This is a genomic window from Bacillus sp. XB1, assembly GCF_053557995.1.
Window position 1 is genome coordinate 57,672 of the sequence record NZ_JBNRIL010000005.1, and the last position, 115,343, is coordinate 173,014.

Annotated in this window: 102 protein-coding genes, 3 pseudogenes, 4 riboswitches and 1 other annotated feature (2 of these 110 cut by a window edge); of the genes and pseudogenes, 73 read left to right on the forward strand and 32 right to left on the reverse strand. The window is 35.1% G+C overall.

All coding sequences use genetic code 11. The annotated features are described in order from the left end of the window. Positions 1-1,010 carry the 5' portion of a mandelate racemase/muconate lactonizing enzyme family protein gene (locus ACK1U5_RS24420; protein ID WP_050964627.1) on the reverse strand. It extends 100 nt beyond the left edge of the window, so only the first 1,010 of its 1,110 coding nucleotides appear in the window; the start codon lies at positions 1,008-1,010; its stop codon lies off the left edge, out of view. 93 nt (positions 1,011-1,103) lie between these two features. Between ACK1U5_RS24420 and ACK1U5_RS24425 the strand changes: the two genes are divergently transcribed. Beyond that, entirely contained in the window at positions 1,104-2,375 is a 1,272-nt protein-coding gene (locus tag ACK1U5_RS24425; protein ID WP_000972807.1) for a hypothetical protein, read from the forward strand. Here ACK1U5_RS24425 and nhaC read toward each other — a convergent pair. Further along, positions 2,364-3,785, reverse strand: coding sequence for a Na+/H+ antiporter NhaC (gene nhaC, locus ACK1U5_RS24430; RefSeq protein WP_000711525.1), 1,422 nt, complete (start codon positions 3,783-3,785; stop codon positions 2,364-2,366). The two genes, ACK1U5_RS24425 and nhaC, sit on opposite strands and share 12 nt — an antisense overlap. 293 nt (positions 3,786-4,078) lie before the next feature. Between nhaC and ACK1U5_RS24435 the strand changes: the two genes are divergently transcribed. The 3 genes from ACK1U5_RS24435 to ACK1U5_RS24445 all read left to right on the forward strand — a co-directional run bounded on the left by ACK1U5_RS24435 (position 4,079) and on the right by ACK1U5_RS24445 (position 6,787). Next, positions 4,079-5,194 (forward strand): M20 peptidase aminoacylase family protein, encoded by a 1,116-nt coding sequence (locus tag ACK1U5_RS24435; RefSeq protein ID WP_000853516.1) that lies wholly within the window; start codon positions 4,079-4,081, stop codon positions 5,192-5,194. Between the two features lie 234 nt (positions 5,195-5,428). Next, entirely contained in the window at positions 5,429-6,037 is a 609-nt protein-coding gene (locus ACK1U5_RS24440; protein ID WP_057528186.1) for an SAM-dependent methyltransferase, read from the forward strand. Positions 6,038-6,040: 3 nt separating this feature from the next. Further along, on the forward strand, positions 6,041-6,787 hold the full coding sequence (locus ACK1U5_RS24445; protein WP_113710822.1) for a hypothetical protein: 747 nt from the start codon (positions 6,041-6,043) through the stop codon (positions 6,785-6,787). A 41-nt stretch (positions 6,788-6,828) separates the two neighbouring features. On the opposite strand, the gene ahpF is transcribed toward ACK1U5_RS24445, so the two are convergent. After that, the gene (ahpF, locus tag ACK1U5_RS24450; protein ID WP_050964617.1) at positions 6,829-8,355 is read right to left on the reverse strand and encodes an alkyl hydroperoxide reductase subunit F; all 1,527 of its coding nucleotides are present in this window, start codon (positions 8,353-8,355) and stop codon (positions 6,829-6,831) included. A gap of 14 nt (positions 8,356-8,369) precedes the next feature. Further along, the gene (ahpC, locus tag ACK1U5_RS24455; RefSeq protein WP_000924420.1) at positions 8,370-8,933 is read right to left on the reverse strand and encodes an alkyl hydroperoxide reductase subunit C; all 564 of its coding nucleotides are present in this window, start codon (positions 8,931-8,933) and stop codon (positions 8,370-8,372) included. A gap of 591 nt (positions 8,934-9,524) precedes the next feature. On the opposite strand from ahpC, the gene mtnK reads away from it, so the two are divergent. Genes mtnK through ACK1U5_RS24470 form a run of 3 tightly spaced genes read left to right on the forward strand, consistent with a single transcriptional unit; the run spans position 9,525 to position 12,505 of the window. Continuing rightward, positions 9,525-10,754, forward strand: coding sequence for an S-methyl-5-thioribose kinase (gene mtnK / locus ACK1U5_RS24460; RefSeq protein ID WP_044584083.1), 1,230 nt, complete (start codon positions 9,525-9,527; stop codon positions 10,752-10,754). Between the two features lie 9 nt (positions 10,755-10,763). Beyond that, positions 10,764-11,810 carry an S-methyl-5-thioribose-1-phosphate isomerase gene (gene mtnA, locus ACK1U5_RS24465; RefSeq protein ID WP_069605445.1) on the forward strand — a complete coding sequence of 349 codons (1,047 nt, stop codon included), beginning with the start codon at positions 10,764-10,766 and terminating at the stop codon, positions 11,808-11,810. A 53-nt stretch (positions 11,811-11,863) separates the two neighbouring features. After that, the gene (locus ACK1U5_RS24470; RefSeq protein WP_000926558.1) at positions 11,864-12,505 is read left to right on the forward strand and encodes an L-fuculose-phosphate aldolase; all 642 of its coding nucleotides are present in this window, start codon (positions 11,864-11,866) and stop codon (positions 12,503-12,505) included. Between the two features lie 44 nt (positions 12,506-12,549). On the opposite strand, the gene ACK1U5_RS24475 is transcribed toward ACK1U5_RS24470, so the two are convergent. From ACK1U5_RS24475 to ACK1U5_RS24485, 3 genes are read right to left on the reverse strand one after another with little or no spacing between them, the layout of a single operon-like run. Next, positions 12,550-13,557: a FecCD family ABC transporter permease gene (locus ACK1U5_RS24475; protein WP_048567392.1), complete on the reverse strand. Its 1,008-nt coding sequence runs from the start codon at positions 13,555-13,557 to the stop codon at positions 12,550-12,552. Then, positions 13,554-14,594: a FecCD family ABC transporter permease gene (locus ACK1U5_RS24480; RefSeq protein ID WP_001998969.1), complete on the reverse strand. Its 1,041-nt coding sequence runs from the start codon at positions 14,592-14,594 to the stop codon at positions 13,554-13,556. Before ACK1U5_RS24480 ends, ACK1U5_RS24475 begins: the two co-directional genes overlap by 4 nt. 48 nt (positions 14,595-14,642) lie before the next feature. Next, a complete protein-coding gene (locus ACK1U5_RS24485) occupies positions 14,643-15,563 on the reverse strand; it encodes an iron-hydroxamate ABC transporter substrate-binding protein (RefSeq protein WP_000732591.1) in 921 nt (306 codons plus the stop codon). Between the two features lie 333 nt (positions 15,564-15,896). Here ACK1U5_RS24485 and ACK1U5_RS24490 point away from each other — a divergent pair, with 333 nt between their 5' ends. Beyond that, the gene (locus ACK1U5_RS24490; protein ID WP_069605446.1) at positions 15,897-16,946 is read left to right on the forward strand and encodes an NAD(P)/FAD-dependent oxidoreductase; all 1,050 of its coding nucleotides are present in this window, start codon (positions 15,897-15,899) and stop codon (positions 16,944-16,946) included. 195 nt (positions 16,947-17,141) lie between these two features. On the opposite strand, the gene ACK1U5_RS24495 is transcribed toward ACK1U5_RS24490, so the two are convergent. Next, positions 17,142-17,510: a hypothetical protein gene (locus ACK1U5_RS24495; RefSeq protein ID WP_000235475.1), complete on the reverse strand. Its 369-nt coding sequence runs from the start codon at positions 17,508-17,510 to the stop codon at positions 17,142-17,144. 181 nt (positions 17,511-17,691) lie between these two features. Here ACK1U5_RS24495 and ACK1U5_RS24500 point away from each other — a divergent pair, with 181 nt between their 5' ends. The 7 genes from ACK1U5_RS24500 to ACK1U5_RS24530 all read left to right on the forward strand — a co-directional run bounded on the left by ACK1U5_RS24500 (position 17,692) and on the right by ACK1U5_RS24530 (position 23,466). Continuing rightward, complete coding sequence (locus ACK1U5_RS24500; RefSeq protein WP_001998970.1) at positions 17,692-17,931, forward strand: helix-turn-helix domain-containing protein; 240 nt, start codon at positions 17,692-17,694, stop codon at positions 17,929-17,931. Positions 17,932-18,166: 235 nt separating this feature from the next. Beyond that, positions 18,167-18,688: a spore coat protein gene (locus ACK1U5_RS24505; RefSeq protein ID WP_069605447.1), complete on the forward strand. Its 522-nt coding sequence runs from the start codon at positions 18,167-18,169 to the stop codon at positions 18,686-18,688. 20 nt (positions 18,689-18,708) lie between these two features. After that, on the forward strand, positions 18,709-19,158 hold the full coding sequence (locus tag ACK1U5_RS24510) for a hypothetical protein (RefSeq protein ID WP_000443836.1): 450 nt from the start codon (positions 18,709-18,711) through the stop codon (positions 19,156-19,158). Between the two features lie 161 nt (positions 19,159-19,319). Then, positions 19,320-19,988, forward strand: a complete 669-nt coding sequence (locus ACK1U5_RS24515) for a hypothetical protein (protein ID WP_001004268.1) — start codon at positions 19,320-19,322, stop codon at positions 19,986-19,988. 239 nt (positions 19,989-20,227) lie between these two features. Further along, positions 20,228-21,493 carry an S-adenosylmethionine decarboxylase related protein gene (locus ACK1U5_RS24520; RefSeq protein WP_069605448.1) on the forward strand — a complete coding sequence of 422 codons (1,266 nt, stop codon included), beginning with the start codon at positions 20,228-20,230 and terminating at the stop codon, positions 21,491-21,493. Between the two features lie 137 nt (positions 21,494-21,630). Further along, on the forward strand, positions 21,631-22,857 hold the full coding sequence (locus ACK1U5_RS24525) for an ATP-binding protein (protein ID WP_001046106.1): 1,227 nt from the start codon (positions 21,631-21,633) through the stop codon (positions 22,855-22,857). A gap of 228 nt (positions 22,858-23,085) precedes the next feature. Continuing rightward, the gene (locus ACK1U5_RS24530) at positions 23,086-23,466 is read left to right on the forward strand and encodes a hypothetical protein (RefSeq protein ID WP_000424119.1); all 381 of its coding nucleotides are present in this window, start codon (positions 23,086-23,088) and stop codon (positions 23,464-23,466) included. A 27-nt stretch (positions 23,467-23,493) separates the two neighbouring features. Here ACK1U5_RS24530 and ACK1U5_RS24535 read toward each other — a convergent pair whose 3' ends face one another. Next, positions 23,494-24,126 carry a cyclase family protein gene (locus ACK1U5_RS24535; RefSeq protein ID WP_000862982.1) on the reverse strand — a complete coding sequence of 211 codons (633 nt, stop codon included), beginning with the start codon at positions 24,124-24,126 and terminating at the stop codon, positions 23,494-23,496. An 85-nt stretch (positions 24,127-24,211) separates the two neighbouring features. Next, a riboswitch (SAM riboswitch) is annotated at positions 24,212-24,324 on the reverse strand. 148 nt (positions 24,325-24,472) lie between these two features. On the opposite strand from ACK1U5_RS24535, the gene ACK1U5_RS24540 reads away from it, so the two are divergent. Together ACK1U5_RS24540 and ACK1U5_RS24545 are read left to right on the forward strand one after the other, a co-directional pair. Next, entirely contained in the window at positions 24,473-25,582 is a 1,110-nt protein-coding gene (locus tag ACK1U5_RS24540; RefSeq protein WP_000147488.1) for a PRK06851 family protein, read from the forward strand. Positions 25,583-25,693: 111 nt separating this feature from the next. Continuing rightward, positions 25,694-26,476, forward strand: a complete 783-nt coding sequence (locus ACK1U5_RS24545; protein ID WP_001208233.1) for a nucleotidyltransferase domain-containing protein — start codon at positions 25,694-25,696, stop codon at positions 26,474-26,476. A 13-nt stretch (positions 26,477-26,489) separates the two neighbouring features. Here ACK1U5_RS24545 and ACK1U5_RS24550 read toward each other — a convergent pair whose 3' ends face one another. Together ACK1U5_RS24550 and ACK1U5_RS24555 are read right to left on the reverse strand one after the other, a co-directional pair. After that, positions 26,490-27,791 (reverse strand): MFS transporter, encoded by a 1,302-nt coding sequence (locus ACK1U5_RS24550; RefSeq protein ID WP_001183092.1) that lies wholly within the window; start codon positions 27,789-27,791, stop codon positions 26,490-26,492. Positions 27,792-27,934: 143 nt separating this feature from the next. Continuing rightward, the gene (locus ACK1U5_RS24555) at positions 27,935-29,461 is read right to left on the reverse strand and encodes an FAD-dependent oxidoreductase (RefSeq protein ID WP_000199992.1); all 1,527 of its coding nucleotides are present in this window, start codon (positions 29,459-29,461) and stop codon (positions 27,935-27,937) included. A 581-nt stretch (positions 29,462-30,042) separates the two neighbouring features. On the opposite strand from ACK1U5_RS24555, the gene ACK1U5_RS24560 reads away from it, so the two are divergent. Next, a complete protein-coding gene (locus ACK1U5_RS24560; RefSeq protein WP_000661226.1) occupies positions 30,043-31,128 on the forward strand; it encodes a fatty acid desaturase family protein in 1,086 nt (361 codons plus the stop codon). A 53-nt stretch (positions 31,129-31,181) separates the two neighbouring features. Here the strand turns inward: ACK1U5_RS24560 and ACK1U5_RS24565 are convergent, their stop codons facing one another. The 3 genes from ACK1U5_RS24565 to ACK1U5_RS24575 form a co-directional block, all read right to left on the reverse strand. Continuing rightward, positions 31,182-31,937 carry an amino acid ABC transporter permease gene (locus ACK1U5_RS24565; protein WP_002004337.1) on the reverse strand — a complete coding sequence of 252 codons (756 nt, stop codon included), beginning with the start codon at positions 31,935-31,937 and terminating at the stop codon, positions 31,182-31,184. Between the two features lie 43 nt (positions 31,938-31,980). Then, positions 31,981-32,775, reverse strand: coding sequence for an ABC transporter substrate-binding protein (locus tag ACK1U5_RS24570; protein WP_000823768.1), 795 nt, complete (start codon positions 32,773-32,775; stop codon positions 31,981-31,983). 122 nt (positions 32,776-32,897) lie between these two features. After that, a complete protein-coding gene (locus ACK1U5_RS24575; RefSeq protein ID WP_000616925.1) occupies positions 32,898-33,620 on the reverse strand; it encodes an amino acid ABC transporter ATP-binding protein in 723 nt (240 codons plus the stop codon). 374 nt (positions 33,621-33,994) lie between these two features. Between ACK1U5_RS24575 and ACK1U5_RS24580 the strand changes: the two are divergent. The 9 genes and pseudogenes from ACK1U5_RS24580 to ACK1U5_RS24620 all read left to right on the forward strand — a co-directional run. Further along, a pseudogene (locus ACK1U5_RS24580) lies at positions 33,995-34,180 on the forward strand (HAMP domain-containing protein); the annotation flags it as partial. A 369-nt stretch (positions 34,181-34,549) separates the two neighbouring features. Next, positions 34,550-35,122 (forward strand): annotated as a pseudogene (locus ACK1U5_RS24585) (methyl-accepting chemotaxis protein); the annotation flags it as partial. Positions 35,123-35,268: 146 nt separating this feature from the next. After that, on the forward strand, positions 35,269-35,718 hold the full coding sequence (argR, locus tag ACK1U5_RS24590; RefSeq protein ID WP_000711822.1) for an arginine repressor: 450 nt from the start codon (positions 35,269-35,271) through the stop codon (positions 35,716-35,718). A 268-nt stretch (positions 35,719-35,986) separates the two neighbouring features. After that, positions 35,987-37,219 carry an arginine deiminase gene (gene arcA / locus ACK1U5_RS24595; protein WP_000682331.1) on the forward strand — a complete coding sequence of 411 codons (1,233 nt, stop codon included), beginning with the start codon at positions 35,987-35,989 and terminating at the stop codon, positions 37,217-37,219. Positions 37,220-37,249: 30 nt separating this feature from the next. Next, entirely contained in the window at positions 37,250-38,248 is a 999-nt protein-coding gene (gene argF / locus ACK1U5_RS24600; RefSeq protein ID WP_000930289.1) for an ornithine carbamoyltransferase, read from the forward strand. Between the two features lie 99 nt (positions 38,249-38,347). Further along, positions 38,348-39,763, forward strand: coding sequence for an arginine-ornithine antiporter (gene arcD, locus ACK1U5_RS24605; RefSeq protein WP_069604871.1), 1,416 nt, complete (start codon positions 38,348-38,350; stop codon positions 39,761-39,763). Between the two features lie 37 nt (positions 39,764-39,800). After that, positions 39,801-40,763, forward strand: a complete 963-nt coding sequence (gene arcC, locus ACK1U5_RS24610; protein WP_000113947.1) for a carbamate kinase — start codon at positions 39,801-39,803, stop codon at positions 40,761-40,763. A 200-nt stretch (positions 40,764-40,963) separates the two neighbouring features. Next, positions 40,964-41,653, forward strand: coding sequence for a Crp/Fnr family transcriptional regulator (locus ACK1U5_RS24615; protein WP_448814842.1), 690 nt, complete (start codon positions 40,964-40,966; stop codon positions 41,651-41,653). A 156-nt stretch (positions 41,654-41,809) separates the two neighbouring features. Further along, on the forward strand, positions 41,810-42,493 hold the full coding sequence (locus ACK1U5_RS24620) for a hypothetical protein (RefSeq protein ID WP_000619194.1): 684 nt from the start codon (positions 41,810-41,812) through the stop codon (positions 42,491-42,493). A gap of 124 nt (positions 42,494-42,617) precedes the next feature. Here ACK1U5_RS24620 and ACK1U5_RS24625 read toward each other — a convergent pair. Further along, positions 42,618-43,154, reverse strand: a pseudogene (locus ACK1U5_RS24625) (BBE domain-containing protein); the annotation flags it as partial. 154 nt (positions 43,155-43,308) lie between these two features. Between ACK1U5_RS24625 and ACK1U5_RS24630 the strand changes: the two are divergent. The 4 genes from ACK1U5_RS24630 (at position 43,309) to ACK1U5_RS24645 (ending at position 50,863) form a co-directional block, all read left to right on the forward strand. Continuing rightward, positions 43,309-44,973, forward strand: a complete 1,665-nt coding sequence (locus ACK1U5_RS24630; protein ID WP_070758049.1) for a glycoside hydrolase family 13 protein — start codon at positions 43,309-43,311, stop codon at positions 44,971-44,973. A 205-nt stretch (positions 44,974-45,178) separates the two neighbouring features. Next, positions 45,179-46,816: a PTS transporter subunit IIBC gene (locus ACK1U5_RS24635; RefSeq protein WP_000705560.1), complete on the forward strand. Its 1,638-nt coding sequence runs from the start codon at positions 45,179-45,181 to the stop codon at positions 46,814-46,816. A 4-nt stretch (positions 46,817-46,820) separates the two neighbouring features. Further along, a complete protein-coding gene (locus ACK1U5_RS24640) occupies positions 46,821-47,612 on the forward strand; it encodes an endonuclease/exonuclease/phosphatase family protein (protein ID WP_000771984.1) in 792 nt (263 codons plus the stop codon). Between the two features lie 305 nt (positions 47,613-47,917). Next, positions 47,918-50,863 carry a YhgE/Pip domain-containing protein gene (locus ACK1U5_RS24645; RefSeq protein ID WP_048567383.1) on the forward strand — a complete coding sequence of 982 codons (2,946 nt, stop codon included), beginning with the start codon at positions 47,918-47,920 and terminating at the stop codon, positions 50,861-50,863. Positions 50,864-50,903: 40 nt separating this feature from the next. On the opposite strand, the gene topB is transcribed toward ACK1U5_RS24645, so the two are convergent. Next, entirely contained in the window at positions 50,904-53,093 is a 2,190-nt protein-coding gene (gene topB, locus ACK1U5_RS24650) for a DNA topoisomerase III (RefSeq protein ID WP_065704946.1), read from the reverse strand. A gap of 226 nt (positions 53,094-53,319) precedes the next feature. Next, a riboswitch (TPP riboswitch) is annotated at positions 53,320-53,429 on the forward strand. A 72-nt stretch (positions 53,430-53,501) separates the two neighbouring features. Here topB and thiM point away from each other — a divergent pair. Further along, entirely contained in the window at positions 53,502-54,311 is an 810-nt protein-coding gene (thiM, locus tag ACK1U5_RS24655; RefSeq protein ID WP_001056095.1) for a hydroxyethylthiazole kinase, read from the forward strand. Positions 54,312-54,326: 15 nt separating this feature from the next. Then, the gene (gene thiE / locus ACK1U5_RS24660) at positions 54,327-54,986 is read left to right on the forward strand and encodes a thiamine phosphate synthase (protein ID WP_065704944.1); all 660 of its coding nucleotides are present in this window, start codon (positions 54,327-54,329) and stop codon (positions 54,984-54,986) included. A gap of 114 nt (positions 54,987-55,100) precedes the next feature. On the opposite strand, the gene ACK1U5_RS24665 is transcribed toward thiE, so the two are convergent. Then, positions 55,101-56,414: an anaerobic C4-dicarboxylate transporter family protein gene (locus ACK1U5_RS24665; protein ID WP_000498691.1), complete on the reverse strand. Its 1,314-nt coding sequence runs from the start codon at positions 56,412-56,414 to the stop codon at positions 55,101-55,103. Between the two features lie 282 nt (positions 56,415-56,696). Further along, positions 56,697-56,781, forward strand: a riboswitch (cyclic di-GMP riboswitch). A 135-nt stretch (positions 56,782-56,916) separates the two neighbouring features. Here ACK1U5_RS24665 and ACK1U5_RS24670 point away from each other — a divergent pair. The 6 genes from ACK1U5_RS24670 (at position 56,917) to ACK1U5_RS24695 (ending at position 65,439) form a co-directional block, all read left to right on the forward strand. Beyond that, complete coding sequence (locus tag ACK1U5_RS24670; protein WP_000761084.1) at positions 56,917-58,659, forward strand: methyl-accepting chemotaxis protein; 1,743 nt, start codon at positions 56,917-56,919, stop codon at positions 58,657-58,659. A 136-nt stretch (positions 58,660-58,795) separates the two neighbouring features. Continuing rightward, on the forward strand, positions 58,796-62,377 hold the full coding sequence (locus ACK1U5_RS24675) for a non-ribosomal peptide synthetase family protein (protein ID WP_113710821.1): 3,582 nt from the start codon (positions 58,796-58,798) through the stop codon (positions 62,375-62,377). A 52-nt stretch (positions 62,378-62,429) separates the two neighbouring features. After that, a riboswitch (TPP riboswitch) is annotated at positions 62,430-62,531 on the forward strand. 101 nt (positions 62,532-62,632) lie between these two features. Next, positions 62,633-62,953, forward strand: a complete 321-nt coding sequence (locus tag ACK1U5_RS24680) for an MTH1187 family thiamine-binding protein (RefSeq protein WP_000082906.1) — start codon at positions 62,633-62,635, stop codon at positions 62,951-62,953. Next, entirely contained in the window at positions 62,925-63,698 is a 774-nt protein-coding gene (locus ACK1U5_RS24685) for an ABC transporter permease (RefSeq protein ID WP_001057166.1), read from the forward strand. Before ACK1U5_RS24680 ends, ACK1U5_RS24685 begins: the two co-directional genes overlap by 29 nt. Continuing rightward, positions 63,695-64,693 (forward strand): ABC transporter substrate-binding protein, encoded by a 999-nt coding sequence (locus tag ACK1U5_RS24690; protein ID WP_000715568.1) that lies wholly within the window; start codon positions 63,695-63,697, stop codon positions 64,691-64,693. The genes ACK1U5_RS24685 and ACK1U5_RS24690 overlap by 4 nt, the downstream gene beginning before the upstream one ends. Continuing rightward, positions 64,690-65,439 carry an ABC transporter ATP-binding protein gene (locus ACK1U5_RS24695; protein WP_000016085.1) on the forward strand — a complete coding sequence of 250 codons (750 nt, stop codon included), beginning with the start codon at positions 64,690-64,692 and terminating at the stop codon, positions 65,437-65,439. Before ACK1U5_RS24690 ends, ACK1U5_RS24695 begins: the two co-directional genes overlap by 4 nt. Before the next feature lie 634 nt (positions 65,440-66,073). Here ACK1U5_RS24695 and ACK1U5_RS24700 read toward each other — a convergent pair. Further along, positions 66,074-68,098, reverse strand: a complete 2,025-nt coding sequence (locus tag ACK1U5_RS24700; protein WP_001257486.1) for a glycosyl hydrolase family 18 protein — start codon at positions 68,096-68,098, stop codon at positions 66,074-66,076. A 371-nt stretch (positions 68,099-68,469) separates the two neighbouring features. Here ACK1U5_RS24700 and ACK1U5_RS24705 point away from each other — a divergent pair, with 371 nt between their 5' ends. The 7 genes from ACK1U5_RS24705 to ACK1U5_RS24735 all read left to right on the forward strand — a co-directional run bounded on the left by ACK1U5_RS24705 (position 68,470) and on the right by ACK1U5_RS24735 (position 71,963). Then, positions 68,470-68,841 carry a DnaJ family domain-containing protein gene (locus ACK1U5_RS24705; RefSeq protein ID WP_000382380.1) on the forward strand — a complete coding sequence of 124 codons (372 nt, stop codon included), beginning with the start codon at positions 68,470-68,472 and terminating at the stop codon, positions 68,839-68,841. Positions 68,842-68,851: 10 nt separating this feature from the next. After that, a complete protein-coding gene (locus tag ACK1U5_RS24710; protein WP_000206517.1) occupies positions 68,852-69,166 on the forward strand; it encodes a thioredoxin family protein in 315 nt (104 codons plus the stop codon). 13 nt (positions 69,167-69,179) lie between these two features. Next, the gene (locus tag ACK1U5_RS24715) at positions 69,180-69,425 is read left to right on the forward strand and encodes a hypothetical protein (protein ID WP_113710820.1); all 246 of its coding nucleotides are present in this window, start codon (positions 69,180-69,182) and stop codon (positions 69,423-69,425) included. Between the two features lie 125 nt (positions 69,426-69,550). Next, positions 69,551-69,694, forward strand: a complete 144-nt coding sequence (locus tag ACK1U5_RS24720; RefSeq protein WP_000817981.1) for a hypothetical protein — start codon at positions 69,551-69,553, stop codon at positions 69,692-69,694. Between the two features lie 80 nt (positions 69,695-69,774). Next, on the forward strand, positions 69,775-70,356 hold the full coding sequence (locus ACK1U5_RS24725; RefSeq protein WP_001254434.1) for a TetR/AcrR family transcriptional regulator: 582 nt from the start codon (positions 69,775-69,777) through the stop codon (positions 70,354-70,356). 66 nt (positions 70,357-70,422) lie between these two features. Next, positions 70,423-71,655 (forward strand): MFS transporter, encoded by a 1,233-nt coding sequence (locus tag ACK1U5_RS24730; RefSeq protein WP_113710819.1) that lies wholly within the window; start codon positions 70,423-70,425, stop codon positions 71,653-71,655. Positions 71,656-71,711: 56 nt separating this feature from the next. Further along, the gene (locus ACK1U5_RS24735; RefSeq protein WP_002023181.1) at positions 71,712-71,963 is read left to right on the forward strand and encodes a helix-turn-helix transcriptional regulator; all 252 of its coding nucleotides are present in this window, start codon (positions 71,712-71,714) and stop codon (positions 71,961-71,963) included. 69 nt (positions 71,964-72,032) lie between these two features. Here ACK1U5_RS24735 and ACK1U5_RS24740 read toward each other — a convergent pair whose 3' ends face one another. Both ACK1U5_RS24740 and ACK1U5_RS24745 read right to left on the reverse strand, forming a co-directional pair. Beyond that, positions 72,033-73,316, reverse strand: coding sequence for an MFS transporter (locus ACK1U5_RS24740; protein ID WP_000738812.1), 1,284 nt, complete (start codon positions 73,314-73,316; stop codon positions 72,033-72,035). Between the two features lie 108 nt (positions 73,317-73,424). Further along, positions 73,425-74,738, reverse strand: a complete 1,314-nt coding sequence (locus ACK1U5_RS24745; protein ID WP_087876069.1) for an alkaline phosphatase family protein — start codon at positions 74,736-74,738, stop codon at positions 73,425-73,427. 154 nt (positions 74,739-74,892) lie between these two features. Here ACK1U5_RS24745 and ACK1U5_RS24750 point away from each other — a divergent pair, with 154 nt between their 5' ends. After that, on the forward strand, positions 74,893-75,186 hold the full coding sequence (locus ACK1U5_RS24750; protein WP_000383853.1) for a YesK-like family protein: 294 nt from the start codon (positions 74,893-74,895) through the stop codon (positions 75,184-75,186). Positions 75,187-75,279: 93 nt separating this feature from the next. Continuing rightward, positions 75,280-75,486 (forward strand) — a binding site (T-box leader). A gap of 47 nt (positions 75,487-75,533) precedes the next feature. Then, positions 75,534-76,964 carry a proline--tRNA ligase gene (proS, locus tag ACK1U5_RS24755; RefSeq protein WP_113710818.1) on the forward strand — a complete coding sequence of 477 codons (1,431 nt, stop codon included), beginning with the start codon at positions 75,534-75,536 and terminating at the stop codon, positions 76,962-76,964. Positions 76,965-77,080: 116 nt separating this feature from the next. On the opposite strand, the gene ACK1U5_RS24760 is transcribed toward proS, so the two are convergent. Next, positions 77,081-78,094 (reverse strand): LPXTG cell wall anchor domain-containing protein, encoded by a 1,014-nt coding sequence (locus ACK1U5_RS24760; protein ID WP_274416308.1) that lies wholly within the window; start codon positions 78,092-78,094, stop codon positions 77,081-77,083. A gap of 201 nt (positions 78,095-78,295) precedes the next feature. Here ACK1U5_RS24760 and ACK1U5_RS24765 point away from each other — a divergent pair, with 201 nt between their 5' ends. The 7 genes from ACK1U5_RS24765 (at position 78,296) to ACK1U5_RS24795 (ending at position 84,878) form a co-directional block, all read left to right on the forward strand. Further along, positions 78,296-79,174, forward strand: coding sequence for an ROK family protein (locus ACK1U5_RS24765; RefSeq protein WP_000666107.1), 879 nt, complete (start codon positions 78,296-78,298; stop codon positions 79,172-79,174). A 128-nt stretch (positions 79,175-79,302) separates the two neighbouring features. Next, the gene (locus ACK1U5_RS24770; RefSeq protein WP_001121578.1) at positions 79,303-79,899 is read left to right on the forward strand and encodes a TerD family protein; all 597 of its coding nucleotides are present in this window, start codon (positions 79,303-79,305) and stop codon (positions 79,897-79,899) included. Between the two features lie 24 nt (positions 79,900-79,923). Then, positions 79,924-80,508, forward strand: coding sequence for a TerD family protein (locus ACK1U5_RS24775; RefSeq protein WP_000146720.1), 585 nt, complete (start codon positions 79,924-79,926; stop codon positions 80,506-80,508). Between the two features lie 85 nt (positions 80,509-80,593). Further along, the gene (locus tag ACK1U5_RS24780) at positions 80,594-81,172 is read left to right on the forward strand and encodes a TerD family protein (RefSeq protein WP_001007532.1); all 579 of its coding nucleotides are present in this window, start codon (positions 80,594-80,596) and stop codon (positions 81,170-81,172) included. A 72-nt stretch (positions 81,173-81,244) separates the two neighbouring features. Beyond that, on the forward strand, positions 81,245-82,036 hold the full coding sequence (locus tag ACK1U5_RS24785) for a TerC family protein (RefSeq protein WP_000025688.1): 792 nt from the start codon (positions 81,245-81,247) through the stop codon (positions 82,034-82,036). Between the two features lie 109 nt (positions 82,037-82,145). Further along, complete coding sequence (locus tag ACK1U5_RS24790; RefSeq protein ID WP_000492864.1) at positions 82,146-83,777, forward strand: YceG family protein; 1,632 nt, start codon at positions 82,146-82,148, stop codon at positions 83,775-83,777. 18 nt (positions 83,778-83,795) lie between these two features. Further along, complete coding sequence (locus ACK1U5_RS24795; RefSeq protein WP_001064409.1) at positions 83,796-84,878, forward strand: toxic anion resistance protein; 1,083 nt, start codon at positions 83,796-83,798, stop codon at positions 84,876-84,878. Between the two features lie 188 nt (positions 84,879-85,066). Here the strand turns inward: ACK1U5_RS24795 and ACK1U5_RS24800 are convergent, their stop codons facing one another. Next, entirely contained in the window at positions 85,067-87,733 is a 2,667-nt protein-coding gene (locus ACK1U5_RS24800) for a cation-translocating P-type ATPase (protein WP_113710816.1), read from the reverse strand. A 191-nt stretch (positions 87,734-87,924) separates the two neighbouring features. Continuing rightward, positions 87,925-88,149, reverse strand: a complete 225-nt coding sequence (locus ACK1U5_RS24805; RefSeq protein ID WP_000366199.1) for a DUF1128 domain-containing protein — start codon at positions 88,147-88,149, stop codon at positions 87,925-87,927. Positions 88,150-88,335: 186 nt separating this feature from the next. Here ACK1U5_RS24805 and ACK1U5_RS24810 point away from each other — a divergent pair, with 186 nt between their 5' ends. The 3 genes from ACK1U5_RS24810 to ACK1U5_RS24820 are packed head-to-tail and all read left to right on the forward strand — an operon-like array spanning position 88,336 to position 90,242. Further along, a complete protein-coding gene (locus tag ACK1U5_RS24810; RefSeq protein ID WP_000250916.1) occupies positions 88,336-88,800 on the forward strand; it encodes a low molecular weight protein-tyrosine-phosphatase in 465 nt (154 codons plus the stop codon). Between the two features lie 53 nt (positions 88,801-88,853). After that, positions 88,854-89,369, forward strand: a complete 516-nt coding sequence (locus ACK1U5_RS24815; RefSeq protein ID WP_001085388.1) for a DUF4075 domain-containing protein — start codon at positions 88,854-88,856, stop codon at positions 89,367-89,369. Positions 89,370-89,375: 6 nt separating this feature from the next. Then, positions 89,376-90,242, forward strand: a complete 867-nt coding sequence (locus tag ACK1U5_RS24820) for a YihY/virulence factor BrkB family protein (protein ID WP_001226536.1) — start codon at positions 89,376-89,378, stop codon at positions 90,240-90,242. Positions 90,243-90,429: 187 nt separating this feature from the next. Here the strand turns inward: ACK1U5_RS24820 and ACK1U5_RS24825 are convergent, their stop codons facing one another. Then, entirely contained in the window at positions 90,430-92,355 is a 1,926-nt protein-coding gene (locus tag ACK1U5_RS24825) for a heavy metal translocating P-type ATPase (RefSeq protein WP_001083773.1), read from the reverse strand. A 271-nt stretch (positions 92,356-92,626) separates the two neighbouring features. Between ACK1U5_RS24825 and ACK1U5_RS24830 the strand changes: the two genes are divergently transcribed. The 3 genes from ACK1U5_RS24830 to lepB all read left to right on the forward strand — a co-directional run bounded on the left by ACK1U5_RS24830 (position 92,627) and on the right by lepB (position 95,090). Then, a complete protein-coding gene (locus ACK1U5_RS24830; protein ID WP_000845729.1) occupies positions 92,627-93,577 on the forward strand; it encodes a DMT family transporter in 951 nt (316 codons plus the stop codon). Between the two features lie 119 nt (positions 93,578-93,696). Further along, on the forward strand, positions 93,697-94,377 hold the full coding sequence (locus ACK1U5_RS24835) for a lysoplasmalogenase (protein ID WP_001051073.1): 681 nt from the start codon (positions 93,697-93,699) through the stop codon (positions 94,375-94,377). 176 nt (positions 94,378-94,553) lie between these two features. Next, positions 94,554-95,090 carry a signal peptidase I gene (gene lepB, locus ACK1U5_RS24840; protein ID WP_000983307.1) on the forward strand — a complete coding sequence of 179 codons (537 nt, stop codon included), beginning with the start codon at positions 94,554-94,556 and terminating at the stop codon, positions 95,088-95,090. 38 nt (positions 95,091-95,128) lie between these two features. Here lepB and ACK1U5_RS24845 read toward each other — a convergent pair whose 3' ends face one another. Then, positions 95,129-97,891 (reverse strand): tetratricopeptide repeat protein, encoded by a 2,763-nt coding sequence (locus ACK1U5_RS24845; RefSeq protein WP_087876074.1) that lies wholly within the window; start codon positions 97,889-97,891, stop codon positions 95,129-95,131. 487 nt (positions 97,892-98,378) lie between these two features. On the opposite strand from ACK1U5_RS24845, the gene ACK1U5_RS24850 reads away from it, so the two are divergent. After that, positions 98,379-98,972: a DedA family protein gene (locus ACK1U5_RS24850; RefSeq protein WP_000434878.1), complete on the forward strand. Its 594-nt coding sequence runs from the start codon at positions 98,379-98,381 to the stop codon at positions 98,970-98,972. 11 nt (positions 98,973-98,983) lie between these two features. Here the strand turns inward: ACK1U5_RS24850 and ACK1U5_RS24855 are convergent, their stop codons facing one another. The 3 genes from ACK1U5_RS24855 to ACK1U5_RS24865 all read right to left on the reverse strand — a co-directional run bounded on the left by ACK1U5_RS24855 (position 98,984) and on the right by ACK1U5_RS24865 (position 100,340). Then, a complete protein-coding gene (locus ACK1U5_RS24855) occupies positions 98,984-99,412 on the reverse strand; it encodes an EamA family transporter (protein ID WP_000100296.1) in 429 nt (142 codons plus the stop codon). A 209-nt stretch (positions 99,413-99,621) separates the two neighbouring features. Then, on the reverse strand, positions 99,622-99,768 hold the full coding sequence (locus ACK1U5_RS24860; RefSeq protein ID WP_000817786.1) for a BH0509 family protein: 147 nt from the start codon (positions 99,766-99,768) through the stop codon (positions 99,622-99,624). A gap of 155 nt (positions 99,769-99,923) precedes the next feature. Beyond that, entirely contained in the window at positions 99,924-100,340 is a 417-nt protein-coding gene (locus ACK1U5_RS24865) for a pyridoxamine 5'-phosphate oxidase family protein (RefSeq protein WP_000550220.1), read from the reverse strand. A gap of 179 nt (positions 100,341-100,519) precedes the next feature. On the opposite strand from ACK1U5_RS24865, the gene cax reads away from it, so the two are divergent. Together cax and ACK1U5_RS24875 are read left to right on the forward strand one after the other, a co-directional pair. After that, positions 100,520-101,575: a calcium/proton exchanger gene (gene cax, locus ACK1U5_RS24870; protein WP_000482133.1), complete on the forward strand. Its 1,056-nt coding sequence runs from the start codon at positions 100,520-100,522 to the stop codon at positions 101,573-101,575. 79 nt (positions 101,576-101,654) lie between these two features. Continuing rightward, complete coding sequence (locus tag ACK1U5_RS24875) at positions 101,655-102,452, forward strand: YfkD famly protein (RefSeq protein ID WP_002102695.1); 798 nt, start codon at positions 101,655-101,657, stop codon at positions 102,450-102,452. Between the two features lie 35 nt (positions 102,453-102,487). Here the strand turns inward: ACK1U5_RS24875 and yfkAB are convergent, their stop codons facing one another. Beyond that, on the reverse strand, positions 102,488-103,615 hold the full coding sequence (gene yfkAB, locus ACK1U5_RS24880; protein WP_000156023.1) for a radical SAM/CxCxxxxC motif protein YfkAB: 1,128 nt from the start codon (positions 103,613-103,615) through the stop codon (positions 102,488-102,490). Between the two features lie 213 nt (positions 103,616-103,828). Between yfkAB and ACK1U5_RS24885 the strand changes: the two genes are divergently transcribed. The 6 genes from ACK1U5_RS24885 to truA all read left to right on the forward strand — a co-directional run bounded on the left by ACK1U5_RS24885 (position 103,829) and on the right by truA (position 109,751). Then, positions 103,829-104,011, forward strand: coding sequence for an SE1561 family protein (locus ACK1U5_RS24885; protein ID WP_000513558.1), 183 nt, complete (start codon positions 103,829-103,831; stop codon positions 104,009-104,011). A gap of 202 nt (positions 104,012-104,213) precedes the next feature. Continuing rightward, complete coding sequence (fumA, locus tag ACK1U5_RS24890; RefSeq protein ID WP_113710814.1) at positions 104,214-105,734, forward strand: class I fumarate hydratase; 1,521 nt, start codon at positions 104,214-104,216, stop codon at positions 105,732-105,734. Positions 105,735-105,861: 127 nt separating this feature from the next. Further along, complete coding sequence (pdaA, locus tag ACK1U5_RS24895; RefSeq protein ID WP_000875956.1) at positions 105,862-106,644, forward strand: delta-lactam-biosynthetic de-N-acetylase; 783 nt, start codon at positions 105,862-105,864, stop codon at positions 106,642-106,644. A 59-nt stretch (positions 106,645-106,703) separates the two neighbouring features. Continuing rightward, on the forward strand, positions 106,704-107,567 hold the full coding sequence (locus tag ACK1U5_RS24900; protein WP_000269418.1) for a DNA-3-methyladenine glycosylase family protein: 864 nt from the start codon (positions 106,704-106,706) through the stop codon (positions 107,565-107,567). Between the two features lie 10 nt (positions 107,568-107,577). Then, entirely contained in the window at positions 107,578-108,957 is a 1,380-nt protein-coding gene (gene rlmD / locus ACK1U5_RS24905) for a 23S rRNA (uracil(1939)-C(5))-methyltransferase RlmD (protein ID WP_000615200.1), read from the forward strand. A 56-nt stretch (positions 108,958-109,013) separates the two neighbouring features. Further along, the gene (gene truA, locus ACK1U5_RS24910; RefSeq protein ID WP_000553118.1) at positions 109,014-109,751 is read left to right on the forward strand and encodes a tRNA pseudouridine(38-40) synthase TruA; all 738 of its coding nucleotides are present in this window, start codon (positions 109,014-109,016) and stop codon (positions 109,749-109,751) included. A gap of 44 nt (positions 109,752-109,795) precedes the next feature. On the opposite strand, the gene ACK1U5_RS24915 is transcribed toward truA, so the two are convergent. Together ACK1U5_RS24915 and ACK1U5_RS24920 are read right to left on the reverse strand one after the other, a co-directional pair. Next, on the reverse strand, positions 109,796-109,999 hold the full coding sequence (locus ACK1U5_RS24915; protein ID WP_113710813.1) for a hypothetical protein: 204 nt from the start codon (positions 109,997-109,999) through the stop codon (positions 109,796-109,798). Positions 110,000-110,086: 87 nt separating this feature from the next. Further along, complete coding sequence (locus tag ACK1U5_RS24920; RefSeq protein ID WP_061140025.1) at positions 110,087-111,490, reverse strand: sigma-54 interaction domain-containing protein; 1,404 nt, start codon at positions 111,488-111,490, stop codon at positions 110,087-110,089. Between the two features lie 293 nt (positions 111,491-111,783). On the opposite strand from ACK1U5_RS24920, the gene ACK1U5_RS24925 reads away from it, so the two are divergent. From ACK1U5_RS24925 to ACK1U5_RS24935, 3 genes are all read left to right on the forward strand, one after another. Then, positions 111,784-112,038 (forward strand): biotin/lipoyl-containing protein, encoded by a 255-nt coding sequence (locus ACK1U5_RS24925; protein ID WP_000859489.1) that lies wholly within the window; start codon positions 111,784-111,786, stop codon positions 112,036-112,038. Positions 112,039-112,144: 106 nt separating this feature from the next. After that, on the forward strand, positions 112,145-113,566 hold the full coding sequence (locus ACK1U5_RS24930) for an amino acid permease (RefSeq protein WP_000969250.1): 1,422 nt from the start codon (positions 112,145-112,147) through the stop codon (positions 113,564-113,566). Between the two features lie 95 nt (positions 113,567-113,661). After that, positions 113,662-114,936 (forward strand): acetylornithine deacetylase, encoded by a 1,275-nt coding sequence (locus ACK1U5_RS24935; RefSeq protein WP_001078357.1) that lies wholly within the window; start codon positions 113,662-113,664, stop codon positions 114,934-114,936. 99 nt (positions 114,937-115,035) lie between these two features. On the opposite strand, the gene ACK1U5_RS24940 is transcribed toward ACK1U5_RS24935, so the two are convergent. Next, positions 115,036-115,343: the 3' portion of a DUF1232 domain-containing protein gene (locus ACK1U5_RS24940; protein ID WP_001262772.1), read on the reverse strand. Its footprint extends 346 nt past the window's final position; 308 of the gene's 654 nt are visible here — the last part of the coding sequence; its start codon lies off the right edge, out of view; its stop codon occupies positions 115,036-115,038.

Below are 115,343 nucleotides of genomic sequence, written 5' to 3' on the forward strand. Positions count from 1 at the left end.
TCGTAATGTAAGTTTCCAATGTCTTTCGTGAATTTTAATGGTCCTGTTAGCTCTACGCTCGTAATGATTTTCTTTGAGAAAGCGACATGGAATCCTGCGGAAGAGGCAACAGATGATTCGACCATTGATCCCACTTGGCATTCAATGCCGGCCATTTCAGCTTGATGAGCGAGCTTTACAGCTGGATGTATGCCACCGCATTTCATTAGTTTTATATTTACTTTATCAGCAGCTTCTAATTTAATAATTTGGCGCATTTCACGAGAACTTTTTAGTCCTTCATCAATCATAAGCGGGAGGTCCGTCTTAGAACGGATATGAGCCATGGCATCAATATCGTCCGCGATAACAGGTTGTTCAATCCAGTCAATGTTTAAATGTCCTAATGAACGCAGTGCTGTTAATGTGTTTGCGCTATTTTTCCAGCCTTGGTTTACATCAACGCGAATAGCGATGTCATTTCCTACACGTTCTCGTACAGCTTCAATACGTTTCACATCTTCTTTTACATTCGTACCAACTTTCATTTTGAAAGATTGGTAACCTTTTTGAATCATAGAAGCAGCTTCTTCAGCCATATCTTCAGGATCGGCAATACTTAAAACGTGAGTGATAGGGAATTCTTCATGGTAGCGCCCGCCAATTAATTGATATACAGGTTGATTTAGTTTTTTGCCCATTATATCAAAACAAGCAATATCAATTGCGGCTTTCGCTGTTGGAACACCGTAAATTGTATTGTCCATCATGTCGTGTATTTTTTCGATATTCATTGGATTTTTCCCGATTAGAGCAGGGGTTAGCGTATGTTTTAAAGTATGGAAAGTACTTTCCCATGATTCACCTGTGACGTGATCATCAGCAACGCCTTCACCGTAACCGATAATACCTTCATCTGTTTCCATTTTGACGATAATAGAGGGCATATCAGAATAAGAGCCATAACTAATAACAAACGGATTGCGAAGCGGTAAACGAATTGCGTAAAGATGAATAGCTGTAATTTTCATTGAATAGAAACCCCTTCCTGTTTACAATAGTTTTGTACATTTGATATAGTTGACGTTAAATAGTCGTTAATTAATGATAAGGAGTTAGAGAAAATGATGATAAAAATTGCAGTTGTCGGTTCAAAGGAGTTTATGGAGAACCTTTTTCCTATTGCTCAAAAATTAGAAGGAATAGAAATTGATCCATATATTTACCTTCATCCGGCGGAATCTTCTGAATTATTAAAGTGTCTAAAGCCTTGTGATGTCATCTTTTTCTCAGGTGCTTTACCTTATTATATGGCAAAAGAAATAAGAGAACAATTACGAATTCCAAGTACATACTTACAGCAAGACGAGACAACTGTCGCATCTTCAATTCTTTCTATCATGTATCATCAAAGTATTCAACCACATAACATTTCCATCGATTTAGTAGACCGCTCGTTTATTACAAATGTGTTCCATGATATTGGTATAAAAGAAAGCCCGCAAGTGTTGGATTATGAAAATATGCTGTGGAGTAAAGATGAAATAAATAGAGTTATCGATTTTCATGTAGCTAAATATCAATCTGGAGAGGCTCATTTAGCTTTAACTAGTATTCACGCTGTTTACGATGAGCTTCAAAAAATAGGTGTTCCTTCAGAGCGTATGATTGATCCAACACAGTCCATTATACATGGGCTAAAAGATGCAAAAATAAAAGCTGAGTTAGCAAAAAGCTATTCAGCTACTGTTGGTGCTTGTATTATTTCTTCCTTAGAATTACGAGCGAGTTTGCTTGAAAAACTAGATGTCATTTCAAAAGAACTACGTGGTTCATTTAAACAAGTGGATGAAATGACATGCATTTTGTATACAACTCGTGGTGATATCGAATCAATTATTAAAACAAATGCGATAGATAACTTGTTTGCGAGCGTAGAAGGAACGATAGCTATTGGATTTGGTTATGGGAAAACCGTGAAAGAGGCGGAGCAAAATGCAAAAATTGCTCAAAGTTTTGCAAAGAATAATCCAATAGATCGTTGTTTTTATATACTAACAAGTGATAAAGATTTGTTTGGTCCGTTCCCGAAAAAACAGAGAGTACAAAGTTTGAAAAATGATAATCCGGAACTAATGAAAATAGCGAAGGAAACGAAGCTTAGTCCGGCCAACTTGTCAAAAATCATTCAATTTAGTCAATCGCATCCGTCATTGAAGTTTACAGCAGCTGATCTTTCTGAGTACTTACAAGTGACTCGAAGATCGACAGAAAGGTTGTTAAAGAAATTAGTTGATTACGGGTATGCTCATATTTGCGGCGAGGAAATGCCCTATCAACAAGGGCGACCTCGCGCACTATATGAACTGAATTTACCGCTATTTTTAAGCTTCTAGTTGAGCTTTTTGTTTCTTTAGTAGTTCTGCTTTTTCAATGTCTGATAGTTTTACAATTGTGAAGCCTGTTATACCATAAATGATTGAGATAATAGGTACGATGAAATTCAAAATAGCATAAGGGGCATATTCAAATGCACCTACGCCAAGTGTAGCGAGAATAAATACACCGCACGTATTCCAAGGAACGAAGACAGAAGTTAATGTTCCGCCATCTTCTAATGCTCTGGATAAGTTTTTTGAATGTAGTCCTTTTTCTGTGTATGCATTTGCGTACATTCTTGAAGGGACAACAATTGAAATATATTGTTCAGAGCAAGTAAGGTTTGTTGCAAAACAAGATGCGATAGTAGAAGCGATAAGCCCTTTTGCTGATTTCGCTAACTTTAAAATTTGATTTACAATTGAGCGAAGAATACCTGTATGTTCTAATACTCCTCCGAAAGTCATAGCGACAATTGTCATAGAGACTGTATTCATCATCGAATCTAAGCCACCGCGGTTAAATAGTTCGTCTACTAGCTTGTTTCCAGTGTCTATAACAAATCCAGCTTGGAGTGCACCGACAGATGCTGAGACAGAACCACCTTGAATAAAGACTTGTGATAAAAATCCTAAAATAATACCGACGAGAATCGCTGGTATAGCAGGAACTTTTTTTGCGACCAATACCATAACGACTACGGGTATAATGAGTAGGAAAGGTGAGATAACAAAGTTTTGTTGCAATACTTGTAACGTTTGATCGATGCTCTTCGCATCAATATTGTTAGCGCCGAAGCTTCTTCCTAAGACCGCGTAGACGATAAGAGTAATAATTAAACCTGGAACTGTAGTAAATAACATATGACGAATGTGTGCGAATAAATCTGTATTTGTTAATCCTGCGGCTAAGTTAGTTGTGTCTGAAAGCGGTGACATTTTATCGCCAAAATAAGAGCCTGAAATAATGGCACCAGCAACCATTGGAGCTGGGATTCCCATACTTAGGCCAATTCCCATTCCAGCAACACCAATTGTCCCCATTGTAGACCAAGAGCTACCAATTGCTAATGCAACGATAGAACAAATGACGGTAATGGAAACTAAAAATAGTGATGGAGTTAAAAGTTTTAAACCGTAATAAATCATCGTTGCGACGATTCCACCGCCAATCCAAGCACCAATTGTTAAGCCAACAAGAATAATAATGACGATAGCGGGTAATGCAAGACGAATCCCTTTATACATTGCTTCTTCAAGATCATTCCATTTGTAACCGTAACGCCAAGCGACAATAGAAGCAACGGTTGTACCAATAATAAGTGGAACGTGAGGGGTTTGTTTTAATACAACAATTGTAACCATCATAACTGCAACGGTAATGATAATAGGGATAATCGCTATTCCAAAAGGTATTTCTTTTTTCATAAAGTTCCTCCTTGTTACGTATGTTTGTTTGTATTTTTAGAATTGTCGTAAAATAGACGTTTATTAGGTTATGATAACTAAAAGTTTATGTAAGCGTCAACATAAAAAACAGAAAATAAGGAATGTTCTAGTTGTTTGTTTAGTTTGTAATATAAGTGCAGAGTAAGCTTTTTAAGTATTTAAAAATAAATAATTGACTTTTTTCTTAAAATTCAATATGTTCATAAAAACATCTGTTTTTCATAAGTATAATTAACCCGAATCGTTTGTAATGTGGGAAGGAGACTGGAACGTTGAAAACATTAGAACTACAAGAGCGCTTAACGGAGATTTTTCAGCATTTACACGAAAACCCTGAAGTAAGTTGGAAAGAATATGAAACGACAGCGTATATTACTGACTTTTTAAAAGAAGAAGGAATTTCATATAGAACATTTGATGATTGTCCAGGTGTAATTGCTGAGATTGGAGGCGGGAATCCAGTTATTGCGATTCGTGCTGATATGGATGCACTTTGGCAAGAAGTAAATGGAGAATTTAAAGCGAACCATTCATGTGGCCATGATGCTCATATGACCATTGTAATGGGACTTATTTTACAATTGAAAAATATGAGATGGAAAAGTGGTACGGTTAGATTTATTTTTCAGCCAGCAGAAGAGAAGGGGAATGGTGCTTTGAAGATGGTGGAGAAAGGTGCGGTAGATGATGCTGATTTCTTATTTGGCGTCCATCTAAGACCAATTGAAGAACTATCTTTGAAACAAGCAGCCCCATCTATTCGTCATGGAGCAGCAGGATTTTTAGAGGGTATGATTCATGGGGAGGATGCACACGGGGCAAGACCACATCAAGGTGTGAATGCAATTGATGTCATTTCCATGATTAATATCGGTTTGAAAAATATTTGGCTGCCACCGCAAAGTTCTTATTCAGTAAAAATGACGAGATGCCAAGCTGGTGGTGATAATTTAAATATTATTCCGGGAAATGGTCATTTCAGTTTAGATGTAAGAGCAGAGAGTAATATACTATTAGAAGAATTAAAGAAAAAGATTGAGCATGTAATAGAATCAGCTGCATCGATGGGATCAAAAACTTCATACGAATGGATGGATCTTGCACCAGGAGCAGAGGTTTCCGAAGAAGCAGAGCGCTTTATGCGTAAAGGTATTCTCGAAGTGTATGGGGAAGAGAGATGCACAGGGCCTCTCTATACGACAGGAAGCGATGATTTCCATTACTATACAGTGAAAAGACCACATTTAAAAGCTGTCATGCTTGGACTAGGAGCGGACCTACAACCTGGATTACACCATCCGTATATGAGGTTTGATCATAGTTGTATTATGGATGGGGTAGAAATATTGAAACAAACTGTATTGAAAGTGTTAGAAGACAGGGGCTAGAGAGCTCCTGTTTTTTTGTCGTGAATTGTCGGCAAATCGATATATTTGAAAAACCGTTGATATATTTTGAGTTATGATAGATATATTGAGAAAATCGTTGATATATTTGAAGTTACGATAGATATATTAAGAAAATCGTTAATATAATTTCACGTACCTATTAATTTGATGAAAAATGAGCCTCCAGTACATGGTGTATAATAATAAGTACCATTTTTTAATAGGAGAAAACGAATGAACGAACAATATTACGATGCAGTTTTACATATAAAAACAGTCGGTGAGCAAAAAGGTTTTAACAAGTCTATGCATTATCATCGCTATGAACCGACACCGTATAGCGGGTTAGATGAGTTATTGAATCAATATGAAATACGAAGTAGCGACCGAATTGTAGACTTTGGGTGCGGAAAAGGGCGGTTAAACTTTTATATGCACCATAAGTGTAGTGCTTCAGCGGTTGGAATTGAAATGAATGAAGAGTTTTATAAAGAAGCGATGGATAATCTTAATCGTTATGCCCGAAAGGTAAGAAACAGTAAAGACAAAATTCGATTTGAATGCTGTTTAGCACAGGAATATGAGATTGATCCATGTGATAACCGGTTTTATTTCTTTAATCCATTTTCTGTACAAGTGTTTATGAATGTAGTAAATAACATTTTGTTTTCAGTAGAAGAAACGGGGAGAGAAGTGGATATTATTTTATATTATCCTTCTGAGGACTATATTTTCTTCTTAGAAAATCAGACTGCGTTTGAGCTGAAGAAAGAAGTAAGGTTGCCTGGGGCTTATGAGAAGAATGGGAATGAGAGGTTTTTAGTGTATAGATTGGAGTGTTAATGTATGGGTGCTTGGGGAGTAGCAATATTATCAGACGATATTGCTGAAGATATTAAGTTACTGTATAAGGATTTGTTAGCAAATGAATATTCAAATGAGGAAGCAAGTAGGATTGTAATTGAGGAATACAAGAATGAATTAGATGATGAAGAGACTATTGTTTTTTGGTTGGTATTTTCTTCTATACAATGGAAGTTAGGGAGACTCCAAGAGAATGTTAAGCAAAAAGCATTGCAAATAATAGAGAGTGGTGCAGATTTAGCCCGCTGGGAAGAAGAACCTAAATTACAGAAGAAACGTGAAGCAGTTTTAAATAAACTAAGAGAACAGTTACATTCTCCGCAGCCAGAAGCTAAAAAAGTGCCGAAGAGATTTATAGCTAATACTTCTTTAAAAGCAGGTGATGCTGTTAGTTATGAATTAGTATCAGGGAGTTATATTATTCTTAAAGTCATTGAGATTATTGAGGAATGGCACGGAGATCGGTATCCTCTATTTGAAATATGTGACTGGGAAGGCAAAGAAGTTCTTTCAAAGGAACAAATTGACCAATTCGGTTTAAAGAAAAGGATTTATGAAGATGGAAAGAAAGAAATGATGAAACTTGCTATTTATCCTTCAGGTAAAAGAGATAATCCAACTAAGAGAATGCAAGTAGTAGCAGAAAATGTAAAAGTAGTATTGAATGTAGGAACACCTTATACAGTAATGAGTTGGAAGGAACTTGATAACTATTTACATGAAATATAATAAAAAAGACGCGCTACCAATAGGTAGCGCGTCTTTTTTTATTAGTTACGGATTAAGTAATCAAATGCACCTAAAGCTGCGTTTGCACCTGAACCCATAGAGATGATGATTTGTTTGTACGGATTATTTGTACAGTCACCTGCAGCAAACACTCCTGGTACGTTTGTAGCGCCGTGCTTGTCTGTTACGATTTCACCGCGAACGCGTTCAACTGTTTCGCCTAACCAGTCTGTGTTTGGCACAAGACCGATTTGTACGAATACACCTTGTAATTCAACGTGATGAACTTCTTCAGTTTCACGATCGATGTAAGAAATACCGTTTACTTTATCAGTACCAGTGATTTCTTTCGTTTGAACGTTTTTCAGAACAGTTACGTTTGGTAAGCTGTTAAGACGCTCTTGTAATACAGCATCAGCTTTTAATTCTGGCATGAATTCAAGAACAGTTACGTGCTTAACAATACCTGCTAAGTCGATAGCTGCTTCAATACCAGAGTTACCTCCGCCGATAACTGCTACGTCTTTTCCAGTGAATAATGGACCGTCACAGTGTGGGCAATATGCTACACCTTTATTTTTGAACTCAGCTTCACCTGGTACGCCAACATTACGCCAGCGAGCACCTGTAGAAACGATTACGCTCTTACTTTTCAGAATAGCGCCGTTTTCAAGTTCCACTTCAATAAGTTCTTTTTTCTCTAAACGTTTCGCACGTTGTAGATTCATTACATCGATGTCGTATTCTTTTACGTGCTCTTCAAGGCTTGCTACTAGCTTAGGACCTTCAGTCTTTTTTACGCTGATGAAGTTCTCAATGCCCATAGTATCCATTACTTGACCACCGAAGCGCTCAGCAACGATACCAGTGCGGATGCCTTTACGTGCTGCGTAAATTGCTGCACTTGCACCAGCAGGGCCCCCACCAACAACAAGAACATCGTATGGATCTTTATCAGAAAGCTCTGATGCATCTGGACCGTTACCCATTTTAGCTAAAATTTCTTCAAGTGTCATACGACCGCTTCCGAAAGATTCGCCGTTTAGGTAAACAGTTGGTACTGCCATGATGTCTTTGCTTTCTACTTCCTCTTTGAATGCAGCGCCATCAATCATAGTATGTGTAATACCAGAGTTAAGAACGCTCATTACGTTAAGAGCTTGTACAACATCAGGACAGTTATGACAACTTAGGCTGATATAAGATTCAAAATGATATTCGCCTTGAATGTTTTTAATTTGATCGATTAATTTTTGTTCAACTTTTGGAGCGCGTCCACTTACTTGTAGTAAAGCTAACACTAATGATGTAAATTCGTGTCCTAATGGAATACCAGCGAATACGACACCAGTGTCTTCACCAGGGCGGTTTACGCTAAAGCTTGGTGTTCTCTCTAATTCAACTTTTTCTACTGTAATCTTAGATGACATAGTAGCTAATTCGTCTACTAGAGCTAACATATCTTTAGATACGTTATCGTCTCCTGCGCTTACCTTAAGTAAAATATCGTTCTCCATTAATTGAAGGTATTGGGATAGTTGTGTTTTTATATCTGCATCTAGTATCATTTTGATCGAACTCCTTAGATTTTGCCTACAAGGTCAAGGCTTGGTTTAAGTGTTGCAGAACCCTCTTGCCATTTAGCTGGGCAAACTTCACCTGGGTTGTTACGTACGTATTGAGCAGCTTTAATTTTGTTAACAAGAATGCTTGCGTCACGGCCGATACCGTCAGCATTGATTTCCATAGATTGGATAACGCCGTCTGGATCGATGATGAATGTACCACGAGCAGCAAGACCTTCTTCTTCCATTAAAACGTTGAAGTTTGTAGTGATTGTGCGAGTTGGGTCACCAATCATGATGTACTCGATTTTGCCGATAGTTTCTGAGCTATCATGCCATGCTTTGTGAGTGAAGTGAGTGTCTGTAGATACAGAGTATACTTCAACGCCTAAGTCTTTTAGAGTTGCGTATTGGTTTTGTAAGTCTTCAAGTTCAGTTGGGCAAACGAATGTGAAGTCAGCTGGGTAGAAACAAACTACACTCCATTTTCCTTTTAAACTTTCGTCAGTAACTTGGATAAATTCTCCATTATGGTAAGCATTAGCTTTAAACGGTTTTACTTCTGTGCCGATTAATAACATATTAAAATTCCTCCTAAATGTTGGTTTTGAGCATCAAAAAATAGTGTGCTCATAAAATATATTTTTTAATTAACTATAATAATTCTAATTCGATATTAATTATCATATAGAAGTGGTTATTTTGTCAAGAGAATAAACCAACTTTATACCGATTTAATTAATATTTATTCTCAATTAAGGCTAACAGGGAATGGAAAGGTAACTTTAAGTTTATAAATTTTCAATGATTGTTTGAAAGAGTAGTGTGTATGTTAGAGATATGGTGTAAGTGTAAATTCTTAGGAAGGAAATATTTCTTAGAAGTTATATATTTGAAAAGGAACTGCTTATTTCTATTTTACAAAGAATTGTGCGATAAATAAAATAAAATGAATCGAAATCTTTTTGAACAATTTTTGTCATCTCAAATATATAATTAGGAAGTATATTACGCTGATAGTTAGAAATATTGACTCAAAGTGCTAACGAGATATAATAAAACCTAGATATACCTTTCAAAAAGAAGAATACATATTTATAGGATGAAAAAATTCAACCTATTATTTTTTATAGCTTTTAGAAAACGCTTACAATTGGTGTGGAGGGGAAACCATGTCTAAGTTCACAAAGTATTTTTTAATGGAAGCTAAAGATGTGATTGCATATGTGAAAGAGAAATTATCTAAGTTTGAACATGCAAAGGGGCTAAAGTGTAAAGAAATAGGTGATGGCAATTTAAATTATGTGTTCCGCGTTTGGGATGAAAAAGAGAACATCTCTGTCATCGTAAAGCAAGCTGGGGATACAGCTCGCATTTCAGATGAGTTTAAGTTGTCGACGAATCGTATTCGCATAGAATCAGATGTTTTGCAGTTAGAGGATGAGTTAGCACCTGGACTTGTTCCTAAGGTGTATTTATTTGATAGTGTGATGAACTGTTGCGTAATGGAAGATTTATCGGATCACACAATATTACGTACAGCACTTATAAATCATCAAATATTTCCGCAGCTTGCTGACGACTTAACTACTTTTATGGTAAATACACTTTTATTAACATCTGATGTTGTAATGAATCATAAAGAGAAGAAGGAACTTGTGAAGAATTATATAAATCCTGAATTATGTGAGATTACAGAGGACCTCGTATATTCAGAACCATTTACAAATCATAATAAGCGTAATGAGTTATTTCCTTTAAATGAGGGATGGATTAGGGAGCATATTTATAGTGATAAAGAGCTTCGTATGGAAGTAGCGAAACGTAAATTTTCTTTTATGACGAATGCACAGGCATTGCTTCATGGTGATTTACATACTGGTTCTGTTTTTGTAAGAGATGATTCTACAAAGGTTATTGATCCTGAGTTTGCTTTTTATGGACCTATGGGATATGACGTTGGGAATGTAATGGCGAATTTAATGTTTGCTTGGGTGAATGCAGATGCAACGATGCCACCTGGAGCTGAGAAAGATACGTATATGGATTGGTTACAAACTACGATGGTAGAGGTAATTGATTTATTTAAGAAGAAGTTTTTAGATGGTTGGGATATTCATGTGACCGAGATTATGGCGAAGGAAGAAGGCTTTAACGAAGTATATTTACAATCTGTATTAGAGGATACAGCTGCAGTGACAGGTCTTGAATTAATCCGCCGTATTGTTGGATTAGCGAAAGTAAAAGATATTACTTGTATTGAGAATGAGGAAGCACGTGCTAGAGCGGAGCGAATTTGTCTTAAAGTAGCGAAGAGTTTTATTTTACGAGCGAATCAATATAGAACAGGTACAAGTTTTGTAGAAACGTTAAAAGAACAGTCAATGCACTACGCGGAGTAAGGGGAGAATATGATGGAAGAGCAATTAATACCAATTCAGTGGAAAGATGATACTTTAGTTTTGTTAGATCAAACGTTATTACCGAATGAAATTGTCTATGAATCATTTAAAACAGCTGAAAGTGTGTGGGATGCCATTCAAGTAATGAAAGTACGAGGTGCACCAGCGATTGGTGTTTCAGCAGCTTATGGAGTGTATTTAGGGGTAAAGGAATTTGCTGAAAGTACGGAAGAAGGATTTATGGATGAAGTAAGAAAGGTATGTACATACTTGGAGACATCAAGACCGACTGCAGTAAATTTATTTTGGGCACTTGAAAGAATGGAAAGTGTAGCGGCAGATAATATTCATTTATCAATCTCACAGTTGAAAGATAGATTACTAGAAGAGGCAAAAGAAATTCATAGAGAAGATGAAGAAATTAACCGTCAAATTGGAGAACATGCATTAACATTATTCCATGATGGAATGGGAGTATTAACACATTGTAATGCTGGTGCGTTAGCGACGACTAAGTATGGTACTGCGACGGCTCCAATGTACTTAGCAAAAGAAAAAGGATGGGACTTAAAAATCTTTTCGGATGAAACACGTCCAAGATTACAAGGGTCAACGTTAACGGCATTAGAACTACAGCGAGCGGGAATTGATGTTACTGTCATTACGGATAATATGGCAGCTATGGTCATGTCACAAGGGAAGATTGACGCTGTAATTGTTGGATGCGACCGTGTGGCAGCGAACGGTGATATAGCAAATAAAATTGGAACATTAGGCGTATCTATTTTAGCGAAATACTACAACATTCCGTTTTATGTAGCAGCGCCAACGCCGACAATCGACTTGAAAACACCGACAGGAAAAGAAATTCCCATCGAGGAAAGAGATGCTTTTGAAGTGATTAATCGCTTCGGACAATATTCTGCTCCGAAAGAAAGTAAAGTATATAATCCAGCATTTGATGTTACTCCACATGAAAATGTAACAGCGATTATTACAGAAAAAGGGATTGTAAAGGCACCGTTTACGGAGAATTTAAAAAAGCTATTTCAATAAATAGATAAATATAAAAGTCAGTCATCGTAAGCTTCATACTTAGGGGGATGTATATGTTATTACAAAAAGAAAGAGAAGAAATTGTAGCGTATGGAAAGAAAATGATTTCTAGTGGTTTAACAAAGGGAACGGGCGGTAATATTAGTATCTTTAATCGTGAACAAGGTCTTGTTGCGATTAGCCCAAGTGGTTTAGAGTATTATGAAACAAAGCCTGAAGATGTGGTTATATTAAACTTAGATGGTGAAGTAGTAGAAGGAGAGAGAAAACCATCAAGTGAATTAGATATGCACCTTATTTACTATAGGAAGCGTGAAGATATAAATGCGCTTGTGCATACACATTCTCCTTACGCGAAGACGATTGCGTCATTAGGATGGGAGCTTCCGGCTGTGTCATATTTAATTGCTTTTGCAGGTCCGAATGTGCGCTGTGCACCGTATGAAACATTTGGTACGAAGCAATTAGCAGAGGCTGCTTTTGAAGGCATGATTGATCGCCGTGCTGTTTTACTTGCGAATCACGGTTTAATTGCAGGTGCAAATAATATAAAAATGGCATTTACTGTTGCGGAAGAAATTGAGTTTTGTGCACAAATTTATTATCAAACGAAAAGCGTCGGAGAACCGAAGTTATTGCCAGAAGATGAGATGGAGAATTTGGCGAAGAAGTTTGAAGGATATGGGCAGCAGTAGAATGAAACAAAGACACCCTCAAGAAAAAATCTTGAGGGTGTCTTTTAAGCTTTTTTAAGCAACAAATACATAAAGTAAGGAGCCCCAATTAAAGCAACGACAATACCTGCTGGGATGCCATTAGGATCAACGATATTTCTTCCAATTGTATCTGCTAATAATAATAGCCATCCGCCGATTAAAAGGGCGATAGGCATGAAGATTTGATGTCTTGGACCTACTAAAGATTTCGCGATATGAGGAGCCATTAATCCGATAAAGCTAATTCCTCCTGTTACGGAAACAGCTGCAGCTGCAAGTGCAACGGCTGCAACTAATAAGTATCTGCGTTCTTTTTCAATTTCAATTCCAACGCCGATTGCGACTGGTTCGTTTAATGCTAAAATGTTTAATCGATTTGCTTTATAGAAAATAAATGGAATGAATACGATTAACCATGGGAGCATTGCTAAAACAAAGATCCAGTCATCTCCCCAAATATTTCCGGCAATCCATTTTGAAATAAAGTCTACTTTCATACGATCTGCGGATGAGATAAGGACAATCATCGTTCCAGATAGTGCAAATGCAAAACCGATACCGGTTAATGTTAATCGGATTGGCTGAAGTCCAGTTGATTTACTATATGAAAATACGTAAATTAGAACAGCTGTCAGAAATGCTCCGATAAATCCAACTACAGGTAGTAAGTAGAGAAATGAACCTACATCTATTGGAAAGTATAAAAAGAAAATAGCGACAGCAACACCGGCCCCAGAGTTAATACCAAGAATACCAGGTTCAGCTAAATCATTTCGGGTAATTCCTTGCAGAATAGCCCCTGATAAAGCAAGAGCCATACCAGCTAATAATGTAATGACAATTCTAGGTAGCCTTAAAGAGTATAAAACGAAATCCTCTTTAAAAGTCCCTTGCCCCATTAATGTTGGGAGTAGTCGATCATAAGATAAAGATGCTGAACCAAGTCCCATTCCAACTACAATGGTTATGATGATTACTATAAGTAAAGCGAGTATAATGAGACGCTGTTTTCTTAAAATAGATTGCATCATGAGAATGTTTTTCCTCCTTTACGTACAATGAATAGGAAGAATGGTAACCCTACAATCGCGACAATTGCTGCAACTGGTGTTTCGTATGGAGCGTTAATAGTACGTCCGATTGTATCTGCAAGTAGCATAAAGGAAGCTCCAGCAATTGCTGACATCGGTATAACAAATCGGTAATCTGGACCGACAATTGGGCGTACCATGTGAGGTACCATTAAGCCGATAAATGCCATATTTCCAACAAGCGCTACAGATGCACCTGCAAGTAAGATAATAATGATAAATAAAATAGTTTTAATAACAATAATTTTTTGACCTAGTCCAATAGCCACTTCCTCACTGAAACTAAGAACTGTCAATTTTTTTGCTAGTAAGATAGCGATAAAGATACTAATTGAAATGACTGGAATAATAATTTTTAATTGGTTCCAAGTTGTTCCAATTACGCCACCAGCAGTCCAAAGTGATACATCTTGTGAAATTTTAAAGTAAATGCCGATTCCTTCTGAAATTGCGAGTAGAAATGCTGAAACTGCAGCGCCCGCTAATACAATTCGAAGAGGAGAAAGGCCGCCTTTTTTCACCATACCAATTCCAAATACCATAATTGCGCCAATTGCAGCACCGATAAAGCAAGCTAATGTTAAGTAAAGATAGCTGATGGAAGGGTTGAAAGCAAGTGTCAGTGCAAGCGCAGCATTTGCTCCACCAGATAGTCCTAATAATCCAGGATCCGCAAGTGGATTTCGTGTTAATCCTTGCATAATTGCTCCAGAAACAGCAAGTCCAGCTCCTACAAAAATAGCAGCAACTTCACGTGGTAAACGTATTTCTCGAATAATAGATATTTTGTCTCCTTTAGCGGAGGAAGTGAGTGCTGACCATACATCTTTTATCGAAGTATCTGCAGCACCTAATACCATTGCAACCATAAAAATAAGAAAGAATGCAATTAAGCTTAAAATAAGTTTGTATGTAAAAGCTATAGAACGTGGATTGTCATGATCTTTTGTCATTCGTTTCACATCTTTTCTGTTCATAGAATAAAGGAAGAGGAATTCTTAAATTAAGAATTCCTCATGTTTGTATTATTTACCAAGAAAGCTCTTCTTGAAGAAGTCTAGTTGGAAATCTAATGTAAGTGGATCATTGAAATAGAATTCCATCATGTTTGCTTCATATACGCGATTATTTTTTACTGCTGGGATGTTTTTATATGATTCTGTCTCTTGGAATGAGTTATCAGTATCTTTATTTTTACTTACGATTAAGTAATCACCAGCAAATTCAGGTAATACCTCAGTAGATAATGCGTAGTAACCTTCTTTTAATGCTTTTTCTTTTACTTTTTCAGGCATTTTTAATTTCATTTCTTGGTACAGAATTTCTGTTCCGCGGCCCCAGTTCTCGCCGTATACATAAAGCTGTTTGTTGAAGTTTTCTACAACAGAAACTGTAGCATCTTCACCGATTTTTGCTTTAATTTCTTTACCAGCTTCTTGTGCACGTTTCTTGAAGTCATCAACCCAAGTTTTTGCTTCTTTTTCTTTGTTTAATAATTTACCGATTTCTAAATGCTGTGTTAAGTAATCAACTTTTCCGTAAGTGTATGTTACAGTAGGCGCGATTTTCTTTAACTTATCGACATTTTTAATATTTGATAAACCGATGATTAAATCTGGATTTAGTTCAGCGATTTTTTCAACATTTTCATCTGATACTTCAGCAACATCTTTAAGTTTGCTATCAAAACGTGGGTTTTGTTTAGACCATGAATCTACCCCAACAAGATTTACTCCTAATGACATTACGTTACCAGCGAATGATGATAATACAACAACGCGTTTTGGATTTGCAGGAACCTCTACTTTTTTACCATCTTCAGATTGGTATGTAATTGTTTCTGATTTGCTACCTTTTGCATCGTCCTTTTTGTCTGTAGAGCTATTGCTACAAGCACTCATAACAAGAACGAAAAGAACTGTTAGTGAAATAAATAACTTTTTCATCGTCTTTCTCCTTTAACATAGATGATATGTGTATACAATAATTTGTTTAACTGTAATCTTTTTGAAATAGTAGTGGTAATGCAAAATAATTTATTAAAAATCTTGAATATGAGATTTTATAATATAGTAATAACCATATTAATGAAAGAAGATGTAATCTCAAATTTGCTAATTATTAACAAAATGATAATGATTATCACTATTGATTCTTTAAATAATATAATTTTATATAGGTGTATTGTCAATAGTAATTTTGATTGTAAATTTTGCGGAAACAGGTTATATTTTATTGAGAATGATAATCAATGATTAATAGCTGAGGAGTGAGCACGAATGAAACGAGAAGAATTGTTTGATGTAACCGTGATAGGCGGAGGACCTGCAGGGCTTTATTCAGCTTTTTATAGTGGACTCAGAGAAATGAAAACGAAAATAATAGAATTTCAACCACATTTAGGTGGAAAAATACATGTGTATCCGGAAAAGATGATTTGGGATGTAGGAGGACTATTACCAGTTACAGGTGATAAGTTAATTGAACAACTTGTACAGCAAGGGTTAACATTTAAGCCAGAAGTTGTATTAGATACAAAAGTAGAATCGATTATTCGTAATCAAGATGGTACTTTTACATTAAAAACAAGTACTGGCGAAGAACACTTTTCAAAAACAGTTATCGTCGCAACAGGAAGTGGTATATTGAAACCGCAAAAGTTATCTATTGAAGGTGCTGAGCGATTTGAAGTATCGAATTTAAATTATACAGTTAAATCTTTAAAGCGTTTCAAAGGTAAAACAGTTATTATTTCCGGTGGAGGCAATTCTGCTGTTGATTGGGCAAATGAATTGGAACCAATTGCGAAAAAAGTGTATGTAACGTATAGAAAAGAAGAATTATCTGGTCATGAAGCACAAGTAAAACAACTTATGAACAGCTCGGCGGAGTGTTTCTTTAATACATCGATTACAAAATTAATTGCTGGTGATAATCATGAAGCAATCGAATATGTAGAATTAACAAATCATGAAACAGGTGAGGTTTCTCATTTACCTATTGATGAAGTTATTATTAATCATGGATATGAACGCGACATTACATTATTAGAAAATAGTGAGTTAGACGTTGCAATTATAGATAATTATTATATTGCAGGTAATGCAAATAGTGAGTCTTCAGTAGATGGATTATATGCTGCTGGAGATATTTTAAAGCACGAAGGGAAACTACACTTAATTGCAGGTGCATTCCAAGATGCGGGAAATGCTGTGAATAAAGCAAAACAATTTATCCAACCAGATGCAAGTGAGTATGGAATGGTTTCTTCTCATAATGAAGTATTTAAGAAGAGAAATCGCGAACTGATTAAGCAGATGATGAAATAATAAGGAACAAGTATACCCCCACGTATTTCTCTATTCAAATGGATGAGAGATGTACGTGGGGGTTTTCCTGTTTACTATATTTTCTATCATTATAATGACACCGGTTTCATCAGTTCATATGATATGAACATTTTATTGGTAAAGCATCCTAGAAAACAATTTAGCTATGTTTTGCTTACGCAGAACATGGCTAAATTACGCTGTCCCTTTAGCGCGTTCATTAGGAAATGGCATATTTAGTATAGAAGCAATATACTGTTTTCCATGCATTCGAGCTAATGATTCTAATATTTGGCGAACACGTTTTGTAAGATGACCTTGTTTTTTGATGGCTTCACAATATGCGTCATAGAAGGCATATTTAGCCCAAAGGAAATCATCTTGTTGGAATAAGAAGTGATTTTTGTACCATTCACCAATTGTATGATAACAATTGTTTTCATGTATTGCTGTGCTTTGAGAAAGAAAACGATCAGATAAAGATACATTCAAATGAGAAATTGTGTTTTCTGTTTCAACTTGTAGTGTTTTTTCTAACATTGTAATGATGTGACGAGTAGCCATATGTTAACTCTCCTTTGTGTAAATGGGTAATACCATTCTATATTTAAAAAATTCTTACTATATAATACTATACAATATATGGAATGCATCTACCTGCTTTTTGAACTGCATTTACAAAATCTTTTTTATTTGTTTACAAAAATAAAGTAAGATACAGTATAGATGAAAAAATAATAAAGGAATGAACGCATTGTATATAACAGTAGAAGAGACTGCGGAGTATTTGAATTTACCAAAATCGTATATTGAAGAGTTAATTCAGCAAAAGAAAATTCGTGCGCTATTCGATGGAGAGCAATATTTAGTAAATAAAGAACAATTTAATACACATTTAGAACAAATGGAGAAATATAAGCAATTAGTGGAAGAAATATTGAACGAACCAATTCCAGAAGATATGGATGTTAAAGACGAAGATTAAACTATGGAAAATCCCTTATGAAGATATGCAGAAATGTATATTCATAAGGGATTTTTTGTTTGAAGATATCAAAAACATAAGGAGTTCTTAGCCTTTCTTCAAATTTTGATAGGTAGTAGTCTACCATGTTAAAAGCATATTTTTTTCTAGCTAGGACAAACATAGAGAACGTAACCTGTACAGATACATATACTATCAGTGCAAAAGCTTATAAATTAATGGAAGGGGTTTTCTCGTGAGTTTATTTCATTGTGATTTTCTGAAAGACTTAATTGGATCTTTTGTGAGAGTAAACAGGGGTGGTCCAGAATCTCAAAAAGGGACAATAGTCGCTGTATGTTCGGATTACTTTGTATTAAAGAATGAAAAAGGAGAGCTCTATTACTATCAGATTCGTCATCTGAAAAGTATTACAAAAAATGCGAAAGATTGTAAAGCAGATGATTGCAGATGGTTGGAATGTGAATGTGAAGATGACTTTGAAAAGTTACTTCAAAGCTTCAAATATTGCTGGGTGAAAATTAATCGTGGTGGCCCAGAGAAAGTTGAAGGTATTTTACAAGATGTTTCTTGTGAATTTGTGACACTAATTGTAAAAGAAGAAGTTATATTAGTTGCAGTATCTCATATTAAGAGTGTAACAGTACCTTGTAGAGAGAGCGAAGAAAGCGAAAGTGAAAGCGAAAGTGAAAGCGAAAGTGAAAATAATAATTCAGGTCGAGCTCGCGCACAAAGACAGTCAAGAAGAGGAAGATAATAAGAAAGGAGGATATAAATTTGGAAAGTATATTATGCTGTGAACAAATTAAAGGCTTAGTCGGTGAGACTGTAAAAGTAAATCTTCGTGGACCAGAGAGTCGAGTGGGGGTACTTGTATCGTTAGGAAGAGATTACCTTACATTACAACTTCCTCTTGGTGAATTAGTATATTACCAATTGAAACATGTGAAAAGTCTAGTTAAGAAAGTGAAAGAAAGTAAATGTGGCGATGGCTATGTTTCATGTTTCTGCTCTGATGATGATACTTTTGTCGATGTATTACGTGACTTGAAGTATAAGTGGGTAAAGATTAATCGTGGCGGCCCAGAGTGTGTAGAAGGCTTGTTAAGTGAAGTGCATGAAGAATGTATTACGCTAGTAAATGGTGATGAAGTTATTTATATCATTAATTATCATATTAAGAGTGTGAGTCAAGTAGTGAAATGTAAAAAGAATGAAGATGAATAATGTTTAATAAATAAGAGGGGCATTATGAGGGAAAGAGAAGAACAATTTCTTATTTCGATAGTATGAAAAGGAATTACTTACTATTAAGACAGAACATTGCCCTGATTATTTTTTTGAAACGGAAGATAGGAAAGCTGAAATTCATAGGAAGGAGGATATAGATGAATGAGTTAAACAAAAGTATTGGGGAAAATATATATGTTAAATTAATCGGTGAAAAAAGGTTTAAAGGTATATTAATAGACGTAGGAAATGACATTATTGTTCTTTACAATGGACAAGACTATGTATATATATCTTTATATCATGTACAATACTATAAATTTTTAAGACCACACGACGAAGACATACTAAAACCAGATGTTGATTCTGTAATTAAGAGGGAATCCCCTTCAATTTCTTTGAGAAAAGTATTAAGTACTTCTAAAGGGATTTTTACAGAAGTTTATGTAGCAGGAAATGCTCCAATACATGGTTATGTTACAAGTGTGATGAACGACTATATTGTTTTTTATAGTCCGGTTTATAAAACGGTATATATATCTTTAAAGCATTTAAAATGGTTAATTCCGTATAAAGAAAACCAAGTACCGTATGCCCTCAATAAAAATGAACTCCCCGTAAATCCGTTAAATATTACATTAGCTAGAACATTTGAAGAACAGCTTATTAAAATGACTGGGAAAATTATGGTGTTTGATTTAGGTGAGGAGTCCAATAAAATTGGAAAAATGGCGAAAATTGATGAAGGTCATATTGAAATATCAAAAGCACGTGATGCAAAAATGTATGTGAATATTCAACATGTAAAATCCGTCCATTGTCCGTAGATTAGTTGGAAGGGCTGACTTTTTCTTTTATATGCAGAAGAAAAGGTCGAGCCTATTTGTTTTAGTTTAATTTGAAGATGAGGGGAAAAATGAATTGAATATAAACATAGTATAGTGTGATTTTTTAAAAGGTAACTTTGCACTAACTTATAAAAATTGTGTACGAGCTATCTTTTTATGTATTCAATTTATTTTTTGAGGAGGAGTTGCTCAACTAATTTATTAAAGGGGTTTTGTTCGTGGAGCAGTTTCCGAATTCGTTATCAATTACATTGCTTGGTAGTGCTGGTGGAGCAGCAAAAGCAGTTTTAGCAATTTTAAATCAAGCGATAGCAAATGAAAAAGATCCAATTTATAAAGTATTAAAGAATGCCAAATTTCATTTAGTGGATATAAAACAAAAAGATAGGACTTATTATGATGAGTTGTTTTCGAATTTGAAAGGTCAATTATATTTATATGAGATAAACCTTCAAAATGTAGTGGAATTTAAACAACATTTAAAAGAAAAAAGTACGAGTGTTGTGATTGATGTTTCAGGGGCAGATACAGTTAGAGTATTAAGATGCTGTAATGAATTAGGAATTTGTTATATTAATTCAGCCTTGGAAAATGAAGCAGTAGATCAGGACGACAGCTTAATCGGCTTTCAGCTTACGGAAAGATATACAAGGTTTGAGAAGGAGAAAGAGAAATTTACAAATACAAAAGCGATTATAGGTTCAGGTATGAATCCAGGTGTTGTTCAATGGATGGTTGTTGAGCTTATGAAGGAACGACCAAATGAAAGGCCAAGAGCATGTTATATTGTAGAACATGACACGTCGTTTTTGCATGATACAGCACTTATAAAGCCACATACACTTTATGCTTCATGGGCAGTAGAGCGATTTTTAGATGAAGCAATCTGGAGTTATCCGATGTATATGAGTCATCATCGGCCTCTTTACTTTTATGAAGATGTATATGCTTCAGAGTATAAAGTGAAGTTAGGAGAAAAAGAATTCTATGGTTGTTTAATGCCACATGAGGAAGTATTAATTTTAGGGAAAAACTTCAATATGGAAGTTGGTTTTCTTTACCGAATTAATGAGTATACAACAAATATAATTAGACAGAACTTAGATCAAGTAGAAGATTTATGGAACTGGAATCGTAAAGTGTTTAATCCAGCGGAAGAAGAGGTTGCTGGAGAGGACTTGGTCGGTGTGTTACTCGTTTATGAAAATAGTGAGACATATATGTATAATGTAATGAATAGTAGCCAAGTTTTTCGTAAATATAAAACGAATGCAACGTATTTTCAGGTAGGGTGCGGAATTTATGCGGGCTTGTCTAGTTTACTTTTAGATCAATTTGAACAAGGTGCTTATTACGTCGAGGAGTTGTTATTAAATACAGAAAGTAAGTACGGTGAGTATTTAAATTTATATATGAAGGATTTTGTAATAGGGCATAATAATTTTACTGATGGATTGTTACATGATAGGGTAAGGTGGATATAAGTTGTTACTAAAAGGAAGGAGAGATCTCCTTCCTTTTAGTATTATAAGGTTAAATATTGCCCTGAAAGCAATTTCATACTTATACTTTAAGGAGATAACAATGAAAGTTTTTTGTATCGATCAAGGGGAGTTTTTATATGAACAAATACAAGAGCTTGATTTATGAAGAAAGAAGAGCCTTAAAGGTATTTATATTATTATTTTATATTATATTCTTTTTATATGACGCTATATATTATTTTGTATATCCTGCTATGAATATTAGTGGAACAGCGGTAGGGTGGCCAGAAGGTAGTCTTGGGATAGGTGTGCCTATATTTGTAATAGCATTATTTCCTATTTCTATATATCTTCAAAAAAGAGGGTATGTATATTCTGTAAAATATTTATTTTTATTTGGATACATGTTTATCAATCTTGTTAATAATTTAATGATTTATTTGCGAACGGATAGACCTTTTGAACATGGTAGTATGGTAGAAATGCTGTTAATTTTATTTGCCCCAGTTTTCGTGAATAGAAAATACTTTTATTTAGTTTCCTTTAGTGTAATTGGAAAGTACGTATTTTTCACATTGCTATTACAAGATTTAAAAGTGATAATTCCACTTGTTTTATGTGTATTTTATTTCATTATTTCACATTCTTTATTAAAACGATTTCAATCTTATGTAAGAACAGTGGTTGAAATGATGAACAATATGAAAGAGACGGAAAATTTAGCTGTGATTGGGACTATGTCTACAACAATTGCCCATGAAATTCGAAATCCACTAACAGCGTTAAAAGGGTTTACGCAAATGCAAAAAGAAAGAAATCCAACTGATACGATGAGCTACGACATTATGCTACAAGAAATTGAAAGGGTTAATGGATTTGTTAGTGAATTGATGTTGTTAGGGAAACCAAAGCCAACAAATTATGAAAGGTGTAATATACGAGACACCCTTCTATATGTTGTGCATCTAATGGAAAGTTATGCAACGCAATATAGAGTTAAATGTAATTTACAAGTAGATGGAAATCTACCGGCTATAAACGGTGATGATAAGCAATTAAAACAAGTGTTATTAAATATCATTAAAAATGGAATAGAATCAATGCCAGAGGGTGGAGAAATTCATATCCGTGCATATCAAAAAACGCAAGGACATTTGTGTATTTCTGTTGAAGACCAAGGATGTGGTATAGAGAATGAGAAGTTAGAAAAAATCGGCAAGGCGTTTTACACAACAAAGGAGAATGGTACAGGACTTGGATTAATGATTACATATAAAATTATTAAGGAACATCAAGGGAGTATCACGATCCAAAGTAGTCTAGGAGTAGGAACGAAAGTAGAAATTTTTCTGCCGACCGTTTAATGTATTTGAGAAAAGATTTTTCAGAAAAGTGTTCTTGTTGTGTAAATATAAACATTTTATAAAATGTTTCAAGAAGGGTTTTTTTTATAAAATACTTCGTTTATAATGGAGGAAAATATCGACATGAGATTGATTGCTCATGTAACGGTTCAGTAGTGTTATGAAAAGATAAGAAGGGGTGCACGCGCATCCTTTTTTCTATGCAGATATTATGAAAGAGGTGGTATGATGGAATTAACATTAAATTCGACTGTATGTTTACACACGATTCAATTTCGAAAAGAGCAAAAGAATTATACTGTAAAAGACACAATTACAGGAGAAAAGTATGAAATGCCGCCACTTTGGATTGATGCATTGGCAATGATGCGTGACGGTTTTTTATTGGGGGAAATTGAGGAGAAATTAAAAGAAGAGTATCCATCCGAAGAAGTGAATATGTTAGCATTCACGAAGCAACTGTTAGAACTAGAACTTGTTGAAATGGTAGATGGGGAAGAAATAGCTTGTACAAAGAAGAAAGAGAAGGATTATTTAGCTTGGTTACGTCCTCATGTTGAGCAATTCTTTCTTAATTTAAATAAAAAAAATAGAAGCAAAGGTCAATGATGATCTTTGCTTTTTTGTATAGTTTGTTTAAAAAATTACAGCAAATGCTCTTGCAAAAGCACCGTCGCTATCTTTAATTTTTAAAGGTGCTGCTGAGAAGAAGAAACGTTTCGTGTGAATGGCATCTAAGTTTGTTAAGTTTTCGATTAAATAAATATTATTCCCAAGTAGTATGTGATGAATTGGTGATGTTGCTGTCGTTACCTCATCAGGAGAAATAAAATCTAAACCGACAGATTTTACTTTTAATTGTACTAGTTCCTCGGCTAATTCTTCAGAAAGATAAAAAGCTTCTTTCTCATACGCCTCCGTGTTCCATTTAGTAGATAGATTGGAATGGAAAATAACAATATCTCCTTCTTTTATATCAGCATCGTGCAGTACTTCTTTAGGTAGTTTTCGTTCTTGTACATGAGTTACATCAATAAGAACAGCTTCACCTACAAATTGATCCAGCGGTAATTGATCGATGGTCGTTGCGCCTGAAATAAAATGCGCAGGAGCATCACAATGCGTGCCAACATGAACGACAGAATGAAAATCTGTAACTTGATAGCCTGATTCTTCAACACTTGTAACAGCTTCTAGTTGTATTTTAGGTGTTCCAGGAAATTGAGACATATTATTTTCAAATGTTTGCGATAAATCAATTACTTTCATTTTACATACCTCCAATATATGTTTTTCAAATAATAAAAAGCTCATCCTTCAGTATCAAGAAAGATGAGCTTTACATGCTAATTGAGTTTTATCTTCCAAAATGCAATGCATTTTGCAGGAATTAGCACCTATTCAGTTCGTATAAACTGAGGTTGCTGGGCTTCAAAGGGCCAGTCCCTCTGCCTCTCTTGATAAAGAAGTATTCAGTTTCGGAATCTTAATTTTCTGATAGTTAAATTGTAATTCATTTCCTTTTTATGTGCAATACAAAATAGGTATTCACCCAAATAAAGCCGCTCGCATATTGTAGCTTATGTAAATAGAATGCTGCGAAGGAGTGAGTGCAGTGACAGGAAATGTATTAAATTATTATGCTGGTGGTAATACAGCTAGGGGATTTCACAATTTATACGAAGAGAATTTAAAAGGATTAGACAGATTATTTATCTTAAAGGGTGGTCCAGGAACGGGAAAATCTTCTTTAATAAAGGCAATAGGTCGTGAATGGGTTGGAAAAGGATATGATATTGAATTTTTACATTGTTCTTCTGACAATAAATCGGTTGATGGTGTAATTATCCCACAATTAAAAGTAGGAATTGTTGATGGGACATCACCGCATGTTATTGAGCCAAAAATGCCAGGAGTTGTTGAAGAGTATATAAATTTAGGAATTGCTTGGGACTCAGATAAACTAAGAAAGCAGAAGTTAGAAATTGAAAGATTTGTTTCAGAAGCAAGCAAAGCTTTTCAGTCTGCTTACGCACGTTTTAAAGAGGCATTGGTTATACATGATGAGTGGGAGAAGATATATATTGATAATATAAATTTTAATAAAGCAAATGAACTAACCGATCAGCTAATCCAGAAATTATTTGCAGATAAAAGCGGGAGACAATCGCTTGTCAAACATCGTTTTTTAGGAGCTGCAACACCGAAAGGAGCAGTTGACTTTGTTCCTAATTTAACAGAAGGGTTACCACATCGTTATTTTATAAAAGGCCGCCCAGGCTCTGGAAAATCAACGATGCTCAAAAAGTTAGCTAAGGCAGCTGAAGAAAAAGGATTTGAAGTTGAAGTATATCATTGCGGATTTGACCCGCATAGTCTTGATATGGTTATCGTAAGAGAATTAGGCTTTGCAATTTTTGATAGCACCGCACCGCATGAATATTTTCCAAGTCGTGAGGGTGATGAAATTATTGATATGTATGCCCTTATTGTTACGCCAGGGACTGATGAGAAATATGCGAAGGAAATTCGTGATGTTTCCATTCAGTATAAAGCAAAAATGAATGAGGCAATGTCTTTCTTAGCGAAAGCAAAATCGGTTCGTGATAAATTAGAACGAATTTATATTGCTGCTATGGATTTTTCAATAGTAGATGCATATAAAGAGGAGATTCAAAAAGAGTTTGAACGAATTGCTGCTACTGTAATCGAAAAGCAACAATAGAAGTTTTATTAGGCTGTCAGTAATTTCTGACAGTTTTTTTAGTATGTAGTAAAATTAATAGTGTATTGTCGAATTTCCAAGGAAATAATCAAAAAATGGAGATGTTATGAAATGAGAGAGAAAATCGAGTTGGAGTTAGAAAGAATTGAAAAAGAGAATGATGTAAAAATTTTATTTGCGGTGGAATCAGGGAGTCGTGCTTGGGGATTTCCATCGAAAGATAGCGATTATGATGTTAGGTTTGTTTATATACATCCGGTAGAATGGTATTTATCAATTCATGACAAACGTGATGTAATTGAATATCCAATTAGTGATGATTTAGATATAAGTGGTTGGGATATTAAAAAGGCGTTGCAACTATTCGCGAAGTCGAACCCAGCTTTACTTGAGTGGATTCGATCACCAATTTTTTATTCGAAAAACTCTAATTTTCCAGAACTACTTCAACAGATGAGTGAGAAGAATTTTGATCCAAAAGCAACGATATATCATTATTTACATATGGCGTCGAAAAATTATCGTGAATTTTTGCAAGGTGAGAATGTAAAGCTGAAAAAGTACTTTTATGTATTACGTCCTATTTTAGCTTGTAAGTGGCTAGAAGAGAAAGCAACTTTACCACCTGTAGAATTTGATCGATTGATTACAGAATTACCATTAGAACGTAGTGTGTTAGATGAGATTGAAAAGTTGTTAATAAAGAAAAAAGCAGGTACTGAATTAGATGTTGGATTGAAAATTAAGGTGCTAAATCAATTTTTAGAAGAACAAATTCATTACTATGGGCAATATGTAAAAGGAATTGAAAAGGGATCAGGGATCGATATTGAAATTTTAAATACACTATTTCGAGACATGCTGTTTGGAGCATATGAAAAAGAGCACAAGTAAGTTTGTGCTCTTTTTATTTTGTAGGAATGAAGAAAACAGATATAGCTGCGATAAGACCTGCAAAGGAGAATAAGTAAAAATTCCATGCTAAGTCATATTGCATTGTCATAATAATACCGATGAGAATAGGGCCAGCAATTGCACCAACTCGGCCAAGTCCCAGTCCCCAGCCTAAGGAGGTAGCTCGGATATGTGATGGGAAGTATTGTGTTACATATGCATTTAATATTTGAGTAATACCGACCGATCCAATACCAGCAAGGCCAATTAAAAGATAAATGATTGTAACAGATGGCTTAATTGTTAATAGTCCGATACATATGGCTGCCATAAGATAAGAGATGCTAATAACAATTTTTGCGCCTATACGATCAGCAATTGCTCCAGCGAATAACGCACCAACAGCTGCGGTAATATTTAGCATAAGTAGAAAAGACAGACTAGATCCAAGAGGATATCCCGCCTGGCGCATCATCTGTGGTAACCAAGTATTTAAACCGTATATTAAAAACATTCCCATTATATAAGTGATCCAAAAAAGTAGTGTTGCTTTTATGTATTCTTTTGAGAATAAAGTAAAAAATCCATTTTTCTTTCGTATAGTGGATGGAGCTTGATGAGTTTTATTTTTTACATGAAATTCAATTTGAAAACGATTAAGAATTTGGTTCACTTCTTCTTGGCGATTACGTGATAATAAAAATTGAATGGACTCAGGTAAATAGCGAATAATGAAAGGAATGAGGAGTAGTGGAATCATTCCGATACCAAACATAATTCTCCATCCGAAATCTTCTAACATAAACATAGACAAAATAGCACCTAATACGATACCTAAAGGATAGCCAGTAAACATAAGAGCATAAATAAAAGATTGCCTTTTTTTTGGTGAATATTCAACAGTAAGTGCTGAAGCCGTTGGGATAACACCGCCTAATCCGATTCCTCCTATAAATCGAGATAATCCAAATAACTCAGGAGAAGAAGCGATAGCCGCTAAACCCATTGTGATAGAAAAAAGTGCTAAACAGCATATAAGCGTCCATTTACGCCCAATTAGATCTGTAATCGTTCCAACTAGAATAGCCCCAATAAACATCCCAAATAAAGCATAGCTTGCAATTGTACCAGCGTGCGCTGGTGATAGCGCCCAGCTTTTGTCTTCTAGGAGCTTTGGTAGAACGGCACCGTAAATACCTAAATCATATCCATCAGCTAAAATGGCTAGCCAACAAATAAAAACAACAAGTTTTGTAATAGAGCTTGAAAAGATAGTTTCTGTAGATTCTAGATGAGGTGGAGCTGAAGGTTGCATAATATTCACCCCTTTTAATTTGTAGATGAATATATTATTTTATTTAATGTTAATATTTCCCTCCCTGTGTCGAAATTTATCTGAAAAGATTTTATAACAAATAAAGAAGTTCAACCGTAATTCTGTTGAACTTCTTTATTTGTTTACTCATTATCAACTCGTTTTAACGGTTGATCTGCTGGGCCTTCAAGAACGTCTCCCTCAATTGAAAAACGAGAACCATGGCAAGGGCAATCCCAAGTACAATCACCATTATTCCATTCAACTTCACAGCCGAGATGTGTACAAGTTGTATCGACGATATGTAATTTTCCTTCTTTGTCCTTATAAGCACCTGCTCGTTTACCGTTAACATGTACGACAGATCCTTCACCAACTTCGAGATCTTCTGGCTTACGTAATGCGGTTTCAATCTTACCTTCAATTAAATGTTTCGCAACATCAATGTTTTGGGAGAGGAACGTTTTTATATCTGGATTTGCATGGAAGCGTGATGGTGCATACAGTTCTTTATAGGGACTGTGGACTTTTAGGATGGAGTCCTTCAGTAGGTGAGCGGCAGCAGTTCCAGTTGTCATGCCCCATTTGCGATATCCAGTTGCAACAAAGATATTTGGATTTCTTTCGTTAATATGTCCGATATAAGGAAGCTTATCTAGAGTGATTAAATCTTGTGCTGACCATCTATAAGGAACTTCGTCTATTCCAAAAGTTGCTTCAGCAAAAGAATAAAGTGCTTCGTAATGAAGCATCGTATTTATTCCTTGTCCTGTTTTATGACTCTCTCCGCCAATCAAAATTAATTTTTCTCCATTGTTTGTTATATAGCGTAAGGAGCGCTTTGGATCATCAATACTTAAATACATGCCACCTGGATAATCCGTTTTTGCTTTTATTGCAAGAGCGTAGGAGCGTTCTGCGTACATTCGCGTAAAGAAAAAGCTATTTGCATCATAAAAAGGAAAATGTGAACAAGAGACGACATATTCACAAGTGATATGATGGCCCTCTTTTGTAATTATTTGTGGATGATCTCCCTTTTCCACATCCATAGCTGTTGTTTGTTCGTAGAGCTTTCCGCCCATCTCCACAAACTTTTCTAAAAGTGTTTTTAAATAAAGAAGGGGATGGAATTGTGCTTGATTTTTCATTATAAGCGCAGATTGTACTGGAATAGGAATCGATAGAGATTGAACATAGTCACAAGGTATATTTAATTTTTGATAAGCTTCATATTCTTTCGATAAATTTCTTAATCCGTTATCGGTAGTTGTATATAAATATGAATCTTCATTTGAGAAATTACAGTCGATTTTATATGTTTGAACAGTTTCATTTATGAATTGTAGAGCCTGATTATTTGATTCATAGTAAAGCCCGGCCTTTTCTACACCGAAATGGTTTATTAATTCATCATAAATAAGATCATGTTGTGCTGTTACTTTCGCTGTTGTATGCCCAGTCGTTCCGTTTAAAATACGACCAGAATCAATTAAAACAACATCGATGCCTTCTTTTGCAAGTAAATAGGCAGTAGTAATACCTGTAATACCAGCACCGATAATAGCAACTTTTGTCTTTATATTTTCGGATAAACGAGGGAAAGTAGGAAGCTGAGTAGATTCAATCCAATAAGATAGCGGCAGTTGTGGAAATGTATCACTTGTCATTGCGGAAACCTCCTGATTTTAGAACAATTTTCCTTTTAATATTTCCATATTATATGAAATTTATGTGTGTTGTTTTAGAAGTAGTCTATTTTTATTAAAAGAGGTTATAAATTATTTTAATATAATTAATTAGGTGGGGCATTATGAAGTAGTGGGATTTATATAAAACTAAATTCAAGTGATTCTGTTTGTTGATTACATAGGGAGTTATTGAATGAGATAGAGTCTATGGCTTTTAAGAAAATGTCTATATATAGTGGGTAAATCCTTATGGAATCTATACATTTTCTTTAGTGAAATAAAGTATGATTATAAAAATATAACCACCTTTTATTACTAGGTCATAAAAGGTGTTGACAATATAGAAATTCTATTGTTATGATTCATCATGTGGAAAGGTTGATAGAGAGTAAAAAGAGAAATGTTTTTCATTGATAATAAAAGCGAAAAATAAGTGACGATAGAGTGAGTATATTTTCCTTATAATAGATGCTTTTTGGATCATCTAGTAAAATCAATCTGGAAGCAAGAATTGATATATGTAAGTTGCGCAAGGCGCGGCATAAGAAAGGAGCAAAAGGATGAAGGAGCTTCATACGTTTGGGTGGTATGCAGCACGTGTATCACCACATTTGCCGAAAAAAGCATTTAAACCAGTGCCTACTCGTTTATTTGGTGGACTGGCTTATTTGCTTGTGGCATTGGCGGGGTTAATATCGATTGGTGTATTTGAATTGAATGTGTGGGCGAATCTAGGAATTGCGATTGTTCTTGGATTATGTTTTGCTTCACTTGGATTTTTAGGGCATGAAATTTTACATGGAACTGTTGTAAGAAAGGCATGGCTTCGTGACTTCTTAGGCGCGATTGCATTTATGCCATTATCAACAGGGCCAAAGCTTTGGAGAAAGTGGCATAATGCAACGCATCATGTTCATACACAGCATGAAGAGAATGATCCGGATGCATGGCCGACACTTGAGAAACTTAAGAAGAGTAAGTTTTTGAGTTGGGTATATCGTATGCCTTTACATGTACGTTCATTCTTTAGTTTTCTGTCACTAACAATTCAATTTACATTGCATTCGACTCGAATGTTCTTTCATTTTATAAAAGAGTTCAAGTCATCCAATCAAAAATCTGTATGGCTTCAACTTCTTTTGCCTTGGACAGTTTGGATTAGTTTATTGTTTATTATGGGACCTGGAAAATGGTTATTTGCATATGTCATTCCGTTGTTAATTGCTAACTTTATTGTAATGGCATATATCGCAACAAATCACCGCTTAAATCCAATTGTTCCAGTAAATGATCCGTTAGCAAACTGTTTGTCAGTAACAGTGCCGCGCTGGGTAGACGTTTTACATTTCAATTTCTCATATCATACAGAACATCATCTGTTTCCTGCTATGAGTTCTAAATACTATCCGTTAGTAAAAGAGAAGATTAAAGAAATGTGGCCGGAACGCTATCATGAGATGCCGATGACAAAAGCTTTGGCAGCGCTATGGAATACACCACGTGTGTATTATCAAGGAAGTGAATTAGTGGATCCGCATAGAGAGCATTTCTATGGTTCTTTAGGAAATGGACTAGATCCTCATAATATTTCATATCGTGAGGAACATATAGAGGAAGAAAAGAGTATTAAAAAAGTAAATCAGTAAAAATTAATATATTTTTGCAATGAAAAAGCAAGCCATCTCAGGCTTGCTTTTTCTTATAAAGAAACTTCCTTTTTGTTCTTTTTATGGAATTGGACGGAGTTAGTTTCTTTTCGTTGTAGTCGTTTTTCTAAGAGATTAACAAAATAAGTAAATAGAAGAACAAGTACGAGATAGTATACACCAACGATTATGTAAGTATCTAATTGTTGGAAGTTACCTGCTGCAATTGATAAACCTGATCCCCATAACTCGGACAGTCCTACGTAAGCGACAAGTGAAGAGTCTTTTAATCCGATAATAAATTGGTTTCCTAGAGGAGGAAGAGACAGACGAAATGCTTGTGGTAATATAATCCGGCGCATAGCTAAAGGGTAAGGCATACCTAAGGAGCGAGCGGCTTCCAATTGTCCCCGGTCGACGGATTGAATGGATCCTCGGAAAATTTCCGTAATATATGCACCGTTATGAATTGCTAAAGCGATTGCTCCTGCCCAAAAAGGGGAGAAAACAATGACAGATGTAATGCCAAAATAGAGAATTGCGATTTGAACGATTAAAGGTGTACCACGAATAATAGCAATATAGATATGAGCAATGCTATTTAAAACTTTGTTATTCGAGATTCGAAAGAAAGCAAATAATAATCCAATTAATGAACCGAGTACTAGGGAGGTTAATGTTAATTGTAATGTGACAATAGTAGCTTTTAAGAGTGTGGGATAGGTAGAGATAAAAATTTCAAACATGCGTTTCACCTCATATTGTATAGATTTTAGTAGAGAATGAAATGCCCCACATAAAATGAACATTTAATCAGTGGGGCACTGTTTATGAATCTTTTGAATGGCTAACTTACTTCGTTTTTTCCTCTTCACCGAGAATATTACGCCCGAACCATTTTTTACTGATCTTTTCATACGTACCATCTTTAATGATTTCATCTAACGCTTTATTTACTTTCTCAACCATTTCTTTATCATCTTTGCGAATAGCAATTCCCATTTCATCAAGATTTAATGGTTTTCCGGCTTCTTTTATATTTGATTTTCCTTCTTTTATCATACGTAGACCAACCATTTGATCCGTAATTACTGCGTCAACACGCCCAGGCTCTAAATCCATAAGAGCAGTAATATCGCTGTCATATTCAGTGATTTGATCTGTATATTTTGCAACAAGATTTTTAAAGGTACTAGCTTTTACAACACCAATTTTCTTACCTTTTAAATCTTCTGGAGAAGAGATAGCGTTATTCTTTTTAGCTACAAAAATTTGGGCGCCAGAGCGATAGTACGGATTTGAGAAACTAACAGCTTTTAAGCGCTCCTCTGTAATTGCCATACTACCCAGTATTACATCATATTTCTTCGCTTGAAGACCTTGAATCAGCGTTTCCCATGGGTTTGTAACTGGCGTAGCCTTCATGTTCATCTTTTTAGCAAGAGCTTCACCGATTTCTACATCAAAACCGACAAGTTTGCCGTCATTTTCTTTATAGTTAAAAGGTTTGTATAATCCACTCATCGCATAGCGAAATTCTTTTTCACCATTTGTTGAAGTAGTAGAGCTTTCTTTGCTACAAGCTCCTAGTATGAAAGATGTACATAGTGTAATGCTAGCAACAATGGTTAATAGTTTTCTTTTCATAAAACCCCTCCTATATATTGATCATACGGATGGTTTTTTAGTATGTTATTGAAATATTTTATTTGGATGATTAGTTGTGCACCGTATGAATGTATTGTTTTTCGTTCGAAACAAAAGTTACATTATAAAACGTTGCGTAAAAATTGTTTTGCCCGTTCATGTGATGGAGCTGAAAAGAATTGTGCTGGCGGAGCATCTTCTACAATCTTTCCATCATCCATAAAGATGACGCGATCAGCTACATCTCTTGCGAAATTCATTTCATGAGTAACAATAACCATTGTCATCCCTTCTTCAGCAAGTTCTTTCATAACTTGCAATACTTCTCCAACAAGTTCAGGGTCTAAAGCTGAGGTAGGCTCATCAAATAGCATAATCTTAGGGCTCATTGCAAGAGCTCGTGCAATGGCAATGCGCTGTTTTTGACCACCTGAAAGAAGATGAGGAGTTACATCTGCTTTATCTTGAAGGCCGACTTTTTGGAGAAGTTGAGTTCCAATATCCTTTGCATTTGCTTTCTCTAATTTTTTTACGTGAATAGGTGCTTCTATGATGTTTTCTAGTGAGGTCATATGAGGAAAGAGGTTAAAGTGCTGAAAAACCATACCGACATTTTCACGGACTTTATTTAAATTTGAATGCTTTGGATCAATTCGCTCACCTTGTAAGTGAATTTCGCCTTCATCGTACATTTCTAAAAAGTTAAGACAGCGAAGTAATGTACTTTTACCAGAACCACTGGCACCAATTAAAACAACAACTTCTTTTTCTTTTACTTCTAAATCAATTCCTTTTAACACATCAAGTGAACCGAATGATTTTACTAGATTTCGAACTTGAATCATACAAAACCCCCAGTTAAAAATATATTTTACAAATGTTGCCCCTTATTTCTGTTATTAGTCATAAATTGTCAGAATCCTTTATTTTTTTCGTGCAATTTGATATTCAAAGAAATAATTTTTTTAAAATCTCTATATCCTTCTATAATGAAAATATGGATAATAATATATAGGTAGTATTTATATTGCTTATAAAAAGGGGGAAAGGGAAGATGGAAAAAGAAAGGAAAACATTTTCTTTTGGATTACGTACACAACTTATGCTATTCACTACAGTTTTAGCTTTCATTACATATTCAACAAGTATCTTTTTTATTTACGTGATATACGATTATTTTCAAAGTTATATAAGTCAAACTGTATATAATATTATCGTTATGTTATTAGGGGTAGTATGGTCTGGAATTTTAGCATATGGAGCAGCCGTATTTTTAATTAAACCGCTTCGCAAGTTAGAGGAAGCGGCAAGAAAAGCAGCTGAGGGTGATATTCGTGAAGATGTTCCATTACCGAAGACAGATGATGAAATTAAATCTTTAAGTGTTGCATTTAATATGATGTTAGGAAACTTAAGGGGCATGGTAAAAAATATTGATACAACATTTTCGTATACAAATAATCAAGTACAGCAGATTAGAAAACAAACAGGCGAAGCAACGAGACAAGCGCAAGGTGTATCAGAGACACTTGCAGAAATTTCTTCAGGCGCTGAGCAATCAGCGGCATCAATTCAAGCAATTGTTTCTGCTGTTGATACAACGACTTCTATTGCAAGTGAAGTAGAAGAAAAAGCGAAGCAGTCTGATACATTGTCTTCAGAAATGGTTGAAGCTTTAGGGCATAGTACTCGTGTCTTTACGTCTTTAATTCAAGGTATTCAAACATTGGCAAAAGAAAATGAAGATTCAATGCAAAATGTACAGAAGTTAGAAGAACGAATGAAACAAGTAGAACATATTGTGTCTGTTGTGAGTGCGATTGCTAGCCAAACGAATTTATTAGCACTAAATGCTTCTATTGAGGCAGCTCGCGCAGGAGAGCATGGAAGAGGCTTTGCGGTTGTTGCGGAAGAAGTACGTAAACTTGCTGATGAAAGTGATCATTCTGCAAGAAACATATCGCAGTTATTACGGAATATGCAAGATGAAGTACAACAAGTTGCAATGAAAATGACAGAACAAGTGAAAATAGCTAAAGAAGAGGCGAAACGTGGGGAAGCTACGGAATTAATTTTAAAAGAAATGTCATCAAGTGTTATGGAAGTAGCCGATGCAACTCAGCAAATTAGTAGTTATATGAATGAACAAGTAAGCCACATTCATCAAACAGGAGCACAAACAAAAGCTGTAGCAGCAATTGCTGAAGAAACATCAGCTGGTTCGCAAGAAGTGGCGCGTGTGACGCTACAACAGTCTAAAAATATGATAGTAATCGATCAATTATTAAAGGATTTAGAGAAGCAAGCAACTGATTTGAAACAAACAATTGAACGATTTTCAATGTAAAAGGAAGAACAGAATGCTGTTCTTCTCTTTTTTATTTAGCTTGATTTAATATTTACAGTTAAACTATGAACGTTTCCGCAACATTCTTTTCTGCCCCTTTCGGATGAAAATTATAGCGAGCTATAATATTAAAAGGGGTGTCTTTTATGAAAAAAGAAAAAAGACAACGGTTAATTAAACAATTTGTAAAGGAGTATGAAATAGATAAGCAAGAAAGATTAGTAGAATTGTTAGCAAAAAAAGATGTATTAGTAACACAAGCTACGATTTCTCGCGATATTCGTGAGTTAAACTTAACGAAGGTACCTTCTCAAGAAGGATTAATGATATATAAAGTTTTCTCAGAAGAGCATTTACAAACTGATATAAAGTTAAAGAAAAAATTACGAGAAGTTGTTGTAAAAATTGATTGTGTAGATCAATTAATGGTTATTAAAACATTACCTGGTAATGCACATGTTATTGGTGTTTTATTTGATGAGTTAGATTGGAAAGAAAAAATAGGATGTATATGCGGAAATGATACATGCCTTATAATTTCACAGTCGAAATCAGATAGGGAGATTATAGAAGAAAGATTAAATTTAATTATTTAGATGCAAAAATCCTGTTTTTAATAAAATTAAAAACAGGATTTTTGTTTAAATACGGAAGTTAAATATTCAACATATATGCGTAATATATGTATTTTTTATTGAGAAAGCGAGATAGTTTGTTATAAAAATACATATTCGTATGATTTTAAAAAAATAACTTGTTTAATATTTCACAATGATAATGTGGATACTTTCACAAAGATGAAAGTGCAGAGCATTTATTATGTACTTGTAAGACATCAAACATATTTAAAAGGAGGTACAACAAATGAAACATCCGATACATGTTACTTCAGAAATTGGGGAATTACAAACGGTTTTATTAAAACGACCGGGTAAAGAAGTGGAAAACTTGACGCCAGATTATTTGCAGCAATTATTATTTGACGATATTCCATACTTACCAATTATTCAAAAAGAGCATGATTATTTTGCACAAACGTTACGCAATCGGGGTGTTGAAGTTCTTTATTTAGAAAAACTAGCCGCTGAGGCGTTAGTAGATAAAAAACTTCGAGAAGAATTTGTTGATCGTATTTTAAAAGAAGGACAGGCCGACGTAAATGTTGCACATCAAACTTTAAAAGAATATTTACTTTCCTTTTCAAATGAAGAATTAATTCAAAAAATTATGGGCGGTGTACGGAAAAACGAAATTGAAACAAGTAAGAAGACACATTTATATGAATTAATGGAAGATCACTATCCGTTTTACTTAGATCCAATGCCTAATTTATATTTTACTCGTGATCCAGCAGCTAGCGTGGGCGATGGCTTAACGATAAATAAGATGAGAGAACCAGCGCGTAGACGTGAATCATTATTCATGGAGTACATCATTAAATATCATCCAAGATTTGCAAAACATAATGTACCAATCTGGTTAGATCGTGATTATAAATTTCCAATTGAAGGTGGCGACGAGCTAATTTTAAATGAAGAAACAATTGCGATTGGAGTATCTGCTCGTACTTCAGCTAAAGCAATTGAACGTTTAGCTAAAAATCTCTTTAGCCGACAAAATAAAATTAAGAAAGTGTTAGCAATAGAAATTCCAAAATGTCGAGCATTTATGCATTTAGATACAGTATTTACAATGGTTGATTATGACAAGTTTACAATTCATCCAGCCATTCAAGGGCCAAAAGGGAATATGAATATTTATATTTTAGAAAAAGGATCAGATGAGGAAACTCTTAAAATTACACATCGTACTTCTTTAATGGAAGCATTAAAAGAGGTATTAGGCTTAAGTGAATTAGTTCTTATTCCATGTGGAGGAGGAGATGTAATTGCTTCTGCTCGTGAACAATGGAATGATGGCTCGAACACATTAGCAATCGCGCCAGGTGTAGTTGTTACATATGATCGCAACTATGTATCTAATACGTTATTACGGGAACACGGTATAGAAGTGATTGAGGTTCTAAGTTCGGAATTATCTCGTGGTCGTGGGGGTCCACGTTGCATGAGTATGCCAATTGTTCGTAAAGATATTTAGTATAAATAACGGAGAAAGTAGGGATGAATTATGTTAATGACTAGACCAAATTTAAAAGGAAGAAGCTTTCTAGCAGAAAAAGATTTTACACAAGAAGAATTATTATATTTTCTAGATTTGGCAGCAGAATTAAAAGAGAAAAAGAAAAATGGTATTCCGCATCATTATTTAGAAGGTAAAAATGTAGCGCTCTTATTTGAAAAAACTTCTACTCGTACACGTTGTGCATTTACAGTAGCATGTACAGATTTAGGAGCAAATCCTGAATATTTAGGGAAAGGTGATATTCAACTTGGGAAAAAAGAATCTGTAGAGGATACAGCAAAAGTGTTAGGGCGTATGTTTGACGGAATTGAGTTTCGTGGATTTAATCATGAAACCGTAGAATCTTTAGCACAAAATTCTGGTGTGCCAGTTTGGAATGGATTAACAGATATGTGGCATCCAACACAAACACTAGCAGATTTATTAACAATTAGAGAACATATAGGGAAATTGAAAAATGTGAAGCTCGTTTACGTTGGCGATGGACGAAATAATGTTGCTAATAGCTTACTAGTTGGTGGAGCAATCGTTGGAATGGATGTACGTATTTGTACACCGGAATCTTTATGGCCTGCACAAGAAGTAATTGATTTAGCAAAAAAATATAATGAACAGGTAATGATAACAAGTAATGTGGAAGAAGCTGTTGCGAATGCAGATGTAATTTATACAGATGTATGGGTGTCTATGGGGGAAGAAGAAAAATTTGCTGAACGTGTCGAGTTATTGAAACCTTATCAAGTAAATATGAAAATGATTAAAGCAACAGGGAATGAAAACGTGATTTTCTTACATTGTTTACCTGCATTTCATGATGTTGAAACGATGTATGGCGAAGAAGTTTATGAGAAATATGGGTTGAAAGAAATGGAGGTAACTGACGAAGTATTCCGCAGTAAACATTCAAAAGTATTTGATCAAGCTGAAAATAGAATGCATACAATTAAAGCGGTTATGGCAGCTACTTTAGGAAATATGGAGTAAAGAAGAAAGGGAGTCTTCCTTTCTTCTTTCTCCTCCTTTAGACACGATCATTCACTATTACTTTTGTATTGTTATTGCAATTTAAGAGAGGTGAGTGGAATGGGTGAAGATAAGAAATTAGGGTTGTTTACACTAACGGCTCTTGTAGTTGGGTCTATGATTGGCGGTGGAGCCTTTAATTTAGCGAGTGATATGGCAAAAGGTGCTGGTGCTGGAGCCATTATTATTGGCTGGGTTATAACAGGAATTGGGATGATTGCACTTGGATTATCTTTTCAAAATCTAACTGTAAAACGGCCAGATTTAGATGGTGGTATTTTTAGCTATGCAAAAGCAGGGTTTGGTAATTTTATGGGGTTTAATAGTGCGTGGGGATACTGGCTATCTGCTTGGCTTGGAAATGTAGCTTACGGTACATTATTGTTTTCTTCATTAGGATATTTCTTCCCGATCTTTGAAGGCGGTCAAAATGTAGAATCCATTATTGGTGCAAGCGTATTATTATGGTGTGTTCACATGTTAATTTTACGTGGAGTTCAATCAGCAGCCCTTGTGAATTTAGTAACTACAATCGCAAAATTAGTACCTGTATTTGTATTTATTTTCATAGGAATCTTCGCGTTTCATATTGATACGTTCTTAGATGGATTTTGGGGGCAAGCTGGTTCTTTTTCATGGGGAGCAGTTGGCAGCCAAGTTAAAAGTACAATGCTTGTAACTTTATGGGTATTTATTGGGGTAGAAGGGGCTGTTGTTTTATCCAGTCGAGCAAAAAATAGAAGTGATGTAGGGAAAGCAACCGTTATTGGCTTAATTGGTACACTCATCATTTACATTTTAATCACATTATTGTCTCTTGGACTTATGCAGCAAGCAGATATTGCAGGTTTGAAAAATCCGGCTATGGCTTATTTATTTGAAAGTGTTGTTGGAAAATGGGGTGCTATTTTTATTAATTTAGGTTTGGTCATCTCTGTATTAGGTGCTTGGTTAGGTTGGACTTTGCTCGCTTCTGAAATTCCATATTTAGCGGCTAAAGATGGAGTATTTCCAAAATGGTTTGCAAAAGAAAATAAAAATAAGGCTCCAGTAAATTCATTATGGATAACAAATGGTTTAATACAAATGTTCTTGTTAACATTCGTCGTTTCTGATCAGGCGTATAACTTTGCATTCTCTTTAGCATCTTCAGCTATTTTAATCCCATATGCTTTTTCAGCGTTTTATCAACTGAAGCATAGCTTAAAGTCTGAAGAAGCAGATCGAAATAAAAATATAATAATTGGCTTGATAGCCAGTATTTATGGCGTGTGGCTAGTTTATGCAGCTGGTTTAGAATATTTATTATTAACAATGACTTTATATGCGCCAGGTATTTTTATTTTTTACAATGTTCAAAAGCAAAAGAGTTCGAAGCAAATATTTACTCGAGTGGAATTAGCATCATCCGTAGCAATTGGTGCTTTAGCATTCTTTGCGATTTATGGATTAATTACAGGCAGTATTACTTTATAAAGCGCTGTGAAAGCGAAATCAACTGGAGGGCTGGAATATGGCACGAAGAAAAATTGTAGTTGCACTAGGGGGAAATGCGATACAGTCTGGAGAAGCTACTGCGGGAGCGCAGCAAGAAGCGTTGGAAAAAACGGCAGAACAACTTGTGAAAATAATGGAAAATGATGTGGATATAGTAATTGCGCATGGAAATGGCCCACAAGTGGGGAATATTTTATTACAGCAAAAAGCTGCAGAAACGGAAAAGACACCTGCAATGCCATTAGATACTTGTGGGGCAATGAGCCAAGGAATGATTGGATATTGGATGGAAAATGCGATTGAAAAGGCATTGAAAAAACGGAATATAAAAAAAGACGTAGCAACGGTTATAACACGCGTTGTTGTGGATAAAAAAGATGAGGCATTTAAAAATCCAACTAAACCAATCGGTCCTTTTTATACAGAAGAAGAGGCCAGAAGATTAATGGATGAAACAAAAGCAGTGTTTAAAGAAGATGCTGGTAGAGGATGGAGACGTGTTGTTCCATCACCGAAGCCTGTAAGTATTCATGAACATAAAGTGATTAATTCTTTGGTCGAAGATGGAAATATAGTGATAGCTGTTGGCGGAGGTGGAATTCCAGTAATTGATTCCGAAGAAGGGTTAAAAGGAACTGAAGCGGTTATCGATAAAGATTTCGCTGCACAGAAATTAGCAGAATTAGTAGATGCCGATACGCTCGTTATTTTAACTGCAGTTGATCATGTGTATGTAAATTATAATCAACCGAATCAAAAAAAATTAGAGCATGTCACAGTGAATCAATTAGAAGAATATATTGAAGAACAACAATTCGCTGCGGGAAGCATGCTTCCAAAAATTGAAGCTGCTATTAATTTTGTTAATACAAATCCAAAAAGAAAAACAATTATTACGTCTTTAGAAAAAGTATATGAAGCACTAGAAGAAAAAGCTGGTACTATTATTTCAAAACAGAATGTATGCATATATGTTTAAATTCTTATGTACGCTACTTAGTAGTAAAAAAGAATGGAGTTAGTAACTTCATTCTTTTTATTTATTAATATTTTTTGTACTCATTGTTCATAAAGTTTTCATGATGAAATCTGAATATGTAAGTTAATTATGATAAAATTCAAATTGAATACGCTTTCTTGATTTTTCGCTCCAACATACAGCAAGAGAGAGGGAATTTTATGAATAGACGGAACGTAGTTAAGGACTTAAAGCAGTTCGAATTATTTGCTCATTTAACAGAAAAAAAATTGAAAGGCTTAACAGAGTTTGTTTATTGGCGAACTTATAAAAAAGGTCAATTTTTATTTTTAGAAGGAGATTCAAGGGAAAGAATCTACTTCATGTTAGATGGTTTTGTAAAGTTAGAGCGGGTTAATCAAAATGGGAACTTATTATACGATGACTATGTAAAGCGATATTCTATTTTTCCTTATGGTGGCATGTTTACAGACAGAGGATATAACTATACAGCAGAAGCAATGACGGATGTGGAGGTATATTATATTCCAACGGTAATCTTTGAAGATATGGTAAAATCCAGCAGAGCGCAATTGATGTACGTTGTTCAGCAATTATCATCTATATTAAAATTGAACGAAAATCGAGTGCAAAATATTACAATTCCTAATGCACAAGATCGTGTTATCCAAACGTTAAATTATTTAATGCAGGATTTAGGAGAACAGAGTGGGGAAAAGATTGTAATTTCATGTCCACTTACAACAATTGAAATATCCAAAATATCTGGAACATCTCGAGAGACAGTTAGCAGCGTATTAAAACAATTAAAAAATGATAGCATTGTTACAATTTTAGATAAAAAAATTACAATACATGATCCAACATATTTTGAAGAAATTTCAATGTGAAAATTGTATATTGATTTTTTAATTCATAGTGTATATTAATAAGGTTCTTTATATATTTATAAGGAACTTTTTTACGTTATCCTCTATAAAAAGATTGTATAGTATGGTAATAATAGCTAAAATCGATAATAAAATACAAAGTGAAGGGGAGAAAGAATGATTCGTATTGAGTATGATCGATTAGTAGCTATTTGTTACAGTATAGGGGTTTTGTTATTATTAAAAATTCCAAATGATAATGAATTAATTGGGGAAAAACTATTCAATGTCTATAAGGTTCCGATACATACGTATGTTTATATGGATTATAAAGTCTCAAATATATTGATTGTTTCTTTCATACTACATGTAATTGCATTTATATTATTTTTAAAATGGCTAGGAAAAAAGGAGTCTAGTACATTTAGAAAAACGAATAAGATAAAAGTAGTAGGCATTAGTATTTTGATTGTAATGATGCCGTTTATTTTAAATACAATCCTCCAGACATTGAATAAAACATGGTACTACGCAGGAAAAACAGGGGTAGAAGCAATAGAATATAAAAAAGAAGATAGCCAGTGTAGAATGGAGAAAAATGGAGAGAATATCCAACCGAAGTGCATTGTTACTTTAAAAAATTATCGTAATCATTCACAAGCATTAAAAGTTGTTTTATACGATAATGCAAACGAGAATTCAAAAAGCTATCCAGTACCGAAACCAGTCTATTTACAAAAACATGAGACAAAGCAATTCGAATTTCAAGTTCCTGTTTCTTATAATAGAGGTATTGAAAAAGATAAAGTACCAAATATTAAATTACATTCATTGCATGAAAATGATACGAAATACAATTAATCTGTAAGTAAAAGTTTATGAGTAGGAGCAAGAATTTGAAACGATATAGAAAATCAACTTGAATCATCCAACATACTGCGAGGTAACGGTATATTGGATGATTTTTTTATGTTATCCCCTTTTTTCACGTATGAAAAGGAGGAATACTTTGTTGGAAATGAAAAACATCACAAGGATCATACATGGTTTTTACTTTACGTAATCTGTGAAAGTTAGAGCCATAATAACTAGTTTGCCAATTTTTAATGTCGATATCGGGCCAGTTCACATAGTCACCTAGTGTATAAGGATCTAAGCTTTCTCGTAAACCTTTAACCCAGCGTATATTTCGATTTTCTTCATCATCGCATTTCCAAGAGGTAATGTATTCTTGAGCAATAATTGCTTTACGATGAAAATAAGCCGTTTTATTCGGCGAAATATTTTCAACAGCACCTATGAGCGATTGATGCCAAATACTAGCATCTTTATTCGGTGCATGAGAAAGAAAGTATTGCATGATTTGAATGCCTTTAAGGGGAATAGGTTTATAGACATAGGAACCAGAGCGCTTGAAATTTTCAGGGATGTTACCGCTATTAAAAAATTCAACAGCCTTTATATAAGGAACTTCTTCTATAAAGAGAGAGGGGCTACCAGTTTCAAGAAGAGGTGAAGAATGAGATTTACCTTTGTGAGAAATAAATAAAGCATAAGAATAAAGAATCTACATAGAGTTCAATGAAAACAGTTGCAAACTGTTCATATTTTGTTATGATAGTGTTACGAAAACGTTTGCATAAAATTCCGATGGGATGCAAAAGGAGAGAATGACTATGAATAAGACATGGTGGAAAGAAGCGGTTGCTTATCAAATTTATCCACGAAGCTTTATGGATTCAAATGGTGATGGTATTGGAGATTTACAAGGTATTATTGCAAAACTGGATTATTTAAAAGATTTAGGTATAGATGTAATTTGGATTTGTCCAATGTATAAGTCGCCTAATGATGATAATGGTTATGATATTAGTGATTATCAAGATATTATGGATGAGTTTGGTACAATGGCAGACTTTGATGCTTTACTAGATGAAGTTCATAAGCGTGATATGAAGCTTATTATTGATTTAGTTATTAATCATACGAGTGATGAACATCCATGGTTTATTGAATCACGTTCATCTAAAGATAATCCGAAGCGTGATTGGTATATTTGGCATGATGGTAAAGATGGTGCGGAGCCAAACAACTGGGAAAGTATTTTTAATGGTTCGGCATGGGAATATGATGAAGAAACAGAACAATATTATTTACATCTATTCTCACGTAAACAACCAGATTTGAACTGGGAGAATAAAGAAGTTCGCGAAGTACTATATGATACGGTCAATTGGTGGCTTGATAAAGGTATTGATGGTTTCCGCGTTGATGCGATCAGTCATATTAAAAAAGAAGAAGGCCTTAAGGATATGCCAAATCCAAAAGAGTTAAAATATGTGCCATCTTTTGATAAACATATGAATGTGAAAGGTATTCAACCTTTATTAGAAGAGCTAAAAGAAAATACATTCTCTAAGTACGATATTATGACTGTTGGTGAAGCAAATGGCGTTAAGATTGAAGATGCTGAGCTATGGGTTGGAGAAGAGCAAGGTAAGTTCAATATGGTATTCCAATTTGAACATTTAAGTTTATGGGATGCAGAGAAGAAGAAAGACCTTGATATTGTAGGATTGAAAAAAGTATTAACGAAATGGCAAAAAGGATTAGAAAATAAAGGATGGAACGCTTTATATATTGAGAATCACGATAAACCACGTATCGTTTCAACATGGGGAGATGATAAACAATATTGGCGTGAAAGTGCAACAGCTCTAGGGGCGATGTATTTCTTTATGCACGGTACACCGTTTATTTATCAAGGCCAAGAAATTGGTATGACAAATGTTCAGTTACCAAATATTGAAGATTACGATGATGTAGCAATTAAAAATTTATATCGCGAGAAAATTGCAGAGGGCGTACCACATCAAGATATGATGGAGATTATATGGGCTTCTTGCCGCGATAATTCACGTACACCTATGCAGTGGAATGATGAGATGAATGCTGGTTTCACAACAAGTACACCTTGGTTTAGCATGAATCCAAATTACAAAGAAATTAATGTTGAAAAGCAAAAAAATGAAGAAAAGTCTATTTTCAATTTCTATAAGAAAATGATTGCCCTGAAAAAAGAGCACGATGTACTGAACTATGGTACGTACGATTTACTTTTAGAAGACGATCCACAAATTTATGCATATACACGTACGTTACAGGATGAAAAAGTCATTGTAATTAGTAATATCTCAAAAGAGGAAGCTGTGTATAATGAGGGTTCATTTGCACTAGAACGCAAACGTTTGCTTTTAAATAACTATGAAGTTGCGGAACATGAAGAAGTAACAACAATTGCTTTAAAACCTTATGAAACAAGGGTTTATCGCATTTCATAATAAAAAAGGATGCTCTTTGAGCATCTTTTTTTATGAAAAAAAATAAATTTCTATTGCAAAGTGAAAACGCTTTTATTAAAATAGATTTATGAAAACGGTTGCGTAAAGATAAAAATAAAGTAACATAAGGAATCGTTTTCATAAAGGGAACAGAAATTATAATTTAAATCATTATGTTGTTATAAATAAAGGGGAGGAAGAACAGATGAAAATTACGTCTTTTGATTTTTGGCAAAAGTTCGGGAAAGCTTTATTAGTTGTTGTAGCTGTAATGCCAGCAGCTGGTTTAATGATTTCCATCGGTAAGTTAATTGGTATGTCTGCTGGGGATGTTAACGCAGTTCATACAATCGCTCGCGTAATGGAAGACATCGGTTGGGCAATCATTACAAATCTACACATCTTATTCGCAGTAGCAATTGGGGGATCTTGGGCGAAAGATCGCGCGGGTGGTGCATTTGCAGCGCTATTAGCATTCGTCTTAACAAACCGAATTACAGGAGCTATATTTGGCGTAAACGCTGAAATGTTAGCGGATTCAAAAGCGAAAGTTTCTTCAGTAATAGCGGGAGATTTAATTGTAAAAGATTACTTTACTTCTGTACTTGGTGCACCTGCATTAAACATGGGAGTGTTCGTAGGGATCATCACAGGTTTCTTAGGAGCTACTTTATATAACAAATATTATAACTATAATAAACTGCCACAGGCATTAGCATTCTTTAATGGAAAACGATTTGTACCATTCGTTGTAATTCTTTGGTCTACAGTTACTGCGATTGTATTATCACTTCTATGGCCATTCATCCAAAGTGGGTTAAATGAATTTGGTCGCTGGATTGCAGCTTCAAAAGATAGCGCACCAGTTGTTGCACCGTTTGTATATGGAACGTTAGAGCGTTTATTATTACCATTTGGTTTACACCATATGTTAACGATTCCGATGAACTATACAGAGCTAGGCGGAACATATACGATGTTAACTGGTTCAAAAGTTGGACAAGTTGTAGCAGGACAAGATCCATTATGGCTTGCATGGATTACAGATTTAAATAATTTACTAGCAAATGGAGATACGAAGGCATATAACGATTTATTAAATAACGTTGTACCAGCTCGTTTCAAAGCTGGACAAGTTATCGGCTCAACAGCAGCGTTAATGGGGATTGCATTTGCGATGTTCCGTAACGTGGATAAAGAAAAGCGTGCAAAATATAAACCAATGTTTTTATCAGCAGCATTAGCAGTATTCTTAACAGGTGTAACAGAACCAATTGAATTCATGTTCATGTTTATTGCTCCAGTATTATATGTTGTATATGCTATTACAACAGGACTTGCATTCGCGCTAGCTGATTTAATTAACTTACGTGTTCATGCATTTGGATTTATTGAGTTAATTACTCGTACACCAATGATGGTTAACGCAGGTTTAACAAGAGACTTAATCAACTTTGTTATTGTTTCATTAGTGTTCTTCGGTCTTAACTTTACACTATTCAATTTCTTAATTAAAAAATTCAATTTACCAACACCAGGGCGTGCAGGTAACTATATTGATAATGAAGATGAGGCATCAGAAGGAACAGGAAATGTACAAGACGGTTCATTAGCAACAAAAGTTATCGATTTATTAGGTGGAAAAGAAAATATTGCTGACGTAGATGCTTGTATGACACGCTTACGTGTAACAGTAAAAGATTTAGATGTTGTTGCACCAGAAGCACAGTGGAAACAAAATGGTGCTTTAGGGCTTATTGTAAAAGATAAAGGTGTACAAGCGGTATATGGTCCGAAAGCTGACGTATTAAAGTCAGACATTCAAGATATGTTAGGTGCGTAATAATATGAAATTGCTAACTTTAAACTGTCATTCTTGGCAAGAAGAGAATCAAATAGAAAAGATACAATACCTTGCTAAAGTAATTCAAGAAGAAGAGTACGATGTCATCGCATTGCAAGAAGTAAGTCAGTCCATACAAGCTGAAAATGTATGCGGTAACAAGAAAGAAGATAATTTTGGACTTTTACTATTAGAAGAGTTAAAAGCGCTACATGTAAAAGATTACAATATTACTTGGGATTTCTCTCATATTGGTTATGACGTGTATGAAGAAGGATTAGCGATTATAACGAAGCATAATATTATAAAAGAAGATACGTTCTTTATTTCAGAAAACGAGGATACAACATATTGGAAAACGCGTAAAATTGTAAGTGCAACAATTGCTTATAATGGTAAGGATATAACGTTTTACTCTTGCCATCTCGGTTGGTGGAATGATGAAGAAGAGTTATTCGAAGGTCAAGTCGATCGTTTGATGGAGCGTGTAGATAGCAATAAGCTCGCCTTCTTAATGGGGGATTTTAATAACAATGCTCGGTTGGAAGGCGAAGGTTATGAGTATATGATGCAAAAAGGGTTGTATGACACATATGAATTAGCAATAGAGAAGGATGAAGGAACGACTGTCCAAGGTGAGATTGCTGGTTGGGATGAAAATAAACATAATTTGCGAATCGATCTAATATTGTGTAACCAAAGTAAAAAAGTTCATTCTTCAAAAGTTATTTTTAATGGTACAAACAGAAATGTAATTTCAGATCATTTCGGTGTAGAGGTTCAATTGGATATATAATAGAAGAAATCCTCACAGAGAATAAAAGCTGTGAGGATTTTTTTTAGGAATACAAGTATTTCCAAGAGAAAATACTTGTATTTTTTATGACATTTCATATATATTTGTTATTATTGAATGTAAAACCGATTTGGTCATTTTGTATTCATACTTTGACTCACTTCGTTATATAATGAAGTAAGTGAAAGTTAATGGGAAAAAATAGTACGTTTTTGGTTAATACACGATGTAGAAAGTGATATAATTGCAAAATGCATGTATCATTTTCTAAAGAAGGAAAAATATATAATTAGGTGATAACTTCTATGAAACAAATTTGGCGTATTTATAAGACAGATTTACGGAATGTAGCCAAACATTGGGCTGCAATTGTTATTGTTTTAGGATTAATGATTTTACCATCATTATATGCATGGTTTAACATTAAAGCTTCTTGGGATCCGTATGGAAATACAAAAGAGGTTCCTATTGCAGTTTCTAACCAAGATGCAGGTTCTAACTTAAGAGGGAAAGATATTAATATCGGGAAAGAGATTGTAGACTCCCTTAAGAAAAACAAAAATCTTGGCTGGAAATTTGTAGATGAAAAACAAGCAATTTACGGAGTTGAGCGTGGGGATTATTATGCAAGTATTACGATTCCAAAAGACTTCTCTGAAAAAATCGCAACTGTTCTGGATGAAAATCCGAAAAAACCAGAACTGGATTACTATGTGAATGAAAAAGTAAACGCGATCGCACCGAAGATTACAGCAAAAGGTGCATCAGGTATTACAGAAGAAATTAGTAAAAACTTTGTTAAAACAGCAAACGGTGAGATTTTTAAAATTTTCAATGACCTTGGAATCGATTTAGAAACAAACTTACCAAGTATCGAAAAAGTAAAAGATCTTGTCTTTAAGCTAGAAGCGCAGTTCCCAGAAATGAATACACTCATGGATAAGGCGTTAGATGATGCAACTCGAGCAGAAGATGTTGTGAAAGTAGCGCAAAAAGAGTTGCCGGTTGTAGAGAGTGTTATGAATGATGGGCAAGAAGCGTTAGGGAATTTAGATAAATTCTTTGCGAGAAATGATGAAACATTGAATCGCGCTCCGGGAACTATTAAAAATAATTTAACAGTAATGCAGCAGGGATTGGATGCTGCAGCGAAAATTACGGATTACTTAAAAAATCCGGCATTTGACTTTAATCTGACATTGCCAGATCCAGCTAAATTACCAGTCTTACCTAATATAACTATTCCACAAATACCAGAGATTCCAGCATTACCACAAGTGAATGGTGAAGGGTATAAAAATATTGCTAAAAATATTGATCAAACTGTAAACACTGTTTTTAATTCTACTCGTGTTGGAACGGCATATGTAAAGAGTGTTATGGATGGCCTTCAAAATAAAGGCGTGGATCCAGCTATAGCACAGAAAAATGTGCAGGATGCTTCAAAGCTCCTCCAAGAGCGTATCGATAGTGTTTCATATTTGATTGATTTCTTTACAGCTTTCAAGGAATCAGCTTCCACGGAATTCGGTAAACAGTTCTTTGGAAACAGAGTGGAAAGTTTAACGGTGCTTAAAAATTCTATGGTGGATGCTAACAATAGGGTTAAGCATGTAGGAGATTTAATTAGTTCCGGACAAGAAGTTAAACAAGATGTGCGAGATGCTGTAAATCAAAAATTAGATGCAGTAAATAATTTAGTAAATCAAGCTGAAAAGGATTATAATGCAACGTTTGTAGCTGATTTTGAAAAAGCAGTAAGTACAGCTGAGCAACTGAAAAGTAAGGCTGAAAATGCGCAAGAAAATGCACAGCAGCTTAGAGGCAATTTAAATCAAGATATAAATAAGGCTAATGAGATATTAAACAATGGTAGAGAGAAATATGATAAAGCTGTAAATGATTACAGTAGATTAAAAACGGAGCTTGAAAAAGCAAGAGAAGACTTAAGTAACAAAGGTGTTAACGGATTAGATTCTACAAAAGTAGCCTTAAATGATTTGAATGGGCAGTTCAAAGCAAGTTGGAATTTAGTTAATGACATGATTCCAGTTCTGGAAAGTACAAATAAAGTGTTAGCTGATGTGAATAGTGATAAAAACCTTAATGGTACAATTTCTAAGTTAAATAAAGCAAAAGATGGTTTGCAAAAAGGAATGGATTTAACTGATAAAGGAATTGACGCTATTAATAAAGGTCAAAAACCAGCAGCTGATGTTATTGAAAGTATTAATCAAGTGTCTAAAAGTGTTTCGGGCCAAATTGGTGACATTTTAGCTAAATATGACTCAGAAATCACTCCAAATTTCAATGCAGCAATTGCTCGCACAAAAGAGATGTCTAAAAATACATCTCAAATTTTAAAAGAGGCAGACAAAAAGCTTCCAGATGTTAAAAAATTACTAGAAGATTCATCAAAAGGTTTAGTAGATGGTAAAAAGAAATTAGCAGACATTAAAGCTGAAATGCCAGCTACTGAGAAAAAGATTAAAGAATTAGCAGATAAAATTCGTGATTTTGAATCTGAAGAGGATTTAAAAGACATTATACGCTTATTGAAAAATGATGTTGAAAAGCAAAGTGATTACTTTGCGAATCCAGTAAATTTAAAAGAAAATAAATTATTTGCGATGCCGAACTACGGTTCAGCGATGTCACCATTCTATACAGTGCTTGCATTATGGGTAGGCGCATTATTAATGGTTTCATTATTAACGGTAGAAGTACACGAAGAGGGCGCGAATTATAAGAGCCATGAAATTTACTTCGGACGTTTATTAACATTCTTAACGATAGGTCTTTCACAAGCGTTTATCGTATCGATGGGAGATATATTCTTACTCGGTACGTACGTAGTCGATAAGTTCTGGTTTGTGTTATTTAGTTTATTTATTGGTGGAGTCTTCGTTTGTATCGTATACTCACTCGTTTCTATTTTCGGAAACGTTGGGAAATCGATGGCGATTATTTTACTTGTACTACAAGTAGCAGGATCGGGCGGAACATTCCCAATCCAAATGACACCAGCGTTCTTCCAAGCGATTTATCCGTTCTTACCATTCACATACGCAATTAGCGCAATTCGTGAAACAGTTGGTGGAATGCTTTGGGATATCGTAACGCGAGATTTACTTGTGTTAAGTGCTTTCGTAGTAGTTATGATTGTTGCTGCGTTATTACTGAAAACACCAATTAACAAATCAAGTGAAAAATTTGTTGAGAATGCAAAAGGAAGTAAAATCATTCACTAAAATAAAAGGTTCCTACCGATAGAGGTAGGAACCTTTTTGTTTAATCAAATTTTAATTTTTTTAATGCTTCCGCGAATGGGTTATTTAATGGTTCTTCTTCTTTTTTCTGTTGTTTCATATATTTTTGAACGTCGCGTTTATCGGCTTTGTTTCCAGATTCTTTTTTACGTCGCTCTTGGAATGTTGATAATTTCTCGCGATAGCCACATTTACATGCGAAAATTTGGCCTGCACCCTCACCACGTAATTCTAGTTTCTTTTTACATTGCGGACAGCGAGCATTTGTTGTACGAGATACATTTTTACGATGACCACATTCACGGTCTTGGCATACGAGCATTTTCCCCTTTTTTCCATTTACTTCTAGCATTGGTTTACCGCAATCTGGACAAGACTTCGTTGAAATGTTGTCATGTTTATATTTCTTATCACTCGATTTAATTTCAGCAACAATTTCTTTCGTATAGTTCTTCATTTCCGAAATGAATACTTCTTTCTTTAATTTTCCTTTTGCAATTGCTTCAAGTTTTTGTTCCCACTCACCAGTTAGTGTAGGTGATTTTAATTCTTCTGGTACTAAATCAAGTAATTGACGACCTTTTGATGTAATGTGAATATCTTTACCACGTTTTTCAATTAAGAAAGAATTGAAAAGTTTGTCGATAATATCTGCACGTGTCGCTACAGTACCTAATCCACCAGTCGATTTTAACGTATCAGCAAGTTGTTTATTTTGCGTATCCATATATTTTGTAGGATTCTCCATTGCTGAAAGTAAAGTTGCTTCATTAAAGCGTGCAGGTGCTTTCGTTTGACCTGATGTTTGCATAAGTAACTTTACAGTTAATGTATCGCCCTTTTCAATGTGAGGTAGAATCTGCTCTTTTACGTCATCAGTTACATCATCGTCTTCAAATCGATTTTCGTATACTTCCTTCCAACCAGCATGTAAAATCGTTTTTCCGCGTGCAATGAATGTTTCATTGCCGACCTTTGTGCGTAACGTTAGTTGTTCGTATTCGAATGCTGGGAATAAAACAGCTAAGAAACGTTTTACAACTAAATCATAAATTTTGCGTTCTTTATCTGTGAATGCTGCGAAGTTAACGTATCCTTCTGTTGGAATAATCGCATGATGATCGCTTACTTTACTATCATCAACAAATGATTTGTTAGGTTTGATAGGCTTTTGTAATACTTTATGTGCGAAGGGACGGTATTCTCCAACACCACATGCTTTTAGACGTTCTGGAAGTGTTCCAACGATATCAGATGAAATGTAGCGTGAATCTGTACGAGGGTACGTTAGTACTTTATGCTGTTCATACAATTTTTGCATAATATTTAATGTTTCTTTAGCAGAGTAACCGAACTTTTTATTTGCATCACGTTGTAATTCAGTTAAATCGTAAAGACCAGGAGAGAATGACTTCTTCTGTTTCTTATCAATTTCCACAACAGCAGCATTTTGTTTATCTAAACTTTTTACAATACCATCGATTTTTTCTTTATTAAAACTACGGCTATTGCCATTTGCATCTTGCCAAGTAAGTTTGAGCTTCTCCATTGTTTGAGCTTCGATGCCGTAGTAAGTTTGAGCTTTGAAGTTCTTTATTTCATCCTCACGACTAGCAATCATAGCAACAGTAGGGGTTTGTACACGGCCGCAATTTAACTGGGCATTAAAGCGAGTCGTTAAAGCACGAGTTGCATTAAGACCGATATACCAGTCAGCTTCTGAACGTGCAACTGCTGAAGCATATAAATTGTCATATGCCTTACCTGGTTTTAAATTTGCAAAACCATCTTTAATTGCTTTATCGGTTACAGAAGAAATCCATAAACGTTTGATTGGTTTATTTAGCTTAACTTTATCGATAATCCAGCGTGCGACTAATTCCCCTTCACGTCCAGCGTCTGTTGCTACAATAATTTCATTTACATCTTTTCGAAGTAGCTGACTTTTTACAGCATTAAATTGTTTACCAGTTTGTTTAATAACCGTTAATTTCAAACGCTCAGGTAGCATCGGTAAATCTTCTAAATTCCACTTTTTATATTTCACATCATAACTTTCTGGATCTGCTAATGTAACGAGATGACCTAAAGCCCAAGTTACAATATATTTACTACCCTCAAGATAGCCGTTTCCTTTTTTATCACACTTCAGTACACGAGCAATATCTCGTGCAACGGAAGGTTTTTCAGCGATTACAACGCTTTTTGACATATTAAAAACATCCTTTCAAATTTCCATAAGTTAAATATAGCATACATCTTCTTGAGATTCAGTTTCGCTCCATATTTGATCGGTTTTTAGTGGGATGAACAAAACACTCACTGATTAAAGTTTCACTTGATTATGTTTATTGTTATATAGGTTGCTTCTATATTAAATAGAAAAGTAAAGAACTTGTTATTTTAGTAGAATAAGAGTAGACTTTGAAGTAGATGAATAATAAGCACATGGGAGTTTGTGGATGCAAACTGAGAGTATGACTAGTCCGTCATTGACCATTTGAACCTGTTGGATAATGCCAGCGTAGGGAGAGTGTAAAAGCACATGTTCAGGCACTTTGCGTACGCGCAAAGTGTCTTTTTGTGTATCTCCCATCATTATAGTTAGGAGATGAAAAGGATGAATATGAAAGAAATTAGTAAAGTAGTGGATTTGGTGAGAGAATCTAATCCGCTCGTTCATAATATTACAAATGTTGTTGTAACAAATTTTACTGCTAACGGTTTGTTGGCACTTGGAGCATCGCCTGTAATGGCGTATGCAAAAGAAGAAGTAGCAGAAATGGCTAGCATTGCTGGAGCGTTAGTATTAAATATGGGGACACTTCGTCCTGAAGAAGTAGAAGCGATGTTACTCGCGGGTAAATCAGCAAATGCGAACAATGTGCCAGTACTATTTGACCCAGTTGGTGCAGGAGCAACTTCGTATCGAACAGAAGTTGCGAGACATATTCCAGCCGAAATAGATTTAGCAATTATCCGCGGAAATGCGGCTGAAATAGCAAATGTTATTAATGAGAAATGGGAAATTAAAGGGGTAGACGCTGGTACTGGAAATGGCAATGTTGTAAGTATTGCAAGGCAGGCAGCAGATGAACTAAATACAGTTGCGGTCATTACTGGAAAAGAAGATGTTGTTACAGATGGAGAGAGAACTATTGTTATTCGAAATGGTCACCCTATTTTAACGAAAGTTACGGGAACAGGTTGTTTACTAACTTCTGTAATAGGAGCATTTGTAGCAGTGGAAAAAGATTATGTAAAAGCAGCAGTAGCCGCATTAACGTTTTATGGTGTAGCTTCGGAACTGGCAGCTGCTAAGGCGGTAGAAAAAGGGCCTGGTAGTTTCCAAATTGAATTTTTAAATCAATTAGCGAATACAACTTCAGGTGATATTGAGAAGTATGGGAAGATTGTGGAGTTAGAGTAAGAGGGAGTGAAAGAAATGGCACGCATTGAAATAGATAAAATGTCTAAGCTATTGCAAGTGTATTTTATTATGGGAAGTAATAACTGCACGAGGGATCCTTTAGCTGCATTGAAAGAAGCGTTAGATGGTGGAGTGACACTTTTTCAGTTTCGCGAGAAGGGGGAAGGTTCTTTAATCGGAGAAGATAGAGTGCGCTTTGCAAAAGAATTGCAGACGCTTTGTAAGGAATATAGTGTTCCTTTCATTGTAAATGATGATGTAGAATTAGCCATTGAATTAGATGCAGATGGTGTTCATGTTGGACAAGATGATGAAGGAATTACATCTGTTCGTGAAAAAATGGGAGATAAAATTATCGGCGTATCTGCTCATACAATTGAAGAAGCACGCTTTGCAATCGAAAATGGAGCAGATTATTTAGGCGTTGGACCTATTTTCCCAACGAGTACGAAAAAAGATACGAAAGCGGTTCAAGGAACGAAAGGGTTAGCTTATTTTAGAGAACAAGGAATTACAGTGCCAATCGTTGGTATTGGTGGGATTACAATTGAAAATACAGCGGCAGTTATAGAAGCGGGTGCGGACGGTGTTTCAGTTATTTCAGCAATTAGTTTAGCGGAATCTGCGTATGAAAGTACGAGAAAATTAGTTGAAGAAGTAAAGAGAAGTTTGTAGGGAAGGAAGTGTAGTATTTTAAGTGCTACATGAAGAAATAGACTGCCCAAAATTTAAACAAATATTTGATTAAAAAAGCACAAACCTTTTTAAATAAAGGTTTGTGCTTTTTCTTTAAAACATAATTGAAATTAAGAGCATTCCAATTCCGATAGAAGTAAATGTTGCAATTAGGCCCGGAATCATAAAACTATGATTTAATACGTATTTACCGATACCTGTTGTACCAGTACGGTCAAAGTTAATGGCAGCAACGATTGTTCCATAGTTTGGAATGAAAAAATATCCATTTACTGCAGGGAACATCGCAATCAGTAGCGCTGGTGGAATACCAAGAGATAGTCCAAGTGGCATTAAGGCACGAACTGTTGCTGCTTGGCTGTACAGTAAAATAGATAGAATGAATAGTGCGATAGCAAATAGCCAAGGTGCACTTGTTACTAAATGCTGAATCGATCCTTGAATCATATTTAAGTTTCCATTAAAGAAAGTATCTCCCATCCAAGCGATACCGAAAATAGCAACAACTGCTGTTGCTCCTGCTTTAAAGACGTTACCAGATACAATGCTTTCTACATTTGGTTTACAGAAAATAATAATAAGAGCCGCGATAGTTAACATAACCATCTCAATTGTGTTCGGCATGGAAAGACGGGCTAACTTCCCATCAACTATCCATCCTGGACGAAGTGCTTCAAATGAACCAAGAAGTACAACAAGGAAGGTTCCTACAAGGAAAAGGATAACTGATAATTTTGCGCCCTTTACACCTACAAATTCTTTTTTCTCTTCAAGCTTAGGAATTAATCCTTCTTTTAATCGTTTTAAGTATTCAGGGTCTTCATTTAATTCTTTTCCCATCTTACTAGCAACAAATGCAGCTATCATACAAGCGATGAAAGTAGAAGGGATACTTACTTTTAAAATATCTAATAAGGTGATTTTATAGTCAGCTAACATTGCTAAAAGTGCAACTGTTGCAGCTGATATAGGACTAGCTGTAATTGCTTGTTGGGAAGCAATTACGGCAATTGACATTGGTCGTTCTGGTCTAATTCCGGATTCGCGAGAGACTTCTGCAATAACAGGAAGTACAGAATAAGCAACGTGACCAGTACCTGCACATAGTGTGAATAAATAAGTAACAATTGGAGCAAAAAAAGTAATACGCTTTGGATTTTTTCGTAATGCCTTTTCAGCTAGATGAACAAGGTAGTCCATTCCTCCAGCGGCTTGCAAAGCACCAGCAGCTGTAATTACTGCCAAAATCATAAGCATTACATCGATAGGAGGCGCCGTTGGTTGTAAGTGGAAGACAAAAACGAGTATTGCCATACCAACTCCACCCATTACTCCTAAACCAACTCCGCCTAGGCGTGCACCAATAAAAATACAGAGTAACAAGGTAAGAAATTGTAGCCAAAACATGATAAACTACCTCCGAAATTCATTAGTTAAGATATATTCGAATAGTTTAATTTGAATGAAAATTAAATAAATACCCGAAGAAATCCTTGTTATTTATACATTTTTTATTATATAACATAAAAAAAGTAACATTCACGTACTTTTTGAAATTATTTTGAAAAAGCAATTCATTAAAAATTTGTATTTATATCTCTAAATAAGTAGACATTTTGATTTATATGTTGTAATCTTTGAAAGAGAATAAATTAATTCTCATAGAACTCCCATATCGTTCAACTCGTTCAGCGAGAAAGGCAAACTGATGGAAACATGAGGACGCAAAACTACAGGAGCTAAGGTCGAAAGGCTACGCTAGCCAGTTACCGGACGGATAGGGTTGGTCTTGGCCAATGCTTTTACATTGGCTTTTTTTTATTCTCGAACATATTGAGAAACATTTTCAAACAAAATATTCATATATTTTGTTTTTTTTGTTTATGTTGATTAAGGAAGGTGGATATTAATGAAAAAATATTGGCATAAGTTATCGTTCCTTCAAAAGAACGTCTTATTAACCGTATTAGTTATTTTGACACTTGTTGGAAGTATGGGTGCATTAAGTTTTAACATGTTTCAAAATAGTATGATGTCTTTATTTGAAAGGCAGTCTATTGAAACAGGAGAAATAGTATTGAAAAAACTGGATGTAGAATTAGTTAGAGACATGGCGAAAGATCCTACAGCCGAAAAAGTGAAAAAAGAAAAGTTAACAGAGAAATTAGATGAAGTATCAAAAGAATTGAAAAGCGTTGGACAAACGTATGTTACAGGAGCAAAGCCGAATGAAAAGCGAGAATTACAACTCGTTGGTTTGACTACAGAGTTAACAAATGCGTTTCCTATAAAGCCGGGAGATTATTATGAACAACCCGCTCATTGGATGAAGGCATACGATAAAGTGATTGATACGAAAAAGGCTCAAATGACAGAAGTATATGAAGATGAAATAGGTTCGTGGGTGACAATATTAGAACCAATTACAGATGGAGAAAACAATATTGTTGCAATTGTTGCGGCTGACTTAGATGCTTCCATTGTTCCTATTACAAAAGAGAAGTTTATGATACAGGGCTTACTCTTCATCATTATTTCATTAGCAATTGCGACTATTACTCAATTCTTTATCGTGCGTCACTCGCTAGCTCCATTAAAAGATTTACGAGAAGGGTTACGTAAAATTGGTGAAGGTGACTTAAGTATTAAATTAAAAGAAAGACCAGATGATATTGGAATTATTAATGTTTATTTCAATAACACGATTGAAAAATTTAAAGGGATTATAGATAAAGTAAGGCAAACTGCTGAGCAAGTTTCTTCTTCTTCACAAGAATTGTCGGCGAGTACAGAGGAAAACAGCATGGCAGTTCAAGAGATTGCAAGTTCTATTGAAGGTTTAAGAGTAGGGGCACAGTCTCAAAAAACTTCAGTACAACAATGTTTAGGAATTGTACATGGAATGGAAGATAAGGTAGAAGAAATAACTGGGGCTGCAAAACAAGTTGCGGTTGCTTCTGAAGGTATGGAACAACATTCAATTGAAGGTAATGAAGTGATTGGACAAATTATTAATCAAATGAGTTTAATCCAAAATGCAGTACAAGATTTATCTTCCATCATTTATTCGTTAGAAACAAGGTCAAAAGAAATTAGTGATATCGTAACTGTAATTACAGGTATTTCAAATCAAACAAATTTATTAGCTTTAAATGCTTCTATTGAGGCTTCACGTGCTGGAGCAGCTGGAAGAGGGTTTGCAGTTGTTGCTGATGAAGTACGAAAATTAGCAGAACAAACGGAAGCGTCTGCAAAAGATATAGCGAAATTAATTGGTGAAACACAAGCTGAGACAGAAGATGCTGTAGTTTCCATGCAAAAAGGTTCAAAAGAAGTAGAAACTGGAATTTCGCTTGTTCAAAGTAGTGGAGATTTCTTTGAAAAAATCTCAAAATCAGCGCAATCTGTTACAGATCAAGTAAAAGCTGTTTCCGGTAATTCGAGTGACATTTTACAAAATAGTCAGAATATTGTTCAAGTCGTAAATGAATTATCACATATTGCAAATACTTATGCCAACAGCAGTAGTAATGTTGAAGAAAGCATGAAAGAGCAAGAAATATCAGTACAAGATATTGCAGAATTAGCGACTTCTTTAAGTTGGCTTTCTCAGGAATTACAAGAGCTTATTGGTGAGTTTAAAAGCGAATAAGGAGAAAGTTCAATTCTAATCAAGGGGGTATCTCCGCTACTGATTATGAATTGAACGAATCTGCCCTTTAATAAGGGATGAAAAAGGTGTGAATTTTCACACCTTTATTATATTTAAGAGAGGAATTTACATAAATATGAAATTAGCAATTTCTTATAATGAGATGGTAAAAGAATTTTTAGGAAAAGTAGAAGGAAGTATTAAAATACCTAAAGATGTGCAAGGAACAGAACTTAGGATAAAAAGGAAAACGGAACTGTTTTCAAATTTGACTCACATTGTAGATTTAATAGGAGCGACTGCAACGTGGTTATATCATATTTCTAAAGAAAAACATATTGTCGTGCTTTATCATGTAAGAGGAAATTTATTTCCAATTACTATTGAAGTTTCTAATTTTCTCTCCTATGAAAGTTTAAATTTACAAATTGAAGAGCAACTGGAGCAAATTAAAGAAATGAATGAGGAAGAAATAGAAGAGTTTCAAAACGGTAATACATTATATGAAATGTCACCTATTATTATTGGTGAAACATATTATGAGCTACAAGACACGAATACATTACAATTTGTATTTAGTAAAAATATGCAAAGTGTAGAAATAATATTTAATAGTGTTAATTGGAAAGAGACAACGATTACTCGTTATGCACAACAAATACAAGGTGTTTTAGTTGATATATCACAAAATGCTAATAAGTATATAAAACATTTTAATATTATTACAGAGGCCGAGATGGCACTTTATAGTCAAGTGAATGATACGACAGCAGTATATCCTGAGAAAAGTATCGTCGATATGTTCTATAATACTGTTACTCAATTTCCAAATCGTATAGCTTTATCTTCAAGGGAAGGTACTTTAACTTATGAGGAGCTAAATAAAAAAAGTAATCAAATAGCTCATATGTTAATTAAAAACGGCATCCAATTAGGAGACTATGTTGGAATATTTATGAAACGTAGCATAGATACAGTAGTAAGTATGGTAGCTATATTAAAAGCTGGTGCAGCGTATGTTCCGATTGATCCAGATTATCCGGAAAGTAGAATACAGTACATTATTCAAGATAGCCAAGCGAAAGTTATATTGATGAAAGAGACGCCTATAACATGTGATGGGGTTCAAACAGTTTCATTGTATGATAGTGAAACTTATGAAGATATAGATGTAAAGTTGTCTATTCATTGTGATGATGTAGCTTATATGATTTATACATCGGGTTCAACAGGGAATCCAAAGGGAACGATGTTAGCACATAGAGGCGTTGTTAATCTGTACACTTGGATGAAAAAGCAATATGAATTGACAGAAGAGGATGTATTTGCTCAATTTCCTTCCTTTAGTTTCGATGCTTCTGTATGGGAGTCATTTGCTTCTTTATTCTGCGGAGGAAACTTGTATGTACTATTAGAGGAAGAGCGATTGTCTGTAGAGGCATTTGCAAATGCAATCTATAAAGTGAAAGCAACTTCAATCTTGGCATTAGCAACAATTTTTGTTCGACAAGTAGCAACTTATTTAGCAGAAGAAGATATATATAAGCTAGCTTCCCTAAAAAGAATTGCGATTGGCGGTGAAATGTTGCCTGTAGAGGTTATTAAATTGTGGAGAGAAAGAATAGGTACAAATGTTGAAATTTATAATGTATACGGACCGACAGAATGTACTGTAGTGACGACAACCTATAAAATACCTAGTCAGTTAAATGGGGATGTTGCGAGTATTCCCATTGGTAAACCATGTGCTAATTATCAAGTTATGATTTTGGATGAGAATATGAATCTTTGTCCAATTGGTGTACCTGGTGAATTATATATAGATTCAGTAGGCTTAGCAAAAGGGTATTTTAATAAGCCTAATAAAACAATTGAAGCTTTTATTCCGAACCCTTTTAATCCTATAGTTAATATATACAAAACAGGTGATATCGTTAAGTTGCTAGAGGATGGAAATATAGAGTTTTTACATCGGAAAGATGATCAAGTAAAAATTAGAGGACATCGTATTGAACTAGGAGAAATCCAAAGTAAAATTTCTCAAAATCATAATATAAAAGAAAATGCTGTTTTTGCTAAGAAGAGTAAGGAAGGTAGCCAATATTTAATCGCGTTCTATACAACTTTAAATAAAAAAGAAATACCAGAATTAGTTTATCAGTTACAAGAGCAATTACCAGATTATATGGTGCCATCTAAACTAATTTATATTAATGAATTACCACTTACACCTAATAAAAAGATTGATGTTAAGAAGTTAGCTCAGTTAGAAGAAAAGTATGAACCGGTTCGGCTACAAGAATATGTTGCACCTTCTAATAAAGCAGAAAAACAAATCGCGAACGCCTGGGCGGAAGTATTAGGAATTTCAAAAGTTGGAGTGCATGATGATTTCTTTACAATTGGTGGACATTCATTAAAAGTATTACGAGTCTTAACATTGTTAAAAGAAGATTTCTCACATTTAACAATTCAAGATTTCTTTAAAGAAAGAACGATATATGGATTAGCTCGAATTGAGCGAGAAGTAAAAGTAGAGAAAGAAGAAGTATTTCGTGAATATAAAGTGATTCACGAACCAGATACTATCACGTATGCAAACGTTTTGGAAGAAACCCAGATTTCAAATGTCTTTTTAACAGGAGCTACTGGTTATTTAGGATCACACATATTATATGAATTGTTGAGAGATACATCTGCTACTATTTATTGTTTAGTAAGACCAACCAAAGATGTGCAGCAAAGAATTATAGATACATTAACAGGCTACTTTAATGATATATGTGAAGAATGGTTACAGCGTATACAGGCCGTAGCTGGTGATCTGGGAGAAGAGTATCTTGGGATGAGCGAAGAAGAATTTATGTTCATCAGTTCTAAGATGGATACGATAATTCATTGCGGTGCAGATGTAAGACATTTTGGAGATGTAAAACAATTTGAAAATATAAATGTCCAAGGAACTAGCCGTATGCTAGCATTAGCGGAGAAAGGTGCTACATTCCATTTTATTTCTACAATTGGTATCCCGTTAGAATTAGCGGTAGATCAATGGGATACATACATGAAAACTGGTGATTTTAATTACAGTGTAGACTTAGAGAATGTATATTCAAATAGTAAACTACAAGCGGAAAACATTGTTCGTGAAGCAATGAAAAATGGTTTGCGCGGAAATATTTATCGTGCAGGTAATTTAGCATGTCATTCAGAAACAGGTTCGTTCCAACAAAATATTGAAGGAAACGCATTTTATCGTCTTATTAAAACAATGCTATTAATTGGGAAAGCACCAAATGTGAAGTGGAAAGTTGATTTCACACCAATTGATTTTGCTAGTAAATCAATTGTATCGTATTTACAAGATGCGCAAATTGTAGGAGAGACGTTACATATTTGTCATCCACATCAAATTGAGTTTGAACAATTTATACAGCTAATTGGAGAGTGTGGATACAATCTTGAAATGGTTCCACTTTCAGAATATGTAAATACCGGACTTGCATTAGCGAAGGGAAATGAAGTAATAGCAGAGTTAATTGCTTCTCAAGTTGCAGGAGATGGAGCACAGCAATCTGAAATTGTAATGGGTACACGTAGAACGAATGAATGGATTAAGAAAAAAGAATTGATAGTACCAGCAATTAATAAAGAATTTATACAGCAGTTATTAGCTCATGGTGAAAAAGTTGGTTATTTTCCAAAAATAATGAAATGATTATGCATGCTTTTGTTTGTTCAATAAAATAAATCATGCTACAATGAAAACGAATTAAGGACCGGGGAGCCAATTGGCTGAGAGGATGTAAGTAAACATCGACCCTCAACCTGATCTGGATAATGCCAGCGTAGGGAGTTACTTAAAGTGATGTAGCATATGTTATTCTGTAATAACTTGCATACAAGGCTTTCCTACGCAGTAGGAAAGCCTTTTCTTATTTTTGAAATTTAATTTTATAAGGGGGATTTTATTATGTCACAACAAGTTACAATGTCATTTTCAGTAGTACCACAAGCGAAAACGAAAGATGTATATTCTGTTGTCGATAAAGCAATTGAAGTTGTGCAACAATCGGGAGTTCGTTATGAAGTAGGGGCAATGGAAACAACTTTGGAAGGAGAATTAGATGTACTTCTTGATGTCGTTAAACGTGCGCAACAAGCTTGCGTCGATGCTGGAGCAGAAGAAGTGATTACTTCTATTAAAATCCATTATCGTCCAAGCACTGGTGTAACGATAGATGAAAAGGTTTGGAAGTACCGTGATGAATATGCAAAACCAGAAGCAATCTAAACTTATTACAACTATTTGGCTTATCCTTCTCATTGCGATATGGGAAGGATCTGTTTCATTATTTAAAATCGAACCGTGGATTTTACCAAAGCCTTCTGCCATTGTTCAAGAATTAATTGGGATGAAAGATTTACTATTACCAAATACGATGCAAACACTGCAGGAAGTTATAATTGGACTATTCTTTGCAATTTTATTGGGGACGAGCATCGCAATTATTATGGATGTTATACCGTTATTTCGTATTTTAATAAATCCATTGCTCGTTATTTCGCAAACAATTCCAATTGTTGTACTTGCACCGCTATTTATTATTTGGTTTGGATATGGGATGTTGCCGAAAGTAATGGTCGTAATACTCGTTTGTTTCTTCCCAATTGCGCTTAGTATTTTAGAAGGTTTTCAAACAGTAGATAAAAATATGCTGAAACTGTTACAAACAATGAAGGCGACGAAATGGCAAGTTTACCAGAAGGTAAAATTTCCAGCAGTGCTCCCATACTTTTTCTCAGGTTTAAAAATTGCAGTTACATATAGCGTAATGGGGGCAATTATCGGAGAATGGCTCGGTGCAAGTGAAGGATTAGGCGTTATGCTTACGAGGGCTACAAAATCCTTTTTGACTGCCCGAGTATTTGGTGTTGCAGCAATCATCGTTATGGTGACATTATGCCTGTATTTTATCGTAGAGTTTATGGCAAGAATAACAGCACCATGGATATATAGAAAGGACGGCAGAAAATGAAAAAAGGTTTGAAAGTTATGTTAGCTGCCTTAGTAGCGGTAGGTGTGGCTGGATGTAATCCGGCGAAGAAAGAAGAAAGTGCAAGTAAAGATCAAAAAGTAAAAGTAGTATTAGATTGGTTTCCAAATACGAATCATACTGGCTTGTATGTAGCGAAAACGAAAGATTATTACAAAAAGCAAGGATTAGATGTAGAAATTATTCAACCAGGTGACAATGTAACAGCAGAGCAAATGATAGCATCAGGAAAAGCAGACTTCGCAATAAGTGCACAAGAAAATGTAACGTTAGCTCGTGTAGAAGGAATTCCTGTTGTATCTGTAGGAGCGATTATTCAGCATAACACTTCAGCGTTTGCATCGCTTAAGAAAGACAATATGACGTCACCGAAAGATTTTGAAGGTAAACGTTACGGCGGCTGGGGAGGACCAGCAGAAGAAGCGACATTAAAGACGATTATGGATAAACATCAAGCTGATTTTAATAAAGTTGAAAAAATCATCTTAGGACAAACAGATTTCTTTAAATCAATTGGCCGTGATGCAGATTTCGAATGGATTTATTACGGTTGGGATGGTATTGAAGCGAAGCGTCAAGGAAAAGAGTTAAATACGATTATGGTGAAGGACTTAGATCCAGCGCTTGATTTCTATAGTCCTGTTATTATTACGAGTGAAAAACATACGAAGCAAGATAAAGACTTTGTGAAAAAGTTTATGAGTGCAACGACAGAAGGTTATAATTTTGCAATTAAGGAACCGAAAGAGGCTGCTGATATTTTAATTAAAGCTGTTCCAGATGTGAATAAAGATTTAGTTCAAGAAAGCCAAAAATGGTTAAGTACGAAGTATCAAGATGATGCTAAAGCATGGGGAGTACAGAAGGAAGAAATTTGGACGAATTACATGAATTTCTTATATGACAACAAAGTTATTAAAAAGAAAATCGATGTAAAAGATGCTTTTACAAATGAATTCCTTCCAAGTGAAAAATGAGCGGATTACAAATAAAAAATATAGTGAAATCTTTCGACGGAAAGAATGTATTAGAGAATATTAGTGCCTCTATACAAGAGGGAGAGTTTGTTTCCTTTGTAGGACCGAGTGGTTGCGGGAAAAGCACATTATTAAACATGATTGCAAATGTTGAAAAACCAACAAGCGGGAACGTAACGTATAACGATAAGCAAGTACAAGAGCAAGATGTTGTTAGTTATATGCCACAACAAGATTTATTACTACCGTGGCGATCAGCTTTGCAAAATATCGTTCTTCCGTTAGAAATTGAAGGAAAGCCGAAAAAACAAAGGCTGACAGAAGGAATGGAAGCATTAAAGCAGTTCGAACTAGATGAATATGCAAACCATTATCCAGATGAATTGTCTGGTGGTATGCGTCAAAGAATTAGTTTTCTGCGCACATATTTATGTGAAAAGCCAATTATGCTGCTTGATGAGCCTTTTGGTAAATTAGATGCATTTACAAAAATGGAAGTACATAGCTGGCTTTTAAACTCTTGGCATCAAGAGAAGCAAACAATCGTTATGGTTACACATGACTTAGATGAGGCAATCTTGCTTTCAGATCGCGTATTTATTTTATCTCAAAGACCAGCGTCAATAGTTGGCGAGGTACAAGTGAAATTACCTAGGCCGAGAACGATGGATATGTTAACATCACTCGAATTAAAAAAGGATAAAGAAGAGATTTTAAGTGTGTTAGCTCCTTATATGAAAAAATAGAAAAAGCTGATGTTTTAATTTTAGACGAACGGACTAATCATTTGGATGTAGAAACTAAGATGGCTTTACAGGAAGCGTTACAACAATACAAAGGAACGGTTTTAATTGTCTCACATGAACCTTCTTTCTATGAATCGTAGATAACAAAATTATGAAATATAGAAGAATGGAATACTCAACAATATGAATAAAGAAAAGGCATTAGCTTTTATGAGCTAATGCCTTTTCTTTGTGATTAACATGATTTTCGAGAACTCTTACATGAGAATTGTATGAAGAAGCACTCTTATGGTGCGCTTATAAGCGTGCTTTTTCTTTTGTTATATTTATAATACGAAAGCCTTTCCCTAACAGGTGACTATCTTTCTTTATATATATAGATAGTTCAAAATGGAATAAAAATAATTCCTTTATGTAAAGGATAATATGGATATTATAGGAAGACAATAGAAATTAAAGGAAATTCATGTAAAATTCAAATGAACTTCATATAAACTTCATATTAGAAATTAAATATAATTATAATAGGTTATTGTGATATTTTTGATTTTTCATAAAATTAAAAGTTTGAATTTAGAAGGTATTGCTCAAACCTAAATTCAAACTTTATTGAAGTAATTAATGGATATTACGTCTAGTTTTCGCTAATGACGGCATTTAAAAGTTCGGCAGGATTACCTGTTCCTGCACCGCCAATTGTAATAGATCCACCAGGAGGAATTTCACCATTCCATCCTGCGTTCGTAATTACATAATGATTATTTGTTTTACTACTAATTTTAGAATCCCAAACTTGTGTTAAATTGCCGCTATAATCAAATTCTAATTTCCAATTTTTAATAGGAGTCGTTCCATTATTTTTGATTATAATCGAGAAGTTATAACCGCTGCCCCAATTCGAAGTGACTGAAAATGTAGCAGTACCATTTCCATCAGGAGGTGTCGTATTAGCTTCATCCGTTTTGACAGTAAGAGCGGTAGGTTGTGATTTATTTCCAGCAGCATCTTTGGCAATTACCGAAAATTTGTATTCCGTATTAGGTTTTAAGTTTTTAATTGTAATGCTATTTGTTGTTGTACTCCATTTCTCTTCTCCAGCAGTAATTTCATATTCCGTAACTCCTACGTTATCAGTAGATACAGTCCAGTTTAATTGAACTGAGTTTGAATTTTTATTCGTAACTACAATGTTTTTAACATTCGTTGGTGGCTCAGTATCTTTTTGACTAATAGGTCCACCAAGTAATTCTTTTACTAGCGTATCAAGTAATTTTGGACCACTGCAACTATATTTTGGACTTGTACGGCAATCTCCGCTTAGTTCCCAAAACATTGCTCCACTTAAACCTTTCGTCTTTATATAGTCTGTTTTGTATTTCATAGATTCATTGTCATCGTAGCTAATAAATGTGCCTGTAGTTGCATTATATAAGTAAGGTACTTTAGCTGTGTCATTCCAGTAGCGTACAAAACCATTTTTATTAACGTAATTGGCTGCTAAATCACCGTAATCATACACACCTGTGTCACCGGTAGAGTAATCATCCCAAGTACCTTTAGAAGCAAGTTTCCCATCACTACCTGGTTTGCAAGGTTGATATTGTCCGTTATTTTCTTTGCCACAACTTTTCCAACCACGTCCGTAAAAGGGTACGCCTAATACTAGTTTATCGACTGGAACACCTTCATTTGTATAAACATTTATAGCACCATCTACGTAAAAATTCGTATTTGCTGCTGGGTCATTTGGATCCTTATATAGAGCTGCATTATGATTAGAAGTAGCTTCCCATCCGCCGTGGAAATCATATGTCATAATATTAATCCAATCGAGTATTTGAGAAATTTTCTTTAGTTCTGTATGATCAGCGTAGCGTTGACTTGCACCTGAAGCGATTGTTAGTAAATATTGTTTGCCATCTTCAGCACCTGCTTTATTCAAAGCATTTCGGACGTCTTGAAGAAGGAGAGTGAAATTTTGTTTATCTTCAGGACGATAACTACCACCAGGAATCGTTTCAACGCCCGGATATTCCCAGTCTAAATCTACGCCATCAAACCCATATGCGCGAAGAAAAGCTACTGTAGATTCAGCAAATACTTTTCTTGTTTTTTCATCAGCGGCCATATCAGAAAAGCGGTTAGACCAAGTCCAGCCACCAACGGAAATAATTGTTTTTAAGTGAGGATATTTAGCTTTTAATCGTTTTAGTTCCCCGAAATTTCCGCAACGGGCATATTTATCGCAATCTTCCCAAGTTGTCCCTGAGCCAGGATACGATTTGGTAACATCAGCCCATGGTTCACCGAGTACAAGAGTACCATTAGGAACCTCTTTATTTTGCAATGGTACACCAGATTCTTTACAGTTCCACGTTTGTTTATTTGGATTATCAGGATGAGTAGAAGGGTTTCCATGTTTTCCATTCCAACAAATATCCGCGAAAGCATAGTTAAGGTGAGTAAGTTTTGATGCATCAATGTCAGCAACTTGATAATTACGTCCGTAAACGCCCCACGAAGGAAAGTACCCAACAATTTTTTGACTTTGCTTTGGTGAATCTGCTAATGCGAGATTTGGAGTAATAAAATTTGTGAGAAAAAGAGGTAAGAAAAGTAGTAGGGATAGTAATAGCAGTGTGAATTTTTGAGACCTCATAGCCATTTCTCCTTTCAAAATAAAAGATATATTTAAAGGCATACGCCAATAAATCAAAATGAATCTAGACGTGTGAAACGTCTAGATAAAATGATCAGACATCACGAAGTCTATACAAGGGAGCTGGGGGTGATTAAATCGTAACAAATGTAAGATTTAGTGTAAACGCTTTATTAAGTTAAAAAAGACTTTCTCAATACAAAAAGGCTTGAATACAAACTATATATGAAAACGAAAGATTGGTATGGGAGGAAAAAGCTTATTATAAATAAATTTGAGAAAAAATTGTATGGAGCCAATTATTAAAGACGTAGAAAGATAAGGAAATATCATGTAAAATAATAGTAAAAATATGTAAAGGAGGGAATGGTGTGGATGTGTTTTTGAACATTGCTGAAGAAAAAATTCGACAAGCAATACGGAATGGTGATCTTGATTATCTTCCGGGAAAAGGAAAACCACTACAATTAGAAGATCTTTCAATGGTACCTCCAGAACTTAGAATGAGTTATAAAATTTTAAAAAATGCGGGAATGATTCCACCAGAAATGGAACTACAAAAAGATATATTAAAAATAGAGGATCTAATTGCTTGCTGTTATGATGAAGAAGAGAGAAAGAGATTACGAGAAGAGTTAACAGCAAAAACGCTTCGTTTTCAGCAGGTAATGGAAAAGAGAAAGATTAAAGATAGTTCAGCTTTTCGTATGTATCAAGACAAAGTATTTCGTAAATTACGCTAAGAGGGATAAGATGACTACATTTAAAACGATAGAAGAATTAGCGACCTATATTGAAGAACAACAATTGGTACTTCTGTTTATTAAAACGGAAAATTGTGGTGTTTGTGATGTTATGCTAAGAAAAGTAAATTGCGTATTAGAGAATTATGATTACGTAGAGAAAATAGAGATATTACTACAAGACATGCAGGAGATTGCGGGGCGATATGGAGTATTTACAGGGCCAACAATTTTATTATTTCATAATGGAAAAGAAATTCTTCGTGAATCACGCTTCATTTCACTTGAAAATTTAGAGAGAACCATTCAATTATTCGAGGAATAAGGGAGGCTTTTAAATGGAATTTATTATTGTCATACTATTATTTGTTGTAGTTGGAACAATCGTAACAGCAGTTCGATCGAACAAAAAGAAGGTAAATCTTACAAAACAAAATAACATTCATAATTCATCTAACAGCTCATCACCATTATTTTTCTTTGCTGGATCTGATAATGATAGCTCGCATGATGGCGGCTCACATGATTGTGGAGGATCTTTTGGGGGAGATAGCGGAGGAAGCTGTGGTGGCGGTGGTAATTGATAAAAATGCGCCTTATATAGGCGTATTTCTTTTTAAACAAACGTTTGATTAGTCGGCTTACATATGCATAAACACAGTTAAACAAACGTTTGTTTAATATTTTTAACATACTAAGGGGAATGGAAATGAAAAGGGAACCGAAAGTGAAAAATAAGGGGAAGGTAGTGTTATTTTTATTAGCTGCAGGAGGCGTATTTCTTGTTAAATTAGCATTTAAATTTGGAACCATACATATGATTCGAACTTGGTTTGAAAGTACGTTTTCTTAAATAAGGAATATAGCCTCTTGCGATAGAGGTTTTTGATTTGTTATTATTAGACTGAACGGTCGGTTTAAAGAGGTGTGAATATGAGAAGAAGCGCAGAAGAGATAAAGAAAGAAATTGCATATAAAGCAGAAAGTCTATTTTCACAGAAGGGCTACGCAGCTACATCTATGGAAGAGATTTGTGAAATTACAGAGCGAAGTAAAGGAAGTATTTATTATCACTTTAAAAGTAAAGAAGAATTATTTTTATTTGTAGTGAAACAGCATACGTATGATTGGATTGAAAAATGGAATGAAAAAGAGAAGTTGTATAGCACTAGTACTGAAAAACTATATGGTCTCGCGGAATATCATGTAGAGGACATACAGCAACCAATTTCAAATGCAATAGAGGAATTCTCTATGAGCCAAGTTGTAAGTAAAGAGATTCTGGATGAACTGTTAGCTTTAACTAGAGAATCATATGTTATGTTTGAGAAATTAATTGAAGTAGGTATACAGTCTGGAGAGTTCCGTGAAGATAATACTCGTGATCTTATGTATATTGTAAACGGATTATTATCAGGACTTGGAGTGCTTTACTACGAATTAGATTATAAAGAGCTGAAACGTATTTATAAAAAGGCAATAGATGTATTGTTAAAAGGAATGGCAGCTGAATAATAGGTCAGTTGCTTTTCTTACAAAATAAATTAGACCGAACGGTCGGTTTATGAAAGGGGAATGAAAATGAACGCTTTATTTAAAAACCGAGCATTTATGCTCGTTATGGCGTCTGATATTTTACAACAATTTGCAATTTGGATCAGAAATATGGCTCTTTTGTATTTTATAATGGAGCGAACGAATAATGATCCAGTTTCTGTTTCGTTGTTATCAGTTATGGAATATGCACCTATTTTTATTTTCTCGTTTATCGGTGGTGCGCTAGCTGATCGCTGGAATCCGAAAAGAACAATGGTCGCTGGAGATGTATTAAGTGTACTGTCTATTATAGGAATTGTCTTGTTGTTAAAGCTGGATTATTGGCAGGCTATATTTTTTGCAACACTCATTTCCGCGATTGTAGGTCAGTTTTCTCAGCCCTCATCTTCGCGTATATTTAAGCGCTATGTAAAAGACGGAGAGGTAGCAAATGCGATTGCATTTAACCAAACATTACAGTCATTATTTCTGATTTTTGGACCAGTGGTGGGATCGCTTGTGTATACACAACTTGGTTTATTTACATCACTATATAGCTTAATCATTTTATTTTTGTTATCTGCTATCGCCCTTTCATTCTTACCAAAATGGGTTGAAAAAGAGCAGGTGGCGAGAGACTCATTAAAAAATGATATAAAAGAAGGTTGGAAGTATGTTCTTCATACGAAAAATTTACGTATGATTACGATCACTTTTACAATTATGGGTTTAGCTGTTGGATTAACGAATCCATTAGAAGTATTCCTTGTAATTGAACGTTTAGGTATGGAAAAAGAAGCTGTTCAATATTTAGCGGCAGCTGACGGAATAGGTATGTTACTCGGTGGTATTGTTGCTGCAGTTTTCGCTTCAAAAGTGAATCCGAAAAAGATGTTTGTATTCGGTATGGGTATATTAGCCCTTTCATTTTTAGTAGAAGGGCTATCTACATCATTTTGGATTACTAGTTTCATGAGATTTGGAACAGGTATTTGTTTAGCTTGTGTTAATATTGTTGTCGGTACGCTTATGATTCAACTTGTACCAGAAAATATGGTTGGAAGAGTAAATGGAACGATTTTACCACTGTTTATGGGGGCAATGCTAATTGGAACTTCATTAGCTGGAGGATTAAAGGAACTAACTTCACTAGTTACTGTGTTTTGTATAGCGATGGCACTTATTTTATTAGCGATAGGGCCAGTTGTACGTATGCAAATAAAGAAAGAAGATATCGCTAACAAAGAGGCACTAACAAATTCATTAGCTTCAAAATAACTATTGTAAGGGAGCAATATTGCTCCTTTTTTCTTTGAGGAACTTTTGACAACTATATGAGCCAATTATATACTGATGTTGTAAAAACGATTTTACAGGTTAGGAGCAATGGTGTGAAAAATCAAATCTATGAATTACGCACTGAAAATAATATTTCACAAGGCGCATTAGCTGATAAATGTAAGGTTTCTAGACAAACGATAAATGCAATTGAGAATAATAAATATGATCCAAGCTTAGCGTTAGCGTTCCGTTTAGCTGAAGTATTAGGAACAACTGTTGATAAATTATTTTTGTACAAGCAGTAGAGTCGTTCATTATAAGGCGCACCTTTAAAAATAAAAAAGATCCTCTTCTTATGAGAAGAGGATCTTTTCTTATAGCGTTTTAGTCTTTGGACTAGGTGGTGTAACGGATGTATTATTTTCTGGAACTCTAGTTAGTAAGAATCCTCCGATAATAAATAGAACAATAATACTAAGAACACCAGCGTTTGTTTTTCCTGTTAATTGCGTTGTAACACCGACTAATACCGGACCCATAATTGCGGCAAACTTCCCAAATATATTATAAAATCCGAAGAATTCATTAGCAGATTCTTTTGGTACTAGTTTTGCAAAGTATGAACGACTTAGTGCTTGAATACCACCTTGAGATGTAGCAACTAACATTGCTAAAATCCAAAAATCAAGTGTCGTTTTTAAAAAATAAGCATATGTGCAAATAATGATATAAATAATGATACCGACATATAGCATTTTTTTGCCAGTAAATGTTTCAGATAATTTTCCGTATAGTAAAGCAAATGGACAAGCGACAATTTGTGTTACAAATAATATGATTAATAGATTCGTTGCACTAATACCGAGATCGGTTCCGTAAGCGGTAGACATAGTAATAATTGTATCGACTCCGTCAATATAGAAAAAGTAAGCGATTAGAAACATAAATACAGTTTTATATTCTTTAATATTTTTAAAAGTATCAGCAAGACGTTTGAAGCTCATTCTAATAGGTCTTGGATGACGCTCAATATAGTGTGTTTGCTCTACGTTTTTTAGCATTGGAATTGTAAATAACCCCCACCAAAGAGCTGTTATTGCAAAGGAAATTTGACTAGCAATGCCGACCGATAAGGGAATAGTTCCTTTTTGAGAAAGAATAATAAGAGCGATACAACCGATAAAAGGAATTGTACTCCCGATATAACCTAATGCAAATCCTCTTGTAGAAATTCGGTCCATTCTATCTTCAGAAGTGACGTCTACTAAAAATGCATCATAGAAAATGTTTGCTCCAGCAAAGCCGATTAAGGCGAGCATATAGCACCCTAGCAATAAGTACCACTGAGAGGTTGGAACGACTGCTAACATACTTGTAAATACGATACCGAGTCCAAAGAAGAATGTGAAAAAACGTTTTTTAAATCCTTTATAATCAGCAACTGTGCCAAGAATAGGAGCAAGTATAGAAATTAAAAGTGTTGCGAATGAGTTTGCATATCCCCAATATGCTGTTGAAGTTGCCCCAGATAGTCCAGCTTCTTTTGCAGCTGCTTTAAAGTAAATTGGAAATAATGCAGTTGTAATGACTAGCGAGTATACAGAGTTCGCCCAATCGTATAATATCCAGCTTTTTTCTTGTCTGGACATTTTTTTCATATAATGTTCCCCCTTAAATTTGTTTTACTAACAGTGTACAAAAATAAAAATTATAAAAAGAGAAACAGTGATGAATTTTACATAACTTTTACATATATACACAGTTCTTTACAATTGGAGTAAATCCTCTACAATTGCTCCGTCTGTTTCACCTAAGTGTAAACCGAGTAGTCTAGCGATAGTTGGACCTTCATCAATAAGTCTCATATACGGGACGGTAAAGCCACTTTTTATTCCTTTCCCAGCAGCGATAAAAATTGTTTCATAGTTAGGTTTTGTTGGAGAGTATCCATGCGTACCAAATGTATATTTTTTACTAGGCGTAACATCTTTTTCAGTAATTTCTTTTATAAAATCTCCTGTATAGTTTTCAGTGAAATAATACCCTTCTCGTGCTTCTAACATGAATAAACAATTACCGTCTGCACCGCAGTCTTTGGCAGCTTCATCATGAAGTATAAATTCAATTCCGTTTTGTTTATTTTGAAGTAGTTCTTCAAGGAGTAGTTGTACCTCCCGGATTGTATCCATATCATTTTTGTCCTTTACATATACATAGGCAGAGCCGTCGCAACTTTGGCAATAGGCTTTCCAGTCTACTAATTTTCCTTTTTTATTAAGAGATATAAGTCCTCTTTGATGGAATAGCACATTTAATTGGATGGATTTGTTTTCACTTAAAGCGCTATGATCACCAAGGGCAACAATTGTACTTTCTTCGTATAGGTTACTTTCTTTTAGTGCTTGAATAATTTTCCCTAGACGTTTGTCGTGTCTCTGGATAGCAGCTGTTGTTTCGTTAGATTCAAAGCCGTGATAGTGTCTTTGTGTGTCTAGATCGGTGAAATGTACGAACATGACATTAGGCTTTTTCGTCTGGATTGTATGCACAGCAGAGGCGAGGACGAAATCATCCAGCTCTGGTTGTGATAAACCATTTCTTATATGGCCGAAACGACGATTTAAATCTAATTGGTATAGTGGGCTACCGCTAAATAAGGAAACTAACACTTGATTTTGCCAAGGTCTATTGGGGAAAATTTCTGGTAAATTGTAATCGATGTTCGCTCTTCCAGTAACAGGCCATAGAAGGGCAGCTGTCGTTAAATTTGCTTTGCGCGCTTCATCATACAATGTTGTTCCTTTTATTGATTTTCGGTACCAATGCCAATCAGGTGATTCACGCCCTGGTTGAAGTAACGTATTGCTAACAACACCGTGCTTGTTAGGGTAATTACCAGTTACGATTGTTGAGTGGCTTGGATATGTTACAGAAGGATAAATTGGTTCTACTTTTTCGACAACCGTGCCCTTTTTTATTAGAGATTGGAAATGAGGTAGTTTTTGTAGTATAGGAAAATCTAAAGCTGATAAACAGTCGAATGATAAAATGATGACGTGGTTTGTTAATGCTTTATCCATAAAGTTCCCTCCTGATTATATAAAACCTATTATTATATATTACTATTAACACCTAGTAATAAATATATATTTTTAGGTGAAAGTTTATTATTTATTTTCAGAAAAATTAAACATATAATTAAGTATAAGGGAATCTATGGAGGGAGGGAACACTATGGATTGGTTAGATGGATTTGGTATTTTTTACATCATTGGCGGAATCACGATTATCCTTGTATTTGCTATTTCATATTTACTAAAGAAACGGTTTCCAGACAAACAGTTTGATATTATATTTGCACTTAGTTTAATACTTCTTTGCTTAGCGTCCTTTCCCGTTACAATGATGGTTATTGGTGGGTGGGAAGGAATGGGATATGGATTTATTGGTTTCTTTGTCCTACTTGGTACACTTATCGGTATGATTGCACATCAACTTGTGAAAATTACGCGGAAAAGCTACGTATAAAACTGCAAAAAATGAAAAGGATATATAAAAATAAGAAAATTAGCTATTGTTTTAAAAAAGAATTTGTATTATGATAATCAACAAATTTATTTCGTTATAACGATGAAAAAGGACTAGTACATGTTCAACCTTTTTAGCAGAGAGAGAATCCGTCAGGCTGAAAGATTCTTAAAAAGGCAATATGGAACCTGCCTTTGAGTTCTGCATATGCAGCGGGAATTTCCCGTTATCAAAAAGAGAGCATGCGCAATTTTTGTGCATGAATCAGGGTGGTAACGCCGGCAAAGCTCGGTCCCTATTTAGGGACGCGGGCTTTTTTGTATTTTCTAGAAGGAGGAAGACTGACTATGGCAAAAGAACAAGTGCAAGCCATTACGAAGATGGAAGAGGACTTTGCGCAGTGGTATACCGATATTGTAAAAAAAGCCGAACTTGTTGATTATTCAAGTGTAAAAGGGTGCATGATTTTACGTCCGTATGGTTATGCCTTATGGGAGAATATGCAGAAGGTGATGGATGAGAAGTTAAAAGGAACTGGCCATGAAAATGTATATATGCCAATGTTTATCCCAGAGAGTTTATTGCAAAAAGAGAAGGATCATGTTGAAGGATTTGCTCCTGAAGTAGCATGGGTTACGCATGGTGGAGATGAAAAGTTAGCGGAAAGACTTTGTGTACGTCCTACATCTGAAACTTTGTTCTGTGAGCACTTTTCAAAAATTGTGCAATCCTATAATGATTTGCCAAAGTTATATAATCAGTGGTGTTCAGTAGTTCGTTGGGAGAAGACAACTAGGCCATTCCTTCGTACGACTGAATTTTTATGGCAAGAGGGTCATACAATCCATGAAACGGCAGAAGAATCGCAGACTGAAACATTAAATATTTTAAACTTATATGCTTCTTTTTGTGAGGATTATTTAGCGATACCAGTTATTAAAGGGCAAAAAACAGAAAAGGAGAAGTTTGCTGGAGCAAAGGCAACTTATACAATTGAAAGTTTAATGCATGATGGAAAAGCGCTTCAAACAGGAACCTCTCATAACTTTGGAACGAATTTCTCTGAAGCATTTGATATTAAGTTTTTAGATCGTAACGGTAAGTGGCAATATGTGCACCAAACATCTTGGGGTGTATCAACAAGAATGATAGGCGGGCTAATAATGGTTCATAGTGATAATAATGGACTTGTAATGCCACCAAAAGTCGCTCCAGTGCAAGTTGTTATTGTACCGATTGCTCAGCATAAAGAAGGAGTTTTAGCAAAAGCAACAGAGTTACAAGGACATATTCAAAAGGTTGCACGAGTAAAAATAGATGCTAGTAATAAAACACCAGGCTGGAAATTTAATGAGTATGAAATGAAGGGGATTCCAATTCGATTAGAAGTTGGCCCTAAAGATATTGAAAAGAATCAAGTTGTACTTGTAAGAAGAGACACGAAGGAAAAAGAGTTTGTACCAATGGATCAATTAGAAGAACGTATTCCAGCATTACTTGAAGAAATTCATATTGCTTTATTTGATAAAGCAAAAGCATTTCGCGATGAGAATACGTATGTTGCGACAAATTTCGAAGAGATGAAAAAAATAGCTGACGAAAAGCAAGGCTTTATTAAGGCAATGTGGTGCGGGGAATTAGCTTGTGAAGAAAAACTAAAAGAAGAAGTTGGAGTATCTTCACGTTGTATGCCTTTTGAGCAAGAGCATTTAGCTGAAGAATGCATTTGTTGTGGTAAAGAAGCTGAACAAATGGTGTATTGGGGAAAAGCGTATTAATACTTTTTCTGATAGGTGATAAAAAGGACTTTGGGCTGCATAATAAAATGCAATCCAAAGTCCTTTTTAGTTTTATAAAGTATTTCATGTATTCTTTAGATGGAAGTATGTTGCTCTTATTTTACGTTTTTACGACGAATAAACAGTAACATACCAATTAGGAATGTTGAAAGACCCATTAAAATAGATATAGGGTAATGCGTTGCGGTATTCGGTAATTTATCACCTTGTTTTTTCGTATTATCTTTTACATTACCCCCTTGAGAACCGTTGCCCTCCTGAGAATTGCTATCGCCTTTAACACGATTGCCACCTTGAGAGCCATTACCGCCGTGTGAGCCACTGCCACCAGAACCATCGCCACCAGAACGGTTACCACCAGAACGGTTACCACCAGAACCGTTACCGCCAGAACCGCTGCCACCAGAGCCGTTGCTACCAGAACGGTTACCACCAGAACCGTTACCGCCAGAACCGCTGCCACCAGAGCCGTTGCTACCAGAGCCAGAGCCACCAGAACCGTTATCGCCGGAACCACTGCCACCAGAGTCATTGCCACCAGAACCACTGCCACCGGAACCATTACCGCCGGAACCGTTGGCGCCAGAGCCGCCAGAGCCGCCAGAACCACTGCCGCTAGAACCGTTGCCACCAGAACCGTTACCGCCAGAACCACTGCCACCAGAGTCATTGCCACCAGAACCGTTACCGCCAGAACCACTGCCACCGGAACCATTACCGCCGGAACCGTTGCCGCCATCGCCACCAGAACCACTGCCGCTAGAACCGTTGCCACCAGAACCGTTATCGCCGGAACCATTGCCGCCAGAGCCACTGCCATCAGAACCGTTACCGCCGGAACCATTGCCGCCAGAGCCATCGCCACCAGAACCGTTTTCACCAGAACCGTTTTCACCAGAGCCGCTGCCACCGGAACCACTATCGTCCTGAGAACCGTTATTTCCTGGAGGTTTATTATTATCCTTTGAGTTTCCTTCTGCAAAATGATCGCTATTTTGTACAATAGCGTTTGTTAATGGTTGGAAGTTTTCAGTTGCAGCATTACCGATATTTAAACCGCTAAAAAAAGATAGAGAGAGTGTTGATGCTAAAATGAAGATTTTCGTCATGGTTTTCCTCCTAAGAAATGAATGTTCCATCTAAAATACATCCCTTTGTAATATTTCTTAGGAAAAAGAGTTTTATGCAAAAAAAACTATATATAGAAAAAGGTGGTATATTTGTCAAAGCAGAAAAGAGTTAATGTAGATTTCCTACAAATAATAGAGGTGGAGAATTTACATTCATAACGGTAGAGGAAGTGGCAGTAGATGAAAGAGTATATAGCGTTTGATATTGGCGGTACGCAAATTAAGTATGGCATTATTTCAGAAGCAGGGAGAGTATTAAAGCGTAAAACAGTTGCAACAGAAATTCACTTAGGCGGAGAACAAATTATTCAAAAACTCATTCTTTTATCAAAAAAATTAATGAATGAACATACTATTGCCGGAATTGGTATTAGCACTGCGGGAATTGTTGATATTAATAAGGGAATTGTGACGGGAGGCGCGGATCATATTCCAGGATATAGTACTATTCCTATTATTGATAGATTGCAAGAGATATTAAAAGTTCCAGTATCGATTGACAATGATGTGAATTGTGCAGCGTTTGGAGAAAAGTGGAATGGTAGTGTAAGAGAGAAAGAGAACTTTATTATGCTCACCATTGGAACAGGAGTTGGGGGAGCAATTTTTATAGATGGAGAATTGTACCGAGGACATTCATTTAGTGCTGGTGAATGGGGGAATATGCTAATAGAAGGAAAAACATTTGAAGAGGTTGCTTCGATTTCAGGATTAATTCGGCTTGTAAGAAAATATAAAGGCAAAGGCGAGTGGAATGGGAGAACAATTTTTGAGTTGTATGATAAAGGAGATAGAGAAGTTGCTCAAGCAGTTGGGATTTTCTTTAAACATTTGGCAATCGGAATTAGTAATCTTGCTTATATTTTTAATCCAGAAACAATTATTATTGGGGGAGGAATTACCGATAGAGGAAATGAGTTTTTAAAAGAAGTAAAAGAAGAGGTCAGTAAATACTTAAATCAAGAGATTTATAATAATTGTGAGATTGAACTTGCACAAAACGGTAATTGTGCAGGAATGATTGGTGCTATTTACCACTTATTACATCATCATAAGTAAATTATATGAATGTTTTCATATAACTGAGAATTTATCCTTTTTATCAATAGGTAAATAATGCTACAATATAAGAGAAGAATACAATATTTTCCGATATGGAAAATGCTTTGTAGAAAGGGAGAAACTTCATGCCTATTATTTTAGAAAAAGGTCAAAAGATCGATTTAACGAAAGGACAACCAAAAGTAGCAAAACTACAGGTTGGCTTAGGCTGGGATCCAATTGGGCAATCAGGTGGATTTCTGTCTTCATTATTTGGAAGTAAACCAAATATAGATTGTGATGCATCTGTTGTTATGTTAGAAGGAGATCGTTTTTTAAACAAAAATGATTTAGTTTACTTCGGAAACAAACTTTCTACTTGTGGTAGTATTATTCATTCAGGAGATAATTTAACAGGTGAAGGCGAAGGTGACGATGAAACAATCTTTGTAGAATTACATAAAGTCCCAAGTCGTATTAACCGTTTAGTATTCGTTGTAAATATTTATGACTGTGTAAACAGACGTCAAGACTTTGGTATGATTCGTAACGCTTATATTCGTATTCAAAATCCTCATACAGGTGAGGAATTAGCACGTTATAATTTATCAGAAAACTATGCTAGTAAAACAACTTTAATTGCAGGAGAAATGTATCGCTACGAAAATGAGTGGAAGTTTTCAGCAGTTGGAGAAGGCACGCAAGATAAAAACTTAAGTGAGATTGTATCACGTTATCAATAGGATAAACTAAGGAGGAATTTTTAAATGGCATCTATTTCTTTAAAAAAGGGACAAAAGGTAGATTTAACAAAAACAAATCCAGGTTTATCAAAGGTACTTGTAGGGCTTGGCTGGGATACAAATCGTTATGATGGACAAGCTGATTTCGATTTAGATGTTAGTATCTTTTTAGTAGGTGCGAACGGTAAAGTTTCAGGAGCAGAAGATTTCGTTTTCTATAATAATCCCAAAGGTGCGAATGGTGCTGTAGAGCATTTAGGAGATAACCGAACTGGTGAAGGCGAAGGCGATGATGAAGCGATTAAAATCGATTTAAAAAATGTTCCTGCTCACATCGAACGTATTTGTTTCACAATTACAATTTATGATGGAGAAGGCCGCAGCCAAAACTTTGGTCAAGTTTCTAACTCATTCGTACGTATTCTCGATGAAGAAAAGAATGCAGAGTTAATTCGTTACGATTTAGGAGAAGATTTCTCTATTGAAACAGCGGTAGTAGTAGGTGAATTATACCGCCATGCAGGTGATTGGAAGTTCAATGCAATCGGAAGTGGATTCCAAGGTGGGTTAGCGTCTCTATGCAATAACTTTGGTTTAGATGTAGAGTAATAGATTCAATTTATATATCCATTGGTGAAATGCATGTTTACTGATGGGTATATTTTTAAAGATAAAAATATAGAGGTGAATATAAATGGCTATTCAGTTACAAAAAGGACAGAAGATTGATTTAGGTAAGACGAGTCCTGGTTTAACAAAAGCAGTAATTGGTCTTGGATGGGATATTAAATCTTATGATGGCGGAGACGATTTCGATTTAGATGCATCTGCTTTTTTATTAGATGCGAACGGGAAATGTACGAAGGAAACTGATTTTATCTTCTATAATAATTTAAAGTCTCCTTGTGGATCAGTTTTACATACTGGCGATAACAGAACAGGTGAAGGCGAAGGCGACGATGAGCAACTTGTTGTAGATTTGAAAAAGGTTCCAGCAGACGTTCATAAAATTGCTATTACAGTTACAATTTATGATGCGGAAGGCCGTAATCAAAACTTTGGACAAGTAGGAAACGCATTCGTTCGTTTAGCGAATGAAGAGACGAACGAAGAAGTTCTTCGTTTTGATTTAGGGGAAGACTTCTCTATCGAAACAGCAGTTGTCTTTTGTGAATTATACCGTCATAATGGACAGTGGAAGTTTAATGCAGTAGGAAGTGGATTCCAAGGTGGTTTAGGTGCGCTTGTAAGAGCGTATGGCTTGGATGCATAGAAAGGAAACGATATTCGTTTCCTTTTTTTGACCTTTCTATAAATCTAGCAAAGAATAGGGGATAAAGGTAAGATGAGTATTTTGCAAGGAATCCTTGATACGTATGCTCAGTTTTTCGACTTGGACATGTGGATTAAAGTGTTGCAAGATCCAGTATCTTGGGGATTAATTGGTACACTTGTTGTACTTGAAGGGTTGTTATCTGCTGATAACGCACTTGTGTTAGCGGTAATGGTAAAACACCTTCCTGAAGAGAAACGTAAAAAAGCATTATTCTATGGACTTATTGGAGCTTATATATTCCGCTTTATTGCAATTGGAATCGGAATGTTCTTGATTAAATTATGGTGGGTAAAACTTCTTGGTGCACTTTACCTTGCTTGGTTATCAGTAAAATACTTTATTGATAAGCGTAAAGGTGCAGGTGAAGAAGAGGAAGCTCATGGTATGAACCAAAACAGTATTTTCTTCAGAATGTTCGGTGTCTTCTGGGGAACAGTTGCCATGGTCGAATTAATGGATATCGCATTCTCTGTAGATAGTGTACTTGCTGCATTTGGTGTATCTAATGAAGTTTGGATTTTATTATTAGGCGGAATGCTAGGTATTTTAATGATGCGTGGTATTGCCGGTGTATTCTTGAAATTATTAGAGCGTATTCCAGAGCTTGAAACGACAGCATACATTTTAATCTTAATTATTGCATCGAAAATGTTACTGTCTTTAATCGAGATTGAGATTAGTCATACACTATTCTTTATTATTTTAGTTGTAGCATTTGGAGCAACATTTATAATTCACTACATGAAGAATTCTGGACAAGCTAAAGAAGAAGTTGCAGCTACTAAAGAAGATAATAAATAATTGAAATGGGTTTGCTCGTTTTGCGAGCGCCCATTTTTTATAACAAAAAATAGTTTATAATAGAAGAAGGACTTAGAAAAAACGTAACTGTTTTTGGAGGTGAACTGTTGTGTTTTCACGTTTTACACTTCAACCATATGCATTAAAAGATGAATCAGATTTAAAGCAATTTGAAACGCTTTTAGAAAAACGTCCACAATATGAACTGACAGAGAATGAGATGAAATTTAGTTATATAGCATGTCGAATCCTTGGCGTTCCTAATGATGTAGATGAATATTTTAATGAACTGTTTGATTATAGTGAAGCGAAAGGAATCGAAGTTTTACACGAACAAAATTTAAACAAAGTGATTGATTCGGAAAAGCTTCGTCATATTCAAGAAGTGTTCGGATTACATCAAGAAGCACCAAATGGTCTGACAGTAAATAGGTTAGTTGCACACTTATCTGGGAAACAACTTTTACCGAAAGTAGACAATCCTGATTTACAGCATTACATACATACGACGTTTATTTCACTATTGAAATTATATGAGAAACAACATAATCAGTCGTTAAAGACAGAAGGCTTCCGTCGTTTCTTAATCGACATAATTAAACTAAGCGAAAATTATGTAGCGAAGTGGTTTTCTACGATTAATTATAAGAAACAGATGCCGCGTATCGTTTGGTATGGTGATGCACAGGAAAGCCGTATATATTTCTTATACTTTCTTATTATGCTCGGTTGTGATGTGCTTTATTATCACCCAGAAGGAAAAGATGGATTTGAGAATGTTGATGAAGAGGGAAGGACCTTTATTGTGTCTCATCCAGGCCGTATTTCTCTTGAACCATTTCCAGATCGCCGCCGCGAGCGTGTGGCAACAGTAGCGTATCAAGCTTCAAAAGAAATTGAGCAAGTACTTCACCACGATAATTCACTGCTGTACAAGCCGTGGCAATTCCGTTCCTATACGCCTGTAGCTCGTACACTAAAAACAACATATGATGAGCTCTTTTTAATTACGAAAGAAAAGGCGTTTGTACGCCCGACATTCTTTGTTGAAAATAAACATATTTATATCCCTTCTTTATTTGCGAAAATATCAGGCGTTTCAAAGAATGATAAAGAGTATTTTCAACGATTAAAGGCTGTTACATCATTTGATAACAGTATACTAGTTAATACATTCCCATTTACGAAAGAGCAAAAAGCAAACTTCCAATATCATTATCGAGATGCATTAGACCGAGCTGGGAAATTACATCCGGATCTAATTATGAATAGCCATTGGTGGCCGCATAAGCGTTTACCGGAAGGTTTACAACATGGGATTGCAGAAGCGATTATCCATACGTGTGAAAGTGAAATGTGCAAACCAATTGCGAAAGAGACAAAACAAGATGTAGCGCTATATGTTTTCGCGCAACTTTCTCAAATACCACCGAATATTTTAGAACAGCTTGAGAAATTTGATTATTCACAAGATGTGCCGAAAATTGTTATATTTAATAATGAGAAGAGTGGAGAGTTAACTCGTTCTGATGCTGTTTTATTACTATTTTTAAATCAAATTGGAGTAGATGTATTCCATTTCAATCCAACGGGAAGAAACGATATTGAACCGTATATTGAAGCGGGGGCATTTGATTCCCATTGGCTTGAAGAGGTTAATTTCGATCTTGAGTTTCATGGTTCATCAGCCTATAAAAATTTATCACAAACAATAAAAGGACTATTTCGTCCATTTTTATAAGGAAAGGGAGAATACCATATGAATAACCCAGTCGTACTAGATCCGAAAACAGAATTAAATGAGCAAACAGCACAAGATGTTCGCTTGCAACTTAGACAAGATGCGGATGTACAACGTATTTATAATGCGGTAGATATTAAAGATCAATTAGAATTAATTGAACTTGGAAAAGAACCTTCTATGGAAATTTCACGTTTTGCTGATCAAATTTTACATACAATGTCATTATCAAAGATAGAAGATTCTGGTGAATTATTAAAACAGCTTGGTAAAATTATGGACAGATTTGATAGCAAAGACTTTGCGGAAGAGAAAAGTGGTTTCTTCTCACGTATGTTCAAAAAAGCGGATAAAATGATTGAACAAATCTTTAGCAAGTATCAAACGATGGGCCGTGAAATTGATAAAGTGTATGTGGAAATTACGAAGTACCAAGATGAGATGAAAAAATCAATTGGTACGTTAGATGGCTTGTATGAGCAAAACTTAAAATATTATTTAGACTTAGAGAAGTACGTAGTAGCAGGAGAAATGTTATTAGAGCGTTTAAATACAGAGTTAGTTCCGATGTATGAAGAGCGTGTGCGTAATAATGATCAATTAGCAGGTATTGAATTAGAGTCGCTTAAAAACTCGGTTGAAATTTTAGAGCAACGTATTGATGATTTAGAAAAAGCGCGTATGGTTGCGCTACTTACAGCACCACAAATTCGTATGATTCAACGTGGTAATAATAAATTAATTGGTAAAATTAATACAGCATTTATTACAACGATTCCTATCTTTAAAAATGGTATCATTCAAGCGGTAAATGCGAAGCGTCAAAAGCTTGTTGCAGATTCTATGGCTGAACTGGATCGCCGTACAAATGAATTACTTAAGAAAAATGCACAGAATATCGCAACGCAAAGTGTAGAAGTAGCGAGATTATCAGGTTCTTCTAGTATTAAGATGGAAACACTTGAGGAAACTTGGAACATTATTTCAAGAGGTATGCAAGAAACACAACAAATTGAAGAACAAAACAAACGTGAGCGTGAAGAAAGCCGCAAACGTATGGCTACATTAACAGAGAATATCAAAAAAGAATTACAAGGATAAAGTGAAACTTTAATCAGTGGGGTTTTGTTCATCCCCACCGATTATTAGCCTTCACCAATTGGACATTTATGGGCAGTTAATCTACCACCTAACTTCTTTGCTCAAACTGAATTTTGAGGTGGGAGTTTTACTGCACGGAAAATAGTAGGGTAAATGAAAAGGCAATGAGGACTATTCCTCATTGCCTTTTAGTTTCTCTTCACTAATTTAATAATCTCATTCACAATAAGTGGAATGATACTTAATAAGAGAACAAATCCCCAATCTCGCATCGTTAATGCATGTACACCGAATATATTTGCAAGGGGCGGGATGGAAATGATACAAACTTGCATAAGAACACCGATAAGAAGGGAGAAGACTAAATATTTATTTGTAAAGATCCCAATGGAAAAAATTGATTTCGTTCTTGAACGCAAGTTAAATGAATGAACGAGCTGAGAAAAACTAAGAACGACAAATGCCATCGTTTGAGCGTGTAATAGAGCATCCTCATCAATTTGCTCTGGGAAAAGAGGGAATAAATGTGTATCTCCAGTATAGAACTTTGCTCCGGCGATAAAGGCTATTAGCGTCAAAAGCCCAATGACAATCCCATTGAAAATAAGGAAAGGAACGCTACCACTAAATAAGCTTTCTTTCGCATGTCGTGGTTTTTCCTTCATCACATCAGGATCTTCAGGATCAACCCCAAGTGATAATGCAGGCAGGGTATCTGTAATTAAATTTACCCACAAAATGTGAATAGGTCGTAGTGGTGTTGCCCAGCCGAGTAAAATGGCTAAAAATAAAGTGATAATTTCTCCGAAGTTACAAGAGAGTAGGAAGAGAATTGATTTTTTTATGTTACGATAAATATTTCTACCTTCTTCAACGGCTTTCACAATAGATGAGAAATTATCATCTGTTAACACGACATCTGCTGCCCCTTTTGCAACGTCTGTTCCTGTAATGCCCATCGCTACGCCAACATCAGCTTGCTTTAAAGATGGTGCATCATTGACACCATCACCAGTCATAGAAACGATATTTCCTTTCGCGCGTAATGCCTTTACAATTTTCACTTTATGCTCTGGAGAGACTCTAGCGAATACATTTAAATGATTAATTTTGCTAGCTAGTTCTGTATCAGAAATGTTATCTAATTCAGTTCCAATCATAATTTCCGATATTTCTTCAGCAATGCCAAGTTCTTTGGCAATTGCAAAGGCGGTATCTTTATGGTCACCGGTAATCATAACTGTGCGAATACCGGCTTTTTTACATTCTTTAATTGAATCTTTCACTTCAGTTCGTGGTGGATCAATCATACCGACAAGACCAATAAAGATAAGATTTTCTTCAAGATGATTTATATCCATATCGTTTGAATTGTATTGTTTAAATGCGAATGAAAGTACTCTTAAAGCTTCTTGAGACATTGCTCCGGCAGCTTCTAATATTTGATTTTTATCAGAATCAGTTAAAATCTCGATTTTGCCGTTTTTAAAAATATGGGTACATCGAGGTAAGAGCTTATCGATAGCGCCTTTCGTCATGCTATAGTAGCTTTCATCGTATGTATGCACGGTTGACATCATTTTACGATCTGAATCGAAAGGTACTTCGTTAACACGTTCATGTATTTTTTCTAAATAATCTTTTTGCATGTTAAAAGTGGTTCCAGCAACGAGAAGTGCAATTTCAGTCGGGTCTCCCGTTTGTGATTCGTTATTATAAGACGCATCATTACATAGCACCATATTTTCTAACAATAGACGTTGCGCATCATTATTTACATTTAAACTTTCTAAGCGATCGTATGTGTTATCACTATAAAAGTGAGTAACGGTCATTTTATTTTGCGTTAACGTACCTGTTTTATCTGAACAAATAATTGTGACAGAACCGAGGGCTTCAACAGCTGGTAGTTTGCGAATGATAACGTTTTGTTTAATCATACGTTGCACACCAATTGCAAGAACGATGGAAACGATAGCTGGCAAGCCTTCTGGAATAGCTGCAACGGCTAAACTAATAGCAGTCATAAACATTTCTAACGTATCCCGGCCTTGTAAAAAACCGATGAGGAACATAATGATACAAATAGCTACAGCGACAAAGCCTAAATATTTTCCGACTTGTGCTAAGCTTTTTTGAAGTGGTGTCATATCATCGTCTGCTTCATGTAAAAGGGTAGCAATCTTACCAATTTGTGAGTTCATTCCAGTTTCAACAGCAACACCGACGCCTCTTCCGTATGTTACAAGAGTAGACATAAAGGCCATGTTTTTTTGATCGCCGAGTGGTACTTGTTCATCACTTTGCATGGAAGGGTGGTAGATTGCATCTTTATCAACAGGGACAGATTCACCAGTTAGAGCAGATTCTTCAACTTTTAAATTTGCGGTTTCAATAAGGCGTAAATCGCATGGGATATATCGTCCGGCGTCGAGCGTAACGATATCACCTGGAACGACGTGCTCAGATGGAATTTCTTTTAGTTCACCATGTCTCTTGACGATGGCTTTAGGTGTTGCCATCTTTTTTAGTGCCTCTAAAGCTTGTTCTGCTTTAGATTCTTGGACAACACCGATAACAGCATTTAAAACTACAACAAGCGCGATAATACTGGCATCCGCCCATTCACCTACAAAGGCAGAAATAAGGGCAGCAATAATAAGGACATATACGAGGACGTCATTAATTTGGGCGAAAATACGCTGCCATAAAGTGCGTTTTTGTTTTGTAGCTAATTCATTAGAACCGTATTGCTTTAAACGTTCACTTACAATTTCATCTGTTAAACCGTGTTGTTCGTTTGTTTCTAGGTCAATTAATGTTTGATCTTTCGTCTTACTGTACCAATTGCTCATAAGTAAGCACCTCCAGTAAAAACAGTTAGCAATGGTAGTGTTGCTATTATTTGTGAGTAGTATGTATGGAGAAAAATCTAAGGTGAGGTTCTACTTCTATTGTACAATATTTTACAGTTGGTTGAGGGAAAGAGAAGAGTTGTCATGAATTTGTTGGAAATAAAAAAGAGCCTCATATAAGAGAGGCTTTTTTACTTTTTAATTAATGTACCTAATTCTTCTGTAATAGCTTGCATTTCACTAATGCTGAATGTTTCACGTTTCATAACATGATTATAAATGTCACGTAAATCTTCGTACATTTCTTCGTTAAAACTAGCAGCTCTCATCGCTCCAGCATTAACCATACGTAATTTTTCTTTAATAGCTTCGACCATATATTCAACGTTTTCTTCTGACTTTACGGATAAATCCACCGAAGTGTCCCCCTTTAAAATAACATAAGGCTATCTTAACATTTTTTATCATTTTCGTTAATGAATCTTTTCAATCCCATTAAATTAGTAGGGATTTCCTTTATATTTAATAATTGGTTGTTTATACTATAAGTATATATAAAGAAATGCACCAAGAAATGCACCAAGAAGGGAAGAAACAAAAGTATGGTTCAAGTATTGTTTGTTTGTCTTGGGAACATTTGCCGTTCTCCGATGGCAGAAGCGATTTTTCGAAATCTTGTCGTAAAAGAGGGACTTGAAGAGAAAATTGTCATTGATTCTGCAGGAACTGGAGATTGGCATGTTGGCCATCCGCCACATAAAGGAACACAAAAAATTTTAAAAGAAAATGCAGTCACTTTTGAAGGAATTAAAGCAAGGCAAGTAGAAAAAGAAGACTTAACAAAGTTTGATTATATTATTGCCATGGACAACAAGAATATAGCAGATTTAAAAAGTTTAGGTAAAACTGGAGGCTATATTGGTAGGCTGTCCGACTTTGTTCCAGACGGTGGCTGGACAGACGTTCCTGACCCTTACTATACAGGGAATTTCCAAGAAGTATATGACCTTGTAACAGAAGGGTGTGCAAAGCTATTAGCTTTCATTCGAAATGAACAAGGAATATGAGGAAGCTTAGAAAGAAATACTTTCTAACATAAGAAATGAAAGGGTGAAGGAATATGGCAAAGAAAAATAATATTGCTCGAAACATTGCGATTGGTGTAGCGGCAGGTGTAGCTGTATCCATGTTAAAGAAAGAAAACCGTGAAAAAGTAAAAAATACAGCAGAAAAAGCAAAAACAAAGATGATTGAAATTGGTGAAAATGCAAAGATCAAAGAAAAAGTGCAAACTGTTACAGATAAAGGACGCGAACTTGCTGATTTCAATGTGGTAAAAGCGAAAGTAGCAGAAATTAAAAAATTAACGCCATCTGTTGTAGAGACGTTAAAAGAAACGAAAGAAATTTTTAGTAAGAAAAAAGTTGAGCCAGAAGAAAAGCCAGAAACGATTGAAATTCAAGCTGTATCTCCAAAGGTAGATGAGCTGAAAGCAGAAGAAGAGCCAGTAGTTGCTGAAGATGGTGGTATGAAAGAAGCGCGTGAATTATTTATGAAAGACTCAAATGCAGTGGAAAAAAAAACTGAAGCGTACATTGAGTTAAAGCAAGATAAAGAAGAGAAGAAAAGCGTTTAAACATATATGAGAAAAATTTTAGAAAAGGTGAGAAGAAATCGTACTTATTCGTTTGGTAAAGATTTATATGACCGGACGATGCGCGATGATGTAGCGGGCTTGGCAGCACAGCTCGCTTATTTCTTCTTGCTTGCAATTTTTCCTGGGCTCGTTTTCTTAATTACGCTTCTTGGATTTATTCCCATTCAAACAGAGGATGTGCTTAGTTTATTAGAGGTTTATGTACCAGATGATGCAATGAACTTAATTGAGGTAAATGTAGATAAAGTTGTAAACCAGCAAAATGGTGGTTTATTATCATTTGGTTTATTATCCATGTTATGGTTTGCCTCAAATGGTGTTAATGCGGTTATGAATGCTTTTAACCGCGCTTATGACGTGAAGGAAACACGTTCTTTTATTACAACAAGAGCGTTATCAATTGTGTTTACATTAGCTATTATTTTTATGATTGTCTTTGCGTTAATTGTTCCGGTATTCGGACAAGTTATTGGAGCAGCAGTGTTTAAAGCACTCGGTTTATCAGATAGTTTTTCTTTCGTGTGGAGCATTACACGATTAGTAGCGAGTTTCTTCGTGCTATTTGCTTTGTTTAGTTTCTTATATACATTTGCCCCAGATCGAAAGTTAAAAAGAAGAGAAGTTATTTCAGGGGCGTTATTTGCTACTGTAGGATGGATTGTAGTATCGTACTCATTTGCTTATTATGTAGATAAGTTTGCGAATTACGCCAATACATATGGTGGTCTCGGTGGTATCATTATTTTAATGTTATGGTTTTACTTAACTGGATGGGTAATTTTACTTGGCGGTGAAATTAATGGTTTACTCCACCATTATAGAACCGGTGACAATAATTCCCGTAATGAATAATGAGCTCTTGTTCCATAATAAAAAGGAACAGGGGGGATATTTCATGAGTAATAATAAAAAGAACCATAATAATAAAAGTAATAATAAACAAAAGAGCAGTTCGCATCCAAAGCATAAAACGAGTAGCAGTGCGAACGGTCATAATAGCTATCATTAAAAAAAACGGGTCCTCTATGAGGGACCCGTTTTATTTGCTGCCTTTTAATAATCGTAAGCCATTCAAAATGACAAGAATCGTACTTCCTTCATGGCCAATAACACCGAATGGAAGAGCTAAAAATTGCAAGAAGTTTGAACAAATTAGCATGGCAATAACGGCTAGCGAAAAGATTACGTTTTGCTTCACAATACGGTTCATTCGTTTTGATAAACGAATTGCTTGGGAAAGACGAGATAGTTCGTTCTTCATCAGTACAACATCCGCAGTTTCTAAAGCTACATCGGTTCCTTCTCCCATTGCGACACCAATGCTAGCAGTAGCTAGTGCAGGTGCATCATTTATACCGTCTCCGACCATTGCTACTGTACCGTATTTTTCTTTTAACTTTTTAATCGTTTCAACTTTTGTTTCTGGTAAACATGATGCGTAATATTCCTTTATATTACTTTCAGAGGCAATTGCTTTTGCCGTTTCTTCATTATCTCCAGTAATCATAATTGCTTCGACACCAATGCTTTGTAATTCACGAATAGCAGCTATTGTTTCTTGGCGAAGCGTATCTTTTAAAGCGATAAGTCCAAGAATGCCTCCCTCATCACTAATATAAACGACAGTTTTACCTTCCTTTTCAAGTGAGGCAGAAATACCATTATGAAATGTTTTTGTTTCTTCACCGATAAAATCAGCTTTACCTATTTTATAAGCGTTGTTTTCGAATATTCCTTTTAGCCCAAAACCAGTTACATCTTCAACCTTTTCAGGTTTTTTTAATGTAATGTCGTACGCATGTTGTGCATATTTAACAATAGATGCAGCCAAAGGATGTGTAGAGTGACTTTCAATGGATGCTGTAATAGAAAGTACTTCTTTTTCTGTCATATTTTCTCGAACATATACATCTGTTACGGTAGGTTTTCCTTCTGTTAATGTTCCTGTTTTATCAAAGGCGATTGCTTTTACTGAAGCGAGGCGTTCTAAATGTATGCCACCTTTAAAGAGAATTCCATTTCTTGCTCCGTTAGAAATTGCAGATAACGTTGCTGGTGTAATGGCAGCAACGAGTGCACAAGGAGATGCGACTACAAGTAAGATCATAGCGCGATAAAACGTTTCATTCCAGCTCCAGTCAAGTAAGAAATGAGGAACGAACATCATAAGCGCAACAACGAGTAGTACACCTTTTACGTATGTTCCTTCAAACTTTTCGATGAATAGTTGTGATGGTGATTTTTCACTTTGTGCACTTTGGACGAGACGGATAATTTTTTGGAATAATGTTTGATCGCTTGGCTTCGTAATTTTAACTTCGATAGCACCACGTAAATTTACAGTACCTGCAAATACTTCATCGCCATGTCTTTTCTCATTTGGAATAGGTTCTCCCGTGATTGCTGCTTCATCAATATTTGTTTCACCGTTATGAATCGTACCGTCAGCGGGAACACGTTCACCTGGTTTAATTAAAATAATGTCGTTAATTTGTAACTCTCCAACAGGAACACGTTCCTCCGTTCCGTTGGAAATGCGTAATGCTTCTTCGGGTTGTAAGTCAAGAAGAGCGGAAATTTCTTTTTGGCTCTTACTTAATGTATAAGATTCCATAGCACCGCTGAGCGCAAAGATAAAGATTAAGATAGCCCCTTCTGCCCAGTAGCCAATAATTGCAGCACCAATAGCTGCAAAGAGCATTAGCATTTCAACATTTAGCTCTTTTTCTTCAATCGTATCTTCAATGCCTTCTTTCGCTTTTGCATATCCACCAACTATATAAGCAAGGATATAGCAAGTAATACCTACATTCATTACATCGTTCTTTGTGAATAACCAGCCAACTAAAATAAAAATACCAGATGCTACTGCAAATACAAGTTCATAATGTTTTTTTAATGTGTCCCATAAAGAGGGATGAGAAATTGTTTCTTTTGACTGTAACGTTTTTACTTCTGAGTTCATTACTACCCGCTCCTTCCGCATTCTTATTGAGAAAAATAATCAAAATCGAAACCCCTATAAAACGACGAAAGCTGCCATCCATAATGGATAGCAGCATTTCTGTTGAATCTGTTTTTAATAGTTCTTATATTGTAATTATTCTATAGTATATCATATGTTTTTATGAGATGGTACGGTTTTGTTTCAAGTATAAACGGAAAACTTGTGTTTTCGCAACTCCTCTGGTATATATGAATATTGTTCATAAAAAGATCGGAAAGGAAGACAACAAGTGAAGACAGAGAAAATTTTTACCCATCCGATTGGCGTATTTATTGCTGCAATAGTAGCAACTTTTTTATGGGGAAGCGCATTTCCTTTTATTAAATTAAGTTATGTTGAACTTGGAATTCAACCACAAGAAGTTGGAGAGCAAATATTATTTGCCGGTTATCGTTTCTTTTTATCTGGAGTCATGCTCTTATTATTCTTTAAAGTGTTAGGAAAAGATATGAGCTTCAAAAAAGGAACAGGGAAACAGTTAATACAAATTGGTTTATTCCAAACGTTTCTTCAATATATCTGTTTTTACATTGGAATGAGTTATAGTTCAGGAATTGAAGGAGCTATCATTTCAGGAACATCATCATTCTTTCAAATTTTACTCGCCCATTTTTTATATAAAGATGATGCTCTCAATATGCGAAAATTAATTGGGGTATCTATTGGTTTTTGTGGCGTCATTTTAGTAAATGTGCCGAGTGATGGTAGCTTATCATTTCATTTTGGGATCGGAAGCTTATTACTTCTTAGTGCAGCAATGCTGTATTCATATGGAAACATATTAGCAAAAGAAGGTAGTAAAACATTAGATATTGGTTATATGACAGCATACCAAATGATTTTTGGTTCTACAGGATTATTATGTATAGGGGCTTTACAAGTTGGAGTCATGCCATTTACATTTAGTCTACATGCACTACTTATGCTAATTTATTTATCTTTCTTATCTGCAGCTGGTTTTTGCATTTGGAATACAATTATGAAGTATAACAAGGTTGGAAAAGTATCTATGTATATGTTCTTTATACCCGTATTTGGTGTGTTATTATCGAGCATGATTTTAGGTGAAGCAATTCATTCATTTGTGCTACTCGGTTTAGCATGTGTAGCCGCGGGAATCATTGTGGTAAATAGGACACCAGCTAAGCAAAAAATGGAGCAAGAAAAACAAGTAGCATAGAGAGCAGAAAAGCGATTACAATGGAAGAACAGTACTGTTCTTCTTTTTTATAGAAAAAGGATAATAGACTAAGTGTAACGAAAAAAGATACAAAAAGCATTTATTGAGGAGAAAATATTATGAATCTACTTTACGTGGTGTTAATTGGGCAAATATTTCTTTTTTTTATTGGTGCAATTTATGCAATGGGGCAGACAAAAAGAACGAAAGATAATATGCCGTTACCTTTAGCAATTCGTCTTATTCTTAGTTTTTCTTTAACAGGTAGTGCAATTTGCATATGGTTACAAGATCCATCTGTAGAGTATAGTACGTGGGTTGCACTTGGTATGACTTTATCAACTGTGGGAGATTTGTTTATGGCTGGGCTGATTCCAATTGGTCATCGATTAATTGGAGGGATGGTTACTTTCGCTGTTGCTCATTGTTTTTATGTAAAAGCATTTTTGCAAACAGGAATTTCATGGAATGGTTTTTGGATTGGCTTACTCGTATATGGGCTCTTTCTAATTGTAGGATGGTTCTTCTTTATCCGAAATGATAAACAGGATAAGTTGTTTACGATAGGAGCTCTAATTTACGGATTGTGGGTTGGAGGAATGGCTTGCTTTGCATTCGCCTTATATTATGAAAATACAGGGATATGGTGGATACCAGCGTTTGGTGGCTTACTGTTTGTAATTTCTGATTTCATTATTGGCGTGACAGATATCGGAGGGCGTAAATTGAAGTATGAGCCACTTTGGATTTGGTTTACATATGTAGCTGCTCAAATGTGTATTATATATGTGGGATTATAAAAAGATACTCTCAAAATAGTGGATAGACTATTTTGAGAGTATCTTTTTTGCTTGTTAATTTGATTAGTATTTTTATTTTGAAATTTCAAATATTATAATTTTATAATTCAGAATTTTGTAGAAAATAATCGGTCGTATTATTTATAATAAAAGTAAAAAGATGATGAGTTGGTGAAATGATGCAAAAGAAAAAACGTTGGCGTGAATTCTTTGGAACTATTGCAATTGCATGTTTATTGGTGTTTTTGGCGAAAATTTTTGTGTTTTTTCCGACGACTGTAAAAGGAGCATCTATGAGGCCAACGTTGCAAGATGGAGATAAGGTGATTGTTAATAAGTTAGCAAAACAATTTGAAAGCTATGGGAGAGAAGATATTATTGTTGTGAAAACAGATAATTTTTATGTCAAAAGAGTGATTGGATTGCCTGGAGATATAATTGAGATGAGAAATGATCAATTATATGTAAATTCTGAAGTGAAAGATGAAGAGTATTTGGATAGTAATAAAAAACAAGCAGAAAAAAAACTTATGAATTTAACAGAGGACTTTGGACCGATTACAGTTCCTGAAAATAAGATTTTTGTTATGGGAGATAATCGCTTAATAAGTAAAGATAGTAGAAATGGTTTAGGTTTTATTGATAGAGAAGATGTGTTAGGAAAGTTAGCAGGCATTTATTATCCGTTTGAACATATGAAAATAATAAAGTAAAAAAAACCAAGCAAATTTTAGTTTGCTTGGTTTTTTTGTTAAACAATAGGAGATTCGTTTGATACAAAGATATCTTCATGTTTCTTTGTAGTACTTAAAACAAATTTATGTTGTAGTAATTGTAGTTTAAATAACGCCAAAGGATCATGATATGTTTCTGGATTGCTTCTTAGCGTCGCTAATGTTTGCTCGTCTTCCTGTATCTCAAGTTGAGCTGCATCTACATTTTGTTTCAATATATTAAGTGGATCTTTGAAGAACATCATGATATCACGTTCTAATGCACCTTCAAATACTTCAAATTGAAGGAAAAATTGTTTGGAAATTGTGTGAGCAATTTCTGTATAGTCTTCTGTTTCAATATATTGTTTATATTTGTTGGCGAGCATAGATTGGTTTTTTTGCATATTACCAAATAATTTTCCGGCACTTTTTAAGAAAAACTGTGTCGGTGTAAAGCGTAATAAAATATTGATGTTCGTTACTGTAATTCGATTTGTCATTCGTGCAACATCTCGATTCCAATCATCTAATAATTTGAAATCGCAAGGAAGTTTCATACGTTCTTCTTTATATAATTTATTAAACGTTTCACTCATTTCATCTAAATAAGCTTGAGCTTGAATAAATTCATTATGTGCTGTTTCAATCCATTCTTGAATAGACCCAGTAAATTTAGGAAGAAGTACCTGTTGTACATGCTTTTGAACACGTTCATTCATTGCAGCATTTAATTCTTCATGAACTAGTTTGAAATCACTATCTTCTTGAACAAGATCAGAGCAACTCTGTAATAATTCAGGAATTTGAGAATGTATATCTCGTGTAATTTCTTCTTTCGTTAAAAGATAGGATTCGGTAATAGAGCGAATTTTATCTTTTTCAAGAGCAGTAAGGTTATTAATAAATCCAGTAAGTTTCACTGAGATGTGTTTATTCCAGCGTACGGATTTTACTAATGTATTTTCTAATTCCACACGTTCATTTATGAGATAAGCAATTGTCTTTTGTGTAAACCATGTTAGCTTTTCTATACGTTCTTTTTCTATATCGCGTTTAGCAAGATTAGAGAGAATAGATTCTGTTACATCTCCAAGTTGCTGGCTACTCTCTTGCGAAGGAGAGTATGGGAAGAATTGTGCATCTGGAAAATGTACTTTCAGTTTACTAATTAGTTTTTCATTAGTAGTCGTATTATTTGTGTGTAATACGAAGTGAATTTGTAAGTTTGGTACTTGTTCACGTAAATAAATTAATGTATCAATTTCTTTACTATGCAATGGTGAAGAAGAATTTAATACGTAAACAAGACTATCTGCTGCTTGTAAGTATTCAAAGTATACATTGTTTTTATCCAATTGCTCTTGAATGGATGGTGTAAGAAGAAATGTAAACTTATTTTTTCTTAAAAACCTACTTGGTAGCTTAATTTCTATACATTTTTTCTCAAGTTCTGACTGAGCAGATGTAGCCGTTATTTGATGGAATTCATCAAGGTTAGGGATATTTCGTATATCTAACTCGGTAAATTCTGTTATTTCAGTTTGACTAGCGTCTTTAAATAGAATAGGAGTTGTTAAAGTTTCAGTTAAGATGTTCTCTCCCAATATTGAATTAACAAATGATGTTTTATCATGGTCACTAGTTCCAGCTATTAGTAGTGGTGTGACATTTAAATCACATAGTTCATGGACTAGTAGCGTAAATTGATGACTTAAATCTACATCATTTTTCTCAGCCCATACAGCGATTGTTTCGAATAAATGAGAAACTGTTTCCATATTTACATCTGCTTCAGCTGATGTATTAGAAAGTAAGGATCCAGCACTTTTTACGAGTAATGATTCTAAAGTTGTAGGTGAGACTTCATTCCATGCTAACACTGCTGCAGAGACAACTAGAGAATCTTTTGCTTTCGTTAAACTAAACCAATTTGTTAATAAATTTGGTACAAGTCCGTTTAATTCATGCATAAAATGATTTCCGGTAATTAATGCAAAGTATGTTTCTTGATAGCGAGTAGAAATTTCATTCCAATCGTCATTATTGTCTGTTTCAATATGCAAGAATAAATGATTAATACTTTGAATCCAAGGAAGGTATAAGGATTCATGTTGATAGCTATTCCAAAGAGCAATAACAAGCTCTTTAAATTGAGCTTGATCAACAGCATATAGAGCTTTTAAAGACTCATAGAAATATTCAGGCTTAATATTTTTTGTAAATCCTTTGTTTATGTAATTTATTAACGTATCAAACCAGTGTAAAGATTGTGTTCGAATACCTTCTTGAACAGCTAGTTCGATAGCGTTGTTCCAATCTTCTTGTTTTTCATAGAAAGAACGTGCAATTGCAGTAATATTTGGATAATCCGGTTGGAATGCAACAGCTTCACTAATCGTCTTAAAAGCGAGTCCTAAACGATCTTGTTCGATATAAAGAGAAAGAAGTTGTAAGGAAACCTCCATCGTAAGAGTTGTATCTTCCGTTTGAATAGATTGATAAATTTCTTCTGCCTTTGGTAAGAATCCTAGTTCAAAATAAGCATCTGCAATATTTTTTGTCGCCCAAAGTGCAAGAGCATTATTTACTTTTTCCCATTTAAATATAGCTGCTTCAAAATCTTTATTTTGATAATAAAATTCACCTTGAGCAAATCGAATATTAGAAATGTTGGAGAATTCATTTTTAGATTCATTTATATATGCTTCACCGAGTACTTCGGATGCAGGAGTAGAAGTTTCTTCTGTTAAAAATGTTTTATAGTAAACTTTTTGAATAAATTGATTTTCAATGGTCATGTTCGTTCCCCCCTGTATAATTTAGAAAAATGATGTCGTATGTAAAAGGGTGTATGTTCTTTTAATAGGTAGAAGTTGCATTATATAGACCAAACTATGTTTTTGCTAGATATATCATTTTTCTTGAGAGTTAAACCGTTGCGAAAAGTAACTTTCCTTTATTGTAACAAAAAAACACGCATATGAATTTTTATTTTTTATCGGGTTATTTGCGGGCAGTAAGAATCTAATCTCAAAATTGTTGAATGTAAGTAAGTTATGTGGGAGTCGGGATGTCTGTAGAAGCAAGATTGGCATAGGTTAATAATTAGTAGAGGATGAACAAAACTCCCACTGATTAAAGTTTCACTTTATCTTTGTTAAAGGAAAGAATAGAAGTAGAGTTCATTATAAAAACAATGTATAGTGAATATGTATACCATGTTTGCCTTAAAGATAGAAAGGGTACAATGTGGAATAACGATCGTGCATAGGATGTGTCTTCCGAATGGAACAACATATTGGCGAGTTAATCGCGCATTATGGCTATTTTGGAATTGTTATAGCTTTGGCTGGTGGGATTGTCGGATTACCGATACCAGACGAGTTTTTATTGACCTTTGTTGGTTATAATGTTTCAAAAGGAGTTATGTCAGGAACTGCTGCTTTTTTAAGTGGGATGGCTGGTGCGATGTTAGGGATCACGTTAAGCTACATATTAGGTTTAAAACTTGGGCTCCCTGTTTTAAAGAAATATGGGCCGAAAATTAGAATTAAAGAACATCACATTGAAAAAACACATATTTTATTTGAAAAATATGGGCCATTTCTTTTAATGATTGGTTATTTTATACCGGGAGTACGTCATTTAACGGCATATTTTGCTGGGGTATCAAATTTGACACTTTGGCGTTTTTGTTTGTACGCTTACGGTGGTGCGCTCATTTGGATAAGTGTTTTTATTGGGCTTGGCTGGAAGTTAGGCGAGAAGTGGCGCTTCGTTGAGTATAGTTTACATCATTATGGAATATGGATTTTATTAATTTCAGCAGTTGTTACATGTGTTGTATGGTTGTACATAAAGAAAAAGAAAAACCGCTAATAGCGGTTTTTTTAGCTGAAAGCAATAAATAATACACCAGCTGTAATAAAGACTACACCAACACCGGTCATAAAGTTTAACTTTTCACCGAGGATAATCATAGCGAGAATGATAGAAAATACGACGCTTAATTTATCGACAGGAGCTACTTGTGAAACCTTTCCTGTTTTGAGGGCAAGAAAATAAAATAGCCATGACGAAGCACCTGCAACCCCACTTAATGTGATAAATAGCAGTGCTTTTTTATTTAGCAGTACGTCGCCGATATTTTGAAATTTACCTTGTATGATAATAACGCCTATCATAAATAATGCCATAATAATAGATCGAATTGTTGTTGCAACGTTTGCATCGATGCCGTCTAAACCAAACTTTCCAAAAATAGATACAAGGGCAGCAGCAATTGCTGATAATAGTGCAAATAAGAGCCACGAACTCATAGTAAAATTCCTCCAATCTTACAGTATTATACATGAAAATGATTCTCATGTATAAAGTTGAAGCAATTGAGCTTTATAGAAAGCGCGACTTCAACTTAACTTCTTGCTCCACCTGAATTTTAAGGTGGGAGTTTTACTGCCTGTAAATAGTGGGCTAAATAACGAAATAATCCCCACCTTATATTTTTAATAAGGTGGGGATTATTATACTACTCTGCAATTTCCTCATATAAAAAGTACGTTACATTATAAATATGTTCTACTTCATCGTCTGTCATAAACAATAATTCGTCACGCTCAATCCCTTTTTTCTTTTCAATAAACTCAATCATATTTTTGCGTTCTTCTCTCTTCATCAATTTTATTTCTCCCCTCAATCTGTTTTAATACAGTTTATTTAAGTTACTGCTATTATATAACAGAATCTTTGGAAAGTTCCACCTATTTTATTATTTTTTTTAAAAGAACTTTTCGACAAAACAAGCCCACCTAAGGGGGGGCTTGTTTTATTTTATAGTCGTAAAAACTCAGGCTCCGTCGTACCCGCACCATCAATGTAATAAATTGTGTCGGGATTGATTTTGATCAATACGTAATTAGGGTCTTCAGGACCGAGTAACCAACGTTTTAAGCTATTATTCCAAAACTTGTTTTTTAATGTTGAGTCTTCCTCGATTGAAGCTAACCCTTCAACTTCAATATAATCTTCATCTAATTTTTTTCCTTCTCGTCCGAGTAGTACATGGACATTAGGATTTTGTTCAATATCTGTTATCTTTTTTGATTGTCGATCTGTTGCAACATATAGTACAAAATCTTCATGGAAAAACATCATAAAGGCGCTATGAGGTTTCTCATTTCGTACTGTAGATAATACACCAGTACGTTGACCTTGAATAATAGTTGCGATTTTTTCTTTTAAGTGCATAATTTTAACCCCTTTTCACAATTTATAATTCTGTCTGTTTAAACAAGATAATTTAAATATCTTTCATACTGTTTTCTTCAATCCGATTTTTTAAACGTAATTGTGATGAAATCGGACAAGTTAGGAGAAGAATAATAATAATATTGAGGAGAAATACATACGATGGAAGGATGAAAAGCATGTTTAATAAAATATTTCTTATAGTAGCGCTTATAGGTGTACCACTATCTGTACTTGGAAAAACACTTCATTGGCCAGAAACAATTATGTTCGCTGTGTATTGTATTACGATTATCGCATTAGCTGGTTTTATGGGGAGAGCAACAGAGAGTCTAGCAATTGTTTCTGGTCCTAGAATAGGCGGATTATTAAATGCTACTTTCGGTAATGCTGTTGAACTTATCATTTCAATTTTTGCACTTCAAGCAGGGTTAATTGAAGTGGTGTTAGCTTCTTTAACCGGTTCTGTACTTGGAAATTTATTATTGGTAGGAGGGTTATCTTTCTTTGTTGGAGGTCTTAAATACAAAAGACAAAGTTTTAATGTATATGATGCAAGGCATAATTCAGCTTTATTAATATTTGCTGTTGTTGTGGCCTTTGTTATTCCAGAGATCTTTTCAATGAAGATGGACGCTGGCAAGACGTATCAATTAAGTATAGGTGTTTCTATTATTATGATTATCATGTACCTTGCTGCATTACTATTTAAGTTAGTTACGCACCGTGGTGTATATCAACATAAAAGTGACGAAGTAGCGCATGAAGAAGAGCCAGAGTGGTCAAAAGGGAAGGCGCTCCTTATTTTAGCGATAGCAACACTGGCAGTAGCTTATGTGTCAGAGGCACTCGTACATACTTTTGAAACTGTTGCAAAGTCATTTGGTTGGTCAGAGTTATTTATAGGGGTTATTATCGTTGCAATTGTTGGGAATGCAGCGGAACATGCGTCTGCAATTATTATGGCTTATAAAAATAAAGTAAATATTGCAGTCGAAATTGCAATAGGCTCTACATTACAAATCGCCATGTTTGTTGCTCCTGTATTAGTATTGCTATCTATGTTCTTCGCGCAAAGGATGCCTTTAGTATTTACTATACCAGAACTTGTGTCTATGATTACAGCCGTTTTCTTAACGATTGCGATTTCCAATGATGGAGATACAAACTGGTTTGAAGGTGGCACTTTACTAGCGGCGTATGTCATTATGGGAATTGGTTTTTATTTATTATGAAAAATAGGCATAACAATTGCGCTCAGAGAAAACAATAAACGAAGTAGTATATATACCTACATAGGAAGGAGCCAGACAGGTGAAACGAGTATACAGCATATGTCTTTCAACTATGGTCTCGTTTATTTTATTATTTCCTAACATGAGTTTTGCAAAGACAACAGTAGGAACAAAAATGCCTTCATCTGTTTTAAATATTTCAAAAGACAATACATTTCCAAATGATGCGCAAGATTTGCCACGTTTACAACCAAGTAAATTTGCTCAAGAGCTATTGAAAACGGCTAATATTAAAATTGAAAATCCAGACTTAATTCGGATGTTTAATGAAACGACAATTTCAAATGCGCCGCTTGCAGTAGGGTATCGGGCAAAAATTTATTTGGGTCAATGGGCTTTACATTATGAATCAGTAGACACATCGATTAATTGGGAATATAAACAAGTGAATCGAAATGTGTATGATAATCGCGGAGGAGACCGTTTATATCCACTTCGCTATAAGCAAGAAACACAAAAGACGGTTGAAGGCGATTTAACAGCAGATATGAAAGATGCTGCAGATGTGAAAAAAATGATGCTTCTCAAAGCACTTGAAAAAGTACAATTACCCCTTTCGTTTAAAACGACCATTGGTTATGGTACTGGACATGAGCGTGTGTATAATATTAGTCCGAGTCAACTCGGATATTTATACGCTTATACACCAGCAGTAAATGAAAAAGGAAAAGTAACATTTGGAGAAGTGTATCTTGTATTAAAGGGAAATCAAAAAAGACTTGTTGTGAAAAATATTACTTCTCAAGGAATTGGAGCTGCTATTCCAATTCATGATCATTTGTATTTTAAATTCATTTCTTCTTCCCACTCGCAATAACATGAAAAAACGTCAGCTTATAAGCTGACGTTTTTTTATAATGTAATGTTTGCTGTTTTTGATAAGAAATCTTCTGTCGGATAGTAGCTGTTTTTTACAAGAACATTTGGTCCAAGACATTTTACTGCAGGACAGTGACAGCTTAATGATTTTGCAGTTTTTGAAGCGCTCCATTTTTCATACGCTTCTTGTAATGTGTTTGTTTGTATGTTTCCTAGAAGTGGAACATCACCAAAATCAGTAACGATAATATTGCCATCAAAAATATTTACATTTAAGCGTGAACGACCATCTGGATCGTTACGAACAGTTACATTTTTGCTCTCTTGTAACTTTTTAAATGTGGCAATGTCTCGCTCGTCATCGCTACAAGCATAGAAAGGTAAAGTTCCAAATAACATCCATACATTTTCATCGCGAATTTCTAGTAAATGCTCAATCGCATCACGAATTTCAGCTTTTGTTAAAATCTCTAGATTACTCGCGAAGTCACTTGGATACATTGGATGAACTTCATGACGTTTACAGCCCATCTCTTCGACGATTTGGCGGTGAATATGTTCAATATGTGGTAGAGTTCTTTTGTTTAACATTGTTTCGGCAGATACAAGTACACCTGCATCTGATAGAGCCTTACTATTTGTAATCATTCTTTCGAATAATTTTGCACGTTGTTCGTAAGTAGGCTTACGCTCCATCATTGCAAATCCGCCTTCAACGAAGTCATCAATTGTTCCCCAGTTATGAGAGATATGCAATACGTCTAAATAAGGAATAATCTGTTCGTAACGTGCTAAATCTATAGTTAAGTTAGAGTTGATTTGAGTGCGAACGCCTCGTTCATGGGCATATTTTAAGAGTGGTGTTACATAGTTGTCGACGGATTTTTTTGAAAGCATAGGTTCTCCGCCAGTAATACTTAAAGAACGTAAATGAGGAATCTCATCTAATCGTTTTAATAAAAGATCCATCGGAAGCGGATTTGGGTCTTTCGGCTGTAACGTGTAACCAACAGCGCAATGCTCACAGCGCATATTGCATAACGTCGTCGTTGTAAATTCAACATTTGTTAATAGTAGTTTGCCGTACTCTTCAAGGTCCATATACGCTTCCCATGGATCGTAAGAAGGAGTAATCGGCTTCATTTTTTGTGATATCGTCATATGAAATACTCCTTTGACTATTGAAATAACAATTTGTCCATTCTCTATAATAGAAGAATATGTGCTTTTTATAAAGTGAAACTTTTTAGCATGAAAAGAGAGAGGGCTTACATTATAGTGGATGACTGTGACAAAATTGATGAAATTTCATGCCCATAGCAATCGTTTTTGCGGTATAATAAAAGCAACTCGAATTAAAAGGAGAGTGCCTTCATGGGAAAAGCAATTCAAGATAAAGATACACAATTAGTATATTTAAAAGAACGTTTAAATATGTTCATTGAAGTAATTGATACAATTGAACCCGAAGAAGTAGAATTAGAAGATGTAGATCGTCTTCTTGCAATGTTAGATGAATTAGAATTAAAATGTGAGCAATTTAAAAAAGACGAATAATATATTAAAAAGGCTACCAATTCCAATTTGGTAGCCTTTTTCTGTTCGGGTAATAGAAGGACGATAGAAAAAGAGGTATAATCAAGTTGTGAAAAATTTCATTTATGCTCTAATAGCGTGAAATAAATAGCTAAAGAGCATAACAATTGAATTTTCAGCTCATAACGTTTTGGTAGCGTTCACAATTGAGGGGGAAGTAACAATGGAAAAGCTTCAAGAAAGCATGTATCAACTAATTGTTGAAACGTCAACGAACTTACCGAAAGATGTTCGTCGTGTGATTCAACAAGCGAAAGAGCGAGAAAATGCAGGGACTCGTTCTGCGATGGCACTTGGCACAATTACAAATAATATTAAAATGGCTGATGATAACATCTCGCCGATTTGCCAAGATACAGGGATGCCAACGTTTAAAATTTATACACCAGTTGGTGTGAATCAATTAAAGTTGAAGGAAGCTATCTATAATGCGCTTGAGCGGGCGACAAAAGATGGTAAACTTCGTCCCAATTCTGTTGATTCTCTTTTTGGAGATAATAGTGGAAATAATTTAGGACCAGGTACGCCGGTGATTAAGTTTGAACAATGGGAAAAAGATTATATTGATGCACGTTTAATCCTAAAAGGTGGTGGCTGTGAGAATAAAAATATTCAATATAGCTTACCGTGTGAACTAGAAGGACTTGGACGAGCTGGCCGTGATTTAGAAGGGATTCGTAAATGCCTTCTTCATGCAGTATATCAAGCACAAGGGCAAGGATGTAGCGCTGGTGTAATTGGTGTTGGTATCGGGGGAGACCGCACATCAGGTTATGAATTAGCAAAAAATCAATTATTCCGTACATTAGATGATGTCAATCCAGTACCAGAGTTACAACATCTTGAAGAGTACGTATTAGAAAATGCGAACAAGCTTGGCATTGGTACGATGGGATTTGGCGGAGAAACAACTTTACTTGGTTGTAAAATTGGCGTCTATAATCGTTTGCCAGCTAGTTTCTATGTATCTGTTGCGTATAATTGCTGGGCATATCGTCGCCTTGGTGTGAAAATTCATCCTGAAACAGGAGACATTATGGATTGGCTATATCAAGAAGGGGAAGATACACTTCAGCATGAAGTACAAGAAAAAACAGAGCAACGTGAGATTGTATTAGAAGCACCAATTACAGAAGAGCAAATTCGTGAACTTCGCGTTGGTGATGTTGTAACAATTAATGGCATGATGTATACAGGTCGTGACGCAATCCATAAGCATTTAATGGATAATGATTGTCCAGTAGATTTAAATGGACAAATTATTTACCACTGTGGTCCAGTTGTTGTGAAAGATGACAATGACAATTGGCAAATTAAAGCGGCAGGTCCAACGACAAGTATTCGTGAAGAACCGTACCAAGGCGATATTATGAAGAAATTCGGTATTCGCGCTGTCATTGGAAAAGGCGGTATGGGTGCGAAAACATTAGCGGCTTTAGAAGAACATGGCGGTGTATATTTAAACGCAATCGGTGGTGCAGCGCAATATTATGCTGAATGTATTAAAGAAGTGAAAGATGTTGATTTCTTACAATTTGGTATTCCAGAAGCAATGTGGCATTTACGTATCGACGGGTTTAAAGCAGTTGTAACGATGGACTCTCATGGTAATAGCTTACATGCAGATGTTGATAAAACATCACTTGAAAAATTAGCTAGCTTTAAAGAGCCAGTATTTAAGTAAATAAAAAATGCATCTCGAATGATTCGAGATGCATTTTTTTGGTATATATAGAAAAACATGTTCAGCATGAAAGAATGCGTTGCAACAGAAACTACAAGTACGATTATATATGGAAAGGAGACTATTTATGAAATATAAATGGTTATATATCGGTCTCATTTTTTCAATTATGATGGCACTTGTTCCAGTTTCAGCACTGGCTTATACAAATACTCCACATAACTGGGGAATCCCGCGTCCTAAAAATGAAACAGTACCAGATGCAGGAAAGTTATATACAGATTTACTACAAAAAAATGGCGGGTTTTATTTAGGAGATACGAAGAAAAAAGATATTTATTTAACATTTGATAATGGATATGAGAATGGATACACAGGGAAAATATTAGATGTATTAAAAGAGAAAAAAGTACCAGCAACTTTCTTTGTAACGGGACATTACATTAAAACACAAAAAGATTTATTGTTAAGAATGAAGGATGAGGGACACATTATTGGAAACCATTCTTGGAGTCATCCTGATTTTACAGCGGTAAATGATGAGAAACTTCGTGAAGAATTAACGAGTGTAACGGAAGAAATTAAAAAAGTAACTGGGCAAAAAGAAGTGAAATATGTACGTCCTCCGCGCGGTGTATTTAGTGAAAGAACGTTAGCTCTTACGAAAGAAATGGGCTATTATAATGTATTTTGGTCACTTGCATTTTTGGATTGGAAAGTGGATCAGCAAAGAGGATGGCAATATGCGCATAATAATGTTATGACGATGATTCATCCAGGATCTATTTTATTACTTCATGCAATATCAAAAGATAATGCAGAAGCACTTGCAAAAATCATTGATGATTTGCGCGAGAAAGGGTATCATTTTAAAAGTCTAGATGACTTAGTAAAAGGCAATCAACCGTAAGCATGTATGCTTACGGTTTTCTCATGCTATAATGATGTGTAAAAAGGATGGGGAAACGTATGTGGAGCGAGCATGTTACGTTAGAGTATCCGTATCATTTTGAAGAAGTATTAAAACGTTTATCTTTTGATCCTCTTAACGTCATTCAATTAGATGAGAAAGTTATTTATATCCCGCTTTGTATAGACGAGGAACAGGTTGTTGTTCGCTTACAAGGGATTGGTACTGTTCAAAATCCACAGTTTTGGATTTCTAGTCAGACAGGAGATCCAGAGAAAGTCATGAAACGAATGAGAGCCATTTTTCATTGGAATGAACCGTTTCAAGATATACAAAATCATTTTTTAAACACATCATTACGTCCACTATTTGAAACATATGCTCATACTCCAATTATTTTAGAATTTGATTATTTTGCTTGTCTGCTTCGCTGTATCATTCACCAACAAATAAATTTGAAATTTGCTACTGTGTTAACAGAACAATTTGTGAAACGGTATGGAACAGAGAAGAACGGTGTATTCTTTTTCCCCACTCCGGAAATAGTAGCAAATATTTCAATAGAAGAATTGAGAGAGCAGAAGTTTAGTCAGCGAAAGGCTGAATATATAGTAGGATTAGGTCGAAGTATTGTCAGTGGTACATTAAATTTAGCGAGTATAGAAAATGGGACGGAAGAAGACATTTCAGCACAATTGTTGCCAATTAGGGGAATTGGTGCATGGACAGTGCAAAACTTTTTAATGTTTGGGCTTGGACGGAAAAATATGTTCCCGAAAGCGGACATTGGGATTCAGCGTGCAGTGCAAGGTATATTTCAATTAGATGATAAACCTGATGATGCATTTTTAGAAAAATTGAAACAAGAGTGTGAACCATACTGCAGTTATGCAGCGTTATATTTATGGAAAAGTATAGAGTAGAGGTGTAATAATGATACAAAAGCAACATGAGAGTAAGTTGGAAGTTGGTCAAACGTTTCCTGTGACAATTAAACGTCTTGGGATTAACGGAGAAGGCGTTGGTTATTTTAAGAGACAAGTTGTTTTCATTCCAGGGGCATTACCAGGAGAAGAAGTTGTTGCAGAAACAACGAAAATTCAGCGTGGCTTCGCTGAAGCGAAAGTGAAAAAAGTTCGTAAAGCTTCACCGCATCGTGTGAAAGCACCGTGTCCAGTATATGAGGAGTGTGGCGGTTGTCAGCTGCAACATTTAGATTATAAAGAACAATTGAATCAAAAGCGTGATATCGTTGTACAAGCATTTGAGAAGTACATGAAAAATAGTATGGAAGAGAAAATTCGTCCAACGCTTGGCATGGAAAATCCATGGCATTATCGTAATAAGAGTCAATTACAAGTGGGGCGTAAAGACGAAAAGGTTATTACAGGGCTATATAAACAAAACTCACATCAGTTAATTGATATCGCTCACTGTATGATTCAACATAAAGCAACGAATGAAGCGACAAAAGTTGTAAGACGTATTTTAGAAAAATTAAATGTTTCTATTTACAATGAGAAAAAACAAAAAGGTTTAGTACGCACAATTGTAACACGTACTGCAGTTCAAACAGGTGAAGTACAAGTTACACTTATTACAACAAAAGAAGAATTACCAAATAAAGAACAATTTATTGCAGAAGTACAAAAACAGATGCCAGCGGTTAAATCAATTATGCAAAATGTAAACTGGCGTAAAACATCTGTTATTTTTGGCGACAAAACATTTAAATTAGCTGGAAAAGAAGTAATTCAAGAAACACTTGGTGATTTATCATTTGAATTATCAGCACGTGCGTTCTTCCAGTTGAATCCAGAGCAAACCGTTGTTTTATATAATGAAGCAAAAAAAGCCGCTGCGTTAACAGGCGATGAGAAAATTGTAGATGCGTATTGTGGCGTTGGTACAATCGGTCTTTGGCTTGCAAATGATGCAGCGGAAGTACGTGGTATGGATGTAATTCCAGAAGCGATTGCAGATGCAAGAAAAAATGCAAAGCGTCACGGATTTACAAATACGAAATATGAAGCAGGTAAAGCTGAACAATGGTTACCGAAATGGGTAAAAGAAGGATGGCGTCCAGATGTAATTGTTGTCGACCCACCACGTACAGGTTGCGATGATAAATTACTGGAAACAATTTTAAAAGTGAAGCCGAAACAAGTTGTGTACGTGTCTTGTAATCCTTCTTCATTAGCACGTGATGTACAAGCATTAATGAAGAGCTATGAAGTGGAGTATGTGCAACCAGTTGATATGTTCCCGCATACAGCTCACGTAGAAAATGTAGTGAAGCTTGTTAGAAAGTAAAGTTTATTAATATTCCCTCATGGTATGAGGGAATATTTTCTATGAAGGAGAATATTATGCATAATTATAAATTAACAATTCAGTACGATGGCGCACGTTTTAAAGGATGGCAACGTCTCGGTAATAACGATAATACAATTCAAGGAAAAATCGAAAGTGTCATATCTGAAATGGTCGGAAAAGAAATTGAAATTATCGGTTGTAGTAGAACAGACGCTGGTGTACATGCTTTGAATCAAGTTGCTAACTTTCAAAGTGATGAGAAGTTAGTGGAACATAAAGTGAAAAAATATTTAAATCAATATTTACCTAATGATATTAGCATTACGAATGTGGAAGAAGTACATGATCGTTTCCATGCTCGTTACAATTCTAAAGCAAAAACATATCTGTATAAAATTTGGAATGAAGAGCATACAAATCCATTTATGCGTAAATACAGCATGCATGTGAATAAAAAATTAAATGTGAAAAGCATGAAAGCAGCTGCGAAACATTTAGTTGGTTCACATGACTTTACTGCTTTTTCAAATGCGAAATCAAAGAAAAAATCTATGGTTCGAGAAGTATATACACTTGATGTGATGGAAGAGGCAGGGTTTGTACAAATTAGAGTAAGTGGTAACGGCTTCCTTCATAATATGGTAAGAAAAATTGTCGGGGCATTAATTGAAGTTGGATTAGGACAATTAGACGCTGAAGCAATTCCAAACATTTTAGAGGAAAAGCAGCGCAATCAAATTAATTGTCTTGCTGAGGCAAGTGGGTTGTATTTAGAGAATGTTGAGTTTTAATGGCAAATAAAAAAATCGGGCTAAGTAGCTCGATTTTTTTAGTATTACAAAGATTTCTCGTTTTTTATACGTAGCTTCAAATTCCAAAAAGCAGCAAGCATAATAGCTGCAAAGGAGCCGCTAATTGTTCCTAATAGCTTTGCATAAGGAAAGCTACTCATATCACCATTAATGAATAACATTATACATAGAACAGCAGGGAGAAGGTATAAGTAGTGTAATAACTTTAATTTTTTATCATTACTCATATATATAATAGCCCCTTTCTAGCATGTTATATGTTTATTGTAACATATTTTACCAAGTTATTTTTTGCACTTGGAGACATGTTTATTTCATATGTGTAAATGCAGTTTTTTAATTCGATATTGTAAGTTTTGCCTACTTAATCCTAAAAATTTTGCAGCTTGTGAGATGTTGCCATGATTTTCTTTAAGAATTTGGTTAATGTAGTTCTTTTCCATTTTTTCTATTGTGTGTTTTAAAGTTTTAGGTGCATCAGTATTGTGATTAGTTAGTGCATGTTGCATATTGAATTCTGTTTTTATTCGTTCACGAAAGCGAGTAGGCATATGAAACGCTGTAATGATGGTTTCATCTTCTATCAAGTTCATGGAACCTTCAATTATATGTTCCAACTCCCGTACGTTTCCAGGCCAATCATATGCATAGAAAAATTCTCTTACATTTACATCTACATCGGTTACATTGAGCCCAAATTGAGTATTATATTTTTCAATAAAGTGCTGAACAAGATCTGGAATATCTTCTTTTCTTTCACGTAAAGGCGGAAGACATAAAGTAACGACGCTTAATCGGTAATATAAGTCTTCTCTTAATCGATTATGTGCGATGGCTTCGAAAGGATCTTCATTGATAGTTGCTATAATACGAACATCAATTTCTTTTTCGTGTGTGCCTCCGATTCTTCGTATTGTTTTTTCTTGTATAGCTCGCAGTAACTTCGCTTGAAGTGCTGGACTTAATGAGTTGATTTCATCTAATAACAAAGTTCCTCCGTTCGCTTCTTCGAATAAGCCTGATTTATCTATTGCTCCTGTAAAGGCACCTCGATTTGTGCCAAATAGTAGGCTTTCCATTAAGGTATCAGGTATAGCGGCACAGTTTTGTGAAATAAAGGGTTTGGTTGAACGCTGACTTTCATTATGGATGCTTTGTGCAAATAGTTCTTTACCAGTGCCTGTTTCCCCTACGAGAAGTATGGAGGAAGATGTACGAATTACTCTTTTTCCTTCTGTAATGATTGATTGAATGGCTTCAGAATCACCAATTATGTGATCAAAGGTAAATTTAGTGCTTTGTTTTCGAGAAGGACTTATTTTTATCGTTTGTTTTAAGTTACTAATTTCTTTTGATATTTCAATAGCGCCTTTAATTTTTCCATTTTCTATTATAGGGAAAGTATCGTTAATCGTTGTAATTTCTTGTCCTTTATTGTTAAAATACGTTTGTTTTATATTTTTCTTTGTTTTTCCAAATTTTAATGCCTCTATAAGAGTACTATTTTTATTTTCTTCAAATGCAAATACCTCTAAAGGACTTTTATATAATACATCTGAGCGTTCCATTGATTCAATTTCCATCATTTTGCGGTTATAGACAATCGTTTTACTTTCCTCATTAATAATATGAATCCCGATATCGAGTTCATTGATTAAAGTTTCATATAGCATATTCATTTCAATAAGTTGTTTGAAATTAATTTCTTCTGTATGCATGTAACATCTTCTCCTCATTTCACCCTATGAAGACTGACTTTTTATAATTTTATTAAAATTCTTATAAAATCGCAAAAAAATTTTGCTATTTTTCGTTTAAAACTTTTTAAATGATCGAAAAATTTTGCGGTTGTGCACATTTTTTTGTATGAAACTCTCATTTAATATATGAATTAGAGACTTGGTACGTATTTTGCATAAATAATATTCGAAATCTCTAGAGGGGAGAATATGAATTTTTACAGGATATACAACGTTTTGGTGTCAATTAATAAGAGGGAGGAATTTATAAAGTGAAGACAGTTATAGAAGGTGTGTATAGTCCTTGTTATGGAAAAGTAGAGAAGTTATTTGTTACGGAAAGTTCTTACGTATACGAGTGGGAGAAATTAGCGTTAATTGAAACAATAGATAAACAGAAAGTAGAAATTAAGATAGGGATCAGTGGTTATATTGAATCATTAGAAGTAGTAGAAGGACAAGCTATTGCTGATCAAAAATTATTAATAACAGTAAGGGATGACCTTTTAGTAACAGGCAGTGATTAATGTAAGTGACGTGTATTTTTGCTCTTTTCAATCATTATTTTTACAATGAATACTTTTAAAAACGCTTACATTAAATGGGTTGGCAAAGTGAAAAGGGGGGATTTATATGATGGATCAAAACCAAGGATTAAAAAGAGAATTGAAAAGTAGGCACATATTTATGATTGCACTCGGTGGAGTTATTGGTACAGGACTTTTTTTAGGGTCAGGTTATACGATTCATGAGGCTGGACCTGGAGGAGCAATTGTAGCGTATCTTGTCGGTGGATTTGTAATGTATTTAACGATGCTCTGTCTTGGAGAATTAGCTGTTGCGATGCCTGACGCAGGGTCTTATCAAACGTATGCGACAAAGCATATTTCCCCTGCAGCAGGTTATGTAGTGGGATGGATGTCATGGTTAAACTGGTCTGCTACGATAGGTATTGAATTAATTGCAGTTAGTATTTTGATGAAACGTTGGTTTCCTGATGTACCGTCATGGATTTGGTGTGTAGTGTTCGCGGTACTGCTCTTTGCTATTAATGCGTTATCTTCAAGAAGTTTTGCGGAAGTGGAATTTTGGTTTGCAAGTATTAAAGTAATTACAATTATTGCATTTATTATTTTAGGCGGGGCGGCAATGTTTGGTTTTCTAGATATGAAAGGAAATGAACCAGCACCGATGTTCTCTAGCTTTACTGATTACGGGGGACTGTTTCCGAATGGATTATCAGCCATTTTAATTACGATGATTGCAGTTAATTTTTCTTTCCAAGGAACAGAACTAGTTGGTATTGCAGCAGGTGAGAGTGAAAATCCAGAGAAAACGATCCCGAAGGCAATTAACAATACAGTTTGGCGTATACTTGTTTTCTTTGTACTATCTATTTTTATTCTTGCTGGACTATTCCCTTGGCAGCAAGCAGGAGTAATAGAAAGTCCATTTGTAGTTGTATTTGATAAAATTGGTATTCCTTATGCAGCCGATATTATAAATTTCGTTATTATTACAGCAGTACTATCCGTTGCGAATTCAGGATTATATGCAACTTCTCGTATGCTATGGTCTATGTCTAATCAAGGAATGATTAGTCCGATTTTTGGTAAGTTATCTAAAAACGGTGTTCCTATTTATGCATTGATTGTAAGCACAATTGTAGGTTGTCTCTCATTATTATCAGGTATTTATGCGGAAGATACAGTTTATTTATGGCTGCTTTCTATCGCTGGATTTGGAGCGATACTAGTTTGGGCATCTATTGCTCTATCTAACTTATTAGCTAGAAGGTCATACATAAAGCAGGGCGGGGATGTGAAAGACCTGAAATTTAAAACACCGCTGTATCCATTCGTACCACTGCTTGCGTTAGTATTAAATGTAACAGTAATCGTTGGCATGGCCTTTATTCCAGAACAAAGAATGGCATTGTATTGTGGTATTCCATTTATGATTGTTTGTTTACTGTTTTATCGTGCTACAAGAAATAAGGGAAGTAATGTAGAGCATATTGAAAAGACAAATACAACGGAAGTAGAGAGTTTATAATAGTGATCAATTAGGAGACTGTAAAATTGTAAACAGTCTCTTTTTTTGTGAAAATAAAGCTGGAAACATACTATGTATGCAAAGGGGAATTAGCGATGAATCGAGAAATTTCGCAGTTGTTAAAACAAATAGATTCAAGGAAAGAGGAATTGTTAGAACTTACAAAAACATTAATTCGTTTTGAAACACCAGCACCGCCAGCGAGAAATACAAATGAAGCGCAAGAATTTGTTGCAGAGTTTTTAAGAAAACGAAATTTTAGTATTAATAAATGGGATGTATATCCGAATGATCCGAACGTTGTTGGGGTAAAAAAAGGAATAAAAAGTGACTCATATAAAAGTCTTATTATTAATGGTCATATGGATGTAGCTGAAGTGTCAGCAGATGAGGCGTGGGAAACAGATCCATTTGATCCATTTATAAAAGATGGCTGGTTAGTTGGACGTGGCGCAGCAGATATGAAAGGTGGGCTGGCTGGAGCGCTATTTGCCATTCAACTTTTACAAGAAGCTGGTATTGAATTACCTGGAGATTTAATCTTTCAATCAGTAATAGGGGAAGAAGTTGGAGAGGCAGGAACACTTCAATGCTGCAGGCGAGGTTACGATGCTGACTTTGCAGTCGTAGTGGATACGAGTGATTTACATATGCAAGGGCAAGGTGGTGTAATTACTGGATGGATTACAGTGAAAAGTCCGCAAACGTTTCATGATGCAACGCGCAGACAAATGATCCATGCTGGAGGACGTTTATTTGGAGCGAGTGCGATTGAAAAAATGATGAAAATTGTGCAGAGCTTACAAGAATTAGAGCGTCACTGGGCAGTCATGAAAACATATGAAGGCTATCCATCTGGAACAACAACAATTAATCCAGCTGTTATTGAGGGGGGAAGGCATGCGGCGTTTATTGCGGATGAGTGCCAGTTATGGATAACCGTGCACTTCTATCCGAACGAAACACATGAACAAATAATAAAAGAAATTGAAGAATATATTGGAAAGGTAGCAGCTGCCGATCCATGGTTAAGCGAAAATCCGCCACAATTTAAGTGGGGCGGAGAATCAATGATTGTAGATCGTGGTGAAATTTTCCCTTCATTAGAAGTAGATAGGGAACATGCAGCTGTAAAAAAACTTAGCTCAGTACACGAGTCTATTTTATCAAAAAATGCAATTTTAGATATGTCTGCAACGGTAACTGATGGCGGTTGGTTTAGTGAGTTTCATATTCCAGCGATTATATATGGACCAGGTACATTAGAAGAAGCACATTCTGTAAATGAGAAAGTTGAAATTGAACAGTTAATTGAATTTACAAAAGTAATAACAGCATTTATATATGAATGGTGCCACACGAAAAAATAGATTTGTATAGTAAAATCGTACGAGTATGTATACTTGTACGATTTTTTAGTGAACTATTTCAGAGGTGAAAATAAACAACTGAAATAGTTCTTTATTTTGCTATGTTTTTCGTTTTATTTCAAGTAATTTCTCTTTTGCTAATTCAACGGCGATCGCATCATCTAAATAGCCAATTGGAAAGAGATAGTCGGGAATAATATCTGTCGATAAAATGAAATACAGTAATGCGCTTCCAAGAACTGCACGTTCTTCTTTTGAAATGGTTTCATTGCAAAATTGTTGATACATATCTGTTAATTGTTCAATAAAAGGACCAGCACTATCAATTTGCTCTAATTTGCTTGCGAAACTGTCATGAATACGTTTTTCGCCTTCTGTTGTCTGGGCATAGCGTTCGTAATTTTCGA

Excerpts from the sequence above, each read along its gene's own strand:
- ACK1U5_RS24820 (WP_001226536.1), top strand. The coding sequence starts at position 89,376 with ATGAGAAAAATTTTAGAAAAGGTGAGAAGAAATCGTACTTATTCGTTT.
- ACK1U5_RS24710 (WP_000206517.1), top strand. The coding sequence starts at position 68,852 with ATGACTACATTTAAAACGATAGAAGAATTAGCGACCTATATTGAAGAA.
- ACK1U5_RS24765 (WP_000666107.1), top strand. The coding sequence starts at position 78,296 with ATGAAAGAGTATATAGCGTTTGATATTGGCGGTACGCAAATTAAGTAT.
- ACK1U5_RS24490 (WP_069605446.1), top strand. The coding sequence starts at position 15,897 with ATGAAACGAGAAGAATTGTTTGATGTAACCGTGATAGGCGGAGGACCT.
- yfkAB (WP_000156023.1), bottom strand. The coding sequence starts at position 103,615 with ATGACGATATCACAAAAAATGAAGCCGATTACTCCTTCTTACGATCCA.
- argF (WP_000930289.1), top strand. The coding sequence starts at position 37,250 with ATGTTAATGACTAGACCAAATTTAAAAGGAAGAAGCTTTCTAGCAGAA.
- ACK1U5_RS24915 (WP_113710813.1), bottom strand. The coding sequence starts at position 109,999 with ATGAGTAATGATAAAAAATTAAAGTTATTACACTACTTATACCTTCTC.
- ACK1U5_RS24480 (WP_001998969.1), bottom strand. The coding sequence starts at position 14,594 with ATGAACAGAAAAGATGTGAAACGAATGACAAAAGATCATGACAATCCA.
- ACK1U5_RS24630 (WP_070758049.1), top strand. The coding sequence starts at position 43,309 with ATGAATAAGACATGGTGGAAAGAAGCGGTTGCTTATCAAATTTATCCA.
- ACK1U5_RS24680 (WP_000082906.1), top strand. The coding sequence starts at position 62,633 with ATGTCACAACAAGTTACAATGTCATTTTCAGTAGTACCACAAGCGAAA.
- ACK1U5_RS24845 (WP_087876074.1), bottom strand. The coding sequence starts at position 97,891 with ATGACCATTGAAAATCAATTTATTCAAAAAGTTTACTATAAAACATTT.
- arcC (WP_000113947.1), top strand. The coding sequence starts at position 39,801 with ATGGCACGAAGAAAAATTGTAGTTGCACTAGGGGGAAATGCGATACAG.
- lepB (WP_000983307.1), top strand. The coding sequence starts at position 94,554 with ATGATGCAAAAGAAAAAACGTTGGCGTGAATTCTTTGGAACTATTGCA.
- ACK1U5_RS24575 (WP_000616925.1), bottom strand. The coding sequence starts at position 33,620 with ATGATTCAAGTTCGAAATCTAGTAAAATCATTCGGTTCACTTGATGTG.
- ACK1U5_RS24515 (WP_001004268.1), top strand. The coding sequence starts at position 19,320 with ATGAATGAGTTAAACAAAAGTATTGGGGAAAATATATATGTTAAATTA.
- ACK1U5_RS24645 (WP_048567383.1), top strand. The coding sequence starts at position 47,918 with ATGAAACAAATTTGGCGTATTTATAAGACAGATTTACGGAATGTAGCC.
- ACK1U5_RS24700 (WP_001257486.1), bottom strand. The coding sequence starts at position 68,098 with ATGAGGTCTCAAAAATTCACACTGCTATTACTATCCCTACTACTTTTC.
- ACK1U5_RS24825 (WP_001083773.1), bottom strand. The coding sequence starts at position 92,355 with ATGAACTCAGAAGTAAAAACGTTACAGTCAAAAGAAACAATTTCTCAT.
- ACK1U5_RS24570 (WP_000823768.1), bottom strand. The coding sequence starts at position 32,775 with ATGAAAAGAAAACTATTAACCATTGTTGCTAGCATTACACTATGTACA.
- ACK1U5_RS24640 (WP_000771984.1), top strand. The coding sequence starts at position 46,821 with ATGAAATTGCTAACTTTAAACTGTCATTCTTGGCAAGAAGAGAATCAA.
- ACK1U5_RS24920 (WP_061140025.1), bottom strand. The coding sequence starts at position 111,490 with ATGCATACAGAAGAAATTAATTTCAAACAACTTATTGAAATGAATATG.
- ACK1U5_RS24485 (WP_000732591.1), bottom strand. The coding sequence starts at position 15,563 with ATGAAAAAGTTATTTATTTCACTAACAGTTCTTTTCGTTCTTGTTATG.
- pdaA (WP_000875956.1), top strand. The coding sequence starts at position 105,862 with ATGAAATATAAATGGTTATATATCGGTCTCATTTTTTCAATTATGATG.
- ACK1U5_RS24550 (WP_001183092.1), bottom strand. The coding sequence starts at position 27,791 with ATGCAACCTTCAGCTCCACCTCATCTAGAATCTACAGAAACTATCTTT.
- ACK1U5_RS24810 (WP_000250916.1), top strand. The coding sequence starts at position 88,336 with ATGGTTCAAGTATTGTTTGTTTGTCTTGGGAACATTTGCCGTTCTCCG.
- ACK1U5_RS24675 (WP_113710821.1), top strand. The coding sequence starts at position 58,796 with ATGAAATTAGCAATTTCTTATAATGAGATGGTAAAAGAATTTTTAGGA.
- ACK1U5_RS24885 (WP_000513558.1), top strand. The coding sequence starts at position 103,829 with ATGGGAAAAGCAATTCAAGATAAAGATACACAATTAGTATATTTAAAA.
- ACK1U5_RS24720 (WP_000817981.1), top strand. The coding sequence starts at position 69,551 with ATGAAAAGGGAACCGAAAGTGAAAAATAAGGGGAAGGTAGTGTTATTT.
- ACK1U5_RS24780 (WP_001007532.1), top strand. The coding sequence starts at position 80,594 with ATGGCTATTCAGTTACAAAAAGGACAGAAGATTGATTTAGGTAAGACG.
- ACK1U5_RS24835 (WP_001051073.1), top strand. The coding sequence starts at position 93,697 with ATGAATCTACTTTACGTGGTGTTAATTGGGCAAATATTTCTTTTTTTT.
- cax (WP_000482133.1), top strand. The coding sequence starts at position 100,520 with ATGTTTAATAAAATATTTCTTATAGTAGCGCTTATAGGTGTACCACTA.
- ACK1U5_RS24745 (WP_087876069.1), bottom strand. The coding sequence starts at position 74,738 with ATGGATAAAGCATTAACAAACCACGTCATCATTTTATCATTCGACTGT.
- ACK1U5_RS24545 (WP_001208233.1), top strand. The coding sequence starts at position 25,694 with ATGAGAGAGAAAATCGAGTTGGAGTTAGAAAGAATTGAAAAAGAGAAT.
- ACK1U5_RS24665 (WP_000498691.1), bottom strand. The coding sequence starts at position 56,414 with ATGTTTTGGCTACAATTTCTTACCTTGTTACTCTGTATTTTTATTGGT.
- ACK1U5_RS24725 (WP_001254434.1), top strand. The coding sequence starts at position 69,775 with ATGAGAAGAAGCGCAGAAGAGATAAAGAAAGAAATTGCATATAAAGCA.
- ACK1U5_RS24775 (WP_000146720.1), top strand. The coding sequence starts at position 79,924 with ATGGCATCTATTTCTTTAAAAAAGGGACAAAAGGTAGATTTAACAAAA.
- ACK1U5_RS24500 (WP_001998970.1), top strand. The coding sequence starts at position 17,692 with ATGAACGCATTGTATATAACAGTAGAAGAGACTGCGGAGTATTTGAAT.
- ACK1U5_RS24620 (WP_000619194.1), top strand. The coding sequence starts at position 41,810 with ATGATTCGTATTGAGTATGATCGATTAGTAGCTATTTGTTACAGTATA.
- ACK1U5_RS24855 (WP_000100296.1), bottom strand. The coding sequence starts at position 99,412 with ATGAGTTCGTGGCTCTTATTTGCACTATTATCAGCAATTGCTGCTGCC.
- arcD (WP_069604871.1), top strand. The coding sequence starts at position 38,348 with ATGGGTGAAGATAAGAAATTAGGGTTGTTTACACTAACGGCTCTTGTA.
- ACK1U5_RS24815 (WP_001085388.1), top strand. The coding sequence starts at position 88,854 with ATGGCAAAGAAAAATAATATTGCTCGAAACATTGCGATTGGTGTAGCG.
- ACK1U5_RS24635 (WP_000705560.1), top strand. The coding sequence starts at position 45,179 with ATGAAAATTACGTCTTTTGATTTTTGGCAAAAGTTCGGGAAAGCTTTA.
- ACK1U5_RS24850 (WP_000434878.1), top strand. The coding sequence starts at position 98,379 with ATGGAACAACATATTGGCGAGTTAATCGCGCATTATGGCTATTTTGGA.
- nhaC (WP_000711525.1), bottom strand. The coding sequence starts at position 3,785 with ATGAAAAAAGAAATACCTTTTGGAATAGCGATTATCCCTATTATCATT.
- ACK1U5_RS24440 (WP_057528186.1), top strand. The coding sequence starts at position 5,429 with ATGAACGAACAATATTACGATGCAGTTTTACATATAAAAACAGTCGGT.
- ACK1U5_RS24690 (WP_000715568.1), top strand. The coding sequence starts at position 63,695 with ATGAAAAAAGGTTTGAAAGTTATGTTAGCTGCCTTAGTAGCGGTAGGT.
- thiM (WP_001056095.1), top strand. The coding sequence starts at position 53,502 with ATGAATATGAAAGAAATTAGTAAAGTAGTGGATTTGGTGAGAGAATCT.
- ACK1U5_RS24900 (WP_000269418.1), top strand. The coding sequence starts at position 106,704 with ATGTGGAGCGAGCATGTTACGTTAGAGTATCCGTATCATTTTGAAGAA.
- ACK1U5_RS24930 (WP_000969250.1), top strand. The coding sequence starts at position 112,145 with ATGATGGATCAAAACCAAGGATTAAAAAGAGAATTGAAAAGTAGGCAC.
- ACK1U5_RS24555 (WP_000199992.1), bottom strand. The coding sequence starts at position 29,461 with ATGACAAGTGATACATTTCCACAACTGCCGCTATCTTATTGGATTGAA.
- topB (WP_065704946.1), bottom strand. The coding sequence starts at position 53,093 with ATGTCAAAAAGCGTTGTAATCGCTGAAAAACCTTCCGTTGCACGAGAT.
- ACK1U5_RS24470 (WP_000926558.1), top strand. The coding sequence starts at position 11,864 with ATGTTATTACAAAAAGAAAGAGAAGAAATTGTAGCGTATGGAAAGAAA.
- ACK1U5_RS24535 (WP_000862982.1), bottom strand. The coding sequence starts at position 24,126 with ATGAAAGTAATTGATTTATCGCAAACATTTGAAAATAATATGTCTCAA.
- ACK1U5_RS24760 (WP_274416308.1), bottom strand. The coding sequence starts at position 78,094 with ATGACGAAAATCTTCATTTTAGCATCAACACTCTCTCTATCTTTTTTT.
- ACK1U5_RS24530 (WP_000424119.1), top strand. The coding sequence starts at position 23,086 with ATGGAATTAACATTAAATTCGACTGTATGTTTACACACGATTCAATTT.
- ACK1U5_RS24735 (WP_002023181.1), top strand. The coding sequence starts at position 71,712 with ATGAGCCAATTATATACTGATGTTGTAAAAACGATTTTACAGGTTAGG.
- ACK1U5_RS24425 (WP_000972807.1), top strand. The coding sequence starts at position 1,104 with ATGATGATAAAAATTGCAGTTGTCGGTTCAAAGGAGTTTATGGAGAAC.
- ACK1U5_RS24685 (WP_001057166.1), top strand. The coding sequence starts at position 62,925 with ATGAATATGCAAAACCAGAAGCAATCTAAACTTATTACAACTATTTGG.
- ACK1U5_RS24445 (WP_113710822.1), top strand. The coding sequence starts at position 6,041 with ATGGGTGCTTGGGGAGTAGCAATATTATCAGACGATATTGCTGAAGAT.
- ACK1U5_RS24800 (WP_113710816.1), bottom strand. The coding sequence starts at position 87,733 with ATGAGCAATTGGTACAGTAAGACGAAAGATCAAACATTAATTGACCTA.
- rlmD (WP_000615200.1), top strand. The coding sequence starts at position 107,578 with ATGATACAAAAGCAACATGAGAGTAAGTTGGAAGTTGGTCAAACGTTT.
- fumA (WP_113710814.1), top strand. The coding sequence starts at position 104,214 with ATGGAAAAGCTTCAAGAAAGCATGTATCAACTAATTGTTGAAACGTCA.
- ACK1U5_RS24475 (WP_048567392.1), bottom strand. The coding sequence starts at position 13,557 with ATGATGCAATCTATTTTAAGAAAACAGCGTCTCATTATACTCGCTTTA.
- truA (WP_000553118.1), top strand. The coding sequence starts at position 109,014 with ATGCATAATTATAAATTAACAATTCAGTACGATGGCGCACGTTTTAAA.
- ACK1U5_RS24750 (WP_000383853.1), top strand. The coding sequence starts at position 74,893 with ATGGATTGGTTAGATGGATTTGGTATTTTTTACATCATTGGCGGAATC.
- ACK1U5_RS24935 (WP_001078357.1), top strand. The coding sequence starts at position 113,662 with ATGAATCGAGAAATTTCGCAGTTGTTAAAACAAATAGATTCAAGGAAA.
- ACK1U5_RS24770 (WP_001121578.1), top strand. The coding sequence starts at position 79,303 with ATGCCTATTATTTTAGAAAAAGGTCAAAAGATCGATTTAACGAAAGGA.
- ACK1U5_RS24715 (WP_113710820.1), top strand. The coding sequence starts at position 69,180 with ATGGAATTTATTATTGTCATACTATTATTTGTTGTAGTTGGAACAATC.
- ACK1U5_RS24865 (WP_000550220.1), bottom strand. The coding sequence starts at position 100,340 with ATGCACTTAAAAGAAAAAATCGCAACTATTATTCAAGGTCAACGTACT.
- ACK1U5_RS24860 (WP_000817786.1), bottom strand. The coding sequence starts at position 99,768 with ATGAAGAGAGAAGAACGCAAAAATATGATTGAGTTTATTGAAAAGAAA.
- ACK1U5_RS24560 (WP_000661226.1), top strand. The coding sequence starts at position 30,043 with ATGAAGGAGCTTCATACGTTTGGGTGGTATGCAGCACGTGTATCACCA.
- argR (WP_000711822.1), top strand. The coding sequence starts at position 35,269 with ATGAAAAAAGAAAAAAGACAACGGTTAATTAAACAATTTGTAAAGGAG.
- ACK1U5_RS24795 (WP_001064409.1), top strand. The coding sequence starts at position 83,796 with ATGAATAACCCAGTCGTACTAGATCCGAAAACAGAATTAAATGAGCAA.
- ACK1U5_RS24565 (WP_002004337.1), bottom strand. The coding sequence starts at position 31,937 with ATGTTCATTTTATGTGGGGCATTTCATTCTCTACTAAAATCTATACAA.
- proS (WP_113710818.1), top strand. The coding sequence starts at position 75,534 with ATGGCAAAAGAACAAGTGCAAGCCATTACGAAGATGGAAGAGGACTTT.
- ACK1U5_RS24495 (WP_000235475.1), bottom strand. The coding sequence starts at position 17,510 with ATGGCTACTCGTCACATCATTACAATGTTAGAAAAAACACTACAAGTT.
- ACK1U5_RS24740 (WP_000738812.1), bottom strand. The coding sequence starts at position 73,316 with ATGAAAAAAATGTCCAGACAAGAAAAAAGCTGGATATTATACGATTGG.
- mtnK (WP_044584083.1), top strand. The coding sequence starts at position 9,525 with ATGTCTAAGTTCACAAAGTATTTTTTAATGGAAGCTAAAGATGTGATT.
- mtnA (WP_069605445.1), top strand. The coding sequence starts at position 10,764 with ATGATGGAAGAGCAATTAATACCAATTCAGTGGAAAGATGATACTTTA.
- ACK1U5_RS24695 (WP_000016085.1), top strand. The coding sequence starts at position 64,690 with ATGAGCGGATTACAAATAAAAAATATAGTGAAATCTTTCGACGGAAAG.
- ACK1U5_RS24785 (WP_000025688.1), top strand. The coding sequence starts at position 81,245 with ATGAGTATTTTGCAAGGAATCCTTGATACGTATGCTCAGTTTTTCGAC.
- arcA (WP_000682331.1), top strand. The coding sequence starts at position 35,987 with ATGAAACATCCGATACATGTTACTTCAGAAATTGGGGAATTACAAACG.
- ACK1U5_RS24615 (WP_448814842.1), top strand. The coding sequence starts at position 40,964 with ATGAATAGACGGAACGTAGTTAAGGACTTAAAGCAGTTCGAATTATTT.
- ACK1U5_RS24670 (WP_000761084.1), top strand. The coding sequence starts at position 56,917 with ATGAAAAAATATTGGCATAAGTTATCGTTCCTTCAAAAGAACGTCTTA.
- ACK1U5_RS24730 (WP_113710819.1), top strand. The coding sequence starts at position 70,423 with ATGAACGCTTTATTTAAAAACCGAGCATTTATGCTCGTTATGGCGTCT.
- thiE (WP_065704944.1), top strand. The coding sequence starts at position 54,327 with ATGGCACGCATTGAAATAGATAAAATGTCTAAGCTATTGCAAGTGTAT.
- ahpC (WP_000924420.1), bottom strand. The coding sequence starts at position 8,933 with ATGTTATTAATCGGCACAGAAGTAAAACCGTTTAAAGCTAATGCTTAC.
- ahpF (WP_050964617.1), bottom strand. The coding sequence starts at position 8,355 with ATGATACTAGATGCAGATATAAAAACACAACTATCCCAATACCTTCAA.
- ACK1U5_RS24525 (WP_001046106.1), top strand. The coding sequence starts at position 21,631 with ATGAACAAATACAAGAGCTTGATTTATGAAGAAAGAAGAGCCTTAAAG.